122 protein-coding genes and 1 tRNA gene (2 of these 123 only partly in view) are annotated in these 115,343 nt (G+C 54.1%); 33 read left to right on the top strand and 90 right to left on the bottom strand.

Annotated features, from left to right (window positions below; translation table 11 throughout):
• The 15 genes from OEZ10_10115 to OEZ10_10045 form a co-directional block, all read right to left on the bottom strand.
• Window positions 1-489, bottom strand: partial view of a hypothetical protein gene (locus tag OEZ10_10115; protein MDH5633330.1) — the 5' portion only. The gene continues 69 nt to the left of window position 1, outside the view; the window shows 489 of its 558 coding nt (coding positions 1-489); its start codon is at window positions 487-489; the stop codon falls past the left edge of the window.
• Window positions 490-634: 145 nt separating this feature from the next.
• Window positions 635-1,669: a M14 family metallopeptidase gene (locus tag OEZ10_10110; protein ID MDH5633329.1), complete on the bottom strand. Its 1,035-nt coding sequence runs from the start codon at window positions 1,667-1,669 to the stop codon at window positions 635-637.
• A gap of 24 nt (window positions 1,670-1,693) precedes the next feature.
• Window positions 1,694-3,118, bottom strand: a complete 1,425-nt coding sequence (locus OEZ10_10105; protein ID MDH5633328.1) for a glutamate--cysteine ligase — start codon at window positions 3,116-3,118, stop codon at window positions 1,694-1,696.
• 95 nt (window positions 3,119-3,213) lie between these two features.
• On the bottom strand, window positions 3,214-4,092 hold the full coding sequence (locus tag OEZ10_10100; protein ID MDH5633327.1) for a MerR family transcriptional regulator: 879 nt from the start codon (window positions 4,090-4,092) through the stop codon (window positions 3,214-3,216).
• Between the two features lie 13 nt (window positions 4,093-4,105).
• Window positions 4,106-5,047 (bottom strand): alpha/beta fold hydrolase, encoded by a 942-nt coding sequence (locus OEZ10_10095; protein ID MDH5633326.1) that lies wholly within the window; start codon window positions 5,045-5,047, stop codon window positions 4,106-4,108.
• A 195-nt stretch (window positions 5,048-5,242) separates the two neighbouring features.
• Window positions 5,243-5,890 (bottom strand): DUF1223 domain-containing protein, encoded by a 648-nt coding sequence (locus tag OEZ10_10090; protein MDH5633325.1) that lies wholly within the window; start codon window positions 5,888-5,890, stop codon window positions 5,243-5,245.
• A gap of 141 nt (window positions 5,891-6,031) precedes the next feature.
• On the bottom strand, window positions 6,032-6,262 hold the full coding sequence (locus OEZ10_10085; GenBank protein ID MDH5633324.1) for a hypothetical protein: 231 nt from the start codon (window positions 6,260-6,262) through the stop codon (window positions 6,032-6,034).
• Window positions 6,263-6,334: 72 nt separating this feature from the next.
• Window positions 6,335-6,478, bottom strand: coding sequence for a hypothetical protein (locus OEZ10_10080; GenBank protein MDH5633323.1), 144 nt, complete (start codon window positions 6,476-6,478; stop codon window positions 6,335-6,337).
• A 35-nt stretch (window positions 6,479-6,513) separates the two neighbouring features.
• Window positions 6,514-6,951, bottom strand: coding sequence for a hypothetical protein (locus tag OEZ10_10075; GenBank protein ID MDH5633322.1), 438 nt, complete (start codon window positions 6,949-6,951; stop codon window positions 6,514-6,516).
• Window positions 6,952-7,057: 106 nt separating this feature from the next.
• Window positions 7,058-7,576: a pilin gene (locus OEZ10_10070; GenBank protein MDH5633321.1), complete on the bottom strand. Its 519-nt coding sequence runs from the start codon at window positions 7,574-7,576 to the stop codon at window positions 7,058-7,060.
• Window positions 7,577-7,597: 21 nt separating this feature from the next.
• Entirely contained in the window at window positions 7,598-8,044 is a 447-nt protein-coding gene (locus OEZ10_10065; protein ID MDH5633320.1) for a YaiI/YqxD family protein, read from the bottom strand.
• Between the two features lie 49 nt (window positions 8,045-8,093).
• The gene (locus tag OEZ10_10060; GenBank protein MDH5633319.1) at window positions 8,094-8,594 is read right to left on the bottom strand and encodes a TlpA family protein disulfide reductase; all 501 of its coding nucleotides are present in this window, start codon (window positions 8,592-8,594) and stop codon (window positions 8,094-8,096) included.
• Entirely contained in the window at window positions 8,594-9,826 is a 1,233-nt protein-coding gene (locus tag OEZ10_10055; GenBank protein MDH5633318.1) for a glycoside hydrolase, read from the bottom strand. Before OEZ10_10055 ends, OEZ10_10060 begins: the two co-directional genes overlap by 1 nt.
• The gene (locus OEZ10_10050; GenBank protein MDH5633317.1) at window positions 9,823-11,901 is read right to left on the bottom strand and encodes a TonB-dependent receptor; all 2,079 of its coding nucleotides are present in this window, start codon (window positions 11,899-11,901) and stop codon (window positions 9,823-9,825) included. Before OEZ10_10050 ends, OEZ10_10055 begins: the two co-directional genes overlap by 4 nt.
• A gap of 176 nt (window positions 11,902-12,077) precedes the next feature.
• On the bottom strand, window positions 12,078-12,407 hold the full coding sequence (locus OEZ10_10045; GenBank protein ID MDH5633316.1) for a TfoX/Sxy family protein: 330 nt from the start codon (window positions 12,405-12,407) through the stop codon (window positions 12,078-12,080).
• Between the two features lie 338 nt (window positions 12,408-12,745).
• On the opposite strand from OEZ10_10045, the gene OEZ10_10040 reads away from it, so the two are divergent.
• A complete protein-coding gene (locus OEZ10_10040; GenBank protein ID MDH5633315.1) occupies window positions 12,746-13,258 on the top strand; it encodes a CBS domain-containing protein in 513 nt (170 codons plus the stop codon).
• Window positions 13,259-13,355: 97 nt separating this feature from the next.
• On the opposite strand, the gene OEZ10_10035 is transcribed toward OEZ10_10040, so the two are convergent.
• The 3 genes from OEZ10_10035 to OEZ10_10025 are packed head-to-tail and all read right to left on the bottom strand — an operon-like array spanning window position 13,356 to window position 15,131.
• Window positions 13,356-14,006 carry a glutathione S-transferase family protein gene (locus OEZ10_10035; protein ID MDH5633314.1) on the bottom strand — a complete coding sequence of 217 codons (651 nt, stop codon included), beginning with the start codon at window positions 14,004-14,006 and terminating at the stop codon, window positions 13,356-13,358.
• A gap of 26 nt (window positions 14,007-14,032) precedes the next feature.
• The gene (locus OEZ10_10030; protein MDH5633313.1) at window positions 14,033-14,386 is read right to left on the bottom strand and encodes a glucosamine--fructose-6-phosphate aminotransferase; all 354 of its coding nucleotides are present in this window, start codon (window positions 14,384-14,386) and stop codon (window positions 14,033-14,035) included.
• Window positions 14,373-15,131 (bottom strand): TSUP family transporter, encoded by a 759-nt coding sequence (locus tag OEZ10_10025; protein ID MDH5633312.1) that lies wholly within the window; start codon window positions 15,129-15,131, stop codon window positions 14,373-14,375. The genes OEZ10_10030 and OEZ10_10025 overlap by 14 nt, the downstream gene beginning before the upstream one ends.
• A 189-nt stretch (window positions 15,132-15,320) precedes the next feature.
• Here OEZ10_10025 and OEZ10_10020 point away from each other — a divergent pair, with 189 nt between their 5' ends.
• A complete protein-coding gene (locus OEZ10_10020; GenBank protein ID MDH5633311.1) occupies window positions 15,321-15,554 on the top strand; it encodes an ATP-binding protein in 234 nt (77 codons plus the stop codon).
• Between the two features lie 16 nt (window positions 15,555-15,570).
• On the opposite strand, the gene OEZ10_10015 is transcribed toward OEZ10_10020, so the two are convergent.
• On the bottom strand, window positions 15,571-16,437 hold the full coding sequence (locus OEZ10_10015) for a LysR family transcriptional regulator (protein MDH5633310.1): 867 nt from the start codon (window positions 16,435-16,437) through the stop codon (window positions 15,571-15,573).
• A 164-nt stretch (window positions 16,438-16,601) separates the two neighbouring features.
• Here OEZ10_10015 and OEZ10_10010 point away from each other — a divergent pair, with 164 nt between their 5' ends.
• The gene (locus OEZ10_10010) at window positions 16,602-16,799 is read left to right on the top strand and encodes a hypothetical protein (protein ID MDH5633309.1); all 198 of its coding nucleotides are present in this window, start codon (window positions 16,602-16,604) and stop codon (window positions 16,797-16,799) included.
• 91 nt (window positions 16,800-16,890) lie between these two features.
• Here the strand turns inward: OEZ10_10010 and OEZ10_10005 are convergent, their stop codons facing one another.
• The 6 genes from OEZ10_10005 to OEZ10_09980 form a co-directional block, all read right to left on the bottom strand.
• The gene (locus OEZ10_10005) at window positions 16,891-17,388 is read right to left on the bottom strand and encodes a GNAT family N-acetyltransferase (GenBank protein ID MDH5633308.1); all 498 of its coding nucleotides are present in this window, start codon (window positions 17,386-17,388) and stop codon (window positions 16,891-16,893) included.
• Between the two features lie 47 nt (window positions 17,389-17,435).
• Entirely contained in the window at window positions 17,436-18,203 is a 768-nt protein-coding gene (locus OEZ10_10000; GenBank protein MDH5633307.1) for a lysophospholipase, read from the bottom strand.
• Between the two features lie 324 nt (window positions 18,204-18,527).
• Complete coding sequence (locus OEZ10_09995; GenBank protein ID MDH5633306.1) at window positions 18,528-19,655, bottom strand: c-type cytochrome; 1,128 nt, start codon at window positions 19,653-19,655, stop codon at window positions 18,528-18,530.
• 179 nt (window positions 19,656-19,834) lie between these two features.
• Entirely contained in the window at window positions 19,835-20,101 is a 267-nt protein-coding gene (locus OEZ10_09990) for a hypothetical protein (protein MDH5633305.1), read from the bottom strand.
• Between the two features lie 114 nt (window positions 20,102-20,215).
• Window positions 20,216-21,199, bottom strand: coding sequence for a nitronate monooxygenase (locus OEZ10_09985; protein ID MDH5633304.1), 984 nt, complete (start codon window positions 21,197-21,199; stop codon window positions 20,216-20,218).
• Window positions 21,192-21,695, bottom strand: coding sequence for a DUF4442 domain-containing protein (locus OEZ10_09980; protein MDH5633303.1), 504 nt, complete (start codon window positions 21,693-21,695; stop codon window positions 21,192-21,194). Before OEZ10_09980 ends, OEZ10_09985 begins: the two co-directional genes overlap by 8 nt.
• A 264-nt stretch (window positions 21,696-21,959) precedes the next feature.
• Between OEZ10_09980 and OEZ10_09975 the strand changes: the two genes are divergently transcribed.
• The 5 genes from OEZ10_09975 (at window position 21,960) to OEZ10_09955 (ending at window position 27,527) form a co-directional block, all read left to right on the top strand.
• Entirely contained in the window at window positions 21,960-22,997 is a 1,038-nt protein-coding gene (locus OEZ10_09975) for a hypothetical protein (GenBank protein ID MDH5633302.1), read from the top strand.
• Between the two features lie 216 nt (window positions 22,998-23,213).
• The gene (locus OEZ10_09970) at window positions 23,214-23,723 is read left to right on the top strand and encodes a spore coat U domain-containing protein (protein MDH5633301.1); all 510 of its coding nucleotides are present in this window, start codon (window positions 23,214-23,216) and stop codon (window positions 23,721-23,723) included.
• 86 nt (window positions 23,724-23,809) lie between these two features.
• On the top strand, window positions 23,810-24,715 hold the full coding sequence (locus tag OEZ10_09965; protein ID MDH5633300.1) for a fimbria/pilus periplasmic chaperone: 906 nt from the start codon (window positions 23,810-23,812) through the stop codon (window positions 24,713-24,715).
• 147 nt (window positions 24,716-24,862) lie between these two features.
• Window positions 24,863-27,100, top strand: coding sequence for a fimbria/pilus outer membrane usher protein (locus tag OEZ10_09960; protein MDH5633299.1), 2,238 nt, complete (start codon window positions 24,863-24,865; stop codon window positions 27,098-27,100).
• Window positions 27,087-27,527, top strand: coding sequence for a spore coat U domain-containing protein (locus OEZ10_09955; GenBank protein ID MDH5633298.1), 441 nt, complete (start codon window positions 27,087-27,089; stop codon window positions 27,525-27,527). Before OEZ10_09960 ends, OEZ10_09955 begins: the two co-directional genes overlap by 14 nt.
• 44 nt (window positions 27,528-27,571) lie before the next feature.
• Here OEZ10_09955 and OEZ10_09950 read toward each other — a convergent pair whose 3' ends face one another.
• The 3 genes from OEZ10_09950 to OEZ10_09940 are packed head-to-tail and all read right to left on the bottom strand — an operon-like array spanning window position 27,572 to window position 30,583.
• Window positions 27,572-28,594 carry a class III cytochrome C family protein gene (locus tag OEZ10_09950; protein MDH5633297.1) on the bottom strand — a complete coding sequence of 341 codons (1,023 nt, stop codon included), beginning with the start codon at window positions 28,592-28,594 and terminating at the stop codon, window positions 27,572-27,574.
• A complete protein-coding gene (locus OEZ10_09945; GenBank protein MDH5633296.1) occupies window positions 28,594-29,172 on the bottom strand; it encodes a hypothetical protein in 579 nt (192 codons plus the stop codon). Before OEZ10_09945 ends, OEZ10_09950 begins: the two co-directional genes overlap by 1 nt.
• A 4-nt stretch (window positions 29,173-29,176) precedes the next feature.
• A complete protein-coding gene (locus OEZ10_09940) occupies window positions 29,177-30,583 on the bottom strand; it encodes a 2Fe-2S iron-sulfur cluster-binding protein (protein ID MDH5633295.1) in 1,407 nt (468 codons plus the stop codon).
• A gap of 99 nt (window positions 30,584-30,682) precedes the next feature.
• Here OEZ10_09940 and OEZ10_09935 point away from each other — a divergent pair, with 99 nt between their 5' ends.
• Window positions 30,683-31,147 carry a GNAT family N-acetyltransferase gene (locus OEZ10_09935; protein MDH5633294.1) on the top strand — a complete coding sequence of 155 codons (465 nt, stop codon included), beginning with the start codon at window positions 30,683-30,685 and terminating at the stop codon, window positions 31,145-31,147.
• 20 nt (window positions 31,148-31,167) lie between these two features.
• On the opposite strand, the gene OEZ10_09930 is transcribed toward OEZ10_09935, so the two are convergent.
• From OEZ10_09930 to OEZ10_09860, 15 genes are all read right to left on the bottom strand, one after another.
• A complete protein-coding gene (locus OEZ10_09930) occupies window positions 31,168-31,458 on the bottom strand; it encodes a DUF167 domain-containing protein (GenBank protein ID MDH5633293.1) in 291 nt (96 codons plus the stop codon).
• Window positions 31,459-31,492: 34 nt separating this feature from the next.
• Window positions 31,493-32,008 carry a hypothetical protein gene (locus tag OEZ10_09925; protein ID MDH5633292.1) on the bottom strand — a complete coding sequence of 172 codons (516 nt, stop codon included), beginning with the start codon at window positions 32,006-32,008 and terminating at the stop codon, window positions 31,493-31,495.
• Window positions 32,009-32,362: 354 nt separating this feature from the next.
• Window positions 32,363-32,734: a hypothetical protein gene (locus tag OEZ10_09920; GenBank protein ID MDH5633291.1), complete on the bottom strand. Its 372-nt coding sequence runs from the start codon at window positions 32,732-32,734 to the stop codon at window positions 32,363-32,365.
• A 653-nt stretch (window positions 32,735-33,387) separates the two neighbouring features.
• Window positions 33,388-33,738 (bottom strand): DMT family protein, encoded by a 351-nt coding sequence (locus OEZ10_09915; protein MDH5633290.1) that lies wholly within the window; start codon window positions 33,736-33,738, stop codon window positions 33,388-33,390.
• A gap of 15 nt (window positions 33,739-33,753) precedes the next feature.
• A complete protein-coding gene (locus OEZ10_09910) occupies window positions 33,754-34,305 on the bottom strand; it encodes a GNAT family N-acetyltransferase (protein ID MDH5633289.1) in 552 nt (183 codons plus the stop codon).
• 75 nt (window positions 34,306-34,380) lie between these two features.
• Window positions 34,381-35,139 (bottom strand): class I SAM-dependent methyltransferase, encoded by a 759-nt coding sequence (locus OEZ10_09905; protein MDH5633288.1) that lies wholly within the window; start codon window positions 35,137-35,139, stop codon window positions 34,381-34,383.
• 63 nt (window positions 35,140-35,202) lie between these two features.
• Window positions 35,203-36,072 (bottom strand): alpha/beta fold hydrolase, encoded by an 870-nt coding sequence (locus OEZ10_09900; protein MDH5633287.1) that lies wholly within the window; start codon window positions 36,070-36,072, stop codon window positions 35,203-35,205.
• A gap of 131 nt (window positions 36,073-36,203) precedes the next feature.
• Complete coding sequence (locus OEZ10_09895) at window positions 36,204-36,968, bottom strand: class I SAM-dependent methyltransferase (GenBank protein MDH5633286.1); 765 nt, start codon at window positions 36,966-36,968, stop codon at window positions 36,204-36,206.
• Between the two features lie 538 nt (window positions 36,969-37,506).
• Window positions 37,507-38,319 (bottom strand): hypothetical protein, encoded by an 813-nt coding sequence (locus tag OEZ10_09890; protein ID MDH5633285.1) that lies wholly within the window; start codon window positions 38,317-38,319, stop codon window positions 37,507-37,509.
• 356 nt (window positions 38,320-38,675) lie between these two features.
• Window positions 38,676-39,155, bottom strand: a complete 480-nt coding sequence (locus OEZ10_09885) for a hypothetical protein (GenBank protein ID MDH5633284.1) — start codon at window positions 39,153-39,155, stop codon at window positions 38,676-38,678.
• A 122-nt stretch (window positions 39,156-39,277) separates the two neighbouring features.
• Window positions 39,278-39,766 (bottom strand): FxLYD domain-containing protein, encoded by a 489-nt coding sequence (locus OEZ10_09880; GenBank protein MDH5633283.1) that lies wholly within the window; start codon window positions 39,764-39,766, stop codon window positions 39,278-39,280.
• A 201-nt stretch (window positions 39,767-39,967) separates the two neighbouring features.
• Complete coding sequence (locus OEZ10_09875) at window positions 39,968-41,797, bottom strand: hypothetical protein (GenBank protein ID MDH5633282.1); 1,830 nt, start codon at window positions 41,795-41,797, stop codon at window positions 39,968-39,970.
• A gap of 123 nt (window positions 41,798-41,920) precedes the next feature.
• Entirely contained in the window at window positions 41,921-42,445 is a 525-nt protein-coding gene (locus tag OEZ10_09870) for a GNAT family N-acetyltransferase (GenBank protein MDH5633281.1), read from the bottom strand.
• A 111-nt stretch (window positions 42,446-42,556) separates the two neighbouring features.
• Complete coding sequence (locus OEZ10_09865; GenBank protein ID MDH5633280.1) at window positions 42,557-44,029, bottom strand: DUF4932 domain-containing protein; 1,473 nt, start codon at window positions 44,027-44,029, stop codon at window positions 42,557-42,559.
• 122 nt (window positions 44,030-44,151) lie between these two features.
• Window positions 44,152-44,613 carry a hypothetical protein gene (locus tag OEZ10_09860; GenBank protein ID MDH5633279.1) on the bottom strand — a complete coding sequence of 154 codons (462 nt, stop codon included), beginning with the start codon at window positions 44,611-44,613 and terminating at the stop codon, window positions 44,152-44,154.
• An 835-nt stretch (window positions 44,614-45,448) separates the two neighbouring features.
• Between OEZ10_09860 and OEZ10_09855 the strand changes: the two genes are divergently transcribed.
• From OEZ10_09855 to htpG, 6 genes are all read left to right on the top strand, one after another.
• Window positions 45,449-46,498, top strand: a complete 1,050-nt coding sequence (locus OEZ10_09855; GenBank protein MDH5633278.1) for an AAA family ATPase — start codon at window positions 45,449-45,451, stop codon at window positions 46,496-46,498.
• Window positions 46,498-47,910 (top strand): VWA-like domain-containing protein, encoded by a 1,413-nt coding sequence (locus OEZ10_09850; GenBank protein ID MDH5633277.1) that lies wholly within the window; start codon window positions 46,498-46,500, stop codon window positions 47,908-47,910. The genes OEZ10_09855 and OEZ10_09850 overlap by 1 nt, the downstream gene beginning before the upstream one ends.
• A gap of 10 nt (window positions 47,911-47,920) precedes the next feature.
• Window positions 47,921-48,217, top strand: coding sequence for an antibiotic biosynthesis monooxygenase (locus OEZ10_09845; protein MDH5633276.1), 297 nt, complete (start codon window positions 47,921-47,923; stop codon window positions 48,215-48,217).
• 11 nt (window positions 48,218-48,228) lie between these two features.
• Entirely contained in the window at window positions 48,229-49,347 is a 1,119-nt protein-coding gene (locus OEZ10_09840) for a sulfur reduction protein DsrS (GenBank protein MDH5633275.1), read from the top strand.
• The gene (locus OEZ10_09835; GenBank protein MDH5633274.1) at window positions 49,347-49,901 is read left to right on the top strand and encodes a hypothetical protein; all 555 of its coding nucleotides are present in this window, start codon (window positions 49,347-49,349) and stop codon (window positions 49,899-49,901) included. Before OEZ10_09840 ends, OEZ10_09835 begins: the two co-directional genes overlap by 1 nt.
• Before the next feature lie 155 nt (window positions 49,902-50,056).
• Complete coding sequence (gene htpG, locus OEZ10_09830) at window positions 50,057-51,958, top strand: molecular chaperone HtpG (protein MDH5633273.1); 1,902 nt, start codon at window positions 50,057-50,059, stop codon at window positions 51,956-51,958.
• Between the two features lie 103 nt (window positions 51,959-52,061).
• Here the strand turns inward: htpG and OEZ10_09825 are convergent, their stop codons facing one another.
• From OEZ10_09825 to dapA, 10 genes are all read right to left on the bottom strand, one after another.
• A complete protein-coding gene (locus OEZ10_09825; protein MDH5633272.1) occupies window positions 52,062-52,370 on the bottom strand; it encodes a pyrimidine/purine nucleoside phosphorylase in 309 nt (102 codons plus the stop codon).
• A 79-nt stretch (window positions 52,371-52,449) separates the two neighbouring features.
• Window positions 52,450-53,163 (bottom strand): BPSS1780 family membrane protein, encoded by a 714-nt coding sequence (locus OEZ10_09820; protein ID MDH5633271.1) that lies wholly within the window; start codon window positions 53,161-53,163, stop codon window positions 52,450-52,452.
• Window positions 53,164-53,227: 64 nt separating this feature from the next.
• Window positions 53,228-53,524 carry a segregation and condensation protein A gene (locus OEZ10_09815; GenBank protein MDH5633270.1) on the bottom strand — a complete coding sequence of 99 codons (297 nt, stop codon included), beginning with the start codon at window positions 53,522-53,524 and terminating at the stop codon, window positions 53,228-53,230.
• 20 nt (window positions 53,525-53,544) lie between these two features.
• Window positions 53,545-54,051 carry an HPP family protein gene (locus OEZ10_09810; protein MDH5633269.1) on the bottom strand — a complete coding sequence of 169 codons (507 nt, stop codon included), beginning with the start codon at window positions 54,049-54,051 and terminating at the stop codon, window positions 53,545-53,547.
• A gap of 94 nt (window positions 54,052-54,145) precedes the next feature.
• Entirely contained in the window at window positions 54,146-54,784 is a 639-nt protein-coding gene (locus OEZ10_09805; protein MDH5633268.1) for a lytic transglycosylase domain-containing protein, read from the bottom strand.
• Window positions 54,785-55,026: 242 nt separating this feature from the next.
• Window positions 55,027-56,439, bottom strand: a complete 1,413-nt coding sequence (locus OEZ10_09800) for an MBL fold metallo-hydrolase (GenBank protein MDH5633267.1) — start codon at window positions 56,437-56,439, stop codon at window positions 55,027-55,029.
• 107 nt (window positions 56,440-56,546) lie between these two features.
• On the bottom strand, window positions 56,547-60,494 hold the full coding sequence (purL, locus tag OEZ10_09795) for a phosphoribosylformylglycinamidine synthase (GenBank protein MDH5633266.1): 3,948 nt from the start codon (window positions 60,492-60,494) through the stop codon (window positions 56,547-56,549).
• A gap of 31 nt (window positions 60,495-60,525) precedes the next feature.
• Window positions 60,526-61,302 carry an MBL fold metallo-hydrolase gene (locus OEZ10_09790; GenBank protein MDH5633265.1) on the bottom strand — a complete coding sequence of 259 codons (777 nt, stop codon included), beginning with the start codon at window positions 61,300-61,302 and terminating at the stop codon, window positions 60,526-60,528.
• A 32-nt stretch (window positions 61,303-61,334) separates the two neighbouring features.
• Window positions 61,335-62,411: an outer membrane protein assembly factor BamC gene (gene bamC, locus OEZ10_09785; GenBank protein MDH5633264.1), complete on the bottom strand. Its 1,077-nt coding sequence runs from the start codon at window positions 62,409-62,411 to the stop codon at window positions 61,335-61,337.
• A 20-nt stretch (window positions 62,412-62,431) separates the two neighbouring features.
• Window positions 62,432-63,310, bottom strand: a complete 879-nt coding sequence (gene dapA / locus OEZ10_09780; protein MDH5633263.1) for a 4-hydroxy-tetrahydrodipicolinate synthase — start codon at window positions 63,308-63,310, stop codon at window positions 62,432-62,434.
• A gap of 191 nt (window positions 63,311-63,501) precedes the next feature.
• Here dapA and OEZ10_09775 point away from each other — a divergent pair, with 191 nt between their 5' ends.
• Together OEZ10_09775 and OEZ10_09770 are read left to right on the top strand one after the other, a co-directional pair.
• Entirely contained in the window at window positions 63,502-64,623 is a 1,122-nt protein-coding gene (locus tag OEZ10_09775; protein MDH5633262.1) for a DUF4931 domain-containing protein, read from the top strand.
• Window positions 64,624-64,647: 24 nt separating this feature from the next.
• Window positions 64,648-65,862: a PQQ-dependent sugar dehydrogenase gene (locus tag OEZ10_09770; protein MDH5633261.1), complete on the top strand. Its 1,215-nt coding sequence runs from the start codon at window positions 64,648-64,650 to the stop codon at window positions 65,860-65,862.
• Here the strand turns inward: OEZ10_09770 and OEZ10_09765 are convergent.
• From OEZ10_09765 to amrB, 3 genes are read right to left on the bottom strand one after another with little or no spacing between them, the layout of a single operon-like run.
• Complete coding sequence (locus OEZ10_09765; protein MDH5633260.1) at window positions 65,859-66,314, bottom strand: YcgN family cysteine cluster protein; 456 nt, start codon at window positions 66,312-66,314, stop codon at window positions 65,859-65,861. The two genes, OEZ10_09770 and OEZ10_09765, sit on opposite strands and share 4 nt — an antisense overlap.
• Window positions 66,311-66,907, bottom strand: a complete 597-nt coding sequence (gene amrA / locus OEZ10_09760; protein MDH5633259.1) for an AmmeMemoRadiSam system protein A — start codon at window positions 66,905-66,907, stop codon at window positions 66,311-66,313. Before amrA ends, OEZ10_09765 begins: the two co-directional genes overlap by 4 nt.
• On the bottom strand, window positions 66,885-67,679 hold the full coding sequence (gene amrB, locus OEZ10_09755; GenBank protein ID MDH5633258.1) for an AmmeMemoRadiSam system protein B: 795 nt from the start codon (window positions 67,677-67,679) through the stop codon (window positions 66,885-66,887). The genes amrA and amrB overlap by 23 nt, the downstream gene beginning before the upstream one ends.
• 173 nt (window positions 67,680-67,852) lie before the next feature.
• Between amrB and amrS the strand changes: the two genes are divergently transcribed.
• The 4 genes from amrS (at window position 67,853) to OEZ10_09735 (ending at window position 72,802) form a co-directional block, all read left to right on the top strand.
• Window positions 67,853-68,983 carry an AmmeMemoRadiSam system radical SAM enzyme gene (gene amrS, locus OEZ10_09750; protein ID MDH5633257.1) on the top strand — a complete coding sequence of 377 codons (1,131 nt, stop codon included), beginning with the start codon at window positions 67,853-67,855 and terminating at the stop codon, window positions 68,981-68,983.
• 11 nt (window positions 68,984-68,994) lie between these two features.
• Entirely contained in the window at window positions 68,995-70,803 is a 1,809-nt protein-coding gene (locus tag OEZ10_09745) for an adenosylcobalamin-dependent ribonucleoside-diphosphate reductase (protein MDH5633256.1), read from the top strand.
• 111 nt (window positions 70,804-70,914) lie between these two features.
• The gene (locus OEZ10_09740) at window positions 70,915-71,391 is read left to right on the top strand and encodes a peroxiredoxin (GenBank protein MDH5633255.1); all 477 of its coding nucleotides are present in this window, start codon (window positions 70,915-70,917) and stop codon (window positions 71,389-71,391) included.
• Between the two features lie 19 nt (window positions 71,392-71,410).
• Complete coding sequence (locus OEZ10_09735; protein MDH5633254.1) at window positions 71,411-72,802, top strand: PhoH family protein; 1,392 nt, start codon at window positions 71,411-71,413, stop codon at window positions 72,800-72,802.
• 14 nt (window positions 72,803-72,816) lie between these two features.
• Here OEZ10_09735 and OEZ10_09730 read toward each other — a convergent pair whose 3' ends face one another.
• The 7 genes from OEZ10_09730 to OEZ10_09700 all read right to left on the bottom strand — a co-directional run bounded on the left by OEZ10_09730 (window position 72,817) and on the right by OEZ10_09700 (window position 79,250).
• Window positions 72,817-73,161, bottom strand: coding sequence for a Crp/Fnr family transcriptional regulator (locus OEZ10_09730; protein MDH5633253.1), 345 nt, complete (start codon window positions 73,159-73,161; stop codon window positions 72,817-72,819).
• A gap of 3 nt (window positions 73,162-73,164) precedes the next feature.
• Entirely contained in the window at window positions 73,165-74,073 is a 909-nt protein-coding gene (locus OEZ10_09725; GenBank protein MDH5633252.1) for a selenium metabolism-associated LysR family transcriptional regulator, read from the bottom strand.
• Window positions 74,074-74,191: 118 nt separating this feature from the next.
• Window positions 74,192-75,283, bottom strand: coding sequence for a PilT/PilU family type 4a pilus ATPase (locus OEZ10_09720; protein ID MDH5633251.1), 1,092 nt, complete (start codon window positions 75,281-75,283; stop codon window positions 74,192-74,194).
• Between the two features lie 176 nt (window positions 75,284-75,459).
• Window positions 75,460-76,425, bottom strand: coding sequence for a hypothetical protein (locus OEZ10_09715; GenBank protein ID MDH5633250.1), 966 nt, complete (start codon window positions 76,423-76,425; stop codon window positions 75,460-75,462).
• A 109-nt stretch (window positions 76,426-76,534) separates the two neighbouring features.
• On the bottom strand, window positions 76,535-78,001 hold the full coding sequence (locus OEZ10_09710) for an outer membrane protein transport protein (GenBank protein MDH5633249.1): 1,467 nt from the start codon (window positions 77,999-78,001) through the stop codon (window positions 76,535-76,537).
• 356 nt (window positions 78,002-78,357) lie between these two features.
• Window positions 78,358-78,837 (bottom strand): DsrE/DsrF/DrsH-like family protein, encoded by a 480-nt coding sequence (locus tag OEZ10_09705; protein ID MDH5633248.1) that lies wholly within the window; start codon window positions 78,835-78,837, stop codon window positions 78,358-78,360.
• 179 nt (window positions 78,838-79,016) lie between these two features.
• Window positions 79,017-79,250, bottom strand: a complete 234-nt coding sequence (locus OEZ10_09700) for a sulfurtransferase TusA family protein (protein MDH5633247.1) — start codon at window positions 79,248-79,250, stop codon at window positions 79,017-79,019.
• A gap of 506 nt (window positions 79,251-79,756) precedes the next feature.
• Between OEZ10_09700 and OEZ10_09695 the strand changes: the two genes are divergently transcribed.
• The 8 genes from OEZ10_09695 to OEZ10_09660 all read left to right on the top strand — a co-directional run bounded on the left by OEZ10_09695 (window position 79,757) and on the right by OEZ10_09660 (window position 88,223).
• Window positions 79,757-81,133: a M48 family metalloprotease gene (locus OEZ10_09695; GenBank protein MDH5633246.1), complete on the top strand. Its 1,377-nt coding sequence runs from the start codon at window positions 79,757-79,759 to the stop codon at window positions 81,131-81,133.
• 375 nt (window positions 81,134-81,508) lie between these two features.
• Window positions 81,509-81,931 carry a sulfur oxidation c-type cytochrome SoxX gene (gene soxX / locus OEZ10_09690; protein ID MDH5633245.1) on the top strand — a complete coding sequence of 141 codons (423 nt, stop codon included), beginning with the start codon at window positions 81,509-81,511 and terminating at the stop codon, window positions 81,929-81,931.
• 62 nt (window positions 81,932-81,993) lie between these two features.
• Window positions 81,994-82,461 carry a thiosulfate oxidation carrier protein SoxY gene (gene soxY, locus OEZ10_09685; GenBank protein ID MDH5633244.1) on the top strand — a complete coding sequence of 156 codons (468 nt, stop codon included), beginning with the start codon at window positions 81,994-81,996 and terminating at the stop codon, window positions 82,459-82,461.
• 37 nt (window positions 82,462-82,498) lie between these two features.
• Window positions 82,499-82,810 carry a thiosulfate oxidation carrier complex protein SoxZ gene (gene soxZ / locus OEZ10_09680; GenBank protein MDH5633243.1) on the top strand — a complete coding sequence of 104 codons (312 nt, stop codon included), beginning with the start codon at window positions 82,499-82,501 and terminating at the stop codon, window positions 82,808-82,810.
• 70 nt (window positions 82,811-82,880) lie between these two features.
• A complete protein-coding gene (gene soxA, locus OEZ10_09675; protein ID MDH5633242.1) occupies window positions 82,881-83,702 on the top strand; it encodes a sulfur oxidation c-type cytochrome SoxA in 822 nt (273 codons plus the stop codon).
• A gap of 194 nt (window positions 83,703-83,896) precedes the next feature.
• Window positions 83,897-85,636, top strand: coding sequence for a thiosulfohydrolase SoxB (gene soxB / locus OEZ10_09670; GenBank protein MDH5633241.1), 1,740 nt, complete (start codon window positions 83,897-83,899; stop codon window positions 85,634-85,636).
• 235 nt (window positions 85,637-85,871) lie between these two features.
• Window positions 85,872-86,729 carry a phosphoribulokinase gene (locus OEZ10_09665; protein ID MDH5633240.1) on the top strand — a complete coding sequence of 286 codons (858 nt, stop codon included), beginning with the start codon at window positions 85,872-85,874 and terminating at the stop codon, window positions 86,727-86,729.
• A gap of 201 nt (window positions 86,730-86,930) precedes the next feature.
• Window positions 86,931-88,223 (top strand): HD-GYP domain-containing protein, encoded by a 1,293-nt coding sequence (locus tag OEZ10_09660; protein ID MDH5633239.1) that lies wholly within the window; start codon window positions 86,931-86,933, stop codon window positions 88,221-88,223.
• 11 nt (window positions 88,224-88,234) lie between these two features.
• On the opposite strand, the gene thpR is transcribed toward OEZ10_09660, so the two are convergent.
• The 17 genes from thpR to OEZ10_09575 all read right to left on the bottom strand — a co-directional run bounded on the left by thpR (window position 88,235) and on the right by OEZ10_09575 (window position 100,773).
• A complete protein-coding gene (gene thpR / locus OEZ10_09655; GenBank protein ID MDH5633238.1) occupies window positions 88,235-88,780 on the bottom strand; it encodes an RNA 2',3'-cyclic phosphodiesterase in 546 nt (181 codons plus the stop codon).
• A 44-nt stretch (window positions 88,781-88,824) separates the two neighbouring features.
• Window positions 88,825-88,900 (bottom strand) — tRNA-Lys (locus OEZ10_09650).
• Between the two features lie 120 nt (window positions 88,901-89,020).
• Entirely contained in the window at window positions 89,021-90,193 is a 1,173-nt protein-coding gene (locus tag OEZ10_09645; GenBank protein MDH5633237.1) for a YeeE/YedE family protein, read from the bottom strand.
• 135 nt (window positions 90,194-90,328) lie between these two features.
• Window positions 90,329-91,039, bottom strand: a complete 711-nt coding sequence (queC, locus tag OEZ10_09640) for a 7-cyano-7-deazaguanine synthase QueC (protein ID MDH5633236.1) — start codon at window positions 91,037-91,039, stop codon at window positions 90,329-90,331.
• A gap of 14 nt (window positions 91,040-91,053) precedes the next feature.
• Window positions 91,054-91,737: a 7-carboxy-7-deazaguanine synthase QueE gene (gene queE / locus OEZ10_09635; GenBank protein MDH5633235.1), complete on the bottom strand. Its 684-nt coding sequence runs from the start codon at window positions 91,735-91,737 to the stop codon at window positions 91,054-91,056.
• Between the two features lie 22 nt (window positions 91,738-91,759).
• Window positions 91,760-92,623, bottom strand: a complete 864-nt coding sequence (ybgF, locus tag OEZ10_09630; protein MDH5633234.1) for a tol-pal system protein YbgF — start codon at window positions 92,621-92,623, stop codon at window positions 91,760-91,762.
• A gap of 24 nt (window positions 92,624-92,647) precedes the next feature.
• Window positions 92,648-93,130 (bottom strand): peptidoglycan-associated lipoprotein Pal, encoded by a 483-nt coding sequence (pal, locus tag OEZ10_09625; protein ID MDH5633233.1) that lies wholly within the window; start codon window positions 93,128-93,130, stop codon window positions 92,648-92,650.
• A 4-nt stretch (window positions 93,131-93,134) separates the two neighbouring features.
• Complete coding sequence (gene tolB, locus OEZ10_09620; protein ID MDH5633232.1) at window positions 93,135-94,445, bottom strand: Tol-Pal system beta propeller repeat protein TolB; 1,311 nt, start codon at window positions 94,443-94,445, stop codon at window positions 93,135-93,137.
• 24 nt (window positions 94,446-94,469) lie between these two features.
• Window positions 94,470-95,162 (bottom strand): cell envelope integrity protein TolA, encoded by a 693-nt coding sequence (tolA, locus tag OEZ10_09615; GenBank protein ID MDH5633231.1) that lies wholly within the window; start codon window positions 95,160-95,162, stop codon window positions 94,470-94,472.
• A gap of 15 nt (window positions 95,163-95,177) precedes the next feature.
• Complete coding sequence (tolR, locus tag OEZ10_09610) at window positions 95,178-95,594, bottom strand: protein TolR (GenBank protein MDH5633230.1); 417 nt, start codon at window positions 95,592-95,594, stop codon at window positions 95,178-95,180.
• Window positions 95,595-96,299 carry a protein TolQ gene (gene tolQ, locus OEZ10_09605; GenBank protein MDH5633229.1) on the bottom strand — a complete coding sequence of 235 codons (705 nt, stop codon included), beginning with the start codon at window positions 96,297-96,299 and terminating at the stop codon, window positions 95,595-95,597.
• A gap of 13 nt (window positions 96,300-96,312) precedes the next feature.
• Window positions 96,313-96,747, bottom strand: coding sequence for a tol-pal system-associated acyl-CoA thioesterase (gene ybgC, locus OEZ10_09600; GenBank protein MDH5633228.1), 435 nt, complete (start codon window positions 96,745-96,747; stop codon window positions 96,313-96,315).
• A gap of 39 nt (window positions 96,748-96,786) precedes the next feature.
• Window positions 96,787-97,836, bottom strand: coding sequence for a Holliday junction branch migration DNA helicase RuvB (gene ruvB / locus OEZ10_09595; GenBank protein MDH5633227.1), 1,050 nt, complete (start codon window positions 97,834-97,836; stop codon window positions 96,787-96,789).
• A 6-nt stretch (window positions 97,837-97,842) separates the two neighbouring features.
• Entirely contained in the window at window positions 97,843-98,442 is a 600-nt protein-coding gene (gene ruvA, locus OEZ10_09590) for a Holliday junction branch migration protein RuvA (GenBank protein MDH5633226.1), read from the bottom strand.
• 9 nt (window positions 98,443-98,451) lie between these two features.
• Window positions 98,452-98,973 carry a crossover junction endodeoxyribonuclease RuvC gene (gene ruvC / locus OEZ10_09585; protein ID MDH5633225.1) on the bottom strand — a complete coding sequence of 174 codons (522 nt, stop codon included), beginning with the start codon at window positions 98,971-98,973 and terminating at the stop codon, window positions 98,452-98,454.
• Between the two features lie 24 nt (window positions 98,974-98,997).
• Window positions 98,998-99,741, bottom strand: a complete 744-nt coding sequence (locus OEZ10_09580; GenBank protein ID MDH5633224.1) for a YebC/PmpR family DNA-binding transcriptional regulator — start codon at window positions 99,739-99,741, stop codon at window positions 98,998-99,000.
• Between the two features lie 372 nt (window positions 99,742-100,113).
• On the bottom strand, window positions 100,114-100,773 hold the full coding sequence (locus OEZ10_09575) for an alpha/beta hydrolase (GenBank protein MDH5633223.1): 660 nt from the start codon (window positions 100,771-100,773) through the stop codon (window positions 100,114-100,116).
• Window positions 100,774-101,094: 321 nt separating this feature from the next.
• Between OEZ10_09575 and OEZ10_09570 the strand changes: the two genes are divergently transcribed.
• Together OEZ10_09570 and OEZ10_09565 are read left to right on the top strand one after the other, a co-directional pair.
• Window positions 101,095-101,379, top strand: a complete 285-nt coding sequence (locus tag OEZ10_09570; protein ID MDH5633222.1) for an HU family DNA-binding protein — start codon at window positions 101,095-101,097, stop codon at window positions 101,377-101,379.
• A gap of 2 nt (window positions 101,380-101,381) precedes the next feature.
• Window positions 101,382-102,470 (top strand): HU family DNA-binding protein, encoded by a 1,089-nt coding sequence (locus tag OEZ10_09565; protein MDH5633221.1) that lies wholly within the window; start codon window positions 101,382-101,384, stop codon window positions 102,468-102,470.
• Window positions 102,471-102,498: 28 nt separating this feature from the next.
• Here OEZ10_09565 and nudB read toward each other — a convergent pair whose 3' ends face one another.
• The 5 genes from nudB to OEZ10_09540 all read right to left on the bottom strand — a co-directional run bounded on the left by nudB (window position 102,499) and on the right by OEZ10_09540 (window position 107,675).
• Entirely contained in the window at window positions 102,499-102,957 is a 459-nt protein-coding gene (gene nudB / locus OEZ10_09560; GenBank protein MDH5633220.1) for a dihydroneopterin triphosphate diphosphatase, read from the bottom strand.
• Window positions 102,957-104,750, bottom strand: a complete 1,794-nt coding sequence (gene aspS, locus OEZ10_09555) for an aspartate--tRNA ligase (GenBank protein MDH5633219.1) — start codon at window positions 104,748-104,750, stop codon at window positions 102,957-102,959. The genes nudB and aspS overlap by 1 nt, the downstream gene beginning before the upstream one ends.
• 37 nt (window positions 104,751-104,787) lie before the next feature.
• Window positions 104,788-105,438 (bottom strand): DUF502 domain-containing protein, encoded by a 651-nt coding sequence (locus tag OEZ10_09550; protein MDH5633218.1) that lies wholly within the window; start codon window positions 105,436-105,438, stop codon window positions 104,788-104,790.
• Window positions 105,439-105,511: 73 nt separating this feature from the next.
• Complete coding sequence (locus OEZ10_09545; GenBank protein ID MDH5633217.1) at window positions 105,512-105,751, bottom strand: zinc ribbon domain-containing protein; 240 nt, start codon at window positions 105,749-105,751, stop codon at window positions 105,512-105,514.
• A 151-nt stretch (window positions 105,752-105,902) separates the two neighbouring features.
• Window positions 105,903-107,675, bottom strand: a complete 1,773-nt coding sequence (locus OEZ10_09540) for an AMP-binding protein (protein MDH5633216.1) — start codon at window positions 107,673-107,675, stop codon at window positions 105,903-105,905.
• A 411-nt stretch (window positions 107,676-108,086) separates the two neighbouring features.
• Here OEZ10_09540 and OEZ10_09535 point away from each other — a divergent pair, with 411 nt between their 5' ends.
• Window positions 108,087-108,401 (top strand): HU family DNA-binding protein, encoded by a 315-nt coding sequence (locus tag OEZ10_09535; protein ID MDH5633215.1) that lies wholly within the window; start codon window positions 108,087-108,089, stop codon window positions 108,399-108,401.
• Between the two features lie 128 nt (window positions 108,402-108,529).
• Here OEZ10_09535 and OEZ10_09530 read toward each other — a convergent pair whose 3' ends face one another.
• The 4 genes from OEZ10_09530 to OEZ10_09515 form a co-directional block, all read right to left on the bottom strand.
• Window positions 108,530-109,177 carry a hypothetical protein gene (locus OEZ10_09530; GenBank protein ID MDH5633214.1) on the bottom strand — a complete coding sequence of 216 codons (648 nt, stop codon included), beginning with the start codon at window positions 109,175-109,177 and terminating at the stop codon, window positions 108,530-108,532.
• A gap of 85 nt (window positions 109,178-109,262) precedes the next feature.
• Window positions 109,263-112,883: a hydantoinase B/oxoprolinase family protein gene (locus OEZ10_09525; GenBank protein MDH5633213.1), complete on the bottom strand. Its 3,621-nt coding sequence runs from the start codon at window positions 112,881-112,883 to the stop codon at window positions 109,263-109,265.
• Window positions 112,883-113,704, bottom strand: a complete 822-nt coding sequence (gene fetB / locus OEZ10_09520; GenBank protein MDH5633212.1) for an iron export ABC transporter permease subunit FetB — start codon at window positions 113,702-113,704, stop codon at window positions 112,883-112,885. Before fetB ends, OEZ10_09525 begins: the two co-directional genes overlap by 1 nt.
• On the bottom strand, window positions 113,701-114,303 hold the full coding sequence (locus OEZ10_09515) for an ABC transporter ATP-binding protein (protein ID MDH5633211.1): 603 nt from the start codon (window positions 114,301-114,303) through the stop codon (window positions 113,701-113,703). Before OEZ10_09515 ends, fetB begins: the two co-directional genes overlap by 4 nt.
• A 65-nt stretch (window positions 114,304-114,368) precedes the next feature.
• On the opposite strand from OEZ10_09515, the gene OEZ10_09510 reads away from it, so the two are divergent.
• Window positions 114,369-114,713 (top strand): histidine triad nucleotide-binding protein, encoded by a 345-nt coding sequence (locus tag OEZ10_09510; GenBank protein ID MDH5633210.1) that lies wholly within the window; start codon window positions 114,369-114,371, stop codon window positions 114,711-114,713.
• A gap of 539 nt (window positions 114,714-115,252) precedes the next feature.
• On the opposite strand, the gene OEZ10_09505 is transcribed toward OEZ10_09510, so the two are convergent.
• On the bottom strand, window positions 115,253-115,343 hold the 3' portion of the coding sequence (locus OEZ10_09505) for a DUF429 domain-containing protein (protein ID MDH5633209.1). Its footprint extends 596 nt past the window's final position; only the last 91 of its 687 coding nucleotides appear in the window; its start codon lies beyond the right edge, outside the window — the gene reads right to left on this strand; the stop codon is at window positions 115,253-115,255.

Below are 115,343 nucleotides of genomic sequence, written 5' to 3'. Positions count from 1 at the left end.
CACTTCCCTGGTCTTGGCGTCAAGATATGCTTCGTTCCAGCGATTCTTTTCCCGCGCCGCTTTCAGATCGCTCCAGAACTTCTTCTGCCTGGTGACAACCTTGTTATGCATATCCCTGTGTTTCTCTTTTCCGAGAATCTTTTCGAATGCACGGTCTCCACGTTCATTTTCCTTTTTCAGATACGGAATCAGTTTATCGGATATGGCACGTTTCTCCTCGATGTCCTGAATAATATTCCCCAGGGTGAACAGGCTGCTGTTGATATTGTCAATCAGTGCGGCTCTTGCTGCGTTGACATCCTTGCCCTTGGACTTCTCAAGCGACTCCAACAGCTTGTAGGAGAATCTTACCCTGGTATCAAGCGATTCGGTCAAGGCATGTATCTGCCCATCCTGAACTGCTACCTCGTAATCATCCCTGTCTTTTTCGGCTGCAAAAGTTGCAGTACCGAACACCATGAAAAACACTACCGGCAGGACCTTCTTCATACTGACCTCTATGCAAGAATAGTTATTTAAAAGTACTGATACACCCGATGTTCCTGTCAGCGCGCGTTATAGCCTTCACATACACTGATAATATTCTGCTGCTACAGGCCGGCCGAATCACATAACAGCCGGCAACAGCAGCGCACTACCCGGAATAGACTCCATTAACTACAGGATGTCGCTCCATAAGATAACACAAACAATCCTGCCTTATGGCTTTCTCCTTCACTGTCAGCATGGACGGCATGACCGGCGTAACAATCCTGAGCTCGCCATCACTGCAGTCAAAATAGCGATTGGTCACATCATGGCCATTGGCATCGTGTACGGCAACGCAATGACTTACGCCCTCGGCAACCGAACCGATACGGGTGTCGCGCTGCAGTTCACGAAAATTCAGGTGATCCAGGTCGCGAACAAATCGCACATCGCACGGCTTTTCTTCATCACCAAAACCAATACTGATGCCGGCCGGGATCGTGGCAATGGCGACCGTATGAAACAGGTCGATGTCATGCTGTGCCACCGGGTGATCCGGTATTGTCGACAGGCGCAGGCAGGCATCAATAAAATCACGCGCATGCTCGGTACCGTGCGCCTGCCCGGCCTGGCCGCACTCCACGGTCACCGAGGGACACAAGGGTGCAAACGCCAGGGAATGCACTGTGTCCGGTTGCGTGAAATACACTACCGTACGACTGAACAGTGTTGCCAGGTGCAAGAACCGGTGATCCAGCCGGTTGACGCAGCCGTAATGTGGATTGATGCCGGTATTATTATGAATATCGATGGCGGCAAACGGGTTACGCAAGGCCATGGCCTTGAGTACCTGCTGTGCCATTTTATGCTCTTCGGTCTGGTCTGCCATATCGACCGTTTTCCAGATGCGGTTGTAATCCATCTGGTGATCAAGAAAGCGCTGGTTCTGTGCCGCTGCTTCGACATTGCCAATGAACAGACTCAGCGCTCGCGGCAGTTGCGTGTCTGTATACCTTTTCAGTACTTCGCGCACCGCCTGCCAGCCGGTTGCCTCGTTACCATGCAGCAATACCGACACGTACAGCGGTTGTTGGCGCTGGCCGTCAAGATGAACCAGGCTTGGCCCGGGCAACACCTGGTGAAGCTCGTGCGCTTCACAGGCGAGTAACCCATCCGGCAAGTTTTCATAAACAGTCAACATTGCAATTCACTCTGCAAGATCCGGCTAAATCGTCCATTCGTGTACGGGACTACCCTGCTTTTGCCGCTCCATGTAGGCCAGCGTCAGGGCGGCCATATCGAGCCCGTGTCGTGAGACGTACTGACGTTGCCAGGCGCAGCCATTTTGCCCGGTCGCCAGCCGGTCTTCGATAATGCCAAGGTACAACTCTATATCGGCATGGTCCATGTCCAGCTGGTGCATACCTTCGCGCGCCAGCGGAATCAGCGCCCGTAACAGTTCCGGTGCGGAAATTTCATGGCCATCAAACCAGCGCAAGCGTGAATCCAGACCATCGCGGGCAGCGCGGTAAAAATTGGTGCGCGCATGACTGAACGGTATGCGTGATTCCGGCGGTGCCGGCATGGTCATAAAGCTCTGCGCAAGACCATAAAACAGCGCGGCATTGGCAAACATATCGACAATGGTCGGGCCTGCCGCCATAACCCGGTGCTCAATGCGCAAGTGCGGCACGCCCTCGCGATCAAAACCGATTAACGGCCGGTTCCAGCGCCATACGGTGCCATTGTGCAGACGCAGGTGGCGGAACTCCCCTGTATTGTCGCCAAGATGTTCCGGCAGCAGGATCGGGTATTCCGCCAGGTTTTCCTCGAAACATTCGAACAGGGAGTTATTCGCATAACCGCTGCCGAAGGTAACCCGTTGTCGCGGCGCATAGTCTTCCGTATTTACCGAAACAGCCTGTTCAAACACCGGGATACGGGTTTCATCCCAAAGGTCATGGGCAAACAGGTAGGGTGAATTGGCGCTGATGGCCACCATTGGCGCCGACAGGATAATGGCCGCGTTATAGGCGCGCAGCGCCTGGTTCTGCGGAACCTGCAAGTGCAGCTGGTACGATGTTGCCGCCGACTCCAGCATGACATCTTCATGCCAGGTGCGAAGCAGTTCCCTGCCCTGTATCTCCAGCTTGATCGGTTCACCCTTGCGCATGCGGCGCACCGACTCATTCAATGCCCGGTAACGGGTCATGGTGGACATGTTCTCCAAAACCAGGGATTGCTCACGCACAGTTGGCAATATGCCGATCGCCAGCAAGCAGCCGTCCAGTTCCTGCCACGCCACCTGCTGGCAACGGGTCCAGGTACATTCCAATTCGTTTTGCATTTCGGACAGGGCTTTGCCCGCCAGCGCCAGGGGCATGCCATTGAGCTCGACATTGAAGCGTGCCAGTTCCGGTGTTACCAGGTCGCTGTGCACAGCATCAAGAAAACGAGGGTTATCAGGAATTGCCAGGCCATTCCGATCCACCAGCCACGCCTCCACTTCAAACCCGGCTACCGGATGCGTCTCGCCAAACGCGCGATCACGGAAAACGTCTCCGAGCAACGCGGTTTCCTTGCGCAGGCGCTGATCGAACTCCATAAAGTCGTGCTTGCGGAAATGACTGTGCGCGATTTCCTGCCCCATAAATCGCCCTTTAGGGTTGTTATATCCAGTCTAAACTATATCTGGCTGGCGCGCGTGGATTCTTGAGCCAGCGCAAGCTTAAGTACCGCCATACTCTATTCAGGCGGTACCCGTTTTCTCAGCATCGCCAGTCCTCGACCCAGGTCATTTCCGAGCACGTCAGCGCCGGCTGCTGTGATGGCATCGCGATGACTTACGGCAAAACGACCCCCGACAAACAAGGGTACCTGGACGCGACTGATCAACTCCGTCAACTGCTCCACGACGCTGGCCGGCAGGCCTGCGGAACCGGACACCACTATCGCATCACACTGAATTCGCCTGGCGGCGGCCTCTAACTCAGTCAGTGGCAGGTCAGCACCCAGCACGGTCACCCGGTATCCCGTTTCATGGGCAGCCAGGGCAAATAGCAACAGGCCAATATCATGCTGCTCTCCGGGCAGGCAACTCATCAACAGCATCTTGCCTGATGCGCGTGACTGGCGATGATGGAATCTGGCACCCAGCTTGTTGCGCAAATAAAAGCCGAAAAAATGCTCTTCAGCTATACCACCGGGTTGTTCACGCCAGCGCTCACCCAGGCGTTCCAGCAATGGCAAAATAATGTTCGCTGTAATCATGTCGACAGGAAATTCGGACAGCGCCCCGGTATAAACCGCCTCCAGTGTCGCATCATCGAACCGGGTCACGGCGTCAAACATTTTGTCCCGGGTCCGGGCGAACACATCCAGCTCCTGCTGCTTTTCTTCCCTTGAGTCGAAACTCTGTTTCACCTGGCTGATGGACACACCCTTCTCGAGCAAGGCGAGGACTTCGAAAATACGTTCAACATGTGCCGCGCTGTACAGCCGATGTCCGGACTCTGTTCGTGCCGGCTTGATCAGGCCGTAGCGTCGCTCCCATGCCCGCAAGGTAACCGAGTTGACCCCGGTCAGCTCTGACACGGTGCGGATGGGAAACAGTTCCTGGCTCACTTTCAATACTCCGTTAAAATGATTTGCGCGACTTGTCTGCAACCGAATTCATGGCCATGACCGATGGCTCGAGGTGCCGGTCAAGCCAGCCAAGCGCAATGCGCCAGGACTCTTCCGTGTTGCCTGATGGCTTGAAATTGAATGCATGGTCGCCACCATTAACTACCAGCAGGTCACTTGCACTGCGGCCGTTACTGCGCAACCGGTTGTGCAACCTGCGCGAATATTCCAGTGGTGCAATACCATCATCATCACCATGAATTATCAAAACCGGTGAATGGATGACATCAGCATAATTGATCGCCGAATAGCGCGCCAGCAAGGCATTGTGCGTAGCATCATTATGCTGCTCCGATTCAGAGTTGTAGCTCTCACGCACGAAACTGAACACCACGCGCCAGATCCAGCTCTTTTCCTTTTCGTCGCGCCATGCCGGAAAATCCGTCATCGGGTAATACGTCACCACTGCCTTGATATCACCGGATGTGCTGGCCGCCATCAACAACGCGTGGGCACCGCCTAGCGAATAGCCGACCGCAGCAATGCGATCCCTGTCCACCATCGGGTTGGATTTTATCAACGCCAGCACCAGGCGGGCGTCATCCTGCTGCCGCCACGGGAACATGGTGGTAGTAAACTGCCCGTGGATCTTGCGCTCATAGTCCAGCGCTACAACCAGGTAGCCATTGCCGGCAAATCGAGCGGCTTCACCAAGCAAATCCTCTGCGTTTTGCCCCCTGCCGGGATTCAGGATCAGGGTCGGGTGCGGTCCGGGTAATACCGGCATGACCCAGTGCATGGTCACCTTCAGGTCTCCTTCTACCGCGCTTTGCTGCCAACGCACGATTTCACCCCGATCCATCCCGGCCGACAATTTGGCTGTCGTACCGCAGGCCGCCAACAACCAGGCAAAAACAACGATACCGCCGCGAATAATTACGTCTTTGTGCTTCATGACACTTACCTCTTGGACAGAACTTGTACAGTACTTGTACAATATACCAAGACGATTCGCGCTGAAATACTCTAAATTGCTTTATAACATAGTTTTACAAAGATTGTACAGATTGCCAAAAACTTGGAAATACTTATACAACTTTGATACAGCAATATAGATTTACTAGAGAAACAACAGGGGAAATGCTCATTTTTACGGCAGGTACCCCGCAATCGGCTGGATCGGCGACAACTCATTCGGACGCGACACCCACGCGACCGCGGCAAACCAACTTGCCCGGTTGGCGATGCCGGACTCGGGCAACGTCTCCGACCAGCTTGGGATATCAGCGTTTGCCGACTTCGAGCCCAAACCAACAAAATCGTGGCGAACCAGGCTGTCCCGGTTCTCGCCAACGGTTGTCCTGGATTGCGGGTCAAAACCCGGCATGGCAACAGCCAGACGATGCCTGGTGGCGGCCATCGAGACGGGCAGAAAGTTTCTTGCCACTGACAGAGACATTCCGCGATCCCGGGTTAGCGGAACCGGGAGCCGGCGAAGTTTTGAAACGGCCGGGTCGCCAAGACTTCCCGTTGACAACAAAGGCCGGTGTATAAACAAAACTGGTTGGATGTCGGCACGCATAGCGCCGTTGGCGTTTGTTGCAGGCCGGGCTGGCGGACCATCTTTCCAGCCGAGGTGGTTCCGGGAGTCAGCATGAAACGCCAGCGGAATACAGGTTCGCCACAGATCCTTGTGCCGGGTAAACACGTTCAGGAATCGTTCCGCCGGCGGGCAACTGCTGCGGCCTTCCGATGTATACAGCTCGACAAAGCCCCGCCCGGTTCCCGATTTCAGCACCAGGGTGCCGACTTGCTGTTCCGCACCGACACACTGACAGGCAGCAACAGCACGGCCAGCACCAATGCGCCGGGAAGGTTCATTGTCGTTCTGCTTCGTGGTCGATGATATGGCACAAAGCAGGGACGATGGTTCCCGGGTTTATTCGATAGATACGGTCGCGCCCTGATCTGGCGATTTTTCCTTTATTATTTCTTTCAACTGCTCTTCGCTATCAATGACCACGCCACCCTCTTCTTTAAGTGGCCTGACAAAGGAATCGGCGGCACGCTTAAGCATGCCGTCATCACACTTTCCCTGGGTCTCAAGCCAATGCAGGGTGTTGCCGACCAGGGCAATGGAACCGGAAACGACGCCGGAAACTGCAGCCACTCCCAGCAGAACCGCAATACACTCGTGGCCACCGCAACCAATAAGCCCTCCGTCTTCACGGATCTCGACAGTCTAGCGCTTGGTAACCAGGTCACATCCAGGGTTATGGTGTTCCTGGGATACCGGCACAAACAGGCAGCCACTCAAGAACGCAGCCAGGACAATCATCGCGATCACGTTCATCACGCGATACCGGAACAGACTATAAGCCCTCATACCTCCCCCTTCATCAGCTCGCCAGTCACGGGCGATCAAAAACTGATAGATCCTGTTTGCGACTTCTCACGAATAATCATTTTGAGCTGCTCATCATTATTTATTGCAATGGCGCCGTCGTCTTCGAGCGGATCGGCGAAAGATTTTCGCGCACGGTTTAGCAGGCCATCATCACACTTTCCCTGCGCTTCCAGCCAATGCACGCTGTTGCCAACCAGGTAGACCGACCCCGAGACGATGCCGGATACCACTGCCGTGCCGGTTCCTACCAATGCAGCCACGGCACACAATACATTCGCGACATCCCCCCGGCACTGGTCCTTGATATCGCGCTCGGTTACCGCGGACCAGGTCTTGATGGTCCAGCGCTTGGTCTTGAGCGTGCAGCCATCCACCACCCGTTCATCCACTACCGGTGTGAATACGCAGGCGTTAAGCATAACCGCCAGCAACAGTGGCAAGCCGATCTTCATGAAGCAATTCCCCGCAAACCTTTTGTTATGCATACCGCCTGTCTCCCGGTCAGGTTCTATATAATAGCTGGCAATCTCGCAAATTCTTCCGGTTCACGGCAATGGCCTATCGACACCCGGAAGGCACAAAACGTCGATCCACGTCAGTCCGGTTTTCTCCTACCTTCTCCATACCCGGTGGTGGCACCATGTAGGCGCAGGACCAGTCAACGGGACTGCGCGGACTGCCGGTCACCACCAAGGGCTGGATAGTAATAATTTTTCCCTTCAGGTCATTCAGCACCGAGTTACCCAGTTGCACATGCATGGCCCCGTTTTCCAGGGTCATGCTGGTGACCGTGGTGCTGATCAACTGATCCGGCCCGGGTATATCCAGCTCTTCGTTGGTCCCGGGAAACCGGCCATGCTTGCGGTAAAACGCGTATATGGCACCCTTGTAGGCTTCCGGGATCTGCAAGGCATGATGAATCTGCTTGCGGCCGGTCAACGGCAAATTGATCGGTATCGCCATAGCCGCAAGAATGGCCATGACCAGCAGAACCACCATCAGCTCAATCAGGGTAAAACCGGTTATTGTTGCCGGCAAACGGCGGTCAGTACGCAACATACGACAAGTATATGGCATGACAGAAAAATTTCCTGCCTGCTAGCGTGACTTGGCCAGCCAGCTGTCAAGATAATTGGCGAAATTCTGTCGGTCCGCCTGGCTCATGGCCGCCGGTCCGCCGGTATTGATGCCGCTGGCGCGAAAGCTGTCCATGAAGTCGCGCATGGACAGGCGGGACTTGATGTTTTCCGGGGTAAAGCGCTCGCCGCGAGGACTGAGCGCAGCTGCGCCCTTTTCAATAACCTCCGATGCCAGGGGTATATCACTGGTTATTACCAGGTCATCGGCACAGACGCGCTTCACTATTTCATTATCAGCAACATCGAAACCGGCCGGTACCTGCAAGGCCCGGATGACGCGAGATGGCGGGGTCGGGATTAGCTGGTTGGCCACCAGGGTCAACGGCGTTTGCGTGCGCTCGGCAGCACGAAACAGTATCTCCCGGATAATTTTCGGGCAGGCGTCAGCATCAACCCAGATTTGCACAGCAGCACTCCAGACAGGGATGCCTGATTATAGCAGTGATGCTGGCGAATTACCTTGGCGAGGCAGTCCTCTCATGACCCGACTGTTCAGACAACCAGCGAACCAGGCGGTCAGCTCCTAGTGGACCGGTGATAGCCGTGCGTTCGCCATTGGCAGAAACCAGGTAGTTGCGCGGCAGCTCGCCGTGCCATAACGGATCGATTTCGTAGCGCAGGCGCTCGACAAACGAATCGGCAAACATATAGGCCGGCAACGATGCCAGGCCTGTCCTGGCCAGCAGTTCAGCAGCATTATTCCCCAGGGATATATCATCAACAGATAACAGCACCAGCGGCAAAGCCGGTTGCCGCTTCAACATGTCACCCAGTTCACGCAGCTCGTCAAAACAATAAGCGCAATCCAGTGACCATATGACCAGCACGTAGGGCTTGCCGTGATAGTGCGCACGAATCTTGTGCATGGTGCCGGAGACAAACTCCAGCGGACCGGCTGACGCGGTCATCGACCACATCATACCCACCAGCAATAAGACAAGACTTCTGTGCAACATTACCGGGATGCAGCCGAAACAACAGGGATCACTAGCAGGCCATCCTGCTGTGTTTGCCAGGTCAGCAAAACCCTGCTGCCAACAACTGTCAACATCGGGTAATCCGATGCGCCACCGGTATGGGCAAGTGTTTCCACGGCTGACCAGCGATTGTCACTGAATGTCTGCAGACGCGCATGACTCCTGCCCAGCCGGAATTCTTTCCATACTATATAAACAGCACCATTGGCAGTCGCAATGTCTGCATGCGCCGCTTGCGCCGGGGTATTGCCTACCTGTCTCGGGGCAGAAACATTGATCGTGTTACCATTTCGTTCCACGCTGGCGTAGTAAATCCCGGCCTTGTCGGTGGCACCGGTATACCACACCGCGTGCACCCGGTTGTTGTCCGCGGCTATCGACGGGCCATGATGCGGACAGGCGTTCACCTGCCAGTTATCACGGGACAGCCGGTGCATAAGGGGCTCCCCGCCAACAAACTGGATCGCGTGGTCACGTATGCCGCCATCAAAAATGTGTCGCCACAATACCACCGGCTCTGCATCCGGGGTGACCGCCAGCGCGATTCGACAACATTCACATGAGTGATCCTGCAATTTCCTGTTGTCGACAAAATCATTACCACCGTTATCTGACCAGGTGTAGTACACAGCCGCGCCGACATAGGATTCACCACGCGACCGTGCTTTTACACGATCACGCTTGTCGAGCCAGAACAGCCAGATCCGGCCATTACTGTCTACAAGCATGCTTTCAAAGCGGTGACTCGTTGCCTGGTGATCGGTATTGATCGTGACCGGCCTGCTGAAGGACTTGCCACCGTCTGCGGAACGACTGAAGCGGATATCGCCACTGAATGGGGCATTACCCAGTCGCGTCCATGACACGTATACCTGGCTGTTGCTGCCAAACGCCAGCTTTGGGCGGTTTTCGCCGTTGGCGGCTATGGCCTCGGCATCCGGATTAACAATGACTTCCGCGCCAAACTGTTTGCCGTCATTGGCTGACTGGCTGACGAAAATGCGGCCTTCACTGACTCGTGCGCGCCACAATTTTCCGTGTCGGTCCGCCTCAATCGTGACCGCCAGCGTTGGTCGAGACAGCACTTTCTGCCAGATTCGCTCACGTTTTTGCATATCGCGACCATGGCTATCATGTTGTGAAGCAGCCATGGCACCTGCTGCCAATATCAACAACAGGCAAAACATCAATGCACCTAGCGCTGGTCTCATGGGCTAGCCCCCTGCCACTGCCAGGCTATGCTGGCATGGATCAAACGGGGGGCGCCGGGAGCAAACTCCTCGCCACGGAACGCGGTATAGCTGGCCCGTTCGGAATACAGGCGATCTGCCAGGTTATAGCCACGCAACCGGAACCTCCAGTGATCAGCCAGTGGAATATTTATGATCATGCCCAGCAGACCGTGGCCGTTATACTTGTGCGTATTGGCATCATCCATCCAGTACTCGCCGAGATGAGTCCATTGCAGTTCGGCATTAAACTGTCCCCGCCGACCATATCGCAGTGTTGTATTACCAATCACTCTCGGGGCGGATGACATAATGTTGCCACTGTAATCAATATTTCCGGCACCGGCCCGCACCACCCAGTCTTCATAAGTATGTACGGCGTAGGACCAGGCCGTATCCAGTTGAACCTGTTCTGTTACAGGCAGGACTACGGTCAGCTCCGCACCCTTGTGCGAGGTCTCGCCGGCATTTACCACTTCGGTCAATCCGGAGACCGGGTTGTTAAAGACAAGAATGTCATCGGTCTTGGTCATGGAGTACAAGGACAATTCGGTTGACGCCTTCTTGCCCGGACGCCAGCGCCATCCCAGCTCATAGCTGTCCAGCTTCACCGGTTCCAGTTCCACCGTGTTGGCAGCGGATCCCTGCCGGAACAGCTGCGCTTCAGATGGCGCACGGTAACCGTGGCGGTAACTGGCAAACAGCTCCTGGTTCGGGCTGATGGAAAACAGGTAGCCAAGCTTGGGGCTGGCATGACGGTACTTCACCGTGGTGTCATCGGGTCTCTGATGGTTACCCGTAGCCAACGGCGCCAGTTCCGAATCGTATTCATATTGCATCATGTCATAACGCAACCCTGCGCTGAGCAACCCGTTCTGCCCAAGCATCATCTCGCCATGAACATAAGGCGAAACTGACGCGAAGCTGACTTTGTAGTCATACAGCAACGCCCCCTCCGCATAGGACTCATAGACACTGCCAACCCGTACCGGGCTAATGGCTGTTTCCTCACGACCACCCGGGCTGTAATCAATATCTGTACCTATTATATAGCGCACCTTGTCGGGCAAATAGACGCGGTGTTTCACCAACAATCCCAGCGAATCATTAAACGTCGTATAGACAGCAGGATCGTAGGACAGCGACCAGTTGGGCAGGATATCCATCACGTTATGACGCAGGTATGGAGTAATGCTGGTCAGGGTTCCAGCACCTTCCCGATCCCAGCTTGTCGACAACCGCAACGCGGTTACATTGCGATAGGAAATGGGTGTGTAGTTGATGGTCGGATCGGTTTTGTAGTCGGTCAATGATAACGCTGATGCACCGGCAGTCTGCTGGTCAATTTTCGAGTAGCCCAGGATGGTCTTTACCGTATCCCCACCCTCGAGTGTATTGTCCATACGCATACTGACACTGCCGCGATCATATTCGGTATTGTCACGCCAGCCATCTATGGATGCCACGTGTGCATTGACCCGGTAGCCGTTGCTGCCATCGCCGTTACCGCCGTTAACCAGGACGCGACTGTAGCCAGAACTGCCGCCTTCGATGATCAGACCGGCCTCGGCAGTCTCGGGAGCTGGCCTGGTCAACACATTTACAATGCCGCCCAATGCATCGGACCCGTACAACGCTGTACCCGGGCCCTTTAATACCTCAACACCATCGGATTGCGGCATATTGGTTTCATACAGGGCATTATGATTGAAAAATCCGGTGGAACGGGCAGGAATGCCGTCCTCAAGATAGAGATAAACCGGGCTGGTGGATAGCGGTTGACGTATTGCTGCCATGTGACCCTCGCCCTGGGTGATATTGACCAGTACGCCCGCTACCCGGTTCATGATATCTGAAGGATGAGTTGGCAAAACCTCGCGTATGGTTTCACCATCGACACCGTTGACTGTTAGCGCCTCCTGAGCACGCGCCTTTCCTTCCCGTTCACCGGTAACCGTTACTTCATCAAGCCTGACCGCTTCCGCTGCCATTGATGATTGCGAAGCCAGCGCAATCAGTGCTGCGGAAAACAGGGTCATGTAATTATTGGTATTCATTTTCCCCTCTCTGGAATGGCGACAGGACAGCGCATACCTCGCTTGCGTGACTGCGTGAAATCTGTCGCTATTTCAGGGATATTCTATTGACCTGAAGATGTGGAGAAAATGTGACACGATGTCGCGCGACATATTGTCGCAGCGGATATTTCGGAAGACCAGGCTGGCGGGAATGGCTATTTCGGCTCTAACGAACCGGCAAAGCGGTAACCTTGATCTACCCAGTATTGCAGTCTGTCGTCAGATTCAATGGCTTGCCAGCTGACAAAGACAAACCCTTTCATGGGTTTACCGGTAAAGTCCATTTCCCGAACATGCGCCTGCTTCAAGGCATGGCCATAGTATTTGGGTCCTACCCGTACCATCAGGTCAGAGCCTGCGATGCCGACGGCCATGTTCCCGTTTACCATGAAAACAATTCCACCGAACATTCTTCTTTCATAAACGTTCACATCGCCATCGAGGTATTCACGAACCCTCTGCGCCAATCCTTCATCATAGGTCAATTGATCCTCCTTTTCCGCAATGCCTGAGGCATCTTTCCCGGTGGCAATACCGATACCAAACCTGGCTGGAAAAATATGCAACTGCCGCATTGTTCTAACCATGTTTAAAACATCTATATCGAGAAAATAACCCTGACCCATACTTCAGACATACGAAAATACCCTGCTATTGCAGCACGATGGCAATATTAAAATATTACCTATACTTAATATTTGCCCGGATATTCGCCGTATAAACAATATTAATGATACTTATTCTCATTGTCGAGGTAGAGTAACGTTATTCCTACTGTGACGTAACCAGTCAAACGCTACCGTTCTCCAGGGGGGACTGAATCATGCTGGTAAAAACCATTATGACAACAGCAGTGCGATCTGCCCGGCCCGCAGCGCCGGTAAGGGATGTGGCTATCACCATGTGCTTCGACCGGATCAGTGGTCTCCCGGTCGTTGACGAGAACAACCTGGTCACCGGCGTGATATCCGAAAAAGACATATTGCATGCGATGTACCCGGATATAAATGAAGTCATGGATCGCGGTCGAATCGATTTTGAAACCCTGGAAACCGAATACAACGACATCATCACCCTGCGGGTTTCCGATATCATGACAAGGCCGGTGATTACGGTACGTGACTCTGACCCGGTATTAAAAGCCGTCTCGGTAATGTGCGTGAACCGCATACGCCGGATACCGGTTATCAATGAAAACGGTGAACTGGTCGGCATACTCAGTATGGGCGACGTTCACCGGGCCATTTTCCAGTCGAGCATTATGAAGGAATCCGACGGGCGCGGACAAAAACCGGAAAGCCGCGCAATGAACCATGCTGTTACAGTGAAGCACTAGACACCCTCGTTGGTGCACAATAGACGCGTGACATACACCCACGCACTGTTTGTGCGAAGCCGAAGACAAGTACTTCGGCTATTTTTTTGCCCAGGGTTCAGACTTCATCTTCAGGAATGATCTCGGTTTCCTGTTTGCCCGCATCAATCCAGTTCTTGATGTGTTCATTACCCAAAACAAGCCGGACGTAGTCCGCGGCAAAACCGGCCAGGCTGACATCATATCCGGCCAGTCGCAATACCACGGGTGCGTACATGGCGTCAGCTATGCTGAACCTGCCAAACAACCAGTCTCCATCAGTACCATGGTTTTGTTTGCAGTGCTCCCACAACGCGGTAATTCGATCTATATCCCGTTGAACACTGTTCGTTATCGGGTAGCCGGGAAAGTGCTTCCGACAGTTCATGGGCAAAGCAGCGCGCAGCGCGGAAAAACCGGAATGCATCTCGGCGCTGGCCGAACGCGCCGTCGCACGTGCTGCTGCATCGATCGGCCAGCCAGGCGCCTCCGGATGGAGTTCGGCCAGGTATTCCATAATGGCAATAGTGTCCCAGACATTCAACGCATCATGCCGCAGAACCGGGACCTTGTAATTGGAAAAATACGGGACGATCTGCTGCCGGTAATCATCGGTAAATAACGCCAGTCGCTTTTCCGTGAATTCGATACCCGCCTGCTTCATCCAGAACCACGGACGCAACGACCACGATGAATAGTTCTTGTTTCCGATAATTAATGTGTAGGCCATAACATCTCCATTGCATCGTTGCCAGGTCAATCCTGCACGACCGCAAATGTCGCTCGTGCCGTATCCAGTTCAATGATCACCCGGATTTCGCAATATGCATTGCCGGCTGCGGGTTCAAATCCGCAACTTCCGCCAGCGTCAATTTCGGAAAACATGACGCCAATACGGGCAGCCAGGGAACCCGGTTCGCGCGTTGTTTTCAATATTGAAATCGCAATATCCGATTCGTCAACCTGATTGCCGTGCACCAGGCATTGATGCAAAGGCAGCGTTCCCGGTTCGAGCTCGAGTAACTCGGCCTTCAATATCTCGGCAAAACGGTCACTGTCACGGGCGGCCAGCGATCCGGGCAACAGCACCGGCTGATCAACTGCTGACATAGACCTTGATCGCCATGGCAACACTGACTATGAACAGGATCGGCCTGACAATACGACTGCCGTTGCGAATCACCATATGTGAACCCAGCCATGCACCCAGCATTTGCCCCGCACCCATCACCAGTCCAACAGACCACAACACTTTTCCGCCAAGCGCAAAAAACAACAACGATGCCGCGTTACTGGTGAGATTAAGTACCTTGGCATGCGCCGTTGCCCGGGTCAGGTTATAACCCAGCAGCGCTACAAAGGCGATGCCAAAAAATGAACCGGTTCCCGGCCCAAAAAATCCATCATAAAAGCCCACACTAAAACCAACCACGAAAGCAAAACTGGCGCGACCTATTCGTTGATGCCTGTCCTCGTCTCCCATGCGCGGTGAAAACACCGTATAGATCGCCACCAGTACCAGCAACCAGGGAATCATGTTGACCAGGAAGCCGGCGGGCAGGTACTGCACCAGAACGGTTCCGGTTGCCGAACCAATAAAGGTCAACACTACCGCCAGGCTGATCTCCCGTAACTGTATCCGACCCATCCGGAAAAAAGTAATGCTCGATGACAGGGTACCAAAGGTTCCCTGCAGCTTGTTGGTGGCCAAAGCCTGGACCGGTGGCAACCCGGCCCAGATCAGGGCAGGTATGGTAAGCAAGCCGCCGCCGCCGGCGATGGCATCAACAAACCCGGCCAGTCCGGCGACGAGACACAACAATGCCAATACTTCAAATGACAACACGTCCAACATCCCGCCCTCGGTCAGAAAACGCTTGCATGGTATCAGCAAAATTCAGCGAATCAGAGCCCGGAATATGACCTGGCAAGGTAATCATGTCAGCATGGCTTCCTTGATGGCTGTCAAGGCAATGCACGGCGGCTTGTGGCCTGATACGGGGTGCAGTATTTCCCGAGTGTATTGGTGACGGAGGGCTGAACCATGAGCGACAAAATGGTTGATATCACACTGCATATTGATGAGAACACCAATCACGCTGATCGCGAAAGCTTGCGTGATGACCTGTTGCACAACGTTGGCGTAATGGCTGCGGATTATGATGAGAAGACACCTCATCTCATGACCATTGCGTATGATCCGGACAAGATTAATTCATCCCGGTTTGTCCGAATTGCCGAAAACAAGGGGCTTCACGCTGAACTGATAGGACTGTAGCTCCAGCAGCCCGGGATCAGGCCGGACTGCCAACTGCCTGCCTGTCTTCGACAGGCAGCATGGATAGCGCCCGCATGATCAAGTCACGTTTGTCGCTGGTTTCATGAAACAGCGCCGAGGCGCTTCGCGTAATTACCGGCGCCTCCACCTCGAAAAGGCGGCCTTCCAGCAGGTCCTGTTCCACCATGGGGCGCGCCAGGTAACAACTGCCGCCACGCTGCAGAACAAAATCTCGCGCCAACCTGCCCTGCTCCATTCGCAAACGCGGGCTGGGGATCTCCGGAAACAGTTCCGCGTGGCGACGCGCGAACATGCCGCCCCAGTCTACGTATACATAATCCTGCGCCACCGCCTGCTGCATGGCCTGGTTCGGACGTGACGACACCAGCACCAGGGGTGTTGCCGCCAGCTCGACCGCAACAATGCCCCTCGGTCGCGGCGCTTCAAACATAAAGGCAATATCAACGGCGCGCTCAAACAATGCCGACATCAACTCCGAGCTTTGTTTCACCTCGCCGATTACCGCCAGCTCCGGGAACCGGTCGAACAGGCCGGTCAGCCACCGGTTGAGCACGATATCCCACATGCTGGGCATGCCACCGACAACCAGCAGCTGTTCAAACTGATCACCGATTGCGACTTCCTGTCGCGCGCGTCTCCAGGTGGCAGAAATACTTTCGGCAAACGGTACCAGGTGCCGACCGGCCGGGGTTAACTGCAAGTCGTTTCGCACTCGCAGAAACAGTGGGCTGCCGACGAGCTGTTCAAGCAGGCTGATGCGGGCGCTGACGGTTGACTGGCTGACAAAAAGATTCTCTGCGGCGCGGCCAAAATGCCGGGTACGTTTTACTTCCAGAAACGTTTTCAGAACCTCTATATCCAAGCCTGGCGCCCTCGATTGATCGAAAAAACCGATTGATGTAATCACAAAATTTCACTGTACGCATCCGGTTTTTTTCCCTATACAAGCGCTGAAGGCACACGGGCGTGTCGCTGTCGGCTGGCCTTTATGCAACCCGCACTATTGACTCTTATGGGAGGCCAACCATGGCAAATTCTGTTGTAAAAATGGGTATGATTGCTCTGATCGCCGGCATGCTGGCAACACCAGCCTGGGCTGAAGACGCTGATCAGGAAGTAAAAGAAAACTGCGCAAAAGAAGCGCAGGATGCTGGTATTACTGATGCTGGTGAGCGCGACGCGTTCATCAAGGAATGTGTTGCAGAAGCCAAGGGCGGCAAATAAGTCGCTGCTCCTCGGAGCTTCACTATTCCGGCCCCTCCCCATGGAGGGGCTTTTTTGTTGCGCCCCGAACCGACCCGTCCCGGCCGACCCGTCAGATTCGATACTGGGCCATCACCAGGGTATCCTCAAACTCACCATCGAGGTACCTCAGGTATTTCTTGCGCCCTTCAACCTCGTAACCATGTTTCAGGTACAGATTGATCGCCGCCTCGTTTCCGGCAAACACCTCCAGGTCCAGGCGTCTGAATCCATACGCCCAGGCCGCCTCTACCAGGTGAGTCAGCAGGCGATTGCCAACTCCCTGGCCGCGGTATTCCTTGAGCACGCCCATGCCGAGGCGGCCTATGTGCATATAAGGCGGTCGGGTAAACGGGCAAGTAATATCACCCCAAGCGATAATCCTGTTGTTGTGTTCGGCAACAAGATGCGGATAACCCTTTTCCAGGTTATCCTGAATAAATGATTGCGTGGATTCCAGTGACGGCCGATCCAGGGTGGCAAGAAAAACCTTCTCCAGCGCCACCGATTCAATAACGTCGCAAATCTCGTCCGCATCCTCTTTGCGCACTCTTCTTATCATTATCTCCATGCTGCGCCTTCGCATGACAACGTGGCGTCAATGTCCTGCACTACCCCTTACAAAACACTGACATTTAGAAAATTCCTCAACAGATTAGCATATTCGGCATAATCTGAAAGATCGTTGTGGCCGGCCTGATCGAGAGTGGCCGACTGAACACGAGGCGCATCCAGCTGTCTCAATAGCGCCAGGCTGCATTGCCGCGGCACTACCTCATCATGTCCTGCCATAACCAGCAACACCGGTACCAATATCCGGCTGGCAATCGAAGCGGAGTCATAGCGATCCCGCAATAACCATCGCACCGGCAACAGCGGGTAATGACGCCGGGCAACACATACCACACTGGAAAACGGTGTCACCAAAACCAGGCGCGAGACCGGCCTGTTAGCCGACAACCATGCGCCGACTGATGCGCCCAGGCTCCGACCAATAACCGCAACTGACCTGTGCTGCCCGGCTACCCGGTCATACCAGGCCAGGGCATCTGCGTATAAATGCCGTTCCGTCGGATGACCGGTGCTCTGACCGTAACCCCGGTAATCCGTCAGGTAAACCGTATGATCGGGAAAGAGGCGCGTAAATTCCGGGCCGTTCAGCCCGGTGAATTCCGCGTTGCCGCCAAAATACAGAATGGCATCTACGTGACCGGGGTTCAACACCCATACGTTCAGACTGGCCGCCGGCAATTCCAGTCGAATTGTTTGAGCGACTCCCGGCCGGTTTCCGGTTACCGGGTAATACATCAGGGTACGCTGATTGAAATACAACAACAGGCATATGCCTATATATACAATCAATACCAGTATCACCAACACAATCACAAACCTCACCATACTGACTCCCGGATACGGATCAATAGTTCGATTTGGTGCAAAATATCAGAAACCGGAACCAGCCTTTCATGGCCATGTATTTTAAAGCCTGTTGGTCCCAGCCTGGTTTTCTTCAGCGATGACAATAACCGGCACCCATGATTATTGACACAGTTTTTTGCCGACAGCTTTCATGTCTGACCCGGAATCGTTCCGGTAATACCGGGCTCGGTGATGTCCAGGCCTGGAGACCCTCATCTGTGGCAGATGTTGTCGCCTATTGATCAGGGGAAATTCCGCTGACAGGCTGGCACGAGACAAGCTGATAAACACTTACTCGCAACATTTCACAGGGGAAACGGCGCTGTAGCCGTCAGTCAGTGTTTTCATGAACGCAACAATGTCATCTATCTCCTGGTCGGTCAGCCCCAGGTCACCCAGCTCATCCTTGTTTATGTTCCGCCTGACTTCCGCTGCGGCCCATTTGCTACTGACATCGCGTGCATTATAAAACTCCACTACTTCGCGCAAGGAACCGAACACACCGTTATGCATGTAGGGTGCAGTCAGGGCAATATTTCGCAACGTTGGCACCTTGAATTTGCCATTGCCGGTAGCATCGTTGAGGATCTTGCCCAGCCCGGTATCAATATAGCGTTTACCATCGGCATTAAACTGCGGATCCTGGGTATAGAACGGGCTCGCAGGGTTGGCCGGCACACCAAGATTGTCGTAACTGAAATCCGTGAACAGCGGTGCCGCGCCATTGTCCGGCCGGCTCGGATGACAAGCGGCGCAATTACCCTTCTTTTCATCCTCAAACAATCTCAGCCCGCGAAGCTCCTGCTGGGTCAGCCTGACCTGGCCGGCGAGATAGGCATCATATTTTGAACTGAAACTGTTTAGCTCGGTACTGCGAACATATGCCGCCAACGCCAGGGCCAGGGCATCAATTCCGCTTTGCTCCTGGCTCAATACCTCCGTGCCAAATACGTGGCGAAATTGACTGGTATAACCGGAATTGTTGAGTCGATTGACGATATCGGCCTTGCCGGTATTGGCCATTTCGACCGGGCTCATCACGGGACCCAGCACCTGCTGCTCCAGCGTGGCGGCTCGGCCATCCATAAAGAACCCGCCCCGATGCAGCGCTTGTTTCTTGTCGAAGTGAAACTCCGGCGCCCGCGCGAGGTAAGTCACAGTCGGTGCGTTGCGCGGCGTAAATCGTCCCGGGCGCACGCCTTCAGATACCGGCAACCGATCTGAGCGGGGATCGCTGAAACCATGCTGCGGCGAATGGCAGTGAGCACATGATTGCCCTGCCGGCGATGACAGTCGCGCATCAAAAAACAGTTGTTTGCCGAGCGCCTGGATCGGTGTCAGATCGGCAGCCTGTGCCGTGAACAATGGAGTAAAAATCGTTACTGCCAAGGACAGCATCGGAACAACACGGAAAAACATTCTTATAGATCCTGATCGAGTGAATCGAGGAGCGGAGTCTATTGAGAATGATTCTCATTTTCAATATTTACGGAATTATTCTTTTGCTTAAAACCGGCACTTCGTCATCAATAATAGTTAACTCATTGTTTTATACTATATTTTATTGCCAAAATACTCCTTGAGACAGGCCGTCCCGGCTATGAATAAAAGTACCAGCCAGTCATGGTTGCGGCAAATAACATCACCGCCAGGGACAGCGCGCTGTACCATTCGGACACCCGGTAACGCCTGGCATTGGCCACTACCGAAATCCACATGGGAAAGCCCGCGCTCAGTATGGCAATACCCAGCGCCAGGTCCGCAACGGATTCGTAGGTGATAACCATCCCGCCTCCGAGCAGAACCAGCGCGCTCGCCAGGACACCGCTGGCATGCAACAGTGATGCCATAATATAGTTTTTCATGTTACTCCCCGTCCCATGTTGTTATTGATTGTCTTTGCCCGGCAGCTGGCTGTCGGTGCAGCGCCCACTAAATCAAATACGGTGGCGCCCGGCAATCAGTTTTCCCGGTTTCAGTCATTTCCATGACGCGGCAAAGCGCTGAATAATACGGGCAACTGGTTCAACAGTCTGCACATGGCCGGCACTTTTACCGGCCTGCCAGTATTCCACGCTGCCTTGCTTGTCCAGGGAGGCATGCTTGAGTCGATACAATGATCTCAATGCATACACAGCGCGCACCAGGTAACGTGTCCGCTTGCCTTGCAACAGCCACGCCGCCAGTCGCCCGGTCTTGAGGCCGGTCTTTTTAATAAAGGGCGTATTGATGACTGCCACAGGTACACCGGTAACGCGCTCACTCAGGACAATATCGTTTTCAGTCGCCCGGACTATGGCTTGCTTGTAGACTTCCGATGCCGTGCATTCAACAGTGGCAATAAATCTCGTCCCCATTTGCACACCGGCATAACCCAGGCTCACTGCCTCTGCAAAGTCTGTTTCGTTACCGATACCACCGGCGCAAACCAGTGGCAACCCGAGGTCGCCAAGCTCATCATAAAGTTGCGCCGCTGACCTGGCGCCAGCGTGACCTCCGGCACGGCTGTTGACAGCAATCAATCCATCAGCGCCGCCGTCCAAGCCTTTCAAAGCCCATTTGCGCTCAGTTACATCATGGTAGACGATGCCGCCAACTGCATGTACCCGCTCTACTACCCAGTCCGGCTTGCCCAAAGACGTGATAAAAAACCGCACACCCTCTTCCAGGGCAATATCCACCCATTGCAGCATTCGCTCATGGTAACGTTTTGATGTTTTCTCGATCAATGCATTCATGCCGACAGGCTTATCGGTGAGTCGCCGGATATAACGCAAACCATCACGAAACCCGTAACCATGAACAAAGGTCAATGAAATGGGCTGAACAATACCCAGCGCACCGGCCTCGGAAACTGCGGCAACCAGTTCCGGGTTGCTGCACGGATACATGGGGCCACAAATCAGCGGCAGCTGCACCCCGGCATGACGCGTGAGCGCTGTCTGACGATCATTATTATTCATCAGGTATCAATCCCAATCGCCACCGGGCGGTGCAGCGCGCCACGACATCTCCCGACTGATCACGTATATCGGCTATCACTTCGTGTTCGATTTCGTCGTTAACGGGAGGTTGCCGCGTGATCGCCTCGGCCACCAGCGGGCCACGCGCTTTTTTGAAATAATCCATTGATAATCCCGTAATAATGGCACGCACATTGGCCGGCAACCCGGCCATCAGCGCCAGCCCTGTGGTCACTTCACCAACGTTCATCAGCGCGATGGCATGAATACTGTTTAGGTGGTTCCGTAGCTTGCGCCGGTCCGCAATTGAAACGCGTGCGTGCCCGGGGCCAAGATCCTGGACACGGGCGTTTATGGTTCCGGTATAGGGAGCCATCCAGCCAAGCAGGCGACTGAACATCCAGCGACCGCCTGGTAGCGGCGACAACCGCTGCCATAGCTGCAGGATTCTGACACCGATAGCTGGTGCGCGCGTTGCAACAACCGGTTTATTCATAAGCCGTCTCCACTTGCCCGCAACATCACGACCAACAATAAACCGACCTCGTCGCCGTGTATTCCTTGACTAGGGTCAAAGCACATGCACTCTCGTCATGTTAATTAAGTACACCGTTTCTCGCACATTGCCACAAGTACCATAATAACCTGTATTGACCGGCGTACCCGGCAATTACCTGAGCAGGAAGCCGAGGAATTCCCCAAAACGACACATTGGCGCGACGATGTCCTTAATAACCGGAATCAAGACGGGCCAACCAGCATGACTGAATCGCATTTGCATTATACTCACCGACCGGGACATTCGGCCACACGATCCCTAAAACGCAAGCACTGCAAAAACGGCTCACCGGAATCCAGGTACATCCCGGGCGATGAAATCGTCATTTTGGGTCTCCCGCTGACCGGTAATCGCAAGCTCGCACCGGTACTGACTCATGATTACGATCCCCCGAAGAATGTTGACAGTGGCTCGGGATTTGATGTTCGAATCTATACCCTGGGACGATTTTCTCTTGTTCTGAACAATCAACCGGTTCACTTCACAACCAAGTCCAAGAAAAAACCCCTGGAACTGTTGAAAGCACTTGTCGCTTTTGGTGGCCGGGAAGTGGGCGAAGCCCACCTTTCGGATGCCCTGTGGCCGGGTCATGACGGAGACGCAGCGCACAGGGCGCTCGCGACAACATTACATCGGCTCAGGAAACTGCTCCGCAAGATCAACGCACTTGAACACCGTGATGCAAAACTGTCGCTGAGCCCGGAATTCTGCTGGATTGACAGTTGGCAATTTGAGCGCCTGATTGGAGATACAATCAACCTCAATACAGAACATTCCGACTGGAACGTCGCTAACAGGCTCGAACGCGCCATCAAGTTATACAAAGGCCCGTTCCTCGGGGTTGAGGAACCGCAGGCATGGGACCTGTTGATGCGGGAAAGACTCAGGAGCAAGTATATCAGGGCATTGCACGCTCTCGGTCGTTACTATCGATACACGGGAAATTGCGAGCAATCGATCATCACGTATGAGACGGCACTTGAAACAGACGGGCTGGCGGAATCGTTGTATCGTGGACTCATGTTATGTTACGCGGGAAACGGGGACAGGGCAAAAGCGCTGGCAGTATTTCATCGTTGTCGTGAAACGCTTTTCACGGTCCTGGGAGTTTCGCCTTCCCGGGAGCTGCGAGCACTCTATGACAGTTTCCGCAGGGGCGATACCGGAAAAGCGGATGAATTCTGCTTCCGATGCAGAAACACCGGCACGAAACAGAAATCATTTAATCGTATTTCATGAAAACAGCGTATTCGTTACCAGGAATAACCGGATTATTGCCCCTGGATGATTGTTATTCATTCGCTGAATCACAATAACGCGCACCGATATCGGTAACCAATCTGTAACTCCCGGTCATGTAGCATTACCGCATCCTCCGACGAATCAATTCAGGACAGCTGTCGCCAGGCGGGGGACTACCCGGATGCTCAATGCCTATTTGACAAGGAGATCAACATGAAATTAACCAAACATCTGTTTACCGGCGCCGTCGCCTTGACAGGCGTGGCGCTGATCGGACCGGCACAAGCCGGAACGGCCACCGGCTCACTTGATGTTAGTGCCACGGTCGAGCCATTGTGCCTTGTATCCACTACCCCGGTCGATTTCGGAATCCATACCAATTCCGTCAACACCGCTGAAGGCTCAATAAGAGTGACCTGTTCACCCACGGTTGCCTACAACATTGCCATGGATGGAGGGTTGAACGTGAGCAATGCCCTGGAGCGCCGCATGGGCGACGGCCTGGGCAATCTGATCATCTACGGTCTGCACAAGATCGGCACCTGGAATGACTTCTGGGGTGACCAGGATTTTGCAGCCACCACGAAAGGTACGAGTATTGCCGGTGTTGGCACAGGAGTGGATGAACTTCGCATCGTCTATGGCTACAGTAACTACAGCTTCCTGCCAATGCAGGTTCCCGGTTTCTATCAGGACACTGTAACGGTTTCTGTTCACTACTAGCCATTGACAATCTGTAACCCAGGGCCTGTGCAGAGAGACTCTGCACAGGCTGCAGTCATGAACAATGAATAATAACGGGGGCAGCCATGCAAAAAACACTCCTGATAGCCGCTACAGTCCTTATCGGATTGACAATCTCCGTTCCTGTCCACTCCGGCTCCTTCCGCGTACTGCCACTACGACTGTTTTTTGATAACGATGCCCGAACATCGATATTGACAATAATCAACAATGAAGATCGTCCAGTGACAATACAGGTTAACGCCAGAAAATGGTTGCAGGACAAGACCGGGGAGGATATTTACGAGGACACCCGCGACATCCTGTTCTTTCCCAGGATCGTTACAATCGCAGAGCATTCAGAACAGGTAATACGGGTAGGATTCCAGGGACAAAGGGACCAGGAAGTCGAAACTTCATATCGCCTGTTTCTGACGGAACTGCCGGTAAACGATGCCCCGGAAAAAGGAGCAAGACTAATCCTGGCGCTGCAGATAGGTGTCCCGGTTTTCATAAAAGCAAGGGGCGCTGCGCCTGAGGCATCACTGGTCAGCACCACACTTTCCGATGGCGCAGTCAGGGTTTCAGTCCAAAACACCGGTACTGCACATTTTATAGTAGGTGACATCCGTCTGACTGGCATGGACGCCAGCCAATCGAGCATGTTTGAGACAGTTGGTCGAGGCTGGTATGTTCTGCCCGGCAAGACCCGAAGCTTTGCCGTCATGGTGCCTGAACAGCAATGCGGCAAGAGCAAGCTAATCAAGACATCTGTTGAAGCTGGTGATCAAAAACTTGAAGCTAGCGTCAATATGCCCGGTACGGAACAATGTCGCTGGCCGGCACGGAAGACCATTAAACCATCAATCGCCTCGCCAGGAGGACACTTGACCATCCCGGCGCACCCCGTCAAGCCCAAACCCCCTTCGATCAGCCCGGCTCCTGTCGATCCGCAGCACGACCCGGCCACCGCCAGTACACCGGGAGGGTGATGCGAACATAACATTGCCGGCGAGTCTCCTGACATGTATCCCCACACAGCCATACACAGGATAACTGTTCAGCTGTGGGCGAACATTGCATATGTGCTTTTGATGACCATGCTTCCTGCTGTTCCTGTTTTGGCGGACACCGTGGTGATGAAAATTCAGCTAAACTCCACCGACAAGGGAGAACACTTTTTTGACATCAGTGACAAGGGCAAGGTTTCCTTTTCCCGGGACCTGTTTGGCCAGATTGGTATAGAAAACCTGCCGCCCGGGTTACAGGAAAACCGGCAGGGCCTGGTTGCTCTTGATTCGCTGCATCCAGAGCTGACATACTCAATCGATAATAAGCAGGCAATCCTGATTTTATCGGCGAAACCCGGTCTATTCAAAAAACAGACCATCAATCTCACCCATACCAGGCAATTGAATCCTGTCGAGACACATGACAACAGCGCGTTTCTGAATTACAGCTTTCAGAGCCTGGGGCAGGAAGGAATGGCGCCCGCCACATCCCTGCCCTGGGAGATCGGCATACATCTCGATAACGTATTTCTGTATTCAGGATTCCTTCATGCGAAAAATGAACACGATACCCAGTCCATAAGACTGATGACCCACGCTACCCGTGATAACCCGGGCAAACTGCGGCGAATTATTCTCGGTGATTTCAGTGCGTACTCAGGGGCACTGGGTGGCGGCGGTTTGTACGGTGGCCTGAGTATTTCAAAACATTTTTCAATTGACCCTTACTTCGTCAAGTCTCCGGAACTGGGTATTTCCGGAATCCTGAAAATGCCATCAGAAGTCGAGCTGTATATAAACGGGTTGCTTATGAAACGGGAGCATTTGCTTCCCGGTGAATTTGAGTTCGTCAATCCACCCAACTCTGCCGGTTCCGGTGAAATCACAATCGTGATTCGTGATGTCTTTGGCCGTGAACACGTTATCACTGAACCCTTCTATACATCCTACAGTCTTCTCAAGTCCGGGGTTCACGAATACTCTTACAATATCGGCTACAAGCGTGTGCACTTTGGTGACGAAGATTCCACATACACTGACCCGGCCATTGTTGCGTTTCATCGCACAGGTATTTCAGACCGCTTCACCTCGGGCTTTCGAACAGAAGTCGATCGGGATATTGTGAATGTCGGCATTGATGCAAAGTTTCTCCTTGGCAGCTCCGGTGAAACAGACATCTCTCTGGCAATCAGTGACAAGGAAGATAGCTCCGGGCAGGCCGCTTCGCTGGGTGTCAGCCTGTTTCATGACAATCTGAGTCTCAGGATGTTTGCCAAGGGCATGTCACGGCAATACGTCACGTTAAGCCTGGATGAAAACCGGGACCGTTCGCGCATGGAGAAACTGATCGGGATTGGCTACAGGAATGACACACTCGGGTCTATTGCCATTACCCGCGGCACGGTTGATCGGCACATTGACGAGGATTTCACACGTACGACCGTGTTCTATACACGCAAGCTGTCGAAATCATTGTCTTTTCATCTGCGCAGCACCCGAACCCGGTCTACGGATATAGAAAGGGGAATATTCGCCGGCCTGACTCTTTCCCTGGGCACGGGAAAAACCGGGGCAGTGCAGTACGGGTCAACTGAAGGCAACCGGGCCAGGGCAATACACCTAAATCAAAATACGCCACTGGGAAGCGGGATCGGTTACCGGCTCAGCGCCAACCGCCTGGATGATGAGGAACAGGATCGCCTGGATAAATACAATGCACAACTGTTCTACCATGGCAGCCACGCAGAATATAATGCGCGCTACCAGGATGATGGTCTGCAAAAACGGCATGAAGCCGGAATCGCCGGCGCCATTTCCCTGATCAACTCATCACTGTACCTTAGCCGCCCCATCCTCGACAGCTTCGCCCTTGTACGCGTAGGCAAACTGCCCGGTGTTGGAATCAAGCACAATAATCAGCCGGTTGCTGTTACCAATCGTGATGGCGAAGCCATCGTACCGGGGCTGATATCCTACTACCATAACGAAATTTCCATAAATGACAGGGATATTCCGGTCAATTACAGCATCAAGAATCTCAAGCAACACGTATTTGTTCCATACCGGGGTGGTGGTATTGCACCGTTTTTTATCAATCGTATCCAGGGGTTTACAGGACACGCATATGTACTTTCAGGCGCGAGCCGAACCCCGGCTGAATACTGGGGTCTTGAATTGTCGCTTCACCAGTCTGTAATTCGAACGATTCTTGGCAAGGGTGGCGAGTTCTACATGGAGAACCTTGCGCCTGGAACATACAAGGCCAGGTTATACAGCAAGAACAGGGAATGCCGGTTTTCGCTTGCCATTCCGGAATCAGAGGAAATGATGGTCTATCTTGACGAGGTGTACTGTGAAGCACAATAACCTGATCGCACTGTTACCGGCAATCCTTGCTGCCAACGTCATGGCCCAGGACTGCGACATGGCCATCGCCCCGGTCCGCTTTGGCAGTTATGACATATTAAGCCCGACACCACTACGCACCACTACATTCATAAATGTCAGCTGTGACGTACCCGGTATTCCCTATAACATATCACTTGATGCCGGCCTGTTCGCAAACGGGTTTAATCGCACATTAAAGAGCGACAAGGATACTCTTCGCTACAACCTGTACCAGGATGCCGCCGGAACACGTATCTGGGGTGATGGTACATCCGGAAGCACAGCCATGTCCGGCGTCAGTGGCCAGATGATCAATCGTCACACTGTCTACGGGATCATCCCGGCAGAACAAAAAGCGATACCGGGCCTGTTCAATGATCAAATAGTCATCACTATTGAGTGGTAAAATCCCGGGCCAGGGACCACGCTCCTGGTACCAGTCAGCCGGCATCAGTCATCGTACTTTGTTCCGGAGGACAAGCCGCGCTTCTGCTTCCAGATTCGCTCCGCTTCATGCTCATCGCCACTACGATGACATTCTGTACACTGGCTAAAATCACGAATACCCTCCTCCATGTGCTCCTCCCTCACCCCGGCAGGACTGTGCTCATGACAGCCATAACATGTGTATTTACTGTAATCGTGACCCGTATGACAGGTTTCACACTCCGTATCATGGTGCCGGTCAAACCGGAAGTAGTCGTCGTGGTCGAACGTCGCCGGCTTCCATGCCTCGATAGTATGACAACTGTCGCAGCTTCCCCGTAATTGACGATGAAGCCTGTCGTCAAGCGTGGCATGACAACCGGAACACAGCCTGTCATTGGTAGCACTGAAGTAACTTCGATGATCAAACTTTGCCGGCACCCATTCGCGTGTAGTGTGGCAACTGTCACAGGCAGCGCGACTGTTTCGGTGCAGGCGATCATCATACGGTTTATGGCAATCCAGGCAATCACGGCTCCCTGATTGCGTGAAATAACGGTTATGATCAAATGCCGCCGGTGTCCACTTTCCGGTTTCATGGCAGGCATTACAGTTCATGGTAATTGGCTGATGCAAGGTATCATCGGGCTTGTCATGACAGGCCTTGCATTGCTCACGTCCCGATTCCTTTAACAGGTCATGCGAGAACCGGTGGATCAAGCGATACACTTTCACGCCCTGGTGATCACTGTGACAGGCAACGCAATCCGATTCCATCAGCCGCTGGTGAAACGGTACCTGTCCTGGTTTTTTCTCAATCTTTTTGCCTGTCGTTGTCCGTATACCAATGTCGTCAAGCTTGTGGCAGGCGATGCAGTTTTCCGGGGCGCTGCGCAGAAACGGTGTATGACAGGCAAAACAGTCCCCGGTCAAATCAGCATGGCCCTCCAGCAATGCGCCGGGACTGATCATCAACTGCGGGTACACCATCACCAGTACCGCGATGGCAGCAAGATTGAGCCAGATAATTATGGTTACCGGTTTCATCAGCGCCACTGCCAGAACAGAAAGATACTGATGATGTGACCCAGCGCCAGTACCACAAATGCCAGGGTGATGGGGAAATGCACGGCGCGCCATTTTTTCATCAGCTCGAGCGTTACCGCGTCCCAGAACAGCGTGCGCTCAATATCCGCTTCACTCATGCCACGACCTGTCATCGCACTCTTCCTGGCCTCCAGCTCGCGTCGCGAACGATCAAGAAGAAACTTGCCAACAAGACCGCTGATGACATTGACGGTCATGACCAGGGTTGCCAGCCACGGCAGTACTGCGTTGAAATGCACGCCGGCATGTACCAGGATGAGCAATGAGCCGGTCCAGGTCATGGCTTCGTGTGCGCGCAACCATGATGATGCCTTGCCAAGCGTTATGATGCGTCGTTTTCGCAACGAATACATAAACGCCAACAGGATCAGCAACACCCCTGGAATCCCCAGGTAGCGTCCCACCCAGACCAGGTCCAGCACATGCAACAATTGATCAACTGCGATAATACCGACAAACAGCATGCTCAGCATGAACAGGAACGGCAGCACTTCGCGAAGCATCAGTGAGCGCATCATGTTGCTACCCCGCCAGCGTCAGGTCGGTTTCCGGTCGACTGATGCATAACAGGCAGGCGCCTGCCGGTACATCGGCATCAGGCTCCTGGTTGTAATGCACTTCTCCGGATTCGATAACTGTCTGGCAACTGCCACAACTTCCTGCACGGCAACCAAAATCCGGCTTGATGCCATTGCGCTCCGCCAACTCAAGCAAGCTGGAATAACGGTCATCCCATTGCACCAGCTTGCCGGATTGACTGAAGCGGACAGTCAGGGCTTTTCCGGCCTTTTCAGCAGCAACACTGCTGGCAATACTCCGGGTAGAGGATGGTCGATTAATCGTGGCCGGGCCAAAGGCCTCGTAATGCACTTGATGATCAGGCACACCCCAACTTTCCAGGGCCGGCACCAGGCTTTCCATCATTGCTTTCGGCCCACAGATATAAAATCGGAATGACTTCAGTGGCAGCACCTGGCGCAACAAGCTGATGTCCACCCGCCCGTCAAATTGATAATCCCGGTCACGCACATCGGTCTCATCAGCGCGGCTGTAACATACTTTCAGTTTCAGGCTGGGATGGGATACAGCCAGATCCTGCAATTCCGACTTGAACAAGTGCTCCGCACCATTACGCACGCCATAAAAAAACCAGGTTTCATGATCCGGATCATGTTCCAGCAGCGAATACAACATGCTTAATACCGGCGTAATACCAATGCCGCCTGCAATCAACACAATGGGCTCCTCCACTTCCGGTGACCAGTAAAAGTGCCCGGCCGGGGATTTTACCTCGAGCATGTCGCCTTCACTGACCTGGTCGTGTAAATGGCCGGACACCAGGCCGGCGGGCTGAACTTTCTTTACCGTGATTCGGTAGTAGCGCTGACCAGGTTTGTCAGAAAGCGAATAGCAGCGTATGGCCGGGCGCATCTCAGTTGCAACAGAGCCTGCAGCCGGAACAGCAACGGAAAACCGGAAGGTCAGGTACTGCCCCGGTCGATAGGCGGGCAAGGAATAGTCATCTGCCGGCTCGAGATAGAACGAACAAACTGAATGCGCCGCATCCTCAAAAACCTTGCGTTGCACGCGCAGGGGTCGCCAGTCCTGCCAGGACGTTGTTGATACCAGTGTCGCAGCAGGAACCGCGCCATAGCATTGCTGCTTCAGCTGACGGTACACCTGCCAGCGCCGTACCAGCAACACCAGGCCAAATACAGCCAGTTGCCCAAATACGGCCAGGAGAATCGCCAGGAAAAGTTTCAGGGTCGTCATGGCTGCAGCAATCCCCGGGTGAACGATCAGTGCCGCTGCAATAGTGCAGCAACCATCGAGAGATTGCCTTGCTCGGCATCCGAATGCATCGGGCAAACGTTCGATACGCGACAACTTATCCTGTGACCCAGGCTCGTCACCCTTTGGTCGCCACACAGGGTAGGTTATTTCCGCTACAATGCCGAACCGGAAAATCGCGAATATCGGTTACCCGGGCAGCTGCAAAGCCGGAAGGAATATGCCATAAACATCGACGTGCAGATCACCCCGGAAGCGAAAAAACATGTACTGCGGAACCTGGTGGAATTGTATCGCCATGACTTGAGTATCTTCGATGACGCCATGCCGGATGACTCGGGGCGTTTTGGCACGGACCCGTATTTCGATTGCTACTGGACGGATACCGACCGCCATCCCTTTACCGTGCTGATCAACGGCAAGGTTGCCGGCTTTGCGCTGGTGCGGGAACTGGGTCCGGACTGCTACTCCATCGCCGAGTTCTTTATCGTGAGAAGCTGCCGAAAACGTGGTGCTGGCCGGGCAGTCGCCCATCAACTATTTCGCATGTTTCCGGGCGAATGGCATATCGCCCAGCAGGAACTGAACCTGCCCGCACAGCATTTCTGGCGTCGCATTATTGATGAATTCAGCCAGGGTGATTACGAAGAACAGTGGTCAAATAAACAACCGCGGGGGCCGAAACAAATCTTCAGATCCTGATCAGCAGCACTGGCTTGTGTTTATGAATCAGTTCCCGGCCCGGTCCCGAGCGCCAGGAAAACCGCGTCCAATGACAGGCCGGTAATCTCAACCTGCTTGTGCGGCGATGTTTCGCCGGAAACAATTTGTATGCTGTCTCGCGACAGCTTCAACGCCTTGGCCAACAACCTGATAACCGCCTGGTTGGCCTTGCCCTTCTCGGGAGGTGCCATCACCTTGATGCGCAATTCATCGCCCATCCAGCCGACTATGGCGTCTTTTGATGAACCCGGCACGACTTTGACTTTCAGCACGGCGCGAAGTTCAGGCATTAAGCAACTTACCGCTGAGCATCAGTGCCAGCTGTCAACAGCTGCGTATCGTCTGGATCAGATTGAAACTGATTGCCTGGCTGGTTGTCGGAATCGTCACTATCTGGTAAGGCTGGGTCAATATAGTTAATGCAAAGCAACCACTGCCTGGAATGACCTTGCTGGCGTAAACTGACAGTATGCTGCCGGAATCGACAATTCTCTGAATGGTTAAAGTGTAGCCGCTGGAACCTTCTATGCTGTCCATCACCACCAGCACCCTATCAACTGAAAAATCGACTGCCGGCGCCGGACTGGGTGGATAGACTCCTGACTTATGCATGGCCCAAAACGCATCAAAGTCCGGCTGATTATCGTAGACCAGCAATATCGGTGCAGTCACCGAGTTTCCGTACTGACTGTAATACCCTTCTTCCACCACCGTAAACGCAATCTCCGGCAGATCAATATTGCCCACGCCATTGCCCACGCCGGAATTGTCGCTGTCATTGCATGACATCAGAAAAATAGCCGCTAAACCAATTAGAAACCGAATCGTTTTCGTTCTCATTCCCCCTCCTGACTTGCCGTGACTTGCCGGGTCGGACCTATGGCCTAGCCTGTGGGTCGGACCTGTCTAACTACTTAATATAAATGATTTATAGCCAAAATATACAGCTTATTTTCCTCTTAAAAACGCCGTTTCAACGTCAAAATGGGTGGTCTGACTTACCGGGGTAAAATTTTCCGCATGATTGCAGACACGCATGCCGAAGCACTGCACAAACAAGTTCAGCTTAGAGGCGGTATTTAGTGCTCAAAACACGCCTTTTAAGCCGACACACTGCTCGATTTGGAATGGTTTTTAACAGAAAAACAGGAGCTTACGCTGGTCCGACCCGGAACCCGATCGATCCCGATCAAATCAGGCACTTTTCCTTTGAGTTTTTCCCAGTAACCACTGCTCGGCTTCCTGGTACTTGCCGAAAAACGCCAGGTTATAGAATTTTGGGAAAAATACACCGCTCAACGGCCACGGAGGTCTCTTGTAATTAACAACTGCAACGTAGGGGACGACCCTGGCCGAAGCCAGCATCATATTGGCCTTAAATGTATAGGAATACTTGTTAATTCGATTGACCAGGGCCAGCTCGACCTTGGGTTCAATAGCGGCGATCGTATCCAGAAACTGCTGGGTTTTTTTGTCATCCACCTCAATGCCTTCATCAACAACAATTTCCAGAATGCCGTTGTCGTGACGAAAAAAGCTGCAAAAATCAGTTCTGTATTCCTTCACCCCAAAATACCCACTTCATGATACCTCGTAAAATTATACAGCTCCTGCTAATTTCTGCATAATACATATTGGTGTCTGTTACAAATTATAACAATATTCCTCCTTCACTTATTTCCGCTTTATTTATAATTGTAAATAAAACTATTCTTGCACTTTTTCAATCAGAATGATCGAACTGGATCCATAGATTTCCTGTTCGACACATCGCACCATGACGACCCCGAATTGCAGAAATTACAACACACGGGAACCAAACACCAACAGGACGCGAATCACTAGCCAGTCTATTTTAAATGAATATTTTTCAGTATAGCGGTGGTTGCCTCGATTCGCTGCATCCCGCAGCGCTCACAACCCTGGTGTTCTGGAAAACCGGTTTTCCGTACAAGTGACTCGCGTGCCGTTTATCAGTCCGCAACGAATGTACGGGTTGGGCCTGAACGAACACTTAATGCGTTTTCAAATTGCAAAAAATGCGGCATATGATTTCAGTACTTAGGCGATATTGTCACCAAACCCCCCTGCATTACTTACCAGGCCTGCCTTTGCGATCGCTTTTCGAATTACACCAAAAACATCTGAGAAAGCGGGACGATTCCCGGAAAAGCATTTGGCAGCAAAGAATCTCTCCAGTCTCGAAAGAGACTCGCTCATCACGCCAGCTTCTCCCTAAACATGAAAAATACCGCTCCCAGCAGGCACAGCCCCGCCCACAGGTAATCCAGTTTCAGCGGTTCGCGCAAATAGAAAAGCGAGAACGGTACGAACACCGACAAGGTAATAACCTCCTGCATAATCTTGAGCTGGCCGACACTGAGCGCGGTGTAGCCTATCCGGTTGGCCGGAACCTGGAACAGGTATTCAAACAAGGCAATTCCCCAGCTGACCAGCGCGGCGACAACCCAGGGCTTGCTGCTCAACTCTTTAAGATGTGCATACCAGGCAAACGTCATGAAAACATTGCTGCATACCAGCAAACCAACCGATGTCAGAACCGGGTTCATACAGAAGCTTCGACCTCACATAAATGACTGGACAGGAATACCCGCGAGGCAGGTATCACAAATATTGAATCTGGTGCGAATGATAGTACGGACAAAGGAAACGGGAAACCAGGACTGGCGCTCCTGGCCCAAACAAGTGCGTCCGTACCCGGCCACAAGCCTGTCAATCAGGGCGCTTTGCAATATGGCGGGCGTGGCCTCAATCTTTCGGGTCTTCTTTTGTTCGTGACCCGTACACATCGAGAACCCGAGTTTTTGGTACAGCCGTAGCGCCTGTTGATTGGTTGCCTGCACTTCCGTTACCAGGCGATCAAATGACTCGCACATCAATAACGTTCTTGCCTGGCGCAACAACTTCACCAGCAAGCATCCGCCCCGGTACGGTGGCAGAATCTGTAGCGAGGCGATGTAGATATCCCGTTTGTTATCCCAGCTTCGACAGTATTCAAGATACCCGGCAAGTTCACTCTCCTGCCACGCTGTAATGATAGTCGGGTGACTGGCCAGGCCTTTGCGGCGGAGGTTCTCTACCTTTATGAATTCAGCCTCACCAATGACAGGCATCATGTTCTGTCGATCTAGCGCAATAATCCTATCGGCCAGCCCCCGGATACTTCGCCACTATGGATAATGATCTCCATTCTAGTCATGCGAACCAGGTTTTAATGCGCTAAAGAACGCCTTGCCTGTCTCCAAACTCACGGGCTTGCCCTCATGGGTCAGGCATTCAACATTCCGGAACCCGGCAGACTCGAGCAAGGCGGTCACCTCGTCAAGGTCATACCAGGTCTGGTCCAGCTCAACATCCTGCCGACTCCAGGCATTGTCCGCTGCTCGTTCGAATACGATCGCCTTGAACGACGCGGCTCTTGCGGATACGTCCGCATTGGCGTGGATTACGCACACCAGGTCATCTTCGACAAAGGAATGGTTCCACTGCCACGACAAGTACTTGTGTTCCAGGTTGAGGTCAAAAAGAAAACATCCGCCCGGCGCCAACGCCTCAAACACACACCGGAAAACCTGCGCCAGCTCTGTTACGGATAAAACGTGGTTTAAGCTGTCATTAAGACAGATCACGATATCCTGGGGTGTATCGAGATAAAAATCCCTGGCATCCGCACAACGGAAATCAGCAGTCGGCGCATTGTCACGGGCAAGCTCCAGCAGCTGGCCGGAACCATCAATCCCGACCACGGCATGACCTGCTTCGATAAGGCGCTGACTCACATGGCCAGTGCCACAACATGGATCAAGTATGTTTTTGCCTTCCTTGAGGCGATCACCGAGCAAGCACTCGAGCACGGGCATCGCCGCATCACCATACCTCGGCCCCCAGTGCGTGTTATACACACGGGCGAAGGCATCGTAGTTACGGTAAGGCTGTCGATGTTTGTCCATGTCCAATTCGTTAATCCGCGTGCCGGACTGCCTGCGAGGCGACGGCCATTGCTTATGCGCATCCTATAAATATGTCCGGAACCACTCCACCTGCCTGGCAGCAACCTGCTCAAACGGCTTGCCCTTGTATACTTCGTAATGCGTGGCACCCGCCAACTCAAGCAGTTCCTTGGGCTCGTTCGCCGCTTCAAAAAGTGCGTGCGATTCGGATACCGGGTTAACACTGTCGTCCGTGGCTGCAACAACCAGGATTGGCACCTTCACGTCAGGCAGTGCATTGATCGGTTTCAGCTTCAGGGTCTCGGCAACCGTCAGGAACGGTATCTTGATATTGAGCGCGTCAAACTGACCGGCATACTCATCATAGAATGCCCTGGACTGCTCATCGCTCAAAACCTTGACAATGGGTACCATCATTTCCTTGCCGGTGGCCTGCTTCTTCTGCTCCATCTTTTCAATCATCGCCAGGAACTTGGCTTTTTCTTCCTCACTCATGGCCGATGTAATCACCCGCTCACCATCGGCAAAGGTCAGCTGCACCGACAACGCCTTCACGCGGTCATCTTCGGCCGCGGTAACAATGGCGTTGGCGCCACCAAATGATGTACCCCAAAGCCCGATGCGACCGGCATCCACCTCGTCGAGGCCGGAAACAAACGACACCGCGTTCCTGATGTCTTCGACCTGGAGCGCGGGCACCAGCCGACCTGGCTCACCACCACTGCCGCCAAAGCCCCGGTAATCAAACGCCAGCGCCACAAAACCCGCGCTGGCGAAATACTCCGCGAACGCCGGCAACAACAACTCCTTCACCCCGGCAAAACCGTGACACAGCACGATCGCGGGCGCATTAGTCACCTCGCCGTCCGGCAGGTACAGCTCCCCGACAATGGTTTCATCTGCCGATGTGAATTCAACCGGTTTCCGTTGCATTATTGTTTTTCTCCATTACGAAATCGTTTGCACATTCTATAACCGATGCCTGGGAGCCGAAACCTCCGGTTTCAGGGCAATCGCCGTCAGACTGTATTGCTCGACAATACGATTTCAAATGCTCGTTAGCTTCACAGTTTCTGAAATAGCAGCAAATCCGCCGGCTCGTATACCGGCTCTGTTTCGGGTCGTTCCGCTACCCAGGCTCGCAATCGCTCAACTCCGCGCTCGAAAGCCTCATCACTAATGGCGATCAACGACGACAATCCCCTGGCGCTAATCTTGTCGGCGTGTTCCCGGTAATTACTGGACGAGTATTGATAGTGTCGTACCCGGGAGCAAGGCCGGAAGCCAAAACTACAGACCAGGGAGACTATTTGTTCCTGCGTCATGAGTCGACTTCGCTCTATTGCCTCTGCCTCGGGGAAACATTGAAACCAAGGCATGTCATCCAGGTGATCAATCACACCATTTCGAATAGCCAGGTAGCCCGTTGGCGTCAGTACCCGGTTGATTTCGGCAAAAGCCGTGTCGGTGTTGTCTATATGGTGAAATACCTGCGACATCCAGACGAGGTCAGTCGAATAATCACTTGCAGGAATCGCCTCCGTGGAGCCCGCCAACCAGGTAATATCCAGCCCGGCCGATGCTGATTGCCTGCCTTGCTCCAGCATCGGCTCAGACGGGTCTATTGCCAGCACCGGACACTGGTATGACTCCGCCAGGCTTCGACTGAACCGACCGGTGCCACAACCCAGGTCAATCACCGAATCAACCGCATCCCTGTTGATCGACACCAGCAGAAAATCCATCCACTGCCTAATGCTGCCGGCAGGGATAGCGCGCGCCTTGTCATACCCGTGCGCGGCTTTCGTGGTGTTGTAGGTTGTAGTCATTGGTTGCTATTCTGCCTTCTTTAACCTGAATTTAATCTGAACGATCTATCGACGAAGCCGCATCACTATATGTCTGTGCTAAACGTGAGTAATGCGGGTCTTGTGGGGTCGGACCTGTCTAACTTCTTAATATAAATGATTTATTTGAAAAAAACATGGCCTATTTTCCGCTTAAACGTGCTATTTCAACGTCAAAATGGGTGGTCTGGCTTACCGGGGTGGATTTTTCAACATGATTGCAGACACGCCTGCCGAAGCGCTGCACAGCCAAGTTCAGCTTAGAGGCGGTATTTTGTGTACGAAACACACCTTTTAAGCCAACACATTGCTCGTTTTGGAATGGTTTTTAACAGATAAACAGGAGCTTGCGCCGGTCCGACCCGCTCAGCGCGCTCAGGTCCGACCCGCTCAGCGCGCTCAGCGGCACTAAGCGCTTGGCGAATCGGGCCAGCATCCTTTCGGTGACAGAAAGGATGCTGACCTCTTTTCTGAATACTTAATCTCTCCGCCACCTTTTGCGCGCGTTATGCAAAAACAACTACTTGGTAATCACTGCATTCTCAACAATAATCGGGTACAAGTAACCGTAGCCATAATCCTTATCCAGCTCAAGTTTTCCCTCAACAATAACAACATCGCCTACTGTCACGTTGTTTTTGGTAGTAACAGTCAAATCATCAAGGGTACTGCTGTCCTGAACGTGTACCCAGTTCTTGCCCATGATGTTGGAAGAAAACTTGGTAACCTTGCCACGCAAGCGTACTGTTTTACCGTTGAGACCTTTTTTACCAGCAATAATATCGGCAATAGTACGGCCGCCATCAAGCTTGTTAACGCCTTTAACAGGTGTCGTCGCCGGCTGATTGATATTGGCATGCGGTGATGCCGGTGCGGCTGCGGCTGCGGCTGCGGCTGCGGCTGCGGCTGCGGATGCTGCTGCTGGTGCTGGTGCTGGTGCAGCTGCTGGTGCGGATGATGTACCTGCATCTGCCTTTGCATCAGTAATGTATTGGCCGACAAAATAAATCATGGGAAAGCTGCGCCCCAGGGTTTTACTCTGATAATTTTCCATCACCATTTCTTTTGTAATGGCGACAATGTCACCCTTTTTTAATGGCGTAGTCGGACCTGCCGCCCATACCTTGTTATCGCCGGTATCAATCTCGGCATAGGTATAACCGGTAACATCAATGATTTCTGTCACCTTGCCAAATATTTTGTTGGGGTCAGACCCGTATAGCGCTTCAGCAGCCTTCTGCTCAGCGGAGGGCATATAGCTCATGCCCGCGTAGATCAGGCCTGCAACAACACAGGCGATGGATAGTGCGATATATTTGGTACGGTTACTCATGTGACCCAGCCTCAGCAAGTTATTGAATTTATGTAATTTTTGGTACAACCCTGTTGCACAACCCAGAGTATAGCAGCATGTATTTTGCTGTCTCGACTATTTGATTCGTCTGGAAATGTTCCAGATTTACGCCGATTTCAGGGAAAAGTGGCGGAATATGGCGCTTTTTAGCGATTATCTGGGGATAAAAAGAGAGCCTGTTTCGTGCGCCTCCCGAAACTAATGGGGGAGCTAATGGGGACGGCGGGATTAAAAAATGGGCAGCATTCCAGCTGCTTAACGCTTAATCCCTCCGTTCCTTTTTATTACGTTTGATACCCGCCATTCACCAATCCCGCCCCATTCGTTACCTTTTATTACGGCCTGGCAAAGACTGGATACATCGCGTATGTAAATTCGCCGAATGCAGGGGTTGTAGTAATTGTATCTCCCTGAATGTTAACCTGATACGTATCCATATAGTAAGGATTTCCATATCCATTGTTCGTAAACTGGAATACATAGTCTCCATCCGGTAATGGGCCCAGTGGAACCGTTATGTGCGCAGGCCCCATCATGAACCAGCATGCACCACCCGAAAAATACGATCCTCCAAGATCTATTTCGTAAAATGAGCCATTTGATCGAATATTGTGACGTATTTGATAGTTATAACATTCATAAGTCTCTCTTTGGATAATATGAATCATCAAATCATTGCTATAAAAATCCCATAAAACACCAACATTGTATTTCGCTCCATTATACTCCACATCGTCTTTCTCACTGCATGATGCAGTCATTCCGCCAATAAATAGAAGGGCCATCAATGAAATAACTCGCAATCCCATGGTCATACCCACTCCTCTCAACATTGTTATTTTCATAATGAAATTAGCCAATATATATTAAATATTCCATGGCCGGATTACGGCCAATGAACCAGTCGGATACCGCTGATATATCGACCAGACTATTTCTAAAAACTGTTGGCACTCACCACCCGAACATCTACTGTCGCGTACTCAGGTAACGGGTTACTGCCACAGCCACAACTGATCTGGAAGTTCTCTTTATCACCGGACGCCAGCTTCCGGTTGATGTAGTCCGAACACTCATAGACAAACTTTCCATTCTTGTCCTTCAGCTCTGCTTCCAGGTGGACCGACGTCACATTGCCCTTGCCTGCATTTTCAATCTCGCCCAAGACCAGCAAGCGGTTCCCGGTCCTGGTCTCGCGATAGGAGACAATCCTGACTTGATCACTCTTGTCGTATCGTGACCGAAAATCTTCGGTCATATCCGTTGCATCCTCACCACCCATCCAGCCGGAAGCCTCCATTGCTGTCGGCATTATCCACACACTGCCAACAGTGGTCGCCAGCAGGACCGCTGCTGAAGGAACAATAAAACCAATGCCAAGCCAGAACCCGGCCTTGATTAACTGCCATTTTCCCCATTCATTCATTGAACACCTCCGCTCAGAAAAAACCGACCAGCTGCACGAAACCGGTCTGGGATCAGAAATAACTCCTGCATTAGAGAAAACTGTGATCTGATCCCGATTGTTTAGACCCCGTTTGTTTAATTGAATGGTTTTAAACAGAGAAACATAAGCTTACGCTGGTCCGACCCGCTCAGCCCGCTTGTTCCAGTGTTTGAAAACATTCTAGTCATCCGGGTTTCTTTTTTGCAAACGCATGCCGCCAAGATCAAGAACCGGTCTTTTGGCTTCCAGGCGAATAATGCCGGGCACGTTGCCATCCAGAACAGCGTCTGAAGCCAGAACATCGGCAGGTACCAGCAGCGCCAGTGCGTAGCTGCCTTCAGGCAGGTGCGTGAATCGGAAACGGCCGTCTTCCGCGAGCTCCTGGCTGTCAACAAGATGAGAGGACATATCAGGATAAGGTATTACGGATTTTAGCTTGGCCGGTTCGGAGTCGGCTTTCTTGCCGTTGCGCAGTCTTTTTTGACCAGTAACAAACAAGCCAATACGCACGCCTTTCGCTAACATGTCAGTGGCGCTGATCGTTCCATGAATTTGTCCGTTGTTCATCGCCGGTACCGCAGGATTGTCGGAAATCTCCAACGAATACTTCGCCGTGTTACGGGCGATATTGTATAACTCGGCTGCCCGCTCCTTGTTGCCAAACCTGAGCCAGGCGTCAGCAAGCAGCTTTGCACCAGCCCCACCGACATGAAACCGGCTGGAATCAGAAAACGCCATGACATCCTGGCGATTCTTGTCGGTGATCGGCGCCGCCTTGCCCAGCCAGCTCACATGCTGCATACGCAGAAACAGCGGCAACCCGTAAGGTAACCCTCCCTTCCGTTCAAGATTATCCAATGAATGAAAAGCCTCGTAAGGTTGCCACAGTGACAGTTGAACGGCAGAAACCAGGCCAATGGCGCTGTTACGAAAAATGCTACGCCTGCCATCGTTAAGTACAAACTGTTCAAGTTGCGCAGGTACACTGGTATTCAGCGGTGCGCGTTGAGCTCTCACACCAAATCCGGTTGCCCCCTCCACGTGGCGAGTCCACATACCTGTCTGGATCACCGATCCTTTTGTTTTGAGCCCGGATTCATATGGCTGCGAGCACTCGTCGTCGCCACAAAACCGCAGCAAGGTGTATTCCATCGGCCTGGTCTCTTCCAGTGATGCCGCCTCCGCGAGATCCGCCCTGGAGACATGAAGCGTGCTGGTGGCATAAGGCGATATCGCCAACATTAACACAGCAATAAAGCCGAGAACGGCCAAGCCAAACTTCGCTTCCCGGCCGCGCTGACGCAGTGAATAGCCTCCCGGCCGGAAAACACCGGCAAATTCGATCGCCACAACCACGGATATGGTGAAGACGAGCATGAAACCAACATAGATGCCGTTCCAGCCAAACGGGCTGGTTTCAAATGAGCTGTCGAAAGCTTCAACAAGAACAGTAAAGTATAACGCGGAAATTTTTTGAATTACGGCAATTGCGCCAATCAAAAACCCGGCGAATAACACTCCCAAAGTCGCAGTATTGCCCAGGTAAAGGAACGAAGACTTGTTAACACCCCACTCGGGCGCCTCCTTCCGTACGGAGGCCAACAGCACCCAGCATATCACTATCATTAAAACAAACTCGGACAGTCCTGTAATACTGGGTCTGCCGGGGTAATTCACGATGGCCAGAAAAATTGCCAACCCGGACAAAACAAGCACAAGGGATGGCTTCCACTGTTGCGCGATATTATTGAACCTGATCGCACCCAATTCCGGGTTGATACGCAACGCTCCAAAGTACCAAAGTATCGCGCAACATAGATAAATGATCGGCTCATTCAGCTGTGTTGGCAATGATGGAAATACAGGTAGCATGTTTACTTGATTGTATTGAGCAAGATCCATCAAGTACGCATTGAAATTGGGGAACGCAAACGCGTAATAGAACGAGCCAAAGGCATAGCCAAGAATCACGCCCCATACTGCTACGATCGATAACTTTCTGGTATTCATTTCACCCTTCCCGATTCAGTACGTAACACACAAATATTAGTACGAATATTATGGGAAACAAGCAGCGAAACCGTCCCATCCGCCTTATTGGGAACTGGATCACAGCGCACGCATTCGTAGCCGTTATGGCACGGGGCGCTCTATCTGGTAAATCTCCACCGATGCCCGCACGCTATCCCGGCACTCCATGAACACCGTTTTCATATGGGTCATACCAGCCTTGATCATCACCCTGCCCGACGCCGGCTTGGCGGTTAAATGCTCGGCAATAATAGTGATGAGATTAAGCTCATCAAAAGCATGATCGATGATCGCCTTCACCGCCTCGGTACAATAGCCGCGTCCCCAATACGGCTCACCAATCCAGTAGCCGATCTCCGCAGTCGAATCCTTGATCGAAATCAGACCCACCGAACCCAGCAGACTGCCATCTTGATTACGCTCCACCGCCAGGCTCAGCATGGCACCCCGCGCAATGGCGGCGGTAATCGCCCCAATCCAGGATTCCGCCATCCCATCCTCATAAGGATAAGGAATATTCCTCGTGGTTTTGGACACATTCGGATTACCCGCCAGCCTCTGTACCGTCGCGGCATCAGCAAGCACAAATGGCCGAAGCGTCAGTCGTTCTGTTTTGATTCGTGTCATTGCTTGTAGACCAGGCAGATTTTCCAGGGAAGAAGCGGTTACGCATTACTCGCTACCAACCAGTTTTTGCCTATTTTTTTATCCCTCCGGCCCCTTTAGCGGATGGGTTTATCAGGGTTTATTGTTTTCAAACCATTCGATGATCTGCGGATATAAATCAGCAATCGTCTGACCCGGTTTCCGGTTACGGTACAACTTCAGAAGATTTTTACTAAATTCATTGAATTGACGAAAACCTCGCCCCTTGACCATCTGCTTATTAATCGAATCCATCACAATGCCATGGTCTCCCGCAGGAAGAAGATCATTTGCGAGAAGATCAATCAGCCCCCAATTCATATATTCGAGAAAGACCGCCATGCCGCCGTTATAATAAGGATTGATACTTCTATCCACCCATTTGTCTTGATCAGCAGCCGCCTCGAGAATGCGATCCGTGTATTTTTCGGCTTCCGGGTTAATGTAGCCGTGATTAATTTCTGTGAAAACCGTTACAGTCCGTAAAAGTGTATCGGTTTTCTTTTTCATTTTAATCTTTCTGCCGGACTTGTCCTTGCGTTCCCAAGGGTAAGGAAAGTTGACATGCGCCTGGAGCTCCTTGAAACCATTGCTTTCGAACCATGCAGCGTTTTGGGTACCATAAACCAACGGTGAAAAAATGACCTTATACGCGTCATAACTCTTCGAATTGGGAAAGTTTTTGTCCAGCCAATCGACCATCCCGGCTATGTTTGCCGTGTCTCGATAAAACGTGATCTGATCTTGGTACGTTTTCGCGTTCTGTTTATAAAACTCCCGAAAATTGCTATCATCAGAAAATGATTGCATTTGATCAAGGTATTCCCTCAAGTCATTGGAACCCCAAAATCCTATGCGATCATAAATCTTGCTCTGCACAATCCTGGAATTGTTATCAAACTTGAAAGCGTAGCCATTGCTTTTCAATTTGACATAATGCACTAGTTCCTTTTGCACCACTTTTTCCAGGCTGCCAATAAGTGGATGGCTGCGATGCTTGTCAAACCATTGCACCATTCTTGCATAATAGTCTGAATCCTTGTACACCATATACTGAGTCTGACTAAGTGTTGGAGTCAAGGAAAGAGCAACATTGACGAGCTCATATACTTCCGGAACCTCAACAAAGATTTTTCCACGGTGTGCGGACTGATACTCTTTATCAAATACGGCTGCCGGAATATGTCGTTTTCCCACGATCTGCGTATAATAAAGCTCCTCACCTTTCTGTATGATAAAGTCATACTTGTTACCCTCCTCTACCATGAAACTGATCGAATCGACATCAGTAATAAATATTACCTTATGCGGTTTTCCGTCGATCAGCTGTGCATTGTAAATATCTGGTTTGAGATTAGAATTAAGACGCCAGCCCGATTTTTTTGCCCCTTCACCATCCTTAATACTGATAGCATCCTTGGTTGATTTAATGATCGGCAATTTATTTTGTGTACATGCCGTCGCCGACAAAGCTAACACTAGTGTCACAAAGATAATTCTGAACACGGCTACAGAAAATATGCTGATTGACATTTCCACTGGCTTATTGGTAATCCCGGATGCCATTTTTTGTTCCTTTGTGTGGAGTGTTAGCAACCAAACCGATCAGGATTGACGACTAAGTTTCAAATGCCATAAAAAGGGTACTGACCCCTTTTCTCTACCCCTTTTCTTCTTAGAAAACATTATTACAACTTAACCCTAACATAGACTGCTTTATTACTGGATGTATGGTGGATTCCGCAAAATAGATAACCACCTTTTTCTGTTTTTTCTTCAACATCAGCTTGGCTTATCATTCCAGTCCATCTTTTTCCAGGTTCTAGTTCATACGGGATTGGTTGACGGCCAATTGGCTCCGTTACTACACCTTGCATATCTGGTTTATTAAATAATCGTTTCCAAATATTACTGTAGTGTTTTGTTACGAGATGGGTAATTGTTGTTAACCTATCACTTTGATTTACAACTTCAACAAAAATATGCTTTTCGTCTTCAAGGCGGCCTTCAGGTTTATTTACAGATTGCATATTTGGCGATGCAGATACTCTTACATTGGCTCGACTCTTTTTCCATTTGATTACATCCCAAACGAGAACAATTGTTGCGATTACCGCGCCCCACCAAGCTGCTATTTCTGAGATATCCACATTACTTTCCATTGTTTTCTAACAGTGTATTAGGAAGCGGCTTCCTATCTCAATATGGTATGCCGCATACTATTTATCGACATTATTTATATAGTAATAATTAGTATAACACCGGATTTACAGGCTGGAACACCGGTTTGGGGGATTTACGATTACGGGATAGGCAGACAACTAACCTAGCAAGATCTGATGATCAGGGGTCAGAGCAGACTCACCCTTCGGGTTCCCTTGGTCTGACCCCGATCAATCCAGTCTTTTTCCTGTTGAACTCATTCTAAACCGGGGCACGATGGTTTCCTCCCCTTCTGTCCTTGTCTTGGCGGTGGCGCGAGCCGGAACGAAATCCGCTCGGCGTGTTTGAGCCCGAGTGAAAAATTGGGGTCAGAGCCGACTCGCGCTTCGCGCTCCCTGTGTCCGACCCCATTTTTCACCGGCGAGCTCTGAGCGGATTTGTCGTGAAGGCGCGCCACCAGGCCAAGACGGTTAAGGACAGCGGGGCGTCGTTTTCTTTCGTCCATTTCTTTTGGACGAGCAAAAGAAATGGACTCGTCGTTTGGGGGCGAAACCCCATTAGTACGCTGCGTAGCAGCAAAAAGAAAAAATCCCTGGATTCCTGAACGCATAGAACCACTTCGTGCTTCATTATGGATATCTCATAGAACCCTGCTGGGTTCATTATGAGCACCCCACACGTCCCGTGTCGGGGCGTCACCTCCGGTTCCGGGCGACACCAAAACCCTCCCATTTCCCATGGCAAACAAAATCCGGCCAAAATGCTACACTTCCTGCCGGATGTACCGGCCGCCAGGCCGCTTGTAATTCAAGGAGTTAGCGTATGCGTCCAGCACATATCCTGGGCATTCTGGACCGGGAATTCCGGAGCACGGCCGAAGGCCACCACACCCCTGTCATGCTGTGGGGCCCGCCGGGCGTGGGCAAGTCACAAATGGTGGCCGAGACCGCGGCCAAACATGGTGTACCGATGATCGATATCCGGCTGTCGCAGATGGAGCCCACCGACCTGCGCGGCATCCCGTTTCGCAGTGGCGACATGGTGGAATGGGCGATCCCGTCCTTGCTGCCCAATGCCGAGCGCCACGGCAACAAGGGCATCCTGTTCCTGGACGAAATCACCTCGGCGGCACCGACCGTCTCGGCGGCCGCGTACCAATTAATACTGGATCGTCGGCTGGGCGAATACTCGGTGCCCGAGGGCTGGGCCATTTTTGCCGCCGGTAATCGCCAGGGTGACCGCGGCGTCACTTATGCCATGCCGGCGCCGCTGGCCAACCGCTTCTCGCACTACGAGGTGGAGGCACACCTGGACGACTGGGTCGCCTGGGCCTATGCCAACGGCATCGATGAGCGTGTTATCGCGTTCCTGCGATTTCGCCCGGAGCTGTTGTTTGATTTCGACCCGGCGCATAACCCGGTGGCATTTCCGTCGCCACGGTCCTGGGAGTTTGCCCATCGTGCCATGCAGAAGTTTCATGATCACCCGGACTTGCTACTTGATGGCTTGCAGGCATCGATCGGCCCTGCTGCCGGTATTGAGCTGAAGGCCTTTGTCGACAACCTCGACAACCTGCCGGATATCGACGCCATTATTAATGGTGTGAAGGATGTGCCGGTACCGAAAGAAATTGATTTGCAGTACGCGGTGGCGGCGGCACTGGTGGGCCGTGCCATCAAGGCCCGCGCTACCGCGGAGGCGGCGACCATTTACGGCCACATACTGGATTACGCCGGCCGCTTCAGTCAACGCGAAATGGGTGTGATGCTGGTGTCGGACATGCATCGCGCTGTCGGCCAGGCCTTGTTTGAAGTGCCCCAGTTTGTTGACTGGGCCAAGCAAATTGCGGACGTGATGTTGTTTGAAGGCTGATGGCACAAGACATCGAAACCAAGCTGGCGGCAGCGCGGACACGGCTTATTCTTGACAAGCCGTTCCTCGGCGCGCTGGTGTTGCGCCTGCCCATGGTGGAGGCCAATCCCGACTGGTGCAAGACCACGGCCACCGATGCACGCAAGCTCTATTACAACCATGACTACATCAACCAGCTGACGCTGGAGGAATGCCAGTTCGTGCTGGCGCACGAGGCGTTGCACTGCGCGCTGTCGCACTTTGTGCGCCGGCAACACCGTATCAAGCACCGCTGGGACGTGGCCTGCGATTACGCCATTAACCCGCTGCTCATTGCCGATGGCATGAAGTACCCGCCTAACGCGTTATACATGCCGGATTACGAAGGCATGACCGCCGAAGAAATCTACCCGTTCATTGACGAGCACAACAATGACGGGCCCATGGACCAGCATCTTTATGATGATGACTCCAGCGATGGCGATGACAAGAACGAAAAGAACCAGGACCAGGACAGCCAGAACAAGAGTGATGAGCACGACTCTAATCAGCGCGACGACACGGATCAACGTGACTCCGATACGCCGCCGCAGGGTGAACAGGATCAACCCAGGCAACAGCAAGGCCAGGGGCAACAACAGCCCGATGATAACCAACGCGCTTCCGGTGGCAATGGTCAAAACGAACAACGCGGACGCCGTCATACACCTGACGGTGACACCGAACACTCCAGCCAGCCCGGCCAGCCCGATGAACAACAGCGTGGCGCCGCCAAGCCGCCACCTTTAAGCCAGACGGAAATGGAATCGCTGGCGATACAGTGGCAGCAACGCATGGCCGGTGCCGCGCAATCGGCCATCCAGGCCGGCAAGATGAGCGGCTCGATGGCGCGCATGGTGGACCACCTGCTGCAACCGCAACTGCCGTGGCGCATGCTGTTGTCGCGCTACCTGTCCAACGTTGCCCGCGATGATTACAACTTCGCCCGGCCGTCCAACCGCCGTGAAGGCGATGCCATTCTGCCAAGCCTGCATTCATCGCAGGTGGATGTCACCGTGGTACTGGATACCTCCGGTTCCATCAAGGATGGCGAAATGAAGGAGTTCATTTCCGAGGTCAACGCGCTCAAGGGCCAGTTACGGGCGCGCGTCACCCTGCACGCCTGCGATGACAAGCTCAATGTCGGTGGCCCGTGGCGCTACGAACCCTGGGAAGAGATCAGCCTGCCGGAAAGCCTCGAAGGTGGTGGCGGCACCGACTTTGCGCCGGCCTTTGAATGGGCCCGGCAGCAGGACAAGCAGCCTGATATAATGGTGTACTTCACCGACGCCGACGGTCACTTTCCCGAACGGGCGCCGGATTTCCCGGTTTTGTGGCTGGTCAAGGGCAAGAGCAAGGTACCCTGGGGCCAGCGCATACAGCTGAACCAGTAAGGCAAGCGCCATGAAAGCCGTGATTTTTCGCGCCCAGATCAACGAACTGGATGATGACTACTTCGCCACCGCGGCGCGCATGCGCGAGTTGGCCATGAGCCAATACGGCTGTGTTGAGTTTCACAGCGTCTGTGAAGGCGATAACGAAGTGAGTATTTCCTACTGGTATACTTCCGACCAGATCAGGCAGTGGGCGGCAGATCCTGAACACCAGCAGGCGCAGCAAAAGGGTCGCGACAAGTGGTACCGCTCATACCGTGTCGAGATTACCGATATACTCCGCACTGAAACCAACGTAAAACCCTAGCAGGACGAACATTGGAACAACTATCCAGCCAGGACCAGCTTCGACTGAACGTATTGCTGGCCAATCCTTTCGATGCCGTGCGCATCGACGAAAACAACATGATTCTTTATGCCCTGCGCGGCAACGAAGAAGCCAAGGTGCAACTCAGCCCCAACTGCAACCATGAGCGCTACCTGCGTTACGTGCGTGAACTGTTGTCCGGCCAGGTACTGGGATCACCCGGCGGCTACCCGGTGTACCTAAAGCGCTGGACACGCATGGGCCAGAAGTCTGATGACAACCTGCCCGAGTTGTTGAAACTGGGTGAACCCGAAGCCGTGCTGGCGGTGGCCGGTGCGCCGGGCCTGACCGATGAACTGGCAAGACTGGTGTGGTGGACATCACCGACATCGGAAATGGCGCGGCACATGCTGGAACGTGATGTTGTCGTCAACGGCAGCATGGGCAAGGTGCTGGCGGAACACCTGTATGAACACCTGGCCTTTGAAACCGAACCGCTGTTAATGATTGAAAGCGTGCGCCTGATGCTCAAGCCCGGACTGCTTGATGAAGACCGGCAGCGCAAGTTATGGGACAAGGGTCGCAAGAAACGCGCCTACCTGGTCGGCTTTCTGCGCGCCATGCCCGACAGGCTGCCGGAACTGCAGGCGGCGCGCCACGATTACGATCAGCACAGTAACAAGCTGGCCACGCTGGCAGCACGCAACCGCTATGTGGCCCTGCTCAACAAGACCCTGAGCGATGGCGGCCAGACCTTCTTGCAGGTAACTGAAACCGTGTTGCAGAAACCCTATAACCAGGATGACGTGGTGGCCCTGCTCAATGCCATGCGCGACTACCTGGATTACGGCTGCGACAACCAGCGCGAACAGGACATCGACAGCATTATCAGCGAATGCCAGGGCCAATGCGAAGGCGGTCGCGATATGGAATTGATCGAGGCACTGGGCGAATTGCCGGACTTGCAGCGCGAGCTCACGGCGTTGTTGATACTCGGCCGCTGTGGTGATGCCGTGGTGACACCGGTGTTTGCCCGCAGCGATGCCGTCGGCACGGTCATGCGCAAACGCCTGGCGCCGGTGACGGCGCCCATCTTCGAACAACTTGCAGTATTGCTGGGGCGCGGCTAATGGCAGGCATACAGATTCTACGTACGCACTTGACGCTGACGGTAACGGTGCCGCTGGAACAACTGCGCCGGGAAATGGGCGAACCGGTGCTGGCTATTGGCCCGACGCTGGCGGGCGAAGTCGACCAGTACGTGCGCGAACACAAGCTGGGTTACTACCCGGCGCTGGATTATTTTATTCAGAAGCAGGCGCTGGACATGGACCTGGTCGCGGCGGCCGAACACGTGGCCGCCATGGTCGCGGAAACGGCCCGGCGCAAGATCCAGACCCGGCTGCGCGAACCGTTTTCCAACATCAAGTTTGCCAATATTCAATCCGTGGCCATGACCCTGCCGCGGGTGCGACCGGGTGATGCCAATGCGCTTAACTCGCTGACCCAGCACTACAGCCCCAACCGTATCCGCATCGGCGTGATCGCCAGCTCCATCGAAAAAGCCGGCATTAATACCGAGGACTACAACAAGCTGGCAGCACACAAAATGCGTAACTGGCTGGAGCCGGAATTCGAGAGCGTCGACATCACCGAATCCCACCAGATGGACGCCGCTGACTGAAGATCCGCCCCGGCCGCTTGCACCGGGTCCACGTTCGGGAAGCCTGCGCCCCGGTCCGGATTCCCGACCAGGTGTGAGGACTGGTTGAAATTCCCGCGCACCACCCCCATTTCTGCCCCATTGCGAAAAACACGTTTTACAGGAGCAGACCCACCATGACAGTCGACACGCACAAGGAAACCCTGGGATTCCAGACGGAAGTCAAGCAACTGCTGCAGCTGATGATTCATTCGCTGTACAGCAACAAGGAAATCTTTCTGCGCGAGCTTGTCTCCAATGCCTCTGATGCCGCTGACAAGCTGCGCTTCGAGGCCCTGTCTGACGATGCGCTGTACGAGAACGACAGCGAGCTGAAGATTGAGCTGGAGTTTGACAAGGATGCGCGCAGCATCACCATTCGCGACAACGGCATCGGCATGAACCGCGCCGAGGTGGTGGAGAATATCGGCACCATCGCCAAGTCCGGCACCAGGCAATTCTTTGATTCGCTGACCGGCGACCAGGCCAAGGACGCGCATCTCATCGGCCAGTTCGGCGTTGGTTTCTACTCCGCCTTTATTATTGCCGACAAGGTGACATTGACCACGCGTCGCGCCGGTCTTGGCAAGGAACACGGCGTACGTTGGGAATCCGCCGGTGAAGGTGATTATTCCATCGAAACCGTTGACTGTGACAACCACGGTACACAAATCGTATTGCACCTGCGTGATGGCGAGGATGAATTCCTCAATGGCTACCGCCTGCGCAGCATTATCAAGAAATACTCTGATCACATCACGCTGCCGATTCGCATGAAAGCCGAAGCAACCGGTGATGATGACACGCAGGCAGCCGAAGAATGGGAAACCGTCAACAGCGCATCAGCATTGTGGGCGCGACCGAAGAATGAGATCAGCGAAGACGAATACAAGGAGTTCTACAAGCATGTAGGACACGACTTCGAAGACCCGCTGGCGTGGTCGCACAACCGCGTTGAAGGCAAGCAGGAATACACATCGCTGCTGTACGTTCCATCGCGGGCACCGTTTGACCTGTGGGATCGCGACAGTCGTCATGGCGTCAAGCTGTACGTGCGCCGTGTCTTTATTATGGATGATGCCGAACAGTTAATGCCCACCTACCTGCGTTTTGTACGTGGCGTAATCGATTCCAATGACCTGCCGTTGAACGTATCGCGCGAAATCCTGCAGCAGAGCAAGGAGATCGACGGTATCCGTGCCGGCTCGGTAAAGAAAATACTGGGCATGCTCGGTGACATGGCCAAAAAGGAACCGGAAAAGTATGCCGGTTTCTGGAAAGAATTCGGCAAGGTCATGAAAGAAGGATTGGCCGAGGACTTTGCCAACCGTGAAACGCTGGCCAAGCTGATTCGTTTTGCTTCCACCCACGATGACAGGGAAGAACAGGCCATCTCGCTGGAAGACTATGTCTCGCGCATGAAGCCGGAACAGAAGGCAATTTATTATATTACCGCTGACAGCTTCGCCGCGGCGAAAAACAGCCCGCACCTGGAAATCTTCCGCAAGAAGGAAATTGAAGTGCTGCTGCTGGCCGACCGCGTTGATGAATGGATGCTGTCCGGCTTGAATGAATTCGACGGCAAGCCGTTGCAATCAGTCACCAAGGGTGAACTGGATCTCGGCGACCTGGAAGACACGGACGAAAAACAGAAGCAGGAAGAATCGGCCAAGGATTACAAGGATCTCACCGACCGGATTCAGAAGCTGCTTGATGAAAAGGTCAAGGAAGTGCGCGTAACCCATCGTCTTACCAGCTCACCGGCGTGCCTGGTGGCCGGCGAGCATGACATGAGCGCCAACCTGGAGCGCATACTCAAGGCTGCAGGCCAGAGCATTGCCGGCAGCAAGCCGATACTGGAAATCAACCCGGAACATCCACTGGTGCAACGCATCAAGACTGAAGCCGATGAGCAGCGTTTTGATGACTGGGCCAACATCCTGTTTGACCAGGCGCTGTTGAGTGAAGGTGGTCAGCTGGACGACCCGGCCAGCTTCGTCAAGCGCATGAACGAGATCATGATTGAACTGAGCAAGTAGTCTTTTCGTTTTCAGCTTTTCAACGTTTTAAGCCCGGCCATGACACCATGAGCCGGGCTTTTTGTTTGTTGCATGAGTCGTGCACCAACCTCGGCCCAATGGATCAAAAGTAGCTGCAACAATAATCCGTGACGGTTTTTATCTTTAGCTGGAACTTCTCGTTGGCGGGTACTTCGAAGCTTTCACCGCCGTTGACGGTTTTCCAGTCTTCGCCAGGCAGTTTCACTTCCAGTTCGCCTGACAGGATTTCCATCAGTTCGTTGGTGTCGGTGCCAAATTCATAGTCACCGGGCATCATGATACCCAGGGTTTTCCTGCTGCCATCTTCAAACTTGACGGTTCTGCTGGTTACCTTGCCATCAAAATAGACATTGGCTTCCCTGACAACGGTAACATGTTCAAACTCTGACATCGTTTGCTTCCTTCCGGTTTAACGAGTTTTTCAAAATCAATTCTGCCCGGAGTAATACCGATCCGGATCACCAGCAACATCAGACCTGCACGCCCTCGAAGATGTCCTTGTAGGCTGCATACTGGGATAACATGAGCACCGGTATGACAACTATCAGGCCCAGACCCAGCGGTATTGCGGCTACCATCGCCAACACCAGCACGACAATACTGTACAGTGTCAACGGCAGGAAATTGCGCAGGCAGGAGAAGAAACTGATCTTCAATGCCTTGCCCGCGTCCACGTCGGCAAGCATCACCAGTGGCACAGCAAAATACATGAGCATAATGACAATGGAAATAACGACCAGGGCAATAATCATGGCAGTCATGGTGCTGGTCACAACACCAATCATGCTTATATCAGGGTCTGATCCGGACACAAGCTCCATATAACCGGCCACTGCCACCAGCAGCGGAATAACAGCAACGATGGCCAATGCCATGTTGATTGCACCCAGGGTCAGCATCGGGCCGAGTTTTCCCGGTTGCCTGAACGCGTGGAACAGGTCGCCAAACTCGACCTCGTCGTTGCGATCAAGCCGGCGGGCGAAATACAGGTAGCCGCCGCCAAATACCGGCGCCACGAGAGTGCCGACAATCTGGCCGATAACAGGCATAAGCGATACCAGCAACTGGATGCCGGCAATCGTCAGGAACAGGCCGATGGCAAGCCCCGGTTCGCGCATGAACAAGCGCCAGGCATGGGCAAGCCAGTCCCAGCCGTGACTGATACTGACGCGGTTAATGGTCATGACTCCTCCCCTTTATGATTATTTTGCCGTGATTATATTGCCCGGCACCGGGCGGCGCTGGCGTTTACTTGTCTTTGGGTTTGCGGCCGCCAATCTTGTCGATGGAAATGGCTGTCACCTTGCTCGGCTCGTCAGTGAAACGCGGACGCAGCGTCGACTCCAGGCCGAACTCGGCCATCAGTTCCTGTTCGCGCGCACTGATCAGCATCAGGCATTGACGAATGTTTTCCACCGTGTCTTCGGTCAGGGGATGTTTCAGGTCCGGCGGTGTCGCCGTATCCTTGACCACGCTGGTCAGCGTGATCTTCATGGCCTGCAGCACGCGGTATTCCTTGTGATCATTCAAATTTGATTCAGACATTCATCACCTGTATTCAATAGTCATTCTACGAGATCAATCATAAAGTTCTGCAACGCCCGTCGCAGTACCGCCATAAACACCACCGCCAGCATAATCACGATCAACGCCTTGATAGTCCAGGTGTTGATCACCAGGCCCAGCGCCATGCCCGCCGCCGGCGGATGTTCGGCAGAGGTAATCACCATCAGGAAAATGGCGCAACCTACAGACAGTGCGCTAAATACAATGTAGGTCGTTGCCTGGGAAATCGGGATTTGCGCCATCTCCGGCAGGTGCGACAGGTAATAGAATACCACGCCCACGACTATGCCGATGCCATAGCCACCCAGCAATGACCGCGGCCGGGAACCGAATGCATGAGGACGGGTAAAGACCAGGAAAACGCTGGAGCCGAGGGTGGCGATCAGGGCCGTATGGGTGAAGACGTCCAGGAATAACAGGATGAGCAGGATGGCAAGTGTCGCCAGCACCGACTGGATGACATAGGGCCTGGCGTTTTTCCTGAAATCACGGGCAATGATCTGCATGAGACGGGTCTTCCCGGTCCGGGTTTTTCAACAACAGACCGGAAACTACCCGCTGATGGCCATCAAGGCAAATACGAACTGCGGCCGCCGTTGCTCAGGCGCCGGAACGGGCGACGCTGGAATAATGCTTCTTGTAGCGCAGCACCTTGCGCACGTATTCCTGGGTTTCGTCAAACGGCGGAATGCCGCGATAGCGGGCCACCGCTGTCGGGCCGGCATTGTAGGCGGCCACGGCCAGGTGAACCTTGTCGTCGTACTGGGTCAGCAAGTCCCGCAGGTAGCGCACGCCGGCGCGGATATTCTGTACCGGGTCATAGATATTGTTGACGCCGTAGATTTCGGCAGTGCCTGGCATCAACTGCATCAGGCCGGATGCGCCCTTGTGCGACGTGGCATAAGGGTTGAATGCCGATTCCGCGTGGACCACGGCCTTGACCAGCGCCGGATCGACTTCGTAGCGGCGCGCCATTTGCGCAATCACCCGGTCGTAACTGGACGGATCGGCCCGGAAAAACTGCGGCGCCCGGTTGGCAGCCACCATGCCGACGCCTTCGACAGTCTGGCTGGAACGTACCAGCTTGTAATCCTTGCTCTGCACCGCGTGGTCGGTAATGATGCGTGAGCCATCGGGCAACTGGTAGACATAAATGGCAGCCTGCGCCGACATCGCCCCCAGCGACGCCATGACTACACAGCCCAAGTTGACCATTATTTTTCTTACTGTTTTCAACATTATACGAGTCCTAGTTCAGCCTCTCAGCATTGCTATCGTTCACCCCGTTCTTGGGCTTTAACCACAGCAACCATCGTGCCAACCCTGATCAAATGGCCAAAAATGCACGCAACTGTCTGAATTTTCGATCAATTGACGATCGGTGAGGCATTTTTCCTGATTTTAGCATGGCTACACCGCGTCGCCAGCTTGACGCTCATGCGCACTTACAAAATCAAGGCAATTCCCCAAATGGGGTCATGTTATGAATGTTCCGGCAAGGGAATGGAATGACCAAACCGGGCCACGGTGACCGACGGCGCAATCGGTTCAAGCTGTTGCTGCAGCGACAACTGCGCGTCCGGTTCGCCGTGCACCAGCACCACCGGTGGCGCGTCCCTGAATGCCCGGTACCAGGCCAGCAATCCTGCCTGGTCTGCGTGGGCGGACAAGCCGCCAACAGTATGGATAGTCGCTGCTACCGGGTAGCGCTTGCCCATCAGCCGCAGTTCACGCGCACCGTCCACCAGCGCCCGGCCGGGCGTACCCCGCTCCTGGTAGCCGACAATAATGACATGGCTGGTCTTGCGACCGATGTGGTGTTTCAGGTGATGACGGATGCGACCGCCGGTACACATGCCGCTGGCGGCAATAATAATGGCGCCGGAGCTGACCCGGTTAATGGCCATGGATTCTTCCACCGTGCGCGTCAGGCTGAGCTGATCGGTAACGTCGTTGTGTTGTCCCGGTCGCCACAGCATCTGGGCGTCCTTGCGCAACAGTTTCACGTGCCGAAAATAGACTTCGGTGGCTTCTATGGCCATGGGACTGTCGAGAAAAATCTGCCAGCGATTCAGCTGCCAGCGCGTGCGGTTCCTGGCAAACAGGTGCAGCAGCGCCTGTGACCGACCAACAGCAAACGCCGGGATCAGGATGTTGCCGCTGGCCTGCCCGGCTTCACCAAGAATCTGTTCCAGTTCATCATAAGTGTCTTCGAGGCTGCGATGGTTACGATTGCCGTAGGTGGACTCAAGAATCACCATGTCGGCATCGGCAATGGTTGTCGGGTCACGCAGCACCGGTCGCCCGCCAAAGCCGAGGTCACCGGAATACACCAGCTTGCAGTGCCGGTCCGCCTGGCTCAACCATAACTCGACTATGCCGGCACCCAGAATATGCCCGGCATCATTGAAGCGTACATCGATACCGGGCAACACATTGATACGAGCGTCGTACTCCACGGCCTCAAACTGCGTCATCACCGCATCCACATCGTCGCGGTTATACAGCGGCTGTACTGGTTCGCCATTGTTATTCTTGCGATGGCGATTCAGCCATTCGGCATTGCGCTCGTTAATGAATGCTGAATCACGCAACATGATTGTGCACAGGTCGCGCGTCGCCGCATGCGTATAAATGGGGCCGGTAAACCCGGCGCGAAACAACAACGGCAACCGCCCGGAATGATCAATATGGGCATGACTCAGGATAACCGCGTCGATCGTGGTCGCATCAAAGGGGAATGATTCGGCATTGCGCGCTTCTTCCTCGTCGGAACCCTGGATCAGGCCACAATCAAGCAGAACGCGGAAGCCGTTGGCTTCAACAAGATGGCAGGAGCCGGTCACTTCCTGGGCAGCGCCATAACACGTGTATTGCATGGCGGACTGGGTCATTGCACGCCTCGGGCGGATTGCCGCGCCGGTTACGGTGGCTTTCAGTATCCCCCGTTCCGATGCGGCAGGATTTGACCCAGGTCAGCGACCGACGAGATGACTAATGACTATCCCAGCCACTTGCGAGCATTGCGGAACATACGCAGCCAGGGACCATCTGCACCCCAGTCATCGGGATGCCATGACCAGCTGACGGTACGGAACAGGCGTTCCGGGTGCGGCATCATGATAGTGAATCGGCCATCCTTGGTGGTCAGGCCGGTAATGCCATGAATGGAACCATTGGGATTAAGCGGGTAACTGTGTGCCAGTTCGCCTCGGTTATCCACGTAACACATGGCCACTTCCTTGCGCACGATAACTTCCTTTACATCCGCATCCTGGCGGAACTCAGCGCGGCCTTCACCATGGGCAACGACTATGGGCAGGTTGGAACCGGCCATGCCATCGAGAAACAATGACGGGTTTTCCGGTACCTGCACCATGACCATGCGCGCCTCGAATTGCTCCGACTCGTTGCGCACAAAGTGCGGCCAGCGCTCGGTGCCCGGCACCAGCTCATGCAGGTTGGACATCATCTGGCAGCCGTTGCAGATGCCAAGGGCAAAACTGTCCTCGCGATCAAAGAAGGCAGAGAAGTCATCACGGGCGCGGCTGTTGAACAGTATCGACTTGGCCCAGCCTTCACCGGCACCCAAAACGTCGCCATAGGAGAATCCGCCGCAGGCAACCATGCCCTGGAAATCCTTCAGGCTCTTGCGACCGGCAATGATGTCGCTCATGGTGACATCAACAGAACTGAAACCGGCGCGGTCAAACGCGGCTGCCATTTCCACGTGGCCGTTTACACCCTGTTCACGCAGGATGGCCATGGTCGGGCGCACACCGGTATTAATAAACGGCGCCGCTATGTCTTGCTGCGGATCGAAACTCAGTTGTGCGTGCAGGCCGGGATCACTGGCATCCTGGATACGCGCATACTCCTCCTGCGCGCATACCGGGTTATCGCGCAGGCTTTGCATGTGATACGTGGTCTCGGACCAGGTACGCTGCAGGTCTATACGCGCTTCGGACAACAGGATCTTGCCCTTGTGGCTGATGCTGAAGCGATCATCACTGCGCAGACTGCCGATAATATGTGAATACCTTGCAAGACCGGCTTTTTTCAACGCACCGAGAATGCCGGCGCGATGCGTACGCGGAATCTGCAGCACGGCGCCCAGCTCTTCCGAGAACAGTACTGCTGCCGGATCACTGCCCAAGTCATCGATATTGACCTGCAACCCTGTGTGCCCGGCAAAGGCCATTTCACACAGGGTTGCCATCAAGCCGCCATCGGAACGGTCGTGGTAAGCCAGTACGTAACCCAGCTCGTTCAGCGCCTGGACCACGTGGAAGAACAGTTTCAGGATTTCCGGCTTGTCCACGTCGGGTGCCACGTGGCCTAACTCGCCATATACCTGTGCCAGGATGGAGCCGCCGGTGCGATTGCGACCCTTGCCAAGATCAATGAACAACAGGTCGGTATCACCCTTGTCGGTACGCAGCTGCGGGGTCAGTGTCTTGCGCACATCCATGACCGGGCTGAACGCCGATACGATTAATGACATTGGCGCAGTCACCTGCTTCCTGTCTTCGCCGTCGCCCCAGACGGTTTTCATGGACATGGAATCCTTGCCCACCGGGATGGAGATGCCCAGCGCCGGGCAAAGCTCGGTGGCCACCGCGCGCACGGTATCAAACAGCGCGGCGTCTTCGCCGGGGTGGCCGACAGCGGCCATCCAGTTGGCTGACAATTTGACGTCGGGCAGTTTTTCGATGCGACTGGCGGCGATATTGGTAATGGCTTCACCAATAGCCATACGACCACTGGCCGCCGGGTTGATCAATGCCAATGGCGTGCGTTCACCCATGGCAACTGCTTCGCCGGTGAAACCTTCGTAACCTGTGGTTGTGACTGCAACGTCAGCAACCGGTACCTGCCACGGGCCAACCATCTGGTCGCGCGCCACCATGCCAGTTACGCTGCGATCACCAATGCTGATGAGGAAAGTCTTGTCGGCTACCGTTGGATGGCTGAGCACGCGGTAAGTTGCGTCGCGCAGATCGATCTTCTTTGTATTGAATTTTGGCGTCTTGAACTTGATGCGCCTGACGTCACGCTTCATGCGTGGCGGCTTGCCCAGCAATACCGACATGTCCATATCGATGGGACGCTTGCGGCGCTCGGCATCAGCACTGGTGTCATCGGCAAAATAACTGTCTTCCAGTACCAGTCGCGGCTCTGACGTGGCCGCGCCCACTACGCTGTAGGGACAACGCTCACGCTCACACAATTCACGGAACAGTCCGAGCCTGGCGCTGTCGATGGCCAGCACATAACGTTCCTGGGATTCGTTGGACCACAGCTCCATTGGTGTCATGCCCGGCTGATCGCTGTTGACCTCGCGCAGGTTGAACAAGGCACCACGCCCGGCATCATCTACAAGTTCAGGCAAGGCGTTGGACAAACCGCCGGCACCGACATCATGAATCGACAGAACCGGGTTGGCAGCGCCCATGGCCCAGCACTTGTCGATGACTTCCTGGCAGCGACGCTCCATCTCCGGGTTGCCGCGCTGTACCGATGCATAATCCAGGTCTTCAGCGCTGGCGCCGGTAGCCATACTGGACGCAGCACCACCGCCCAGGCCAATCAGCATGGCTGGGCCACCCAGCACAACAATGCTGGTTCCGGCCGGGAACGCCTGCTTGTGTACGTGCTCAGCGCGAATATTGCCCATACCACCGGCGAGCATGATGGGTTTGTGATACCCCCTGACTTCACCGGTCGCACCGGATTCAAAGGTACGGAAGTAACCACCAATATTGGGTCGGCCGAATTCATTATTGAACGATGCACCGCCAATGGGGCCTTCGATCATGATGTCCAGCGCACTGGCAATACGATCCGGTTTGCCGAAGTGGCGCTCCCAGGGTTGCGTGGCACCGGGAATGTTCAGGTTCGATACACTGAAGCCGGTAATGCCGGCCTTGGGCTTGGAGCCGCGACCGGTTGCGCCTTCATCGCGAATCTCGCCGCCGGAACCGGTTGCGGCACCGGGAAACGGTGATATGGCGGTGGGATGATTATGGGTTTCCACTTTCATCAGGATTTGCAGGTTCTGATCCTGGTAGGTGTATTCATGACTTTTTGGATCAGGGAAGAACTGCCGGGTTTTGAAACCTTCAATCACCGATGCATTGTCCTTGTAGGCAACAACGGTACCGCCGGGATTCAGTTCATGACTCTCACGAATCATCTTGAACAGCGAGTCATTCTGCTTGCGGCCGTTGATGACCCAGTCGGCATTGAATACCTTGTGCCGACAATGCTCGGAGTTGGCCTGGGCAAACATCATCAGCTCGACATCAGTGGGATTGCGACCCATGCGCGTGAAATTGGCAACGAGATAATCCATCTCGTCTTCGGAAAGCGCCAGGCCAAACTCGGTATTGGCCGATTCCAGTGCAGTGCGCCCCCGCTCCAGCAACGGCACCACGCGCAGTGGTGCCGGCTCTTGCTCATCAAACAACTTGTCGGCAACCGACAAGTCGGTTGTGACCATCTCGATCATGCGATCATGTAACAGCGGTGCGACCAGCCGGAATTCTTCAGCAGTGAGCGCATCGCCACTCTTGTCCATGTACCAGGCTACACCGCGCTCCAGTCGATGCACCGAAGCCAGGCCGCAATTATGGGCAATGTCAGTCGCCTTGGATGACCACGGTGAAATGGTACCGATACGCGGAATCACGTATACACAGTCACCGGCCGGTTGCTCGGTCGACATTGCCGGTCCGTATACCAGGATACGATCCAGCGTTGCCTGTTCGGATTCGGTTAATGGTTTTTCCAGTGCGGCAAAGTGCAGGTACTCGGCATAGACATGACTGATGCCGGGCACCAGTGCCTGCATTTTCGACAACAGCTTGTCATGCCTGAATGTTGACAGCGCCGGTGCGCCGCGCAGGTGAAGAATGCTTGTTATCGTATGCTTGCCTGAACTCGACATTTATCTGACCCCAAATCACTGACAACGCGTGTCATACACCCTGGCTGATTTCACACCAGTCCAGTCCTTCATCCTGGGATGCCAGCTGCACCCAGTCACTGTCACAACCCATGGCCTCGACAAGCGCCAGGCGCGCCAGTGATTCCAGGTTATTCTTTTCGCTGAGGTGCGCCATTACCAGGTGCTGTAAATCATCGGTTTTGATGGCGCGCACCAGTTCTGCGGCTGCCTCGTTATCCAGGTGACCATATTCCCCGGCAACCCTGGCCTTTAATGCAGGCGGATAATCACCGCGTGTCAGCATATTCCGGTCGTGATTGCATTCAACAACCAGCGAATCGCAGTTATCCAGGACCTGTAGCATGTGTGCCGTCACGCAACCGGCATCGGTAAGAATACCGAGACGACGCACACCATCTCCAAAGACATATTGCACCGGTTCGCGGGCATCATGGGGAACCGGGTACGGCTCCACCTCAATATCGCCTATGGAGAATGTCTCGTGCGGATTGATAATGTTTATCTCCGGAATCCCGCCTAACTGGGAATGACTGACCCGATGGGTACCATCAGTAAGCCAGACGGGTAAATTCCATTTTCTTGCCACCACGCCGACGCCCTGTATATGGTCGCTGTGTTCATGGGTGACTATGATACCGTCAAGCTGGTCCCCGGTCAGTGCCAGGCGTGCCAGCCTGGTTTCGGTTTCCCTGGCGGAAAATCCGCAATCGAGCAACAAGCGGGTCTGACCTACCTGGATGACAGCGGCGTTACCCTTGCTGCCACTCCCCAGGTAGGCAAAGCGCATGGTCGACGTCAACGGGCGACCCTCGCTACAAATCAGTTTTTGAGTTGTTGGTCGACACGCCTTAACAGCGTCTCGCCTTCCTGTGTATTGACTCGCTCACCCTCGGCATCACGAAGCACGACATAGCCGTCGTTGCCGGACATCACCAGTTGCACCTGGTAATAGGCAGCAACAGTCTTTGTGGTACGGGAGAATATGCCGCTGGTCTCGGTTTCCGTGGTTTGCACGAAATACACGTACTTGTCCGGGTTGCGATCCTGCACCAGCAGGCCGGCGCGATCCAGGGCAATACCCAGCTTGCGCCAGGCACTGTCCAGCGGGCCACTAACCTTAATGGTCGGGTAACCGTCCTTGTCGCGACCGAGCTTGCTCTTTTCGACAACAACTGTTTCCTTCACTTCCGGCTTGCTCTTGTCGAGGGTGCCGACTTCGAGAAAACGGATAAACAGGTACAACATCTCGGCTTCGCGCTCCGGGTCGGATGCGCGATTCTGCCAGCGGGTTTCGACAACATCAGGACCGCCGCCCCCTACAGTTACTTCTTCCATGGCCAAGTGGGTAATAAACAGCTCAGTTTCGCCTTTGCTACCGCGCTCAATTCGCAGGCGGAAACGATCGCGAATACCGGAGGCGCCACCACCAAACAGGGAGCCAAAAAAGCCGGTTTTGCCCTGCACCAGCGGACGACTTTCGGCCCAGTCGGTTTCCATTACACCGGTAACCGGGTTCTCCCTGGCAATGCTCAGGCCAACACCACCAACAAAACTGCGCATGGCGACCCAAATCGACTCGGGATTGCGCTTGATGACCGCCCAGCGATGTGAACCGGCACGAACTACCCGGGCAATGCCAGATTCCGGAAGCACGCTGCCGGTATTGCCCACCATGGGCTCAGCCCTGCCGGTTTTTTCGGCCTCGACCGCGGCTGAGGCCGAGGACGGCAAATCGTAGCCACCCTCCGCGGAAACCGCGCTGAGGTCCGGCGGCACTTCCAGGGGCCGAAGGGTTTCAGCGCCATGATAATCAGGTTCACTGGTAGTGGAACAGGCGGCCACGAGGGCTGTGACAATAACGATGGCGCCTCGGCGCCAATTAGGGCTTCCCAACATGCTGGCCTTTCTCTCTTAAACTAGTTTAACGCGCCTGCCTGGCGCATGGCCTGGCGAAGCGGTTCATGGAATTGTGAAGACAATACGGTCAACGGCAGGCGAATATGCAGACCAATCAACCCCATTTCGTGCAACGCCCACTTTACCGGAATCGGGTTGGCTTCCAGGAACAGGTCCTTGTGCAGACCCATAAGCGTATCATTGATTTGAGCCGCGCGGGTCCTGTCACCAGCCAACGCCGCCTTGCACATCTGGCTCATGGCAGCCGGTGCCACGTTGGCGGTCACTGAAATAACACCATGGCCACCGGCCAGGATCAGGTCCATTGCCGTAGCATCGTCTCCGGAATAGATTTCGAAGCCGTCGCGACTACAACCCAGGATGGCGGCCACCCGGCTGATATCGCCGGTGGCTTCCTTGATGCCGACAATATTGGGGATTTCAGACAGGCGCCCGGCAGTGGCCGGCTGCATGTCACAGGCAGTACGGCCTGGCACATTGTACAGAATCTGCGGGATATCCACGGCTTCAGCGATGGCCCTGTGGTGCAGGTACAGGCCTTCCTGGGTCGGCTTGTTATAATAAGGTGTTACCAACAGGCAGGCGTCAGCACCAGCATCGGCGGCACAACGGGTCAGCTCAATGGCTTCGCGGGTGGAGTTGGCACCGGTTCCGGCAATAACCGGGATGCGCCCGGCCACGTGGTCCACGGTCAATTTAATGGTATGGCAGTGCTCGTCCATGTCGAGGGTGGCGGATTCACCGGTGGTGCCCACCGAAACGATGGCGTCTGTACCGTTTTCCAGGTGAAAATCGATCAGCTTGCGCAGCGCTGCCTCGTCGACCGAACCATCGTCGTTCATGGGGGTGACCAGCGCGACCATACTGCCTTGGAACATGATGCAAAACCATCCTAAACGGGAAAGCCGCATGGTACTTATCCCCCCTTCCGAACACAAGCAGCCCGGCCTTATTTACCGGTCAATGGATTGAGGTTGGCCGGCCGATTCCGCGCATTTTCGTGGCATCCGCGCGCAGGCTTGATACGATCACCTTCCAGACCCGGTTCGACCAAGGTGGAGACTCGCCCATGTCCAAATCATCGCCAAACTCATCACCAGATTCACCGCCAACGCCCGAATCCGGCATCCGCGAAATTCGGATTAATCCCATCGTGCCCAGCGAGTCGGTGCTGGTGGCCACGGCCCGCAGCATGCGCCCGAAAAAAGCCGAGGACCCGGCGCCACGGGACACGCGCCAACACGTGGACACCTGCCCGTTCTGCACCGGCAACGAAAGCCTGACGCCGCCGGAAATTGCCCGTTACGGCGCCGACGGCGACAGCTGGCAGATTCGTATCGTCGAAAACCTGTACCCGGTACTGGGTGATGACCGCAGCCAGCCCAATCTCAGCTTCGGCCTGCAACAAACCATCGATGGCTATGGCCGCCATGAAGTCATAATCGACAACAGTGCCCACGGCATTGCCATTCATGAAATGGCCGAGCCGCACCTGGCCATGTTGTTTGGCGCGTACCGGGATCGCATCCAGCAGCTATACAATTCCAACAGCCGGTTGCGCTACGTACTGGCCTTCAAGAATTTTGGACCAGCCGCTGGCGCCAGCATTGCCCACACGCACAGCCAGATCATTGCCATGCCGGTGATTCCTGATAACGTGCAGGCCGAAGTGGATAACAGCCGGAAGTTCTACGACAAGCAGCAGCAATGCATTTTCTGCACCCTTATCGATGAGGCACTGACTTTCGAGGCAACCATCTACGCAAAGGAATCCGGCGAAGTGCATCGCAAGATCAATGTCGGCCAGTACGTTATCGAGCGCGGCAAGAAGTTTATTGCCATCAAGCCGTTTGCCAGCCGCTATGAATGGGAAGTGCATATTCTGCCGCTTCAGCACCAGGCCGACTTCCTGCATATCAATGATGACGATTTTGCCGACCTGGCAGCAGTCATGAAACGCACCATGGCACGACTTGACGCCGTGCTCGGTGGCGTGCAATACAACTACTTCCTGCACTCATTGCCTCATGACACCCATTGTGAAGACTGCCATGCCTCGTACCACTGGCACCTGGAAATCTGTCCGCGTACCAGCATCCCCACAGGCTTTGAACTGGGGTCAGGCCTGTTTGTAAACACGGTAGCACCGGAACAGGCTGCAGAGAGGCTGCGCAATGCGGAAATCGAATAAGCAGTTCAATCACAGGGGTACGCGATGAACCGCCTGGCAGCATGTGTTGTCTGCTACTGGGCTCTCCTTGTCAGCCCGGTCGCGGCTTTTGCCGGTCATCCATCTGCATGCAAGGAGACCGGCACACGCATTCCGGACATTCGACTGACCGAAGTGGCGCGCAACCTGGACAGTCCCGTGCACATCACTCATGCCGGTGATGGCAGCAAACGCCTGTTCATTGTTGAACAGGCGGGACGCATTCTCGCACTATCCGGCAACAAGCCGGGCGCAACAGCTTTCCTCGATATCCGCGACAAGGTCAGTAGTGGCGGTGAGCGCGGCCTGCTCAGTGTCGCTTTTCATCCCCGGTTCAGGAGCAACGGCCGCTTTTATGTGAACTACACCGTTCGGGACAAGGGGCTTTACACCATTGTTTCCGAATTTCATCTCAACAAGACCGGGACTGTTGATTACACTTCCGAGCGCGTACTGCTGAGAATCAAGCAACCTTACAGCAATCATAACGGCGGGCAGCTGGCGTTTGGTCATGATGGTTACCTGTATATCGGCATGGGTGATGGTGGTTCTGCCAACGATCCGCCCGGTAATGGCCAGAACCTCGGCACCCTGCTCGGCGCCATGCTGCGCATAGACGTGGACAAGCAAGACAAAAACACAGCCTATGCCATACCGACGGACAATCCCTTTGTTGGCAAAACCGGCGCACGCCCGGAGATCTGGGCCTATGGCTTGCGTAACCCGTGGCGCTTTTCCTTCGATCGCCACAGCGGTGAACTCTATGCCGCCGATGTCGGCCAGGACGAAGTGGAAGAAATCAACATTATCGAAAAAGGCAAAAACTACGGCTGGCGCATCATGGAAGGCCCGCAATGCACACCCGACATCAACCCGGACTGCAACAAAAAAGGGTTAAGCCTGCCCATATACAGTTATCGTCATAATGTCGGTCGATCCATTACCGGCGGCCATGTGTATCGCGGCAAGAATATCCCGTCACTGTGCGGCAGTTATGTCTACGGTGATTTTGTCAGCCAGGGCATCTGGGCATTGCGCTACAAGGACGGGAAGGTTATTGTCCACAAAACCCTGTTTGATCCGCAGTCATTGCTGAAACTGGTGATTGATTTTTTTGACGATGACGGCCTGCTGATCAGCAGCTTTGGCGAGGATGAAGACGGTGAGCTTTATGTCGCCTCGTACCAGAGCGGACGTGTATTCAGGATTGTTGCGCGCTAGGATTCCTCCGCATCCCACCAGTCCACCACGAACTCGGCAATTTCATCCGGGTGCACATGGGCTTCACTGATAACACGACCACGTACCGACATGCCGGCATGGTGTGCCGAGTCACGTGACTGGCTTATCAGAGGATGCCAGTCCGGCAACGGCTTGCCTTCGGCCAACAACCGGTAGGCACAACTGTGTGGCATCCAGTGCAGGTCAGCGACATTATCCAGTGTCACCTTGACACAGGTGGGTACGCGCTTGCTTCGGTTCGGGTAATCGGTGCACTGGCATGATTCCGAATCCAGTAATTCGCAGACAACATTGGTATAAAAGATTTCACTGGTATCTTCATCTTCAATCTTCTGCACGCAACAAATGGCGCAGCCGTCGCATAACGACTCCCATTCCTTTTCGTTCATCTCGTGCAGGAGCTTTTGTTCCCAGAACTTTTCCGGTTTCATTGATCATGCTCGCCAAAAGATTCAGTGGTGTATCGCGACACCCGTACAGCATCAGACCAGTACTGCGCCGGTAACCCGGCCTTGAGCTTGAGATGGGCGAGGAACTCCCGCGCATCGGCTACCTGTTCCCACACCGAGGGCAGGAAAGTTCCGCGATGATGCCCGGCTTCCAGGATCAGGCCATCGATGCCCGGTCGAATAAGCGACAGCAATTCAGGCTCGGATTCAAACTGCATGGGTACGGCCGGCGATAATACCGAGATATGGATATGAACATAAGCGATTTCATCGTCATCTACCGGTGGGAATCGTGGATCACGAAACGCGGCAGCGTAGGCGTTTTCGACGAGGTCATCAATCAGCGGGCGTCGCGCTTCCAGCGAGCCGATGCAGCCGCGCAACTGCCGGTGCTTGCGCAGGGTAACAAAACAGGCTCCCTGCTCGTTGATCGGACCGGCAAGGTTGTCCCGATCCACGCAAGCCTGGCGCTGCCCGGTACCGGCAACAATCACGTCCCGGGCGATGCCGAGCATCAACCGTCTTTCTGCGACTGGAAACCGGCTCGCGCTATCAGTGACAGATATAGGCTCCATATCCAACCACCCGGTCACGGGATCCGGCGGTGTCGCCGGAATTGCGCAAATCGACCGTTTCAATGGTCATGTGTTTTTGCCGTGCCAGCAGCAACAGGCCCGACACCGGTCCGCGACCGCAAGCATCATCGAAGTGTAATTGTTCGTACTCCATTAGCTCAATGGCGCGACTGGTGCGTGCATCCATTTGCCGGGCGGTCATGTAGTCCTGGTAATGGCTCAGGTCAGAACTGATAACGATCAGCGTTTCGTCGCCTCCCCAAAGCCTGTCCAGTACCTCCGCCACCTGTTCCGGTATCGCTTCACCGACCACGATGGGTACGACGCTGAAGTCTTTCAGAACCATTTGCAGGAAAGGCAGGTGTACTTCGAGACTGTGCTCCTGATTGTGAGCCGCATCCATCACCCTGACCCAGGGCAGGTCGCCTATGCTCTGCTGTGCCTGGCGATCAACCTTGACGGTACCCAGCGGTGTTGAAAATGCCGCCGCTGACGACAGTGCCAGCCCGCTGACCGGAACCCGGTGCGCCGGACCCAGCAGGATTACGCGGGTAATTCGGTCGGCGACGGGCGCCAGGCGTGAATAGGCCGATGCCGCTACCGGGCCGGAATAAATGTAGCCCGCATGAGGCGCGATTATGGCCTTGGGTGGATGCGCGAAGTCGGCCTGCTCGTTCGCCAGCGCCAGCAGGTCAGCAAGTTCATGCTGTAATTGTTCAGCGTCAGCCGGGTAAAACAGGCCGGCCACCGCGGGCTCCCGTACCGTTGCCATGGTAATCACCCGGTGTTGTTTAACAATACCTAAACCATGCGCCCTTCCAGGGCATTATTCAAGACTTGTTTTGCCGGCATGGCATGCCAAATCCCGAATTCCCGGACACCGCACCCGTTAAAGGAGTATGATGAAACTGCCGTGACCGGCAACACGCCACCAGGAGGCGCCTAATGTGCAGCCACGAAATCCTGAACCCGGGCACGCATCCGACACGGTACTGGCATCGACTGGATGACAGCCGGGTTCAATGCGACTTGTGTCCCCGCGAGTGCAAGCTCCGGGAAGGGCAACAAGGATTGTGCTACGTGCGCGAGAATCAGCATGGTGCCGTGGTGCTGACCACCTACGGTCGCTCCAGCGGGTTCTGCATTGATCCCATAGAAAAAAAACCTTTGAACCATTTCCTGCCGGGAACACCGGTATTGTCCTTTGGTACAGCCGGTTGCAATCTCGCTTGTAAATTTTGCCAGAACTGGGACATCAGCAAGTCCCGCGAAATGGATACTCTTGCCGACCAGGCGTCTCCCGAAACCATTGCCCGCGCAGCAAAATCCCTGGGCTGTCGCAGCGTCGCCTATACCTACAATGACCCGGTTATTTTTCTTGAATACGCGGTGGATGTAGCCCGCGCCTGCAAACAACATGACATTCGCTCGGTTGCGGTAACTGCAGGCTATATCAGCCCGGAACCGCGAACAGAGTTTTTTGATCACATGGACGCCGCCAATATCGACCTCAAGGCATTTAACGAAGATTTCTACTTCCGTCTGACCGGCGCTCACCTGCAACCGGTGCTTGATACCCTGGAATACGTTTATCACCAGGCTGATACCTGGCTGGAAATCACAACATTGCTCATTCCCGGGCAGAATGACTCCGATGACGAGTTGACTCGCATGAGTCAATGGCTGCTCGAACATCTTGGACCCGATGTACCGGTTCATTTTTCCGCGTTTCATCCTGACTGGAAAATGCGTAACCTGCCGGCAACACCCGCTGCCACGTTAACCAGGGCGCGCAATATCGCCAGGATGGAAGGACTGCACCATGTCTATACCGGCAATGTTCACGACCAGGAAGGCGGCAGCAGCTGGTGTCACCATTGTGGCAACAGGGTTATCGGTCGCGACTGGTACGTGCTGACTGACTGGCATCTCGATGAGCACGGTGCCTGCCGATATTGCGGCACACCACTGCCCGGCGTCTTTGAGTCCCAACCGGGAAACTGGGGTGCCAGACGACAACCGGTGCGCTTGCGTGATTTTGGCCGGGCTTCCCGCACTAACGAACCGACCTGGTAGCGATCACTGTTATGAGCAATATTTTCGACAACGACATTTCACGCGAAATCTGGGCGAGCCGCTATCGCTACGAGTGTCATGACCGCATGGAAGAAGACATAACAGACTCATGGCGGCGCATCGCCCGGGCACTCGCCGAACCGGAGACCGACAAGACCCTGTGGGAAAAACACTTCTATCAGGCCTTGGATAACTTTCGTTTCCTGCCCGGAGGCCGGATCCAGGCAGGAATAGGCACAAACAGGAAAGTCACATTGTTCAATTGTTTTGTCATGGGCCAAATTGAAGATTCCATGAACGGGATATTCACCGCCCTCAAACAAGGCGCGTTGACCATGCAACAGGGCGGCGGCGTCGGCTATGATTTTTCCAGCCTGCGGCCTGCCGGCACCGCGGCTCGCCACACCGGAACCATTGCCTCAGGACCGGTATCATTCATGCAGATATGGGACAGCATGTGCGCAACGTTATTGTCATCCGGAAATCGTCGCGGCGCCATGATGGCCACGCTACGCTGCGATCATCCAGACATTGAAACCTTTATCGACGCCAAGGCGTCAGGAGGATTGCATCATTTCAATTTATCGGTACTGGTTACGGACAATTTCATGCAGGCCGTAAACAACAACGAGTCATGGCCTTTGATTTTTCCGATGTCGGCAATGGTCGGGGCCGGTATTACCGATACCATGGAATGTCATTGGGGCGCGGCTTACCGAAAACAGGGCTGCACAATCGTTCGTACCGTATCAGCACGTGAGCTGTGGCAAAAAATCATGCGCGCCAACTATGATTACGCCGAGCCCGGTGTGTTGTTTATCGATCGAATCAACCGGACCAACAACCTGTATTACCGGGAGCATATCAGCGCTACCAACCCGTGCGGCGAAATCCCGCTGCCACCGTATGGCGCCTGCGACCTGGGTTCATTGAACCTGGCGCAATTTGTCGACCAGCCGTTTTCAGCACAGGCCGGGCTGAATCTTGATGACCTGCTTGAGACCGTCCGCCATGCAGTACGCATGCTTGATAATGTTATTGATCTGTCGCACTACCCGCTCCCTGAACAGGAACGCCAGGCACATGGGTCACGACGGGTTGGCCTAGGCATTACCGGGCTTGCTGATTTCCTGATGATGCTGAATCTTGATTACGGCAGCAAACGGTCCCTGCACGTAACTTCTGACCTGATGAAACGGGTGTGCGTTACCGCTTACGAAACATCTGTTGAGCTGGCCCGGGAAAAAGGCAGCTTTCCGTTCCTGGACAAGAACGCCTACTTGCAATCGGTCTTCATCAGAAAGCTGCCTGAACATATTCGGGAGGGTATTCGGGAACATGGTATTCGCAACAGTCACCTGCTCGCCATCGCACCCACTGGCACCGTCAGCCTGCTGGCCAATAATGTCTCCAGTTCACTGGAGCCGGTATTCAGCCGCAAACAACGACGACGAATCATTGGTGCCGACGGCCAGGCACAGCAGCTGGAACTCCAGGACTATGCCTGCATCCGGTGGCAACAACTGTACCCCGGTAAAAATCCGGTACCGCCACATTTTGTTGATAGCCACTCCATTGACCCGCTAACACACCTGCGCATGCAGTCAGCCATCCAGGAATGGGTGGATAACGCCGTCTCAAAAACCATCAACATGCCTGAATCCCTGGATTTTGACGACTTTATCCAGGTCTATTACGAGGCATGGAAGCTGGGTCTCAAAGGATGCACAAGTTTCCGGCCCAATAAGGTAACGGGATCGGTAATTGAACAATTGCCGGAAACCTCGGCATGTTGCGGAGCAGGTGACGGAAGTGATTAATCATAATGAACCCAAAAGTCGGCAAAATCAATACTACTCATTCCCGCGCCGGGTCGCTAGAATCAATATTATTCCAGAACCAAAAGAACAAGGAAGGAAGGACGAACATCAATGACTGCTCCGAAGATCGGCAAGGTGATTCCTGACCTGAAAATAAACACAACCGGCGACAAGAGCTTCAAACTGTCTGAACTACGCGGCCAACGCGTTGTTTTGTATTTCTATCCAAAAGACAGTACACCGGGCTGTACAACGGAAGGCCAGGATTTTCGTGACAATCATGCAAAGTTCAAACGATTGAACACGATAATCCTTGGCGTATCGCGTGACAGCCTGGCATCACATGACCGGTTCCGGGAAAAGCAGAAGTTTCCGTTCGACCTGGTTTCCGATACTGATGAAAAACTGTGCCGGAAATTTGATGTCATAAAGGAAAAGAACATGTATGGAAAAACGGTGATGGGCATCGAGCGCAGCACCTTTGTTATTGACGAGAAAGGCATACTTCGTTTTGAGTTCAGAAAGGTCAAGGTCGCAGGTCACGTCGATGAAGTACTCGCCGTGGTCAAGGAGCTGAGCAAACAATAACCCCAGGGGTCGGCAAAACATGAAGCCATCATCACGCAAGCTGTTTGTTATAGATACCAACGTATTGATGCATGACCCATCCGCTATATACCGATTCGAAGAACACGACATTTATATCCCCATCGCCGTACTCGAGGAACTCGATCGGCACAAGACCGGGCTTTCGGAAGTTGCACGCAACGTGAGGCAGGTGAGTCGTTACCTTGATGAGCTGGTAGCTTCATCAACCGGTAACATCAAGGATGGCATCCGGCTACCCGCGCCGGAAGACAAGCCGGCCGGCCGCCTGTATTTCTACATGGATGCGGTACACAGCCCGCTGCCAAACGGTCTCGGCCATGCCAGCACGGACAACACGCTGCTGGGCATCACCCATGATCTCGACAAGAATCACCCGGACAACGAAGTGATCCTGGTCAGCAAGGATATCAACCTGCGCATCAAAGCTACCGCCATTGGCCTGCTTGCCGAAGACTACACCAACGACCAGGTACTGGATGATGCTGACCTGCTTTTTTCAGGCATGGAAAAGCTGGATGACAACTTCTGGACCGACCACGGCGAAAACATGGAATCGTGGCACGAAGGCGAACACAACTATTATCAGCTGCATGGCCCGCAAAGTTCGCATTGGTTCCCGGGCCAGTTTGTGTTCACGGACGGCGAGCCAGGCTTTGAAGCAATGGTATGCAAAAACAGTGCAGACGGCGCCACGCTTCGCATCACCCGTGATTACCGCCATGAAAAAAATGCCGTTTGGGGCATCACCGCACGAAATCGTGAACAGAATTTTGCCCTGAACCTGCTCATGGATCCGGATATCGATTTTGTCACCCTGCTCGGCGCTGCCGGTACTGGCAAGACCTTGCTGGCGCTGGCTGCCGGCCTGACACAAACCATGGACAGTAACCTGTACACGGAGATTATTGTCACCCGCATGACTGTTCCTGTCGGTGAAGATATCGGCTTTCTGCCCGGCACCGAACAGGAAAAGATGGAGCCGTGGATGGGCGCACTCGAGGATAACCTGGATGTATTGCACGGCATGGAAAAGGAACAACAAAACAGCTGGGGACGCGCGGCAACCCATGACCTGCTGCGTCACCGGATCAAGATCAAGTCGCTGAACTTCATGCGCGGTCGAACATTCCTTCGCAAATACATTATTATCGACGAAGCCCAGAACCTGACATCACACCAGGTCAAGACACTGGTCACCCGTGCCGGTCCCGGTACCAAGATTATCTGCCTTGGCAACCTGGCGCAGATCGATACGCCGTATCTCACCGAGACTACTTCGGGCCTGACTTACGTGGTGGATCGCTTCAAGGATTGGCAACACTCGGGACAGGTAACACTCCAGAGAGGCGAGCGCTCACGACTGGCGGATCACGCCAATCATATTCTCTGAACTGCAACCCGGGTTCAACCCAGTGTATTTTGCTCGTAATACTGTCGAAACAAGGCCTCCAGGTCATCGATCACTTCCGGGGCCGGGCGCGCCTGCATCAGGTGCTGACCCATCAGGTCGCCGGCCTTATGCAAAAGCATTTCGGTATTAATCATGGGATAGGTGTTGGTCAGGCGTTTCATTGCCTGGACTACGGATTCCTGTTCCGGTCTTGGAATTGCCAGCGGGTCTTGCGGCAACGGATCGCGCCCATGACGATGATCAAGAAATTCGGCGTACTCGATCAAGACGGACGCCATCTCGCCAGGTAGACGCCCGAGGATTTCTTCCAGGCGCTTGATGTGCTGCTTTGTTGCCACTGCTTATTTGCCAGCCGATTGCTTCTCGCAGTGCTCATGAGCGAAATCCATGAATTCTTCCATGGCTCGCAAACGAAACTTCTGGCGTTGATAGACAATGGAAAATGGCCGCTCCAGTGGCGGCTCCAGTGGCAATGACACCAGCGTTCCCAGCTTGATTTCCTTCTTCACTGTCGCTTCGGACACAATGGACACACCCAACCCGGCCTCAACGGCACTCTTTGTCGCTTCGGGACTGCCCACTTCCAGGCTGACATCGAGATCAGTCATGTGAAGCTTGTGATCGGTCATATAAGTGCGAATTACATCGCGCGTTCCGGATCCTTCCTCGCGGCAAATAAATGGCAGATCATCAAGCTCTTCGGCGGTAATGCGCTCCTGCCGGGCCAGAGGATGTTGCGGATGGCAAATGAAAACCAGCCTGTCCTTCCAGCAAACATCGGCCACCAGATTCTTGTTGGTCACCGGTGACTCGACAATGCCGACGTCAACGGAGTTATTTTCAACCATATGCACAACGCCAAGTGAATTGGATACGCTGAGCCGAATATTGACGCTGGGGCAGCGTTCCCTGAATTCTCCCAGTAGGCTCGGTAAAACGTATTCCGCGATGGTAGTACTGGCACCGATAATCAGGATACCGCTGACGTCGCCGGTCATTTCCCGGACCCGGTTGTCCATCTCACCATAGAGCGCGATGATCTTGTCAGCATATTCAAATACCCGTTCGCCGGCCATGGTCAGGCTGATTCGATTATGAGTTCGGTCAAAAAGGCGTGTGTTGAAATGCTCTTCCAGCTGGCGAATCTGGAATGTCACCGCTGGCTGTGTCATATGCAGCGTTTCCGCTGCCTTTGTAAAGCTCAGCAGGCGCGCTACGGTGTGAAACACCTGGAGTCGTCGATCGGCCATGAAAATCCTCGGTCTATGCGCGCGTCAGTATTATAAGAATTTGTGTCGCGCTCATTAATTTTGCCTATTATCGCGCGAGGCGGGCTGTCGGCGCAACTTCGGCACCGTGGGCGGGAGCCTAGAAACCTTCCAGCTTGAGCTTCAGGTCGGTGGCGCTGCTGGCGTAGCGCAGCGCGATTTCCTCATCAATTTGCTTGCCACGCACCAGGTCCAGCAGGCAACTGTCAAAACTCAACATGCCTTCAGCCTTGGTGCCTTTCTTGATCAAATCCTGCAGCTCCTTGATTTTCAGGGGATCAAGAATCAATTCTCGCGCCAGCTGCGACACGGTGAGCACCTCGCAGGCAACCGCTCGACCCACTCCTCCTGACTTTGGAATCAGGCGTTGTGACACCACGCCGCGAAGATTGGCGGCCAGCTTGGCGCGCATACCCTGCTGCGCCTCTGGCGGGAATGCAGAAATGACACGTGTAACAGTTTCTGCCGCGGCTGGCGAATGTACCGTGGACAACACCAGGTGGCCGGTTTCCGCAGCGGTCAGCGCAGTTTCAATGGTCTCCGGGTCGCGCATTTCACCCAGCAGGATGATATCCGGGTCTTCACGCATGGCGGCACGCATGGCACCGGCAAACGTATTGGTATCAATACCGATTTCGCGCTGCGTAATAATGCAACGCTTCTCGGTAAACAGGAATTCGATTGGATCCTCAATGGTGACAATGTGCTTGGCCTGGGCCGAATTGATCGCATTCACCAGCGAGGCCAGTGTTGTTGATTTGCCCGACCCGGTTGCACCGGTAATGAGGATGAGACCGCGCTCATGGTTCATCAATGACGGCACAATATCCGGCAACCCCAGCTCGCGCGGTGACGGAATAGAGCTGTTGATAACACGCAATACCATGCCAATACTGCCGCGCTGATAGAAGATATTGGCACGTACACGACCGATATCCTTGAAACCAATGGACAGATCGACCTGGTGCTCACGGTCAAACTCTTCCTGGTTTTTCGGTGTCATCATGGTTCGGGACAGGTTTTCCATGAAATCTGCCCTGAATGGCGGGATGTCCTTGATCGGGCGGAGCACGCCATCAACCCGCAATATCGGGTGATTACGCGTACGCAAATGAATATCTGATGCCCTGTGCCGAACAGCCAGGGCCAGAATCTGACCAAGGAGTTTTAACGGGTCTGCTGCCGAATCCATGAATATTGATACCAGTGCCTGCGGTGTTTCCGGTTTGCGTAAAATCTGATTTGTTCTAATTGAAGCAGCATAATTACCATTTCGCAATGCAGAAAAGAAAAAAACCCGCCCGGTATTGACCGGTGCGGGTTCTTCTTTTTCATGGGAAACAGCCGGGTATAACCGGTAATACCGTTTTACTTGTAGCCGGCAACAGCTTCAAGCGCGGTCTTGATGCCACCAGGCGCAGTCATGATCTTGGTGAAACCATGATCACCAATCATCTTGGTGTCCGGGAAATGTACCGCAATACGGAAACGACCGGCCAGGGCGACAGCTTCCTTGCCCTGCACCATCAACTCGTAGGGTAAATACGCGGTCGAACGAATATCCTCGAAATCGATGATGTCCATGATTTCCTTGTCTGTATCCATAACCCTGGAGGGAGCCTCGCTAAACCCGTCTTTCTTGGCAGCCGCTACAGCCTTGGCGTATTTTTCGTTGTCTCCGACCGGGATAGCCACACCAAACACGCTGATCTCCTTGCCCGGGATGTCAATACGATAAACCTTTTTGGTGCCACCGGCACCCTTGGCCAGGTTGGCCTCCACCGTATCAACAGCAGACTTGTAGCTGTCAAACTTGTTCAGCAAGGAAGTGTCTTCGAAATACGGCATGAACATGGCGTAATGATATTTGCCAGGCTTCAGATCGTTTTCGTTCACGCCTTTTGATCCGTATTCCTGCACCGCACCGAGTGCAGCTTTCAGTGCTGCTGATACTGTGGCAAGAGAACCCAGGCCGTAGGCGGTTCCAAGATACTCCGGGTTCATGTATCCGACCTGGAGTTTTCCTTTAACCTTGGTAACCGATACACGCTGGGCAACGCCAAATCCACCGTTCTTGGCTGCTGATGCAGCTGCGGTCAATTCCGGGTGAGTGGCGGCAATTACCGTAGCATCGTCATACGGAGAATAGCTGCCAACAACAGTAAAGCCACCCTTGGTCAGCGCCTCTTTAACAGACGCTACGGTCGCGGCCATATCAGTGCTGGCGGGCTCATTACCCAGAATAAACGGCTTCAGCAGTTTTGCCTGGGCCAGGGGTGCTGCCAGCAGCAGCACACCAAAAGCAATAGATAAAACAGATTTCAAAACTTTCATTTTTGTTCCTCCAGAAAACAGAAGGGCTGAAACACATGTTTCAGCCCCCCGATTTTTAATGGCGATCAATCATTTCTCAATCAGACTTGCTCGATCACCTCAGCCAGACTTAGAAGCGGTAGCTGTAAAGCAGGTTCCAGTTCTGCTGACTGTGAGTCGTGGTTACACCTGTGTTTGAGTTTGTTTGCTCAACTTCAGGCGCGATAACCAGTGACAGGTCAATTGAAGACTCTTTGCTGATACCGTAACCCATACCCAGCGTGAAGTGCTTCTCAATGATAGCCGGGAACATCGGGTTCATGTACTCATCCGGTACCGGGTTGCTGGAAACGTTAACACCAGCACGCACTGCCAGGTTAGGCATGGCCTGGTATTGGCCACCCATCTGGATCACGCTCTGGTCTTCCCAGTCCTGGTACATGGTGACCGACAGGTCGCTGCCACCCAGACCAAACATTGCTGCCGCACCAGTCTGCGTGGCATCGGCTGTAAAGCTCATGTTGAAGTTCTCCATTACACCGGACCACTTGATCAACTTGTAGTCCATGGCCATCATGAATTTATCGTTGATCTTGTAGGAACCACCAAGGGCATACATTTCAGGCCACTGGAAGTCTTCAACAGCAATCTTGCCGGTGACAGGAACTGTTACCGCGTTGCCACCCGTAGCTGGACCGGACACGTTCATGGACAGCACTGCGTTATCGGTTTCCAGATCGCCCAGAGAAGTCTTGGAGTGATAGGCCGCGCCCAGGGTGAACTGGTTGTTGATCCTGTAGGTTGCGCCCAGCTTGGCGCCAAAACCAGTTGACTTGGCTTCGCCGGTGAAATCGCTATCATCAGAGAAATCGAAGCGTGCCCAATTAATTGTATCCAGCATGCCAGCCATCAACGCACCACCCATAATGGTGGTCATGGTGCCGCTGGCTACACCCAGGACATTAGGGGAACCTGGCATGAAGTCCATGAACGTACCTGGAGCAGCGTTAGGAACGCCAGGAGTATTCCAGCCACCAGGCATGGCCATTTTCAGATCCATACCGGCCCAGACGAAATCTACTGAACCGCCGACGGTGAACTTGTCATCAATATTGTAAGCCAGGGGTGCAATCAGGCGACCGACGCCCACTTCAGAGCGTACTTCTTCGCCTGAACCTGCGGCCATAAACGTATTGGCTTCGTATTCAGTACCCATACCACCTTGTGAGAACATGCCAAAGCCATAGGCCATCTTGCCTGACTTTTTGCCCCAGCCAATGGCCGGCATCAGGAACTGGTTGGCGCCTGATTCGGCAGTCATGGACATCGGCATTTCCATGGAAGACTCAATGGTCGGTGCCAGGATGCCAATGGCGACATCAATTTGAGAGCCGTCTTCTTCTGCCAGGCCCAGGGTGGCCGGGTTGTTCATTACGGCGGCAGCGCCGTTGTTGTACGCCATGGACGCGCCACCCATACCGGTTGCAATGGCGCCATAGCCCTCGAGGTTCATACCGTTGGTAGCCATTGCGCTCGGCGCAATCAGCGCGCCACTGATTGCAGCAGCCAACGCCAGTTTTTTGTTTGCCTTAAACATTCTAATCTCCTCCTCAGAAGATATAAGGTTTTGTTGTCTGGATTTTCTTCGGTGGGTGGAAACTTGATATTCCCTCTCACACACGTCTTTCAACCCGTTCTTGTTTGCCGACAAAAGCATGAATGATGGTTTGCTGCCGGTGCGGGATGTATAACGGCCACAAATAATCCGCCCCACGACGTTGTTTGTCAATAATTTATTCCCAAAAATACCGGAATAATGAAAAACAAACTAACTATATAAACTCCAGCCGCTTTCCAGAATTCGCCTGCCAAAAACAAAAAAGGCATGATCGGTATCGATCATGCCTTGATAAGCATTCACTTATATTTTGACCTGTAAAACTGCATCAACATTTAGATATATAATGTGATGTCAGCTTCACCGGCAAAGCCAAAGAAAGTGGACGCGCCACCAAACTCTGCTTCAGGAATGAAATCGTCCTTGGTGAAATCAAACAGGTCAACGGTCATCTGGCAACCAATCATGCGCACACCCGCCTCCTGGCAAAGATCACGCAGTTCTTCCACGGAAGCAACACCCTTGGATTTCATCTTGGATTTCATCATCGCGGTCATGATCGCTTCCATGCCCGGGATTGCAGTACCCAGCACCGGAAACCACTTGTCCATACCCATAGGCATGGGCATGCCAGGATTACCCAGCGGGCTCACCTTGAGAGGCATTTTTTTGCGCAGCAACTGCAGACCGTAGAAAGTGAAGAAGATTTCCACGTCGTACCCCAGCGCAGCTGCAGTAGAACCCAGGATAAATGGCGGGTAAGCCCAATCCAGGGTTCCCTTGGTGGCGATAATCGCCAATTTCTTTTGAGACATTGTTTCACTCCTCATGGCAATAGCCAGTATTCAACAAATGAAAAGGTGCGTACCGAGGTACGCAATCCATTCAGATCTTTGTGTTGTCGAAATTCATTGATTCCGACGATTATTATTATGATTTTGTTACTCTGGCCCTACACCCAAGCACAGGCCACACTACAGGCAAAAGCCGGCAATTAGCCGGCTTTCTTGATCAGGAAAGTAAACTCACCGTTTTCTTCACCTGATTCCATCAACTCATTACCAGTCTGGCTGGCGAATGCCTGGAAGTCTTTCACTGAACCGGGATCGGTAGCGATAATGCGAAGCACCTGGCCGGCTGACAAGCCATTCAGCGCCTTTTTCGCACGCAAGATCGGCAGCGGGCAGTTCAATCCGCGCGCATCCAGTTCTTCATCAAAATTAGACATAGTCCCTCCTACGTTAAGTCAATTACCGAAACCGGCCAGTGGCCGACCCGGAAGCATAAAATCAGATCGGGGCTGTATATTATCCGCAATCAGGGACCCGGGAAATACCCGGAAGATTCGGACCCACCCCATACCGAATAGGCAAAAAATACTATAAATTCAATAAATTATAATATAAGCAAATTCAGGTGAGCCATAGATTGCCCGTTTCGCTCGCATCTGACAAGCCCCAAATAAAATTTTTACTCATTCTCGACCCGGTAGTACTATGGTGACGTTATGTAGGGTCGTCAGATCACGGGATACCGGGCCAAGCTACCGATTCTCCCGGCATGCCAAATCAGCCGTTAAACATATACTTATTATACGATATTAATGTCATTTCAGAGTTTATGGTCCATCCCGGCTCACCAATGAGGTCCTTCCTGACTCCAGCGTTGCACAAACTGGTTGCGTCCCTGCTGACCGGCGTCCTCATATCTTTTTCCGCAACCGGGAATTCCGATTTGCCTGACCTGGGGGATGAATCGGCCGCCGTCATGTCGCCCTACGAAGAACAGCGCCTCGGTGAAGCCTATATGCAGCAGGCCCGACAACAAATGAATTTTATCAGCGACCCGGAACTGCTCGATTACATCGACAGGTTGGGGCAGCGCCTCGCCAAACATAGCGATCAGCCCGACCAATCGTTCAGGTTTTTTCTTGTCAGTGACTCCAGTATCAATGCTTTTGCCGTTCCTGGCGGATACATCACGCTGCACTCCGGCCTGATCACGTCGGCCGAAAATGAAAACGAGCTTGCTGCCGTCATAGCTCATGAAATTGCGCACATCACACAGCGCCATATTCCGAGGCTGCTGGCAGCCAAACAGAAAAGCGCTTTGCCGAGTATGGCTGCCTTGCTGGCAGCCATCGTGTTGCTCAATTCCGGTAACATCGAGGGCGGACAAGCGGCTGTTGCCCTGTCCACCGCTGGCGTCATTCAGCGTGAAATCAACTTCACCCGTCACCATGAAGAAGAAGCGGATCGGGTCGGCACCCGCATTCTTGCTGACGCCGGTATTGACCCAAGAGCCATGCCGGATTTTTTCAAACGACTGGTTTCCTGGGGTCGTCTGTACAACACCAATCTACCGGAGTTTCTCCAGACACACCCGTTGAGCACGCGCCGCCTGACAGAATCTGAAAACCGGGCGGAAACCTATCCGCGCCAGGTTGCCACCCCAAGCGCGGATTTTCACCACGCCAAGGCGAGGCTGCGAGCTCTTGTGACCAGCCAGGCGCCCGAGGAAACCGTCAAATATTTCCAGTCCAGCCTGGAAGACAAAAAATACCAGTTTGAACAAGCCGAACGATATGGTCACGCCCTCGCCCTTGGTCGCGCCGGCCGATACGAGGCCTCCATCAAAGAACTGAATCAACTGCTCGCCAAACCTGCCTACGCAAAACATCACAAACTTTACCAACGGGCGCTGGCCAACGCGTACGCTGCATCAGGCCAGCAAGCCAAAGCCAACACCCAGTTTCAGCAACTCCTGAACAAACAGCCGGATGACCAGGCAACGCTTATTAGTTTCGCCACAATATTACTGAAAGCCAGGCAGCACGAAAAAGCGTACGAAATATTACGAAAAAGCGTTCGAATTGATAATCAAAATCCGGAAATTCAGCGCATGCTGGCAACCGCGGCAGGCGAAACCGGCAGAACGATCGAATCACATCGTGCCATGGCTGAGTATTATTTTATGAGCGGTGTACCCAGCATGGCACTGGAACAACTCAAAATTGCCAAACGTTTTGCCAAGGATAATCCGTATCACTTGGCCGCCATCGAGGCACGCACGGTAACTGTCAATGAAACATTGAAGCAGGCTTCACGGTAACGATAACAATTCGCCGTTACCGCCTCGTTTACCGGCCATCAACCTGATCAACGGGCAAGCAAGACTACAACAACATCATTATATAAGTATGTTCTAACATTATGCGGCGCTATTCATAAATTCTTTTATCTGTGCGTAACGATTATTGATGCAATTTGATTCGCCGACTCTGGAATAATTCCATAATCCCCTGCGTCCCTCCTAGCAGGCACAAACACTGAATAAACCTCAGGGTTGCGCCTCATAATGACTCATGTATGCTATTGCAATCGAAGCTGGCGCGACAATATCAGTTTTCGAAAACAACACATACACGACAGCAATGGTGCAGCCCGCACTGTTAGCAGTTAACGAGCGAAATTTACAGGAGGAGAAATGCGGTACACCGCCAAACTTATGGCTGGCGCCGGAGCAATTCTTGCAATTGCCGGTAGCTTGCTCATCACCCCCGCTTCTTTTGCTGCTGGCGAAATGCCAAGCAAGAAAGTATGCGAAAGCTCAACCGATGCAGTAGTCCAGGGTGGCTGCGTCATGACTGATCGCAAGAAAGGTAACTGCATGGCTTGTCATCGATTTGCCGGCCTTGAGTCAACCCGCTTGCAGGCTGGTAACATTGCACCCCCACTTGTCGCGGTCAAGCAAAGCTGGGCCAACCGTGGCGGCAAAGAAGGCCTGCGCAAGCAGGTTTGGGATGCAACAACAGTCAATCCCAACTCATCCATGCCTCCGTTTGGGCGCCACAAGATCCTGAGTGACAGCGAAATCGACAAGATCGTTGAATTCCTCTGGACCCTGTAAGCACTACAGGCGCGTAACATTTATGAAGGTTGTAATATTTAGGAGATAACCCCGTGAACAACATGAAACGTAGAACTTTTTTAAAAGGAACACTGGCGGGCAGTGTTCTGGCAGTAGCAGCCGGAAGCGGCTTGCTTCGGCCGACCGAAGTCCTGGCCGCAGAATGGCCAAAGGGCGGGTTTGAAGCAAAAAGTATGGATGACGCACTGAATGCACTTTTCGGCAGCTCAACCACGGCAGATAATGGTGCCATCGAGATCAAGGCGCCAAACCAGGCGGAAAACGGCGCAGTCGTACCGATTGCAGTCGATGCAAGCAAGATCAGCGGCGTTGAAGGTGTTGCCATTCTGGTTGAAAAGAACCCTTCACCGCTTGCCGCCTCTGTCATGACCCCGGGCGCAGCGGGTTTTCTGAGCGTGCGCGTCAAAATGGGCAAAACCTCGCCTGTAGTAGCGGTTGTTAAAGCCGGCGGCAAACTGCATTCCGCGAAAAAGACCGTCAAGGTTACTGTCGGCGGTTGCGGCGGTTAATGGTTGGTAATGACTGAATATTTAGAGGATTAAAAACATGGCACGTACTACGAAAATCAAGGCCCGCTCCAAGGGCGGCGCGACCGAAATTCTGGTTCTTGTGAGCCATCCGATGGAAACCGGTCAGCGCGTTGACAAAAAGACCAAGAAAAAGGTTCCGGCTCACTTCATTCAGAAAATGACGTTCAAACTGAATGGCAAGGAATTTGCGGACGCCAATCTCGGTCCCGCAGTTTCCAAGAACCCTGTAGTGGGCGTTCGCGTCAGTAATGCGAAAAAAGGCGACAAAGTATCTGTTCGCTGGTCCGACAATATGGGTGAAAGCGGAGACGCAACCACCACTGTTTAAAATATTATTTGATGGCACTGCAGGCAATGCGCCTGTAGTGCACAATCAAACCCTGGAGGAGAGCACCGTGATGAAAAAACTACTGTGGTCACTGGCTGTACTTGGCTTGATTGGCTCCCTGCCGGTCAGCGTTCAGGCAACGCCTTCGAATGACCTGAAAGAGTATCGTGAATTTTTCCAAAAGAAGTTTCCAGCAGTAAAATTTGAGGAATATTCCAACGGCATATACGCCCTGCCCGGCGCGGAAGATCGTCGTGCGGAATGGGAAGCCATTATGGAATTCCCGCCGTATGAACTGGAACTGGAAAAAGGCCGCAAGTTCTGGAAAGAAAACAAACTTGGTTCATGCTTCCGCAAGGGTGGCAAAGGCGTAGCTGCCAACTACCCTTACTGGAATGGCAAGGAAATTCGTACCATAGAACTTGATATCAATGACTGCCTCAAGAAAAACGGCAAGAAGCCCATCGAGGATCTCAAGAAAGGCACCATGGCCCAAGTCGTGGCGTACATGAAATCCTTGTCCAGGGGCGTTCCGGTCCGGATCAACCTGGACAGCCAGGGCGCCATTGATGCCTACAACAAGGGTAAGCAATTCTACTGGGCGCGCCGCGGCCAGTTGAACTTCTCTTGTGCCAACTGTCACGTTCAGAATGCGGGCAAATTCATAGCCGGCAACATTCTGAGCGCCGGCTTGGGTCATGGTGTTGGCTTCCCGGCCTATCGCTCCAAGTGGGGTGGCCTCGGCACGCTGCATCGCCGTTACGGTGGATGCAACAACAACATTCGTGCCAAATCTCTGAAGCCACAGAGTGAGGAATACCGCGCACTTGAGCTATACGAAACTTACCTGAGCAATGGTCTGCCGTTGACTGCTCCAAGCCAACGTTTCTAGTACCCGCTCAAAGAAGAGCCCGGCGCAAGCCGGGCTTTTTTGTTTTGCTGAACACCGATTTCATGGAATGAAAGACAAAACAGTTGCGTCTAAGCTACAAACCACGATTACACCATGTTCGATACGAAGACATGGGATCGCGTTTTACAACGCAACTAAAAACACAAAATCTGTCTTTTGGAGGATAAACACAAATGAACCTTTCCCGACGCGAGTTTCTTCAGATTCTGGCTGCGGCCAGCGCGGCCGGCATGAGCCTGGCTGGATGCGATACCAAATCCAAGGGAAGCGCCACTACATCAGCCAACGATCCCTACGATATCAAGCCATTTGGCCAAGTTTCATTTCTGCACATGACTGACTGTCATGCTCAACTGTTACCTATTTACTTCCGCGAACCTCACATCAACATTGGTATTGGCGGCGCGACAGGCAAACCACCGCACCTCGTTGGTGAGCATTTGCTGAAGGCATTTAATATCGCAACAGATACGGCGGATGCCCACGCCTTTACCTATCTGAATTTCGAAGAGGCATCCCGAAAATATGGAAAAGTTGGCGGTTTCGCTCACTTGGCCACCCTGGTCAAAAAAATGCGTGCCCAACGACCCAACAGTTTGCTACTGGACGGTGGCGACACCTGGCAAGGCTCTGCCACGGCGCTATGGACCAAGGGCCAGGACATGGTGGATGCCTGCAAACTGCTGGGAGTGGACATTATGACCGGCCACTGGGAGTTCACCTACGGCGCCGAACGTGTCAAAGACCTGATCAAGCAGATGGAAGGCAGCATCGAATTTGTCGCACAGAACGTTGTCGACAATACGTTCGAAGAACCGATCTTCAAGCCCTACACCATTCGCGAAATGAACGGCGTCAAGGTAGCCGTCATTGGCCAGGCGTTCCCCTATACGCCGATCGCCAACCCGCGCTACATGATCCCGGACTGGAGCTTTGGCATTCGCGACGGACGCATGCAGGAAATGGTTGATGAAGCTCGTGGTAATGGCGCCCAGGTTGTCGTGGTTGTTTCCCACAACGGTATGGATGTGGATCTGAAGATGGCCAGCCGGGTTAATGGCATCGATGCCATCCTCGGTGGCCATACGCATGACGGCGTACCGGCTCCACAGGTTATTCCTACTCCTGATGGCGGCAAGACTCTTGTCATCAATTCTGGATCAAATGGCAAGTTCCTTTCGGTGCTGGATATTGAAGTCAAGGATGGCAAGGTCAGCGACTATCGCTTCAAGCTGCTGCCAGTCTTCTCCAACCTGCTCGAAGCCGACAAGGATATGCAGGCCTTGATCGACAAGGTTCGCTCTCCATTCAAACAGGATCTGGAAGAATCACTGGCAATTACTGAATCCCTGTTATATCGCCGCGGCAACTTTAACGGCAGTTTCGACCAGCTGATTCTTGATGCCATGCTCAAGGTACAGGATGCAGAGATCGCCCTGTCTCCAGGGTTCCGCTGGGGAACCAGCCTGCTGCCTGGAGACACTATCACCCGTGAACGGCTGATGGATCAGACCGCGATTACTTACGGCACATCCACCCTGAACCATATGAAGGGTGAAATGCTGAAAGTCGTACTGGAAGATATTGCCGATAACCTGTTCCATGAAGATCCCTACTACCAGATGGGTGGTGACATGGTGCGTATCGGTGGCCTCAAGTACTCCATCGACCCCACTGCCAAAATGGGCAATCGTATCGGTGACCTGGAACTCAACGGCAAACCCATTGACCCCAGCAAGACCTACAAGGTTGCCGGTTGGGCCAGCATGGAACAACAACCGGAGGGCAATCCGAAGATCTGGGATACCGTTTCGGAATTCCTGCTGGACAAAAAGACGGTGCGGATTGATGAGATTAATCTCCCTAAAATCAAGGGCATGGACAACAACCCGGGTTTTGTCAGAATTAGCTAAACCAGCAAAAACTGGACTTCATACGCCCGGCCACGTGCCGGGCGTTTTGTTTGTGCCTGCCGACCTATAATTCTTAAGCTATTGATTTAACGACTGAATTTTTATCTATATAAAACGTTTTTATCGCTCCGCCATAGCACGACGTTGCCGGCTAGGGTAGAATGCCGCCTTTAAAAATCGGACCAGGCCCACAAAAGCCTTGAAGTTCCAAATTTTCTTTAGGGAGATCTAACCCATGTCAGTAAAACACCCGATCGTTGCGATTACCGGGTCTTCCGGCGCCGGCACCACGACTGTCAAACGTGCATTTGAACATATCTTCTGGCGCGAAAAACTGAACCCGGTCATTATCGAAGGCGACAGCTTTCATCGCTACGACCGGGCTGCCATGAAAAAAGCCATGACGGAGAGCGGCAACCGGAACTTCAGCCACTTTGGCGATGAAGCCAACTTGTTCGACAAGCTGGAAGAATTGTTTTCCCAGTATTCCAAGGATGGCACAGGCAAGAAGCGTTACTACCTGCACAGCGATGAAGAGGCTGAACCGTATCAGCAGCAACCGGGTACGTTTACTCCTTGGGAAGATATTCCATCCGGCACGGACCTGCTGTTCTATGAAGGTCTTCACGGTGGCGTAGTGACCGAAACCGCAAACGTTGCCAGGCACGTGGACCTGCTTGTCGGTGTTGTACCAATTGTTAACCTGGAGTGGATTCAGAAAATTCACCGTGATACGGCTGAACGAGGCTATTCGACTGAAGCGGTTACCGATACCATTCTTCGTCGTATGGATGACTATGTAAACTTCATTACACCGCAGTTCTCCCGTACCCACATTAACTTCCAGCGTGTTCCGACGGTCGATACGTCAAACCCGTTTATTGCCCGTGACATTCCGACACCGGATGAAAGTTTTATTGTCATTCGTTTCCAGAATCCGGCAGGCGTAGATTTCCCGTTCCTGCTTAGCATGATTCATGACTCCTTCATGTCACGCCGGAATACGATTGTCGTGCCGGGCGGAAAAATGGGCTTTGCCATGGAGCTCATTCTTACCCCGTTGATTCACGAAATGATGAAAAAAGCCCGCTAATTCAACTGAATAAGAAGGCTTTCACGGGGTCGGCAAGGCCTTGCTGACCCCGTTTTCTTTGGTGCCGGTTATTGTCTATAATACTCTTACTATAAATTCGACCTGGTCATATCAGGACCAGGCATACAGTCGCGCAGCCCACAGGAAGTAGAGTTTGCTTTCCTTACCCATAACTTGTGTAAGGCAAATCGGCAGGATGTCATGAACAAGAAGATTGGCGTAACTGAAGCACAGATTGGCATGTACGTGGCCGAGCTTGATCGACCATGGCGTGACACACCGTTTTTGTTCCAGGGATTCAAGATCACTTCCGATGAAGAACTGAAACAGCTGGCCAAACACTGCAAACACATCTACATCGACACTTCGCAAGGCGCGGATATCAACCCCATGCACGCGGCGGCAGGTCTTTATGGCGAAGCGCCGCAACAGACTGAACCCGAATCGGTGGAGCCGGTACACCTTGTTGCCGAGGAATCAGTCAAGCAGGCGCTGGACGAAGTACATAGCCGTACTGCGCCCGCCTACCGGGATATGACCACACTGGATGAAGAAATTCAGTCAGCCAGGGAAGTCGAATCAAAAACGCGGCACATGATTTATGACATCATGGAGGACGTCCGCCTCGGCAGAAGCATAAATGCCGAAGGTGCAAAACAGGTTGTTGGTGAAATGACCGAGAGTATTGTCCGCAATCCTGATGCCATGATCTGCTTCAGCCAGCTGAAAAACCGGGACGAATATACGGCACTGCATTCGCTGCGCGTGTGCATTCTGGCGCTCGTATTTGGGCGCCACCTGGGTCTGCCCAAAGAAGGTCTCAACGTGCTCGGAATCGGCGCCCTGCTGCACGACGTCGGCAAAATGAAAATCTCCACGGAACTCATCAACAAACCAGGGAAGTTAAGCAAGGAAGAGTTCGAGGAAATCAAATCTCACGTTCCGCTGGGGGTCGAAATTCTCGATGTTGCCCGTGGCATACCGAGGGCGGCAGTCGATGTTGCCAGGTTCCATCATGAGCGCTATGACGGAACCGGGTATTCCGGTGGTCGTACAGGCCAGGAGATCAGCCTGTTCGGTCAGATCGGCGGTATCGTGGACTGCTACGATGCTATTACCAGTGATCGCTCCTACCATATCGGCATGTCGTCTCACGAGGCCCTCCGGCGCATGTACGAATGGCGAAACCGGAATTTTGATCCCGGCATGATCGAGCAATTCATCCAGTGCATGGGGGTCTACCCGATCGGCAGCCTGGTAGAAATGAGCACTGGCAGTATTGGCGTGGTAGCCACGATCAACCGGACTCGTCGCCTGCGACCGAAAGTCGTCATGGTGTTAACACCTGACAAGCGGCCATTTACCCCGGTAAAAATCGTAGATCTCTACCACACCCCCATTGACGATGAATCGGGCCACAAACTGGAAATCAGCCGGGTTTTACCGGCAGGCACCCACGGCATCAACCCGACCGACTACCTGCCACTGCACTAATCTTTGCCGGATCACGCGGAATTCGGCGAAAGCGTCCAGCGCTGGATTACCCGGTAAATGACGCCCTCCGAGCGGGTTTCTGATCTAACAAGGCAAAACTCGTTGACTGGCCAGGCAACAGGGGGGAAGGGCCGACTCAGGCCCGCTGGCAGCGCCCTGATCTTGCGAGCCATCGTCACATGGGGTACCAGCGGCCGGTCTTGCCCGGAAATGCCACAGTCTTGCGCAACTTTTTCGATGCTTGTTGCCAACCCCGTCATGGCCTCTGGAATTTGTCCTGAACTGCCGAGCCACGCTACCTGCGGACGCTGCCAAACCCCGGGCGCATCGAAAACCAGCGTAAACGGCTCGCACCTGACGGTGTCGGCGCCGCGGATCAGGCATTTTCTCTGGCCCGGCTCCACAGACCCCAGGAATAACAAGGTCACATGCAGGTTTTCAGCCCCTACCCACCTGCCGCCACCGGGCAAGGTTTCTCCTTGCAACTGCGCAACAGTCGACTGGACTGGCCCGGGAGCCATCAAGGCAAAAAACAGGCGTTCGCGAGCATTGGCCATAGGGCGATCTTAGCAAATGCCGATGAGATAAATGAAAAATGAGGTGGTGGGCTGTGCAGGGATCGAACCTGCGACCATCGGATTAAAAGTCCGGTGCTCTACCAACTGAGCTAACAGCCCCCTGAATGAATCCCCCGGTCAGCCGGGGAAGGCGCGATTATCCAGACCCGGCGGCGGGCTGTCAAACCGCCGACCGGGCGCCTGGATAACCTGCGGGGATACAGGAAAAACCTGCATCCCTTACTTTTGAGGTAACAGCTTCATCTCGCGTAATGCGCTGACCACAGCCGATCCAAATCCCTGCTCATCAAGCAGGTTAAACTGGACCTTCATGGTCAATGCACAACCAAATACGATGGCTGCAAATGTTACAAAGGATCCCAGCGCCAGCGTAGACACGCCGGTTACCGCCTGGCCGATCGTACAGCCCATGGACAGGACGCCACCGATGCCCATAAGTACGCCACCGACTGCATGATTGATAAAATCACTGCGATTCACGAACCACTCGATTCGAAAAGATTTGCTGAAGATCGCGTACAGGAAAGAACCGGCTATAACCCCCAGTAACGCCACAACACCAAAATTGATCAGGCCCAAATTGCCCGGTTGCTGCAAGTAGCGCATCAGGTCGCCTGCCGGACTAATGAACGTATAGGACTGAACGGCGACGCGGCTTGGCGGCGTTTCGGAGAAATCAGCAAATTCTTTCCAGGCTTCAAAATTACTGCCAGTCACGTACCAGCCGATCAAAACTGCCACGCCAACGGCAACGCCACCCAGGATGTGATCAAAACTGCCACGGAAATGAGCAGACTTGAATACATAAAACAGTATACCCGCTATAGCCAGCGCACCGACAACCAGGTGAATCGTGCCCGAAGCGTCAGAACCGGCACCGACCATATCACCCAGTTTCTGGCTCGGCATATTCATGGTAGTGAGATCAACAATAGTCGGGCGAATCCAGCTCATGAACGCGGTATCAAAAAAATTGGTCCACAACATGACGTAGGCGCACACACCCATAATCGCAAGGACAAAAATGGACTTGATATTACCGCCACCAATACGGACCAGCGTCTTGTTGCCACAGCCGCTGCCGAGTGTCATGCCAATACCAAAGATGAAACCGCCCAGCACATAACGAAGCCAGGCAAAACTGGCAGTGCGATATGGCGGAAAGGTATCACCAGGCAATGTAATAACGCCCGCTGTCTCCATGACCAGGACACCGGCTATACCGATGGCCATCGCCAGCAACCAGGCACGAATGCGGCCCATATCGCCCATGTTTACCCAGTCAGAGACCGCGCCCATTGTACAGAAGTTGGTCTTGTTCACGATTGCACCCATTACGGCTGCAGTTATGAAAACAATCAGAAGTATCTGATTATGAATGCTTAATTCCATTGGACACGTCCTCGCAACATGTTTTTCTATTTACGCCTACCGGGCCTGAACTCCACTCCTAGACGATCGTTGGGTGTAATTTATTCCGCAACCAGGTGCGTCGCCTCGGCGAACCCATTATCGCGCCGACCAAAGTCACCTGTAACGGGTCGGATCTTCCATGCCTGCGTCAGAGAACCCGGCCTTGCGCAACCTGCAGGAATCGCAGTGGCCACAGGCACGGCAATCCTCATCCGGCTGGTAACAGGAGCTGGTCAACGAGTAATCTACGCCCAGGATCGATCCTTTGCGGATAATTTCCGCCTTGCTCAGGTCAATCAGTGGCGCATGGATTCGAAAGCTCCGGCCTTCTATTCCGGCCTTGGTGGCCAGGTTGGCCAGTCTTTCGAATGACTCAATAAAAGCCGGACGACAATCAGGATAACCGGAATAGTCCACGGCATTGGCACCGATAAAAATGTCGCGGGCCCCGATAACTTCAGCCCACGCCAGCGCGTAGGAAAGAAACACCGTATTCCTGGCAGGAACGTATGTAATCGGGATGTCGCTGCTGTCTGCCTGATCCTCCGGTACCGGAATAGTCGTATCGGTCAATGCCGAGCCGCCAATCCACGACATATCGAGATTGACCACCCTGTGCTCCGCCGCGCCATACGCTTTTGCCACAACCGCTGCAGCCCTGAGTTCACAGCGGTGTCGCTGACCATAGTCAAAGCTCAACGCATAGCAATCATAGCCCCGGGAGCGCGCCATCGCCAGAACGGTAGCGGAATCCAGGCCGCCCGATACCAGGATCACGGCTTTGCCGACTGATTCGAATCCGTTTTGTTGTTGTTCAGACCTCATTGAAAATAACCTTGTTACCGCCCCGGTTCACTTCCCCACAGAACCTTGTGAAGCTGAAGTTGAAACCGAACAGGCAATCTGTCGTCAAGAATCCATTGTGCCAATTGAGCCGGATCCTGTTGCCCGAAAGCCGGAGACATCAGCACCTGGCATTGATCAACAATGGCATGATCAACCATGCATTGACAGGCCCATTCGTAATCCTCGCGATTGCAAATAACAAACTTAATTTCATCCGCGCCCTTAAGCCGGGCAATATTCTCGTAACGGTTCTTGTCAACCTCACCCGACGCAGGTGTCTTCAGATCCATAACTACCAGTACGCGCTCGTCCACACCATCAATTGCCAGTGCTCCACTGGTCTCAAGTGAAACCAGGTAACCGGCATCTGCGAGACCGGCGAGCAACTGAAGCACAGGTTTTTGTGCCAGCGGTTCTCCGCCAGTGACTGTAACATGCTGCACACCGAGTCCGGCGACCCGGTCCATGATTGCTTCGATGCTCATCGCAACACCACCACGAAAAGCGTACTCGGTATCACAGTAGTTACATCGCAGCGGACAGCCAGTCAGCCTGATGAACGTTGTTGGCCAGCCCACCGTCTGGCTTTCTCCCTGCAAGGAACAAAAGATTTCGGTAATACGCAGGCTTGTACCTGGTTCACGCTGCGCCACCGGAGGTTCAGTGTTGCTGATCATATGACTGCGGCCTGGCAGATGCCTAGCGCCCTTCCTTTTTCATGCGTGCCAGTCGCTCGCTGGCGCGCTTGCCGGTGCGCGTATTCTTGTAACGAGTCGATGCAGTTTCCAGCACCTTGCGTGCTTCCTTGTATCGTCCAAGCTCATACAGGGCGTAGCCCTTGTTCAGCATGGCATCAGGAATCTTGCTGCTATTTGGATAGCTATCAATAGTCTTGTCAAAGTCGGACAAGGCCTGCTTGTAATTACGGGTAACAAAGTGTGATTTGGCAATCCAGTACTGGGCATTACTTGCCAGCTTGTGCTTGGGATACTTGTCGATGAATTCTGTAAAACTCTGAATGGCCTGCTGATAGTACCCGTTTTTCAGCGACTTGAACGCCGCGTCGTAGTCCTCCTGGGCCTGAACAGATGTATCAACTGGCTTGGATGGCGCGGGCGTGGCGGCTGCGGGCTTTTCCGGAACATCCTGTTTCCCTGGCTCAAGTTTCGCTACCCCGGGCTCAATTGCACCGCCCTTCTTCTCCGGCGCGGATTCGGTTTTATCCACGGCAGCGACTGGCGCACCGCCGACCCCGCCTTCAAGGCGCTGTAATCTCTGATCGACATCGCGCGTGGCATTGCGCTGACTTTCCTTGAGTTGCTGCAACTGGTGATTCTGGATTTCAACCTGGTTTCGCAGCTGCTTGACTTCATTTTGAAGATTGTCCAGCTGCACAAGCAATTCAACCAGGTTGCTCGGGCCGCTCTTTTTTGCAGGAACCGGGCCATCAGGCTGGCTGCCGAAATCGCTGTTGCGACGATCCTGCAGGCGATCAGCGGCTGATGCAGTTGACGCCACGGCCATCATAACCATCACGGCCATCAATCGCCTGAACCCGCACATACCTGTTCTCCTGATATCTCTAACCTAGTAAATGATTTCAACTCGACGATTCTGACGCCAGGCTGACTCATCGTGACCTGATTCCAGCGGCTTCTCTTCACCATAAGATGTAACCTTGATGCGCTCATCAGCCACGCCAAGCACCCGCATCATGCGCGCAACTGCCTTGGCGCGTCGCTCACCCAATGCCAGGTTATATTCGCGGGTGCCGCGCTCGTCGCAATGACCTTCCAGCGTCACCATAACATTGCTATTGGCCAGCAGATGCCTGGCATGAGCTTCCACAACCTGGCTGCCTTCACTGGTAAGGCTGGCACTGTCAAACTCAAAATAGACCCGGGTTTCGGACAAGAGATCGCCGCCCAGGCTCTCCTGGCCCAGTCCTGTAACGCCCACACCTGCCGCATCCGCGCCAGCGCCTTCCTCGACGACTGCCTTGTCACCACCGCAGGCAGCAAGTCCCAACATGGTGACAACAGCCAATACCGCCAATCTGTTCCACATCATCCCGTTACTCCTTGTATCTCAATTGTTGATTATACGGTGACCATGCCGGTTCGCGCACATCACCCTGGTCAAACCTGAATGTCTGGCGAACCCGGCCATCTGATGAAACGGAGGCCAGAACACCGCGCCCATGCAACTCAGTTGCGTAGAGCACCATTCTGCCATTGGGTGCAAAACTGGGGGACTCGTCCAGCTGTGAATCAGTGAGTATCTGCAACGACAGGCCATCAAGATTCAGCACGCCCACATGATAACGACCCCGCTCGCGCGTCACCAGTGTCAGCCGCTTGCCATCCACAGAATACGACGCGCGGGCATTATAATCACCCTCAAAGGTCAGTCTTTTCAGCTCCCGACGCTCCAGGTCCATCTGGTAAATCTGCGGGCCACCGGCCCGGTCCGAAGTGAAAACCAGGTAGCGACCATCCGGCGACCATGCCGGCTCGGTATCAATGGCGCCGTGCGTCGTCACGCGCTCAAGCCTGCCTGTAGCCACATCTCTTATATAAATATCAGGGCTCCCGTCCTTGGACAGGGTGAGCGCCAATCGGCGACCATCCGGCGACCATGCCGGTGCGCTATTGATTCCCTGAAACTGGGCGATACGTTCACGCTTGCCGGTAGCCACTTCCTGGATATACACCATGGATCGCTTGCCTTCAAAGGATACGTAGGCAATCTGGTTCCCGTCCGGTGACCATGCCGGCGACATCAAAGGTTCACGTGATGTCACTGCCGTTACCGGTCCGTACCCATCCGAATCAGCAATCTGCAATCGATACTCGGCTCTTCCAGGCTGAATCTCTTTCTTGGTGATATAGGCTATACGTGTTGCAAATGCCCCGGACTCTCCCATGAGTTTTGCATAAATCACATCGCTGACCTGGTGCGCTGCTAGGCGCAACAGTTCCGCCGTAACCGTGTAACGATAACCGGCCAGTTGTGCCTGCTTGAAAACATCATACAACCGGTACTCAACCTGGTACTGGTTTTCACCAGCCTGCCTGACCGTGCCAATTACCAGCGCTTCAGCCTTGATCATGCGCCAGTCCTTGAATACCACATCACGATCAGATGTCGGTCGACTTATGAATTTCCTGTTATCCAGAACGGTAAACTTTCCGCTGCGCGCCAGATCGGAAGATACAATATCCGAAACCACCTGGGGCGGCTTGCCCTTGCCTTCCCAGGAGAAAGGCACGACTGCAATCGGCAGCCCTCCTTCGCCCGACTGGGTTATCTCAATCTGCAAAACCGCCCGGGCCGGCAGACTGACAATCAGTAACACGGGTACCAGTATAGCTTTCCAAAACATCTGTCTATCGCCTTTTTATTTCCATCAGGTTTCCGGTCGGAACAAAAACTCAATTTCACGAAAACGTTCAAACATGGTGGCATCTTCCGGCACTGGCAGAGGAGCAGCCTTGAACACGGCACTCTCCACCGAACGATCAAATATGGCATCACCACTGGATCGCACTACTTCAGTACTGATTACGTCGCCACCTGCAGCCAGGCGCACCCGCATCACGCACTCAAGACCCTTGCCAACACCGGCGGGTTTAATCCAGTTTCGACTGACCTTTTGCTGAATCACGGTACGAAACTTGTCGGTAATTTCATTCGCCTTTCTCGCGCTAGCCTGCCTGGCCATTTCTCCTTCTTCTTCAGCCAGCATTTGCTGCATTTGCTGTTCCATCTCTTTTTGCCGGCGCTGCTTTTCTGCCTTGCTGGTTTTTGGCTTTCCTGTTTTTTCTGTTTTCTTTTTTGGTTTGGGCTTGGCGACAGGCCGGGGTTTCGCAGTCTTTTTTACAGGCTTCGTATCAACCGCTGTCTTTGAAACCGTTTCAGCCGGTAACGAAACCGCGCGCGCCTTGATCACCGACTCCTGCGCAGGCGTTTTTTGCCAGGACCAGCTGAACCCGATTGCCACAAACAACAGCAACACTACATGCAACAGCAAGGCAAATACAAATGCCCGGAAAAGACTGTCTTCGTGCCGGGAGGTTGACCAGGTTGCCTGTTGCGCCACGACTGTCGTCCCCTGTCACCGGGGAGCCGGTTCCGTCGCCAGACCAACCGCCTGAATTCCGGCTTTTTGCAGGCTCGCCATCAGGCCGACGACCTCGCCATAGGCGATTCTACGGTCACCACGAATCACGACTTCTGTTTGTGGCCTGAATTCCATTATTCGCGCCACTTTGCTGATAATGGCCTCGCGCTCCATTTTACGATCATCAAGATAAAGCACTCCCTGATGATCTACCGTAATTACCATGGTTTCCTGATCCTTCACATCGACCGGCCTGGCCGAGGCTTGCGGCAATTCCACCTTGACGCCTTCTTTCAGCATCGGCGCTGTAATCATGAATATCACCAGCAACACGAGCATGACATCAATGTAGGGCACCACGTTAATGTCACTCATGAGTTTCTTGCGCTTGTGTCGAACCGGCGTAGTCATTTATTCAGCCATCGCCTTTGTCGGTGCAGCCTGGCGCTGAACGATACTTGAGAATTCGTCGATAAAGATTTCATAGCGCGTAATCAGGCGTTCTACTTTTGCCGTATAGCGGTTATAGGCCACCACCGCAGGAATAGCGGCCAGCAGGCCCATAGCGGTTGCAATGAGCGCCTCGGCGATACCCGGCGCAACATGGGCAATGGTTGCCTGCTGCACGGTGCCGAGTGACCTGAATGAATTCATGATACCCCAGACCGTTCCAAACAGGCCGACATAGGGGCTAGTCGAGCCAACAGTTGCCAGGAAAGGCAAATGATGTTCCAGCGCGTCCATTTCCCTTGTCAGTGAAACGCGCATGGCACGCTGAACACCATCGAGAATTTCACCGGTCTTGATTCCTGATTGCTGACCAAGCCGGCGGAACTCCTGCAAGCCGTCTACAAAAATGCCGGCCATGCCTGTCGGGTCCGCGTCGCGACGGGTAAGCTCGGCATAAATCTGGTTAATATTGCCGCCGGACCAGAACCGGCGCTCAAAACTCGTCGCTTCGTTCAGGGCCGCGTTAATCATGAACCATTTACGAAAAATAATGGTCCAGGATATCAACGATGCCAGCAATAATGACATCATCACCAGTTGCACAACCAGACCCGCCTGGGTGACCAGGCTCCATAACGCCAAACCTTCTCCTGATGCAGTGACCACGCACTGACCTCCCTTATTGTTCTCCCCCGTCAGGCGCTCGCCTGACAACGGGTTGTAGTAATTCAGTTACCCGTTTCGGTACCGCCATGGGCGCCAGTGCCTCGTCGTGGATACAGGCTATTCGGATATTGCCCTTGCACAGCACATCTTCACCCAGGCGCACTTCCTGGTAAAAGTTGATACTGGCGCCACCGAGTCGCCTGATTTCCGCCGTGACCTTGAGCTCATCATCGAGCTTCGCCGGCTTGAGATAATCTACCTCCGCCCGTCGAACGGCGAACAATACGCCGCACTCGTCCCGCAAAACATCCTGTTCCAGCCCACGGCTACGCAGCAACTCGGTTCGCGCGCGTTCCATGAAACGCAGGTAATTGGCGTAATAGACAACACCGCCGGTATCGGTGTCTTCGTAATATATTCGAACTGGAATGGAAAAAACGTCTGTCACTGCTGTTCCGGGTTGGCATCAACGCGTCGCGCGGCCTCGTTACTTGTCATTAAACAGTTCACCCTGTTGCTGCGATGCCGCAGCTGGCATGGATAAACCAAAATACTGCCATGCTCGTCGTGTCGCCATCCGGCCCCGTGCCGTGCGCATGACAAACCCCTGTTGAATCAGGTAAGGCTCAAGCATGTCTTCAAGCGTGCCGCGCTCGTCGCCGATGGCGGCGGCGAGACTGTCGATACCGACCGGACCGCCATCAAACTTCTCGATAATCGCCTGGAGATAGCGCCGATCCAGGTTATCCAGGCCATTGTTATCAACCTCCAGCATGTCCAGTGCCGCTTCAGCGATAGTGCCGGTCAACACACCATCGCCCTTGATCTCGGCGTAGTCCCGCGCCCGGCGCAACAAGCGGTTGGCAATACGGGGCGTACCACGCGATCGGCGGGCGATTGCCGACACGCCGTCAGTTTCGTGGGCAATATTAAGTATGCCCGAAGACCGGGCGACAATTTTTTCAAGGTCAGCCTGGCCATAAAACTCCAGACGCTGAACGATGCCAAAGCGGTCACGCAGGGGAGAGGTCAGCAGGCCTGCCCGTGTGGTCGCACCGATCAGGGTAAACCTGGGCAAATCCAGCTTGATGGATCGGGCAGCGGGTCCCTCGCCAATGACTATATCCAGCTGGTAGTCCTCCATGGCCGGGTACAGGATCTCCTCTACCACTGGGCTCAGGCGATGGATTTCATCGATAAACAGGACATCATTGGGCTCGAGATTGGTGAGCAATGCCGCCAGGTCACCGGCCCGCTCAAGCACCGGACCTGAGGTTTGCCGCAGGTTGGCGCCCATTTCCCGGGCAATGACATTGGCCAGTGTGGTCTTGCCAAGACCGGGAGGGCCGAACAGCAGCACGTGATCCAGCGCTTCGCCACGCTTTCGGGCGGCGCCGACAAAAACTTCCATTTGTTCGTGAATATGAGGCTGGCCAATGTATTCGCCAAAACTCTGCGGGCGCAGGCTGACATCATTCAGCTTTTCGTCAGGGGTGCTCAGAACGTGTGCGGATACCAGGCGGTCGGATTCAATCATGGGTCCCTATCCTGCCATGGATTTCAATGCCAGGCGAATAATGTCTTCCGTGCTCAGATCATTACCCGGCACATTGCGCACCAGCCTGCTGGCCTCCTGGGGCTTGTAGCCAAGCGCGATAAGCGCTGACACCGCCTCGCCGGCAGGATCACCGGGCAGTACCGAGCCTGGCTCTGCCGCATGAGCCGGCACCTGCAATCCAACCAGGTCCAGCTTGTCACGCATTTCAATCACCAGGCGTTCGGCCGTTTTTTTGCCAATTCCGGGCACCCTGGTGAGTGCGGCAATATCGTTATTGGCCACACACTGGGCAAACTCGGCGGCAGACAGGGTCGACAAAATGGCCAAGGCAACCCGCGGCCCAACACCGTTCACCCTGATCAACCCGCGGAACAGGCTTCGCTGTGCCTCGGTGGAAAACCCAAACAGCAGGTGCGCATCTTCACGCACCACCAGGTGAGTATGAAGAACAACGGGCTGGCCCTGGGCCGGCAGGTCGTAAAACGTGGCCATTGGCGCCTCAATTTCGTAGCCAACGCCGGCTACATCGACCAGCAACGCGGGTGGCTCTTTATGGAGCAAAATACCCTTAATTCGACCAATCATGCTGATGCACTACCTCACCACCTTTGCCCGACGAAAACCACGTTTTATAGCGCTCAAACCGCTGCGATCATGGGCATGGCAAATGGCCGCGGCCAGCGCGTCCGCCGCATCGGCCTGGGGATCGCCCATCAAACCCAGTAACGCCTTGACCATGTGCTGCACCTGCTGTTTGTCCGCATGACCCCGGCCAACCACCGCTTGCTTGATCTGCAATGCCGAGTACTCCTGAACCTCGAGCCCGGCTTGTTTGAGCGCGCATATCGCCGCCCCTCGAGCCTGGCCCAGTTTCAGCGCCGAATCGGCATTGCGGGCCATAAACACCTGCTCGACCGACGCTACGGAAGGCCCATGTTGTTGAATAATATCGGAAATTCCACGAAAAATGATGTCGAGCCGATCCGGAAGCGCGCCATCACCGCAGCGAATACAACCACTGTCCACGTACACAATACGCTGTCCGTCCAGCTCCACCAACCCGTAACCCGTTGTCCGGGATCCCGGATCAATGCCCAGGATGCGCACTAGACGCACCCCATATATATAGTATCGACCCGGCTAGCCGGCATGCGCCTCGAGCACATCGTCCGGGAAATCCGCGTTACTGAAGACGTTTTGCACATCATCGAGATCTTCGAGCCGATCCAGCAGCTTGAGCATTTTTTCTGCGTCCTCGCCAACCAGGGTGGTTTCAGTGGATGCGCGCTGGGTGATTTCAGCGTCCTCCGGCTTGAATCCTGCTGCAGTCATGGCTTCGAGAACGTCATGAAAATTGCCCGGCTCAGTCTGTACTTCGACGATGCCGCCGTCCGCAACGACATCGTCGGCACCCGCCTCCAGCGCCGCTTCCATGATGGCGTCTTCGTCCCCGTCCGGAAAGACCAGCACACCGATTTTTTTGAACAAATACGCCACCGATCCATCTGTGCCCAGGTTGCCGCCGTGCTTGGTAAAAGCATGCCGGACTTCACCCACAGTACGGTTGCGATTATCGGTGGCACATTCCACCATGACCGCAATTCCACCCGGTCCGTAACCTTCGTAGGTCACCTCCTCAATGGATCCGCCTTCCAGTTCACCGGTACCCTTTTTGATTGCGCGCTCGATCTTGTCCTTGGTCATATTGCTGGACAAGCCCTTGTCGATAGCAGCCCTCAAACGAGGATTGGAGCCCGGGTCGCCACCACTGGTTTTTGCGGCAATGGTAATTTCTCGGGCAATCTTCGTGAAAATCTTGCCACGCTTGGCGTCCTGCGCGCCCTTGCGAAACCGAATATTGGCCCATTTACTGTGTCCAGCCATAGCTACCTCTCATGCCTCGCCCGGCGCCTTCCACCGGGACTTTTCCGACTAAAATTCGCCGAATTTTAGCATCGCATCAGGCCGGGTGGAATCGCGACCCAGTGCTAATCAAGAGGCCACCACTTCGATCAGTTTCCTTCAGCGGGAGTTCTGAAGCAGGAACCGGAAAAATGAGTCAATAGTGAGCCATCACATTCACTTCGGTAATACAAGCATCGTCATTTGATCCGGGGCACACAAGGCTGCAATTACGCCCAAGCAGCGGCATCATACTTCCGCACGAGAAAAGTGCCCGGCTCCTCTCCAGAACTAACTGCCCGTACAAACTTCACAACTTGCGACTCCAAAACCACAGCATTTAGCCAATCATGTTTACAGTGGCTGACCTGCTGTTGACACATAAAATTTTCCATATTCAAGAAAGTGTACCACCTGCCTGGCAACCGAGGGCGCTGCAACCAGCGCGCTGTGCGTTAGGGGCAATACAATATGATCTGTCATGTCCCGACATCGGGTTTCTTTAATCAAAACCGTTCCATCACCCGGTCCCGACAAACCACCTGCCAGGCTACCCATACCAAAGGCCCGGGATCCGGCAATAACACCCAGATCCCTGCTGATCATTGACCAGGATTGACCTTCGTCCAGGTACTGACCGAGGCTCCGCCCAACCAGTGAGCGACCCAATGGACCCCAACAACGCAAACGTTCAGCGACTACGCTGCCATCAGCAGGCGTTCCCAACATCACGATACGACCTGGCGGTTGATCCGGGTAAAGATGAAACATCGCTCGCACCAGTAGTCCACCCAGGCTATGAGCAACCAGGTGCACATGTTCGGCATCAAGAGTTTCAATAAACCGGTTAAGTCGCAACGCGCTGTCGGTCAGGGTGCTGGCAAGCGTTGGATAGCCGAACAATACCGGGCTCTGTCCATGACGTTTCAGCTGAATGGCCAGCGGCCACATCACGACAGCAGGCATCCAGATACCATGGATAATCACAACTATTGAGGCCGGCTTGTTATGCACTGTCAGCATCACCCTTACGCGAACGTCTCCCTGTAACACAGTATATTCGTACTGTGTATATGATAACCCCGAAACCAGTCCAAGAACCGCTGACAGCGTAGCCGTCCTATAACAGCCACATCCCGGCGATTTGGCAACACTGACAAGACTTGTCCCTTTATCCCGCCGTCACTGGCAGCAAGAGAAATCTTTCAAAATGCACAGCTTTTTTGTTTCAAACCATAGGGTTAGATCACGCAGTAATGCCGTTGGTTAAATTAAGGTATACTCGATTATTACTGTCACTCAGAGCGCACTGCCGATCCAGGCGGTAACACCTGTATGAATACATCCGACGTGATCAAGCTGTTGTCTGCCAGGCTCGGTGCTAACCAGAAGCTGACTCGCCAGGCATTAAAACAAGTACTGTCAATCCTGAGGCAACGGTTGATTGCCGGTGACGCTGTCACTCTCTCCGGCCTGGGCAAGCTCCAGGTGAAAGAAAGCAAGGGCCGCTACGGCTACATTCCGGGCAAGGGTCGTTGTTATATTCCCGCGCGCCAACAGCTCAGGTTTAACCAGCACAAGACAATCAAAGACGATTTTGCGGCTGACAAGGACGACTGATCATGGTTGCCGCCGCCAAAATACAAGCCAACCGAAACACCGAAGCCACGGCGCTGGCGACACTGGGCTTTGATTTTGTCTTGCAGGAACTGATCGCGGTAATAAGGGAAGGCCTCAAGCGTGATGGCCTTGTCCGGCTTCACCAGTTCGGCACTTTCCGTCTCAAGTACAGCAAGTCACGCGTTTACCGGAACCCCAATACCGGGGCAACGCGCATCTTGCCACCGACACCCCTGGTCAGTTTCAAACCGGCCAAGCAGTTACGCGACCAGATCCAGGCAACCAAGGCGCCCGCGATTGCAGTCAGCCAGGCAGAAATAGCGCGTAATACGACAGCGCCAATATCTCCCGCGGTATTGGCACCAAGGGCGCAGGTAGCAGTCATCAACAAACACCCGGCAGCCAACTCGGTCATGAATGATCCTGCTGATCTGCCGAGTCTACATGCCACTGAAAAATCCGCCGCGCAGTCGTCCACCAGGCACCCCCTGGCGGCATTCCTGGGCATATCGGCGCTCGGCCTGTTCGCCGCGGTACCTTTTATATTATCGACACTGCAAAAGGATTTCGACGATACCGACATTGTCACCGCGACCAGCCATGCTACCGTCATGACCAACAGTATCGAGGCAGCGGCCGGTTCGGTTGCTACAACAACGCCGGTTGATTCTGTTGCCGTGCCCACGGAACCGGCAAAACAATCAAAACCACCTGCCGATGAAACCGGGCAAGGCGACAACAATTTTTTCCTCAAGCCATTAATCAAGACGGTTACCCGGGGCGACAGCCTGTGGAAACTGGCGCAATTGCATTACGGCGACAGCCGCCTGTGGCCCTACATCTATCGCGCCAACCAGAGGGTTATCGAGAATCCCGATATCATCGACACCGGGATGAGACTGGTGATACCCGGCCTGCAAGGTAACATGCAGGCATTGACCGGGCGTGACCGGGAGAACATTGCGGAAGGTTACTACCTGCTATATCGCTATTACCTGCATCGAGGTGACAGCAACGCCCGCGACTTTCTGCTGGGCGCCCACGGCTTTGATAACCGGGTCCTGGAAAAACAGCGTCTTGCCCTTGGCTGAACTCATCTCACCAGGCAGTCAATACCGGTCATAAACCATTTCGATCGATATACTCCACGACCTCGCGATTGGTCCACGATGCCAGCCGCCTTGTTGCTTCCTCGAAAGACAACCAGCACGCATCACTGTGTTCGGCCGGGTTGATAACCACATCACATATGTCAGCAAGTTTCAGTGAAAAGGCATGCTCGGTATTGTGTGTCACGCCGGGTTCGTAGCGGTAGCGCCACTCGGGGAAGATTTCATAGCGATTGGCAATTTCGAGATCGACAAGATTGCCGTTAACAACAATGCCGGTCTCTTCCCTGAGTTCACGAATGGCGGTGTGGTACGGATCGACCTCGTCCCGGTTCATGGATCCGGTCACGGACTGCCAGAAATCAGCGTGGTCCACGCGTCGCAGCAATAACACTTTGCCGGTGGCAGTATACACCACCACCAGCACTGACTCGGGTCGCTTGTATGGCTCCCCGTCAGGAATGTGCATCAGCCGGCCTTTTGGCCTGGTTCGGATTTTTCGACTGGCTTGCGCAGCTTGACGTTCAGCTCGCGCAGCTGAATGTCTTCAATATAACTCGGCGCATGTGTCAGCAGGCAGGATGCCTTTTGTGTTTTCGGGAACGCAATCACGTCACGAATGGAATCGAGGCCCGCCATCAGCGTCACCACGCGATCGAGGCCAAAGGCAATACCGCCGTGGGGCGGCGCACCGAACTTCAATGCCTCAAGCAGGAAGCTGAATTTTTCATTGGCTTCGGCTTCATCAATACCAAGAGTTTCGAATACATGCTGCTGCACGTCCTGGCGATGAATACGAATCGAGCCACCACCGATCTCGCTGCCGTTCAGCACCATGTCATAGGCGCGTGACAGTGCATTGGCAGGATCAAAACTGCTCATGTCATCATTGGCCGGAGCCGTGAACGGGTGATGCAGTGCCTTGTATCGCTTGGCGTCGGCGTCGTATTCGAACATGGGGAAGTCCACAACCCAGACCGGTTTCCAGGCCTTTTCAACCAGGCCCATGTCATGGCCCAGGCGGATACGCAAGGCACCCAGTGCATCGTTAACAATGCTGGCATGATCGGCGCCAAAGAATACCAGGTCGCCATCCTGCGCACCGGTACGACCAAGAATTTCACTGATTGCCTCATCGGGCAGGAACTTGAGTATCGGTGATTGCAGTCCGTCACGACCGTTGGCGATTTCATTGACCTTGATATAGGCCAGGCCCTTGGCGCCGTATTCCCCGACGTAGGTTGTATAGTCATCAATTTGTTTGCGACTGAGTTCACCGCCCCTGGGTACACGCAGCGCAGCGACACGGCCGGATTCGCTTTTTGCCGGACCGGAGAATACCTTGAATTCCACGTCCTGCATCAGGTCGCCCACTTCCACCAGTTCCAGCGGGATGCGCAGATCCGGGCGGTCAACGCCATAGCGGTTCATGGACTCGGCATAGGTAATACGCGGCAGCGGGTTCGGCAACTCCACGTTCAGTATCGTGCGGAACAGGTTGCGGATCATGTCTTCCATCAATCCCATGACCTGTTCTTCATCAATGAAAGCCATCTCGATATCCAGCTGCGTGAATTCGGGCTGGCGATCAGCACGCAAATCTTCATCACGGAAGCAGCGCGTAACCTGGAAATATTTTTCGAAGCCGGCCACCATCAATAACTGCTTGAACAGCTGCGGTGATTGCGGCAAGGCAAAGAAATTGCCCGGGTGGGTACGACTGGGTACCAGGTAATCTCGGGCGCCTTCCGGCGTGGACCTGGTCAGCATCGGGGTTTCAATTTCAATAAATCCCTGGTCCTCGAGAAAACGGCGCATAGTCTGCGTAACCTTGTGACGCAGGCGGAGATTCCGATGCATGAAATCACGGCGCAGATCCAGGTAGCGATACTTGAGGCGCACTGCCTCGGTAATATCACTGTCATCCATCTGGAATGGCAGCGGCTCGGAACGGTTCAGCACTTCCAGTTGCTTGACCAGCACTTCAACCATGCCGGTGGGGCGTTCCTTGTTTTCGGTACCGGCGGGACGACGGCGCACCATACCGGTAATACGCAGAACAAATTCGCTGCGCGCGCTTTCGGCAAGGCTGAAGGCCTCGGGCGTATCCGGATCAATGACCACCTGTGCCAGGCCTTCGCGATCACGCAGATCAATAAAGATAACGCCACCATGATCACGACGATTATGCACCCAGCCGCACAGCGTGACGGTTTGATCAATATGGGTTTCGTTTATTTCTCCACAGTAAAGCGTACGCATGTTCGTTTCCTGAAAATAATATATGTTCCCGCCTGCATCAGCTCAATTGCTGGCGTTTGTTTTTTTGTTTGCTGACCTGGTCAGGTGACAACACACCGGTGGACAGTATCAGCTTCAGTCCATCATCAACCGAAATGTCCACTTCCCTGATATCCTTGCGCGGCACCATCAGGAAAAAACCGGACGTCGGGTTGGGCGTGGTCGGCACGTAAATACTTACCAACTCACTGGCATCGGCATCAATAGCCCTGGCAATCCCGGGCCAGACGCTGCCGGTAACAAAAGCCAGGGTCCAGGCATCTCGGCGAGGATACTCCACCAGCACCACCTTGCTGAACGACTGGCCCGAGCCGGACAGCACGGTCGCCGCCACCTGCTTGACGCCGGAGTAGATGGAACGCACCAGCGGAATCCTGGCCAGCAACTGTTCCCACAGGCTGACAAGATGACGGCCAAAAAAATTGGCGACAATTACACCGGTGCCGAGCACCACGACCGCGGTCAGAACAACACCCAGGCCGGGTATGGCAAGACCAAACAATGCTTCCGGCTGAAGCCGTGGCGGCAGCCATAACAGGCTCCGGTCCATGAGCTCCACCAGGAACCGGATGATAACAAAAGTAACACCGAGCGGAATCCAGACCAACAGTCCCGCCACCAGGTAACGGCGCAATCCGGTCATGGCCATGTATCCTTACGTTCTGAAAATTAATGGCGCCCGTTCAATCGGGCGCCTTGGTATCGAATATTTCCGGTCGGCATCAATGACAGCCGCAACCGCCGCCGCCGCAACCGCCCTTGCTGCCCGAGCCACTACTGCTGTTTTTGAAATCCGTCTCGTACCAGCCGCCGCCCTTCAATTGAAAGCCGCCGGCAGAAATCAGTTTTTTCAGCTCATGCTGCTTGCACTTCGGGCACTCGGTCAGTGCGTCATCACTCATTTTCTGCATGGCCTCGAACTCGTGGCCACAGGATTGGCAGCGATACTCATAAATCGGCATGAATCTATACTCCAGAATTGTGCTCCCGCCTATATGGAGCCCGAACAGCGGTTTTCCAAGCCCGGCAACAATGACAGGCCGGGCCGCATTATAGCCGGATTTCCCGGTATTGCAGCTATTATTGGCAAATTTTGACGACTCGCCGGGCGCTTCAGGCCGGCCACAGGTAGCCGTCTTCGTCCATGCGCACCACCCGGCCCGTATCCACCCAGCGAAGCTCTTGACCGGAAACAGATTCTGCCGCCGGGTCCAACCCTGGCAACCCGGCGCCACGCAGGCACAGGCGCCCTGAACCTTCGGGCAATCCCGCCTCCGGCGCCAGCCGAAAATCCAGCCCGGGAAGTAATCGACCAAAACTGCCTGCGCGATGAAACAAGGGTGTATTCAAGGCCACGACTGAACCCGCTTCCATGGACCCCAGGCTGCCAAACAAGCGTACACCGAATCGCTGCAGCCAGTCGTCGACTTCATCGGCAGCGGGCAGCTGGCCGGCGACAAACGCGAACCGGGTAGCGTAGAAATCATAAGGGTGCGCCAACTGTCGATACCCGGCAAGGCTGTCAGAATCCGCCAATAGAATTGTCGCGCCGAACTCATAGGCCATTTCCGGGACAATTCGATGGTGTGCGGCGCTCGGGTAGACCGCCAGGCTTGCGCCATTGGTCAACGGCAGAAACAGTCCGGCAACGAGACTGTAGGGATTATGCAAAGGCCAGGGATTCATTACCACGTCATGCGGACCGACATCCAGCCGCGTCGTAACCTGGCGACACCTAGCCAGGAGCATGGATTCCTCATATCGAAGCAATTGCCCGTGGCCATCCGGTTTCACCGGCAACAGGCAGGCGGCAGACTGGTTCGAATCTCGTCCCGGCGACAGCAGGCGCCACTGCAGCAGCAGGCGCTGCAGTCTCGCCGACAGTCGTTGGACAACATTCAGGCTATCACGCACATCTTCCAGGTAAACCATATCCACCGATTCGGCCAATGCAGAAAAATCGGTTCCCGACATTTCGGTAAACCGGCGTGCCGTATACAGGCAGTCAACCCCTGCCTGTCGGCAGGTATCGCGAACGTGATTCACCGACTCAGTCGTATCCAGGATCACAATAGGTATACGTGCATAAAATGCCGCGAGCACAGATATCACCGCCGGAGCGGTATTGGGCAACAACAATGCTGCCACTGCACCGGGCTCCCGGTTGCGTACGCGCATATCCCGGGCCAACAGAATCACGGTTTCAATCAGGCGGTCGTAGCTATAGGGGCGACGATCAATATCATCCAGTGCCAACGCCCTGCCACCGGCGAGCGTGCGCGCACTCACCAGTGCATCCATCAGCGAGCACCCCTCACGACGCCCGTAATAGACAACCTCCTCCATCATTCTCGCCAGTTGTCGCACCCCCTGGTCCCGACGATCCCTGCCGCACAACCGGGAAGCCAGTTGCAAACGCCGCGGGGCCTGGAAGGTAATCTTTATTTGCGGAAACCAACGACGCTGAATCCGGCCGCGCATGCGTGACATGCGCGAATATTGTGCTCCATCAATGCTGACAGGAAGAATCTGGGCGTCGGCATGATCCACCACCAGCACTGAACCCGGGTACACCTTCATCAATGTGCCGGTTAATGTGATGCGCCCTTCCGGAAAAACCACCACCTTCCTGCCCTGGCGAACCTGGCTGACCAGCGAACGCAAGGCAAACGGCCGGCTGGTATCCAGGGTAACAAAATCGACAAAAAATAATCCCAGCCGCGCCCACCATTGTTCAGCGATCTGGGTGTTGACGGCGAAACACAACCTGTCAGGGACAAACACGGTCAACAACAGGCCGTCAATAAAGGAAGTGTGATTGGCGACAATCAGTGTTCGGCCATCAGCCTGGCGCTGGGTGGCTTGATAGTGCTCGCTTCCAATCACGCGAACGCGGAACAGAAGGCGTACCAGGAATCTAACAGTTGCTCTCAGCACCGCGTTTCTTCTTGCCTCGTATCTGGTGCACTTACTATATCATCAAGCCCGTCAATCCCTAGCTGTTAAGCGTGCTACATTAGCGAATATTAATAGACAAAAAGCCATTCTAAATTCACAGCTTAAAACACAATCCGTACAAATTGGCTTACTGTGAAACACCCGGCGCATCACCGTTTGACAAACTCATGCAACCGCCCATCCTTCAGACCCCTGAAAATACAGGCTGGAAACGACATTTTTTTGGTTTTAGGTCTACCATTTTGGCGCAAACCTGTGCTAGCTTACGCCCACAAGGAAACAAACCCGAACCCTTTCCTTCATCATTAACTTAATGGACAAGATAACTAGGAGTGATCGATGGCCGCTAAAAATACCAAGCCAACCACCAAGTCCGATATCCTCAACTACATCGCCGAGGAAACCGAACTTCGCAAGAAAGACGTAAGCGCCGTTTTCGATACGCTGGCTGCCCTGATCCAGCGTGACCTGAAAAAAGGCCCGGGTGTATTCACCGTACCTGGCCTGATGAAAATCAAGGTAGTCAAGAAGCCAGCCGTTCCGGCTCGCAAGGGCACCAACCCGTTCACCGGCGAAGAAATGACCTTCAAGGCCAAGCCGGCTCGTAACGTTGTCAAGGTAACCCCGTTAAAGGCTCTGAAGGACATGGTATAAGGGCCATCAAACCCGAAATACCCGCGAACATTCGCTAAACCAAAAAGCGCACCTGCAACCAGGTGCGCTTTTTTTATGGTCTCACGCGTATTAAAGCGGGCATGTTGCAGTGAAACCTCGCTTCGAGACTATTGCGGGGTCAGGTACTTGCCGGCACTGTTTTCCGGCAAGCCTTCGAAGCAGGCCTTGTATTCCGGTGAGTTGCTGATTCTATTCAGCCTGTCGGTTGCCCCGAGCAGATCCATATCATCCAGCTCAATCATAACCGGCTTGCCGTTGAGCTCGCCTTTGCATTGTTCCTGGATGCGCTCATCCGAGGCGTCAAACTGGCGCCAGCCGTGGAGTTTGCCGTTATGGGCATGAAGATTGATCAAGGTCTGCTGCGGCGCGTTGCGGCTGAAGGTCAGGTACAGCGCTGAATAATCCCGAATTACCCTGCCCTTGTCATCGCGAACATAGACATCAATGGAGTGAACACGATCGGGGTGGGCTTTCTCCCATTGAATCACCGACAACACGTTCCCGGTGGCGGAATCAGTAAAGCGTTCCTCGATATAGAATTCGGGATCATTGAAATAGCCACCCGGTTTCCGGCTGGTGGTGACCTTGTATCGCGTTAGCTGTTTTTTGTGCAGGGCCAGGACATCGTCCACAAAACCGTTCCACACGGCAACGTGGCCCTTGCTGGATGTCACGGCAGAGCTGCTGTCGGCCACGGTGGCCGTGGTGACGGTCATCAGTAATCCGGTTATCGCTATAAAGTCACGTGCGCTCATGGCTATTCAGAATGATCATTCTTGTGATTATCATTATCAGGACGCACAAAACCGGATTTTGTTCCGTTTTCGACGGTTCCGCGCCTTATCGTGTTTCACCATAACCGCCACCGCCCGGGGTTTCAATTACCAGGCAGTCTCCAGCCTGCATCTCAACCTGGTCACGGCCTGAAAGCACCGTTTTTTGTCCATCAGAGCGAATCACAGCGTTACTACCGGGTAAACCGGCCTCTCCCCCGCCTAACCCATGGGCGGCAGTTTTTCGCCTTCCCGAGACAATTGCGGCAGTCATGGGCTGCAGGAAACAGATTTCCCTGATAGCACCATCGCCACCACGCCATCGACCCTGGCCCCCGGAACCCGGTCGCACCCGGAACTGCTGCAAGCGCACCGGGTAGCGCCATTCCAGCACCTCCGGATCAGTCAGCCGTGAATTGGTCATATGCGTCTGGATCGGTCCGGCACCATGCCCCTCGGGACCGGCACCCATGCCACCGGCGAGGGTCTCGTAGTACTGGTACCGGTTATTACCAAAGGTGACATTATTCATCGTACCCTGGCTGCCCGCCAGCTTGCCCAGTGCACCGTACAACACGTCGACAACCAGCTGCGATGTTTCCACGTTGCCCGCCACCACCGCCGCCGGCGGTTTCGGGTTCAGCAGGCAACCTTCAGGGATCACGATATCCAGCGGCTTCAGGCAACCGGCGTTCAATGGGATATCCTGGTCTACCAGCGACCGGAACACGTACAATACGGCGGCATGGCATATGGAGGCAGGCGCATTAAAGTTGTTAGGCAGCTGCGCCGAGGTGCCGCTGAAATCAATGCACGCCCTGCGCTGATCATGGTCGATGGTAATGGCAACATGAATCCCGGCACCGTCATCCATGGCTACGGCAAAACTGCCGTCCTGCAGCACGCCAATTACATCACGCACCGCCTGCTCGGCATTGTCCTGCACATGCTGCATATAGGCCTGCACCACGTCCAGGCCGAAGTGTTGCACCATGCCCAGCAAGGCATTGACGCCCTGGTTGTTGGCGCCAAGCTGCGCCCGTAAATCGGCCAGGTTCTGCTCGACATTGCGCACCGGGTAAGTGCCGGATTCGAGCTGTTCGCGTAACATCGATTCGTCAAACTTGCCCGCCCGCATGATCGCCAGGCAATCCAGCATGACACCTTCTTCATCGATGCAACGTGAGTTCGGCGGCATCGACCCGGGCGTAATACCGCCAATGTCGGCGTGATGACCACGGCTGGCAACAAAAAACAATAATTGCTCACTGGCAGCATCAAACACCGGCGTCACCACGGTGACATCCGGCAAGTGCGTGCCGCCGTGATAAGGGTCATTGAGCGCATAGGCATCACCCGGTCGCATGCTGTCAGCACACTGGCGCAGCACATGCTCGACGCTGGCGCCCATGGAACCCAGGTGCACCGGCACATGCGGCGCGTTGGCTACCAGTTGTGCCCGGGCATCAAAAATGGCGCAGGAAAAATCCAGTCGCTCTTTCATGTTCACCGAGTGGCTGGTGCGTGCCAGCACTTCACCCATTTGCTCGGCCACGGACATGAACATGTTATTGAAGATTTCCAGCATGACCGGGTTCACCTTCGTGGTCACACTGACAGAATCGGCCAACTCGACAATGCGCTCCAGCACCAGGTTGCCGAATGGATCGCAACTGCCCTGCCAGCCCGGTTCGATCATGATGGTGCTGTTGGCCTCAATCAGCAACGCCGGCCCGGCAATACATGATCCCGCAATGAGCTGTTCGCGACGATACACCGGCGTACGAAAACGCTCGGCGCCATTGTTGCCGGCGTTGACCGTATAGATATCGACTTCATCAATGGCTTCTACGACGGTTGACCCGGACTGCACCAGTTCTGGCTGCTGCCAATGACCGGTTTCAGTCAGCTCCAGCAACATGGATCGGACCTGCAACGGTCGATCATCATAAACAAACCCGAACTGGCGCCGATGCTCGATATCGAATTGCTCGCGTAGCTGTTCAGCAGTGCCGAACGCCACGTCGAGACTGGTATCACTTCCGGCATAGGCAACATGGACTCGGCATCGACTGCGCACCCGTGCCTGATCAACACCCCGGTCAACACGCTGGCCGTCCAGCTCTTCGGTTGCCTGTTGAAGCAATTGTTGCTGCCACTGATCCAGCAGGGTATCGGTAATATCAGCCAGCGGCGTGTCGACTGCCAGTTGTTGCAACACACCGGCTTCGGCCAGGCCCATGCCCAGGGCAGATAACACGCCCGCGTATGGACTAATGAGCACCCGCTTCATGTGCAAGGCATCGGCAACCATGCAGGCATGCTGGGCACCGGCACCGCCAAAACAACACAGGCTGTAACGGGTAACATCGTAGCCTCGCTGCACGGAAATCTTGCGCACAGCATTGGCCATATTCTCCACGGCGATCTCAAGAAAACCCAGCGCCACTTGCTCGGCCGTCACCGCGTGACCGCCGGCATTACTGACGTCGTCCGCCAGCCGGGCAAATCCCTGTCGACTGGCATCGGCATCCAGTGGTGCATTGCCATCGGGCCCGAACACGGCAGGAAAGTACTGCGCCTGCAACTTGCCCAGCATGACATTGCAATCGGTAACCGCCAGCGGTCCACCACGGCGATAACACGCCGGCCCCGGATCGGCACCGGCGGAATCCGGTCCCACCCGGTAACGCTGGCCATCAAAATGCAGGACGGATCCGCCACCGGCGGCAACCGTATGAATATGCATCATCGGTACGGCCATGCGCGCGCCGGCCACCTCGGTTTCAAACACGCGCTCGAAACGACCGTCGTAATGACATACATCGGTAGACGTGCCGCCCATGTCAAAACCAATAATACGGTCGAAACCTGCCTGCGTGGCCACGCGAGCCGCACCAACCACGCCACCGGCCGGGCCGGAGACAATACTGTCCTTGCCACGAAAATGATCGGCCGAGGTCAACGCGCCATTGCTTTGCATGAACATGAGTCGTGTATCACCCAGTTGCCCGGCAACCTGCCTGACATAACGACGCAGTATTGGCGAAAGATAGGCATCCACCACCGTGGTATCGCCACGCATGACATACTTGATCAACGGGCTGACTTCGTGCGACACGGAGACCTGGATATAGCCGATATCAGCCGCCAGTCGCGCCAGCTGTTGTTCGTGTTGCGGAAAACGGTAGCCATGCATCAGCACGATGGCCACGGCACGATAACCCTGGTCATAGGCCGCCTGCAGGGATGCTCGTGCCGCATCTTCATTCAGTGCCCGAACAATATCACCGTGTGCACCGATACGTTCATCCGCTTCAATGACCTGGTCGTACAAGGGAGGAGCCATGTCAACATAGCGATCAAAAATGCGCGGACGATTCTGATAGCCGATGCGCAAGGCATCGGCAAAGCCGCGCGTGGTCATAAGCACCAGCGGTTCGCCGCGTCGCTCCAGCAAGGCATTGGTGGCAACCGTGGTGCCCATCCTGACTACCTCGATGCTGGCACTGCCGGGATGCTCGCCGGCCTCGGCAAGAAACTCTTGTATGCCCTGCACCGCGGCGTCGGTATAGCGTTCAGGATTTTCCGATAGCAGTTTTTTTGTAGCCAGTGAGCCGTCCGGCTTGCGCGCGATGACATCGGTAAAGGTGCCACCACGATCAACCCAGAACTGCCAGGCCGCCACTACTTCTTCCTCGACTGTAACCGGTCCAGGCGCAGGCGCTCGCGATCATCGAATAACCGGCGACCAGCCAGCCACACCGCCGCCAGCGTGCCAAAGCCGGTGCCGGCGGTAATCATGAACATGATCAGGATTTGATATTTCACCGCCTCAACCGGCGCCGTGCCCGACAGGATCTGGCCGGTCATCATGCCGGGCAGACTCACCAGCCCGGCCGCGGCCATGGCATTTATCATGGGAATCATGCCGATACGAATACTGTCATGACGCAACTCGGTCAGCGCCTGGTAGCCGGACTGGCCCAGCATTAACCGGGTTTCAATAATGGCGCGCTGTTGCACCACGCCTTGCAACAACCGGTCCAGGCCCAGGGCAATGCCGTTCATGGTATTGCCCAGCATCATGCCCAGCAACGGGATCGCGTACTGCGGTGTATACCAGGGATCCACGCCAATAACCGTGGTAAGTATGAGTATGGTTATGCAAAACGTCGACACGAACATGGAACCGGTGCCGACCGCGTAACTCCAGCCGCCAATCATGCGCTGGTGCTGGCGCGCCATCACCTCGCGGCCTGCCACCAGCAACATGAACACGCCGATCAACGCCACCCAGACCAGTTCGGCGTTTTCAAACAGGCTTTTGAGTACCAGGCCAATCAGGGTCAACTGCAAGGCCGTGCGCACGGCGGCAATAATCAACTGCTTGCCGGTATCGAGATGCATTAACCACGACACCGCCGCCAGCAACAGGATGAGCACCGACGCCAGCGCCAGGTCCAGGTGGGTTAGATGAATAATGCCGCCCTGGCTGATGCCGCTCATGAGTCACACTCCAGCACGCCGTCACGCATTACACATTGCTGTGAGGCCATGCGCTGTAACTGTTGCGGATCATGGCCGACCCAGATCATGGCCGCGCCATGATCACGGCAATAACCGGTCAGCAATGCTTCGACACGCTCGACCCGGGCCGGATCGAGACTGGCCGTAGGCTCATCCAGCAACAGCACCCGCGGCCGGTGCAACAGCAATCGCAGAATCGCAAAGCGCTGGCGCTCGCCGGTAGACAAGCGCGCCACCGGCTGCGCCAGCATCGCCCCGGTCAAACCAAGACTGTCGAGCAGGCCGGCATCCATCGTGAACCCGGCGAAATGATCGCCCATGCGCTCCAGCCACCACTGGCTTTCCGCCGGCAACAACATCACCTGGCGGCGCCACTGGCACGGCGACAGCGACTGGCTGTCCGAACCATCCAGCAGCATCGACCCCTGGTGCGGATCGAGATCTGCCAGGCTGCGCAGCAACAGGCTCTTGCCCGCCCCGGATGGACCGGAAATACCCAGGCACTCGCCCGCCGCCAGCGACAGCGTCACCGGTTGCAAACCGGGCCGGGACAGGGAATGTATCTGGAACAGGCTCATGGGTGCGAAGAGTAACCCTTACGCAGACCCTATGGTAGAGTAGAAAAAAACTACGGAGGACAATCATGAGCGACTGCCTGTTCTGCAAATTCGTCAGCGGTGAGATCACGCCCGACATTGTCTACCAGGACGACGACGTCCTGGCATTCCGGGACATCAATCCGCAGGCACCAACACATATCCTGGTGATCCCGAAACAGCACATCGCCACCCTCAACGACCTGCAGCCCGAACACGCCGAACTCATGGGCAAGCTCTACCTCACCGCCAGCCGCATCGCCGCGGACCAGGGCTTCGCCGAAGCCGGTTTTCGCACCACCATGAACTGCAACGCCGCCGCCGGCCAGACCGTATTCCATATCCACCTGCACCTGCTGGGTGGGCGGAACTTTAGTTGGCCGCCGGGGTGAGTTTTAGCGTGCTGCTTCGCAGCGCATTAATGGGGTTTCGCCCCCAAACGACGAGCCTATTTCTTTTGCTCGTCCAAAAGAAATAGGCGAAAGAAAACGACGCCCCGCCGCCCCAAAACCCCCTGCCCTTCGTCACATCATCCCGATAAAGCAGTATCAGAACTCGCCGGCCGCGCAAAACGCGGCTCGGGCTCAAACAGGCTGATCTGCTTTCGGGATGATTGTGTCTTGCCCAGTGCTGGGGCAGAGAGGGTATTTGTTCGTGCCGCAGATTTAGGGTGAAAGAATTTGGGGGCAGTATAGCTGTTTAAACAAAGACTGGTTTGAAATAGGTATACTTTACCTGGAATTCCGCGCAGAAAGCGCGGCAACGGAACCCACTACGCTAGACACATCGCGCCATTGCCGATCTTCGCTCTCGTTCGGATCGACACAAAATTCGGGTTCTTAAGGATGGTTCAGACCACAACTTAGATGACTAGTAATCGGAAACCGTGGTCTGCCCCCGATAACGCATGAAAGGCGACTTCATTGCCTTGTTAGCCTATTCTGTTGTTGAGCTCATCTAGAGCAGCCCCCTTTGGAAGCACATAACTTCCTTCCGCTGGCTCGCAAACCGATATGGAGCTT

It is taken from the genome of Gammaproteobacteria bacterium, from assembly GCA_029880545.1.
Taxonomy (GTDB): domain Bacteria; phylum Pseudomonadota; class Gammaproteobacteria; order Acidiferrobacterales; family SZUA-150; genus JAOUOD01.
Note: the sequence above shows the minus strand (reverse complement) of the source record. Positions and strands in the feature narration are given on the sequence as shown.

What these genes read in the sequence shown, in the direction of transcription:
- OEZ10_09565 (MDH5633221.1), top strand. Translation starts at nt 101,382, where the DNA reads ATGGTTGCCGCCGCCAAAATACAAGCCAACCGAAACACCGAAGCCACG.
- OEZ10_09550 (MDH5633218.1), bottom strand. Translation starts at nt 105,438, where the DNA reads ATGGCCATGACCGGATTGCGCCGTTACCTGGTGGCGGGACTGTTGGTC.
- OEZ10_09910 (MDH5633289.1), bottom strand. Translation starts at nt 34,305, where the DNA reads ATGATGCCTGTCATTGGTGAGGCTGAATTCATAAAGGTAGAGAACCTC.
- OEZ10_09710 (MDH5633249.1), bottom strand. Translation starts at nt 78,001, where the DNA reads ATGTTTAAGGCAAACAAAAAACTGGCGTTGGCTGCTGCAATCAGTGGC.
- OEZ10_09900 (MDH5633287.1), bottom strand. Translation starts at nt 36,072, where the DNA reads ATGCAACGGAAACCGGTTGAATTCACATCGGCAGATGAAACCATTGTC.
- OEZ10_09645 (MDH5633237.1), bottom strand. Translation starts at nt 90,193, where the DNA reads ATGGAATTAAGCATTCATAATCAGATACTTCTGATTGTTTTCATAACT.
- OEZ10_10110 (MDH5633329.1), bottom strand. Translation starts at nt 1,669, where the DNA reads ATGTTGACTGTTTATGAAAACTTGCCGGATGGGTTACTCGCCTGTGAA.
- OEZ10_10105 (MDH5633328.1), bottom strand. Translation starts at nt 3,118, where the DNA reads ATGGGGCAGGAAATCGCGCACAGTCATTTCCGCAAGCACGACTTTATG.
- amrS (MDH5633257.1), top strand. Translation starts at nt 67,853, where the DNA reads ATGTGCAGCCACGAAATCCTGAACCCGGGCACGCATCCGACACGGTAC.
- OEZ10_10010 (MDH5633309.1), top strand. Translation starts at nt 16,602, where the DNA reads ATGGCAAATTCTGTTGTAAAAATGGGTATGATTGCTCTGATCGCCGGC.
- bamC (MDH5633264.1), bottom strand. Translation starts at nt 62,411, where the DNA reads ATGTTGGGAAGCCCTAATTGGCGCCGAGGCGCCATCGTTATTGTCACA.
- OEZ10_09850 (MDH5633277.1), top strand. Translation starts at nt 46,498, where the DNA reads ATGGCACAAGACATCGAAACCAAGCTGGCGGCAGCGCGGACACGGCTT.
- OEZ10_10025 (MDH5633312.1), bottom strand. Translation starts at nt 15,131, where the DNA reads ATGTTGGACGTGTTGTCATTTGAAGTATTGGCATTGTTGTGTCTCGTC.
- OEZ10_09820 (MDH5633271.1), bottom strand. Translation starts at nt 53,163, where the DNA reads ATGACCATTAACCGCGTCAGTATCAGTCACGGCTGGGACTGGCTTGCC.
- OEZ10_09995 (MDH5633306.1), bottom strand. Translation starts at nt 19,655, where the DNA reads ATGTTTTTCCGTGTTGTTCCGATGCTGTCCTTGGCAGTAACGATTTTT.
- queE (MDH5633235.1), bottom strand. Translation starts at nt 91,737, where the DNA reads ATGATCAGCAACACTGAACCTCCGGTGGCGCAGCGTGAACCAGGTACA.
- ruvB (MDH5633227.1), bottom strand. Translation starts at nt 97,836, where the DNA reads ATGATTGAATCCGACCGCCTGGTATCCGCACACGTTCTGAGCACCCCT.
- OEZ10_09805 (MDH5633268.1), bottom strand. Translation starts at nt 54,784, where the DNA reads ATGTTGAAAACAGTAAGAAAAATAATGGTCAACTTGGGCTGTGTAGTC.
- OEZ10_09530 (MDH5633214.1), bottom strand. Translation starts at nt 109,177, where the DNA reads ATGAGCGCACGTGACTTTATAGCGATAACCGGATTACTGATGACCGTC.
- nudB (MDH5633220.1), bottom strand. Translation starts at nt 102,957, where the DNA reads ATGCACATTCCTGACGGGGAGCCATACAAGCGACCCGAGTCAGTGCTG.
- queC (MDH5633236.1), bottom strand. Translation starts at nt 91,039, where the DNA reads ATGAGGTCTGAACAACAACAAAACGGATTCGAATCAGTCGGCAAAGCC.
- soxX (MDH5633245.1), top strand. Translation starts at nt 81,509, where the DNA reads ATGCGGTACACCGCCAAACTTATGGCTGGCGCCGGAGCAATTCTTGCA.
- OEZ10_09895 (MDH5633286.1), bottom strand. Translation starts at nt 36,968, where the DNA reads ATGACTACAACCTACAACACCACGAAAGCCGCGCACGGGTATGACAAG.
- OEZ10_10020 (MDH5633311.1), top strand. Translation starts at nt 15,321, where the DNA reads ATGAGCGACAAAATGGTTGATATCACACTGCATATTGATGAGAACACC.
- OEZ10_09580 (MDH5633224.1), bottom strand. Translation starts at nt 99,741, where the DNA reads ATGGCTGGACACAGTAAATGGGCCAATATTCGGTTTCGCAAGGGCGCG.
- OEZ10_09720 (MDH5633251.1), bottom strand. Translation starts at nt 75,283, where the DNA reads ATGGATTCGGCAGCAGACCCGTTAAAACTCCTTGGTCAGATTCTGGCC.
- OEZ10_09865 (MDH5633280.1), bottom strand. Translation starts at nt 44,029, where the DNA reads ATGGCATCCGGGATTACCAATAAGCCAGTGGAAATGTCAATCAGCATA.
- amrB (MDH5633258.1), bottom strand. Translation starts at nt 67,679, where the DNA reads ATGGCAACGGTACGGGAGCCCGCGGTGGCCGGCCTGTTTTACCCGGCT.
- OEZ10_09945 (MDH5633296.1), bottom strand. Translation starts at nt 29,172, where the DNA reads ATGATGCGCTCACTGATGCTTCGCGAAGTGCTGCCGTTCCTGTTCATG.
- OEZ10_09660 (MDH5633239.1), top strand. Translation starts at nt 86,931, where the DNA reads ATGAACAAGAAGATTGGCGTAACTGAAGCACAGATTGGCATGTACGTG.
- soxY (MDH5633244.1), top strand. Translation starts at nt 81,994, where the DNA reads ATGAAACGTAGAACTTTTTTAAAAGGAACACTGGCGGGCAGTGTTCTG.
- OEZ10_09715 (MDH5633250.1), bottom strand. Translation starts at nt 76,425, where the DNA reads ATGAAAGTTTTGAAATCTGTTTTATCTATTGCTTTTGGTGTGCTGCTG.
- OEZ10_09570 (MDH5633222.1), top strand. Translation starts at nt 101,095, where the DNA reads ATGAATACATCCGACGTGATCAAGCTGTTGTCTGCCAGGCTCGGTGCT.
- OEZ10_10030 (MDH5633313.1), bottom strand. Translation starts at nt 14,386, where the DNA reads ATGTCAGCAGTTGATCAGCCGGTGCTGTTGCCCGGATCGCTGGCCGCC.
- OEZ10_09930 (MDH5633293.1), bottom strand. Translation starts at nt 31,458, where the DNA reads ATGCCTGAACTTCGCGCCGTGCTGAAAGTCAAAGTCGTGCCGGGTTCA.
- OEZ10_09740 (MDH5633255.1), top strand. Translation starts at nt 70,915, where the DNA reads ATGACTGCTCCGAAGATCGGCAAGGTGATTCCTGACCTGAAAATAAAC.
- OEZ10_09980 (MDH5633303.1), bottom strand. Translation starts at nt 21,695, where the DNA reads ATGAATAAACCGGTTGTTGCAACGCGCGCACCAGCTATCGGTGTCAGA.
- OEZ10_09880 (MDH5633283.1), bottom strand. Translation starts at nt 39,766, where the DNA reads ATGAATGAATGGGGAAAATGGCAGTTAATCAAGGCCGGGTTCTGGCTT.
- thpR (MDH5633238.1), bottom strand. Translation starts at nt 88,780, where the DNA reads ATGGCCAATGCTCGCGAACGCCTGTTTTTTGCCTTGATGGCTCCCGGG.
- OEZ10_09960 (MDH5633299.1), top strand. Translation starts at nt 24,863, where the DNA reads ATGAAAATTCAGCTAAACTCCACCGACAAGGGAGAACACTTTTTTGAC.
- OEZ10_09870 (MDH5633281.1), bottom strand. Translation starts at nt 42,445, where the DNA reads ATGACACGAATCAAAACAGAACGACTGACGCTTCGGCCATTTGTGCTT.
- amrA (MDH5633259.1), bottom strand. Translation starts at nt 66,907, where the DNA reads ATGGAGCCTATATCTGTCACTGATAGCGCGAGCCGGTTTCCAGTCGCA.
- OEZ10_09515 (MDH5633211.1), bottom strand. Translation starts at nt 114,303, where the DNA reads ATGAGCCTGTTCCAGATACATTCCCTGTCCCGGCCCGGTTTGCAACCG.
- aspS (MDH5633219.1), bottom strand. Translation starts at nt 104,750, where the DNA reads ATGCGTACGCTTTACTGTGGAGAAATAAACGAAACCCATATTGATCAA.
- soxA (MDH5633242.1), top strand. Translation starts at nt 82,881, where the DNA reads ATGAAAAAACTACTGTGGTCACTGGCTGTACTTGGCTTGATTGGCTCC.
- OEZ10_09885 (MDH5633284.1), bottom strand. Translation starts at nt 39,155, where the DNA reads ATGACCATGGGATTGCGAGTTATTTCATTGATGGCCCTTCTATTTATT.
- purL (MDH5633266.1), bottom strand. Translation starts at nt 60,494, where the DNA reads ATGTCGAGTTCAGGCAAGCATACGATAACAAGCATTCTTCACCTGCGC.
- OEZ10_09965 (MDH5633300.1), top strand. Translation starts at nt 23,810, where the DNA reads ATGCAAAAAACACTCCTGATAGCCGCTACAGTCCTTATCGGATTGACA.
- OEZ10_10070 (MDH5633321.1), bottom strand. Translation starts at nt 7,576, where the DNA reads ATGCCATATACTTGTCGTATGTTGCGTACTGACCGCCGTTTGCCGGCA.
- OEZ10_10075 (MDH5633322.1), bottom strand. Translation starts at nt 6,951, where the DNA reads ATGAAGATCGGCTTGCCACTGTTGCTGGCGGTTATGCTTAACGCCTGC.
- OEZ10_10040 (MDH5633315.1), top strand. Translation starts at nt 12,746, where the DNA reads ATGCTGGTAAAAACCATTATGACAACAGCAGTGCGATCTGCCCGGCCC.
- OEZ10_09770 (MDH5633261.1), top strand. Translation starts at nt 64,648, where the DNA reads ATGAACCGCCTGGCAGCATGTGTTGTCTGCTACTGGGCTCTCCTTGTC.
- OEZ10_09985 (MDH5633304.1), bottom strand. Translation starts at nt 21,199, where the DNA reads ATGAATAATAATGATCGTCAGACAGCGCTCACGCGTCATGCCGGGGTG.
- OEZ10_09970 (MDH5633301.1), top strand. Translation starts at nt 23,214, where the DNA reads ATGAAATTAACCAAACATCTGTTTACCGGCGCCGTCGCCTTGACAGGC.
- OEZ10_09875 (MDH5633282.1), bottom strand. Translation starts at nt 41,797, where the DNA reads ATGAATACCAGAAAGTTATCGATCGTAGCAGTATGGGGCGTGATTCTT.
- OEZ10_09890 (MDH5633285.1), bottom strand. Translation starts at nt 38,319, where the DNA reads ATGAGTAACCGTACCAAATATATCGCACTATCCATCGCCTGTGTTGTT.
- OEZ10_09745 (MDH5633256.1), top strand. Translation starts at nt 68,995, where the DNA reads ATGAGCAATATTTTCGACAACGACATTTCACGCGAAATCTGGGCGAGC.
- OEZ10_09915 (MDH5633290.1), bottom strand. Translation starts at nt 33,738, where the DNA reads ATGAACCCGGTTCTGACATCGGTTGGTTTGCTGGTATGCAGCAATGTT.
- OEZ10_10055 (MDH5633318.1), bottom strand. Translation starts at nt 9,826, where the DNA reads ATGAGACCAGCGCTAGGTGCATTGATGTTTTGCCTGTTGTTGATATTG.
- OEZ10_09790 (MDH5633265.1), bottom strand. Translation starts at nt 61,302, where the DNA reads ATGCGCTTTGCCTACCTGGGGAGTGGCAGCAAGGGTAACGCCGCTGTC.
- OEZ10_09825 (MDH5633272.1), bottom strand. Translation starts at nt 52,370, where the DNA reads ATGTCAGAGTTTGAACATGTTACCGTTGTCAGGGAAGCCAATGTCTAT.
- OEZ10_09535 (MDH5633215.1), top strand. Translation starts at nt 108,087, where the DNA reads ATGGCCGCTAAAAATACCAAGCCAACCACCAAGTCCGATATCCTCAAC.
- pal (MDH5633233.1), bottom strand. Translation starts at nt 93,130, where the DNA reads ATGATGTGGAACAGATTGGCGGTATTGGCTGTTGTCACCATGTTGGGA.
- OEZ10_10035 (MDH5633314.1), bottom strand. Translation starts at nt 14,006, where the DNA reads ATGGCCTACACATTAATTATCGGAAACAAGAACTATTCATCGTGGTCG.
- OEZ10_09835 (MDH5633274.1), top strand. Translation starts at nt 49,347, where the DNA reads ATGGCAGGCATACAGATTCTACGTACGCACTTGACGCTGACGGTAACG.
- ybgF (MDH5633234.1), bottom strand. Translation starts at nt 92,623, where the DNA reads ATGTGCGGGTTCAGGCGATTGATGGCCGTGATGGTTATGATGGCCGTG.
- OEZ10_10060 (MDH5633319.1), bottom strand. Translation starts at nt 8,594, where the DNA reads ATGTTGCACAGAAGTCTTGTCTTATTGCTGGTGGGTATGATGTGGTCG.
- soxZ (MDH5633243.1), top strand. Translation starts at nt 82,499, where the DNA reads ATGGCACGTACTACGAAAATCAAGGCCCGCTCCAAGGGCGGCGCGACC.
- soxB (MDH5633241.1), top strand. Translation starts at nt 83,897, where the DNA reads ATGAACCTTTCCCGACGCGAGTTTCTTCAGATTCTGGCTGCGGCCAGC.
- OEZ10_09775 (MDH5633262.1), top strand. Translation starts at nt 63,502, where the DNA reads ATGTCCAAATCATCGCCAAACTCATCACCAGATTCACCGCCAACGCCC.
- OEZ10_09545 (MDH5633217.1), bottom strand. Translation starts at nt 105,751, where the DNA reads ATGCCGATTTATGAGTATCGCTGCCAATCCTGTGGCCACGAGTTCGAG.
- OEZ10_09810 (MDH5633269.1), bottom strand. Translation starts at nt 54,051, where the DNA reads ATGCAGATCATTGCCCGTGATTTCAGGAAAAACGCCAGGCCCTATGTC.
- OEZ10_10005 (MDH5633308.1), bottom strand. Translation starts at nt 17,388, where the DNA reads ATGGAGATAATGATAAGAAGAGTGCGCAAAGAGGATGCGGACGAGATT.
- OEZ10_10050 (MDH5633317.1), bottom strand. Translation starts at nt 11,901, where the DNA reads ATGAATACCAATAATTACATGACCCTGTTTTCCGCAGCACTGATTGCG.
- OEZ10_09990 (MDH5633305.1), bottom strand. Translation starts at nt 20,101, where the DNA reads ATGAAAAACTATATTATGGCATCACTGTTGCATGCCAGCGGTGTCCTG.
- fetB (MDH5633212.1), bottom strand. Translation starts at nt 113,704, where the DNA reads ATGAGCGGCATCAGCCAGGGCGGCATTATTCATCTAACCCACCTGGAC.
- OEZ10_09815 (MDH5633270.1), bottom strand. Translation starts at nt 53,524, where the DNA reads ATGTCTGAATCAAATTTGAATGATCACAAGGAATACCGCGTGCTGCAG.
- OEZ10_09845 (MDH5633276.1), top strand. Translation starts at nt 47,921, where the DNA reads ATGAAAGCCGTGATTTTTCGCGCCCAGATCAACGAACTGGATGATGAC.
- OEZ10_09765 (MDH5633260.1), bottom strand. Translation starts at nt 66,314, where the DNA reads ATGAAACCGGAAAAGTTCTGGGAACAAAAGCTCCTGCACGAGATGAAC.
- OEZ10_09510 (MDH5633210.1), top strand. Translation starts at nt 114,369, where the DNA reads ATGAGCGACTGCCTGTTCTGCAAATTCGTCAGCGGTGAGATCACGCCC.
- OEZ10_09855 (MDH5633278.1), top strand. Translation starts at nt 45,449, where the DNA reads ATGCGTCCAGCACATATCCTGGGCATTCTGGACCGGGAATTCCGGAGC.
- OEZ10_09700 (MDH5633247.1), bottom strand. Translation starts at nt 79,250, where the DNA reads ATGTCTAATTTTGATGAAGAACTGGATGCGCGCGGATTGAACTGCCCG.
- OEZ10_09725 (MDH5633252.1), bottom strand. Translation starts at nt 74,073, where the DNA reads ATGGCCGATCGACGACTCCAGGTGTTTCACACCGTAGCGCGCCTGCTG.
- ruvA (MDH5633226.1), bottom strand. Translation starts at nt 98,442, where the DNA reads ATGATTGGTCGAATTAAGGGTATTTTGCTCCATAAAGAGCCACCCGCG.
- OEZ10_09735 (MDH5633254.1), top strand. Translation starts at nt 71,411, where the DNA reads ATGAAGCCATCATCACGCAAGCTGTTTGTTATAGATACCAACGTATTG.
- OEZ10_10080 (MDH5633323.1), bottom strand. Translation starts at nt 6,478, where the DNA reads ATGAGGGCTTATAGTCTGTTCCGGTATCGCGTGATGAACGTGATCGCG.
- OEZ10_09800 (MDH5633267.1), bottom strand. Translation starts at nt 56,439, where the DNA reads ATGACCCAGTCCGCCATGCAATACACGTGTTATGGCGCTGCCCAGGAA.
- OEZ10_09975 (MDH5633302.1), top strand. Translation starts at nt 21,960, where the DNA reads ATGACTGAATCGCATTTGCATTATACTCACCGACCGGGACATTCGGCC.
- OEZ10_09705 (MDH5633248.1), bottom strand. Translation starts at nt 78,837, where the DNA reads ATGTCTCAAAAGAAATTGGCGATTATCGCCACCAAGGGAACCCTGGAT.
- OEZ10_09950 (MDH5633297.1), bottom strand. Translation starts at nt 28,594, where the DNA reads ATGAAACCGGTAACCATAATTATCTGGCTCAATCTTGCTGCCATCGCG.
- tolR (MDH5633230.1), bottom strand. Translation starts at nt 95,594, where the DNA reads ATGACTACGCCGGTTCGACACAAGCGCAAGAAACTCATGAGTGACATT.
- OEZ10_09905 (MDH5633288.1), bottom strand. Translation starts at nt 35,139, where the DNA reads ATGGACAAACATCGACAGCCTTACCGTAACTACGATGCCTTCGCCCGT.
- OEZ10_10095 (MDH5633326.1), bottom strand. Translation starts at nt 5,047, where the DNA reads ATGAAGCACAAAGACGTAATTATTCGCGGCGGTATCGTTGTTTTTGCC.
- tolB (MDH5633232.1), bottom strand. Translation starts at nt 94,445, where the DNA reads ATGTTTTGGAAAGCTATACTGGTACCCGTGTTACTGATTGTCAGTCTG.
- OEZ10_09925 (MDH5633292.1), bottom strand. Translation starts at nt 32,008, where the DNA reads ATGAGAACGAAAACGATTCGGTTTCTAATTGGTTTAGCGGCTATTTTT.
- htpG (MDH5633273.1), top strand. Translation starts at nt 50,057, where the DNA reads ATGACAGTCGACACGCACAAGGAAACCCTGGGATTCCAGACGGAAGTC.
- dapA (MDH5633263.1), bottom strand. Translation starts at nt 63,310, where the DNA reads ATGTTCCAAGGCAGTATGGTCGCGCTGGTCACCCCCATGAACGACGAT.
- OEZ10_09665 (MDH5633240.1), top strand. Translation starts at nt 85,872, where the DNA reads ATGTCAGTAAAACACCCGATCGTTGCGATTACCGGGTCTTCCGGCGCC.